At 47.5% G+C, this 88,353-nt stretch carries 66 protein-coding genes; 57 read left to right on the top strand and 9 right to left on the bottom strand.

Annotated features, from left to right (window positions below; genetic code table 11):
* Nucleotides 1-221: 221 nt before the first annotated feature.
* On the bottom strand, nucleotides 222-734 hold the full coding sequence (locus ACZLMD_RS02535) for a shikimate kinase (protein ID WP_022305078.1): 513 nt from the start codon (nucleotides 732-734) through the stop codon (nucleotides 222-224).
* Nucleotides 735-906: 172 nt separating this feature from the next.
* Here ACZLMD_RS02535 and ACZLMD_RS02530 point away from each other — a divergent pair, with 172 nt between their 5' ends.
* Complete coding sequence (locus ACZLMD_RS02530; protein ID WP_118560996.1) at nucleotides 907-1,812, top strand: chemotaxis protein; 906 nt, start codon at nucleotides 907-909, stop codon at nucleotides 1,810-1,812.
* 23 nt (nucleotides 1,813-1,835) lie between these two features.
* On the opposite strand, the gene ACZLMD_RS02525 is transcribed toward ACZLMD_RS02530, so the two are convergent.
* On the bottom strand, nucleotides 1,836-2,774 hold the full coding sequence (locus ACZLMD_RS02525) for a S8 family peptidase (RefSeq protein ID WP_118560994.1): 939 nt from the start codon (nucleotides 2,772-2,774) through the stop codon (nucleotides 1,836-1,838).
* Nucleotides 2,775-2,945: 171 nt separating this feature from the next.
* Between ACZLMD_RS02525 and ACZLMD_RS02520 the strand changes: the two genes are divergently transcribed.
* The 15 genes from ACZLMD_RS02520 (at nucleotide 2,946) to ACZLMD_RS02450 (ending at nucleotide 23,758) form a co-directional block, all read left to right on the top strand.
* A complete protein-coding gene (locus ACZLMD_RS02520) occupies nucleotides 2,946-4,085 on the top strand; it encodes a CDP-glycerol glycerophosphotransferase family protein (RefSeq protein WP_022305742.1) in 1,140 nt (379 codons plus the stop codon).
* A gap of 72 nt (nucleotides 4,086-4,157) precedes the next feature.
* Nucleotides 4,158-6,083 carry a fibronectin type III domain-containing protein gene (locus ACZLMD_RS02515; RefSeq protein ID WP_489495068.1) on the top strand — a complete coding sequence of 642 codons (1,926 nt, stop codon included), beginning with the start codon at nucleotides 4,158-4,160 and terminating at the stop codon, nucleotides 6,081-6,083.
* A 106-nt stretch (nucleotides 6,084-6,189) separates the two neighbouring features.
* Complete coding sequence (locus ACZLMD_RS02510) at nucleotides 6,190-7,902, top strand: CDP-glycerol glycerophosphotransferase family protein (RefSeq protein WP_489495067.1); 1,713 nt, start codon at nucleotides 6,190-6,192, stop codon at nucleotides 7,900-7,902.
* A gap of 66 nt (nucleotides 7,903-7,968) precedes the next feature.
* Nucleotides 7,969-8,145 carry a hypothetical protein gene (locus ACZLMD_RS02505; RefSeq protein WP_489495065.1) on the top strand — a complete coding sequence of 59 codons (177 nt, stop codon included), beginning with the start codon at nucleotides 7,969-7,971 and terminating at the stop codon, nucleotides 8,143-8,145.
* An 18-nt stretch (nucleotides 8,146-8,163) separates the two neighbouring features.
* Nucleotides 8,164-9,132, top strand: coding sequence for a C39 family peptidase (locus tag ACZLMD_RS02500; RefSeq protein ID WP_118560984.1), 969 nt, complete (start codon nucleotides 8,164-8,166; stop codon nucleotides 9,130-9,132).
* A gap of 63 nt (nucleotides 9,133-9,195) precedes the next feature.
* The gene (locus ACZLMD_RS02495) at nucleotides 9,196-11,502 is read left to right on the top strand and encodes a RelA/SpoT family protein (protein ID WP_118560982.1); all 2,307 of its coding nucleotides are present in this window, start codon (nucleotides 9,196-9,198) and stop codon (nucleotides 11,500-11,502) included.
* A gap of 20 nt (nucleotides 11,503-11,522) precedes the next feature.
* Nucleotides 11,523-12,155, top strand: a complete 633-nt coding sequence (locus ACZLMD_RS02490) for an MBL fold metallo-hydrolase (RefSeq protein WP_022305748.1) — start codon at nucleotides 11,523-11,525, stop codon at nucleotides 12,153-12,155.
* A 57-nt stretch (nucleotides 12,156-12,212) separates the two neighbouring features.
* Nucleotides 12,213-13,784 carry a coproporphyrinogen dehydrogenase HemZ gene (gene hemZ / locus ACZLMD_RS02485; RefSeq protein WP_484107799.1) on the top strand — a complete coding sequence of 524 codons (1,572 nt, stop codon included), beginning with the start codon at nucleotides 12,213-12,215 and terminating at the stop codon, nucleotides 13,782-13,784.
* Between the two features lie 3 nt (nucleotides 13,785-13,787).
* Complete coding sequence (locus ACZLMD_RS02480) at nucleotides 13,788-14,456, top strand: HD-GYP domain-containing protein (protein WP_022305750.1); 669 nt, start codon at nucleotides 13,788-13,790, stop codon at nucleotides 14,454-14,456.
* 154 nt (nucleotides 14,457-14,610) lie between these two features.
* On the top strand, nucleotides 14,611-16,407 hold the full coding sequence (gene aspS, locus ACZLMD_RS02475) for an aspartate--tRNA ligase (protein WP_022305751.1): 1,797 nt from the start codon (nucleotides 14,611-14,613) through the stop codon (nucleotides 16,405-16,407).
* Nucleotides 16,394-16,885, top strand: coding sequence for a phosphatase PAP2 family protein (locus tag ACZLMD_RS02470; RefSeq protein WP_484107798.1), 492 nt, complete (start codon nucleotides 16,394-16,396; stop codon nucleotides 16,883-16,885). The genes aspS and ACZLMD_RS02470 overlap by 14 nt, the downstream gene beginning before the upstream one ends.
* A 49-nt stretch (nucleotides 16,886-16,934) precedes the next feature.
* Nucleotides 16,935-19,355, top strand: a complete 2,421-nt coding sequence (leuS, locus tag ACZLMD_RS02465; protein ID WP_489495064.1) for a leucine--tRNA ligase — start codon at nucleotides 16,935-16,937, stop codon at nucleotides 19,353-19,355.
* A gap of 166 nt (nucleotides 19,356-19,521) precedes the next feature.
* A complete protein-coding gene (locus tag ACZLMD_RS02460; RefSeq protein ID WP_482521701.1) occupies nucleotides 19,522-20,001 on the top strand; it encodes a MarR family winged helix-turn-helix transcriptional regulator in 480 nt (159 codons plus the stop codon).
* 2 nt (nucleotides 20,002-20,003) lie between these two features.
* Entirely contained in the window at nucleotides 20,004-21,743 is a 1,740-nt protein-coding gene (locus tag ACZLMD_RS02455) for an ABC transporter ATP-binding protein (RefSeq protein WP_482521702.1), read from the top strand.
* Nucleotides 21,744-21,808: 65 nt separating this feature from the next.
* Nucleotides 21,809-23,758 (top strand): ABC transporter ATP-binding protein, encoded by a 1,950-nt coding sequence (locus tag ACZLMD_RS02450; protein ID WP_489495063.1) that lies wholly within the window; start codon nucleotides 21,809-21,811, stop codon nucleotides 23,756-23,758.
* A 214-nt stretch (nucleotides 23,759-23,972) separates the two neighbouring features.
* Here ACZLMD_RS02450 and argH read toward each other — a convergent pair whose 3' ends face one another.
* From argH to ACZLMD_RS02430, 4 genes are all read right to left on the bottom strand, one after another.
* Nucleotides 23,973-25,346: an argininosuccinate lyase gene (gene argH / locus ACZLMD_RS02445; RefSeq protein WP_482523351.1), complete on the bottom strand. Its 1,374-nt coding sequence runs from the start codon at nucleotides 25,344-25,346 to the stop codon at nucleotides 23,973-23,975.
* A 156-nt stretch (nucleotides 25,347-25,502) separates the two neighbouring features.
* Entirely contained in the window at nucleotides 25,503-25,769 is a 267-nt protein-coding gene (locus ACZLMD_RS02440; protein ID WP_334294593.1) for a hypothetical protein, read from the bottom strand.
* Between the two features lie 188 nt (nucleotides 25,770-25,957).
* Complete coding sequence (locus ACZLMD_RS02435) at nucleotides 25,958-28,414, bottom strand: ATP-dependent helicase (protein ID WP_118560974.1); 2,457 nt, start codon at nucleotides 28,412-28,414, stop codon at nucleotides 25,958-25,960.
* Between the two features lie 56 nt (nucleotides 28,415-28,470).
* Nucleotides 28,471-29,361, bottom strand: a complete 891-nt coding sequence (locus tag ACZLMD_RS02430; RefSeq protein WP_118560972.1) for a prephenate dehydrogenase — start codon at nucleotides 29,359-29,361, stop codon at nucleotides 28,471-28,473.
* Between the two features lie 162 nt (nucleotides 29,362-29,523).
* Here ACZLMD_RS02430 and ACZLMD_RS02425 point away from each other — a divergent pair, with 162 nt between their 5' ends.
* From ACZLMD_RS02425 to ACZLMD_RS02380, 10 genes are all read left to right on the top strand, one after another.
* Nucleotides 29,524-32,274 (top strand): transglycosylase domain-containing protein, encoded by a 2,751-nt coding sequence (locus ACZLMD_RS02425; RefSeq protein ID WP_484107141.1) that lies wholly within the window; start codon nucleotides 29,524-29,526, stop codon nucleotides 32,272-32,274.
* Nucleotides 32,275-32,309: 35 nt separating this feature from the next.
* Nucleotides 32,310-32,816 carry a hypothetical protein gene (locus tag ACZLMD_RS02420; RefSeq protein WP_484107140.1) on the top strand — a complete coding sequence of 169 codons (507 nt, stop codon included), beginning with the start codon at nucleotides 32,310-32,312 and terminating at the stop codon, nucleotides 32,814-32,816.
* Nucleotides 32,817-32,903: 87 nt separating this feature from the next.
* The gene (locus tag ACZLMD_RS02415; RefSeq protein WP_489495062.1) at nucleotides 32,904-34,103 is read left to right on the top strand and encodes a recombinase family protein; all 1,200 of its coding nucleotides are present in this window, start codon (nucleotides 32,904-32,906) and stop codon (nucleotides 34,101-34,103) included.
* Nucleotides 34,104-34,198: 95 nt separating this feature from the next.
* Nucleotides 34,199-37,513: a hypothetical protein gene (locus ACZLMD_RS02410; protein ID WP_486818296.1), complete on the top strand. Its 3,315-nt coding sequence runs from the start codon at nucleotides 34,199-34,201 to the stop codon at nucleotides 37,511-37,513.
* A 63-nt stretch (nucleotides 37,514-37,576) separates the two neighbouring features.
* Nucleotides 37,577-40,228 (top strand): putative Ig domain-containing protein, encoded by a 2,652-nt coding sequence (locus ACZLMD_RS02405; RefSeq protein ID WP_484107137.1) that lies wholly within the window; start codon nucleotides 37,577-37,579, stop codon nucleotides 40,226-40,228.
* A gap of 286 nt (nucleotides 40,229-40,514) precedes the next feature.
* Complete coding sequence (locus ACZLMD_RS02400; RefSeq protein ID WP_022307104.1) at nucleotides 40,515-40,949, top strand: RrF2 family transcriptional regulator; 435 nt, start codon at nucleotides 40,515-40,517, stop codon at nucleotides 40,947-40,949.
* Between the two features lie 233 nt (nucleotides 40,950-41,182).
* Complete coding sequence (locus ACZLMD_RS02395; RefSeq protein ID WP_022307105.1) at nucleotides 41,183-41,563, top strand: BlaI/MecI/CopY family transcriptional regulator; 381 nt, start codon at nucleotides 41,183-41,185, stop codon at nucleotides 41,561-41,563.
* A 232-nt stretch (nucleotides 41,564-41,795) separates the two neighbouring features.
* Entirely contained in the window at nucleotides 41,796-43,121 is a 1,326-nt protein-coding gene (locus ACZLMD_RS02390; RefSeq protein WP_484107136.1) for a tetratricopeptide repeat protein, read from the top strand.
* 19 nt (nucleotides 43,122-43,140) lie between these two features.
* Entirely contained in the window at nucleotides 43,141-44,442 is a 1,302-nt protein-coding gene (hflX, locus tag ACZLMD_RS02385) for a GTPase HflX (RefSeq protein WP_489495061.1), read from the top strand.
* Nucleotides 44,442-44,942: a dihydrofolate reductase gene (locus tag ACZLMD_RS02380; protein ID WP_022307108.1), complete on the top strand. Its 501-nt coding sequence runs from the start codon at nucleotides 44,442-44,444 to the stop codon at nucleotides 44,940-44,942. The genes hflX and ACZLMD_RS02380 overlap by 1 nt, the downstream gene beginning before the upstream one ends.
* Before the next feature lie 151 nt (nucleotides 44,943-45,093).
* Here the strand turns inward: ACZLMD_RS02380 and ACZLMD_RS02375 are convergent, their stop codons facing one another.
* Together ACZLMD_RS02375 and ACZLMD_RS02370 are read right to left on the bottom strand one after the other, a co-directional pair.
* On the bottom strand, nucleotides 45,094-45,648 hold the full coding sequence (locus ACZLMD_RS02375; protein WP_484107134.1) for a hypothetical protein: 555 nt from the start codon (nucleotides 45,646-45,648) through the stop codon (nucleotides 45,094-45,096).
* A 159-nt stretch (nucleotides 45,649-45,807) separates the two neighbouring features.
* Nucleotides 45,808-48,249, bottom strand: a complete 2,442-nt coding sequence (locus ACZLMD_RS02370; RefSeq protein ID WP_022307110.1) for a glycoside hydrolase family 94 protein — start codon at nucleotides 48,247-48,249, stop codon at nucleotides 45,808-45,810.
* Nucleotides 48,250-48,448: 199 nt separating this feature from the next.
* On the opposite strand from ACZLMD_RS02370, the gene ACZLMD_RS02365 reads away from it, so the two are divergent.
* Nucleotides 48,449-49,231: a polysaccharide deacetylase family protein gene (locus tag ACZLMD_RS02365; protein ID WP_118560958.1), complete on the top strand. Its 783-nt coding sequence runs from the start codon at nucleotides 48,449-48,451 to the stop codon at nucleotides 49,229-49,231.
* 27 nt (nucleotides 49,232-49,258) lie between these two features.
* Here the strand turns inward: ACZLMD_RS02365 and ACZLMD_RS02360 are convergent, their stop codons facing one another.
* Nucleotides 49,259-49,612, bottom strand: coding sequence for a helix-turn-helix transcriptional regulator (locus tag ACZLMD_RS02360; RefSeq protein ID WP_118560956.1), 354 nt, complete (start codon nucleotides 49,610-49,612; stop codon nucleotides 49,259-49,261).
* Nucleotides 49,613-49,872: 260 nt separating this feature from the next.
* Between ACZLMD_RS02360 and glmM the strand changes: the two genes are divergently transcribed.
* From glmM to ispH, 30 genes are all read left to right on the top strand, one after another.
* Complete coding sequence (gene glmM / locus ACZLMD_RS02355) at nucleotides 49,873-51,216, top strand: phosphoglucosamine mutase (RefSeq protein ID WP_022307113.1); 1,344 nt, start codon at nucleotides 49,873-49,875, stop codon at nucleotides 51,214-51,216.
* A gap of 102 nt (nucleotides 51,217-51,318) precedes the next feature.
* On the top strand, nucleotides 51,319-52,605 hold the full coding sequence (gene tig / locus ACZLMD_RS02350; protein ID WP_118560952.1) for a trigger factor: 1,287 nt from the start codon (nucleotides 51,319-51,321) through the stop codon (nucleotides 52,603-52,605).
* A gap of 130 nt (nucleotides 52,606-52,735) precedes the next feature.
* On the top strand, nucleotides 52,736-53,323 hold the full coding sequence (clpP, locus tag ACZLMD_RS02345) for an ATP-dependent Clp endopeptidase proteolytic subunit ClpP (RefSeq protein ID WP_022307115.1): 588 nt from the start codon (nucleotides 52,736-52,738) through the stop codon (nucleotides 53,321-53,323).
* Nucleotides 53,324-53,360: 37 nt separating this feature from the next.
* On the top strand, nucleotides 53,361-54,650 hold the full coding sequence (clpX, locus tag ACZLMD_RS02340; RefSeq protein WP_022307116.1) for an ATP-dependent Clp protease ATP-binding subunit ClpX: 1,290 nt from the start codon (nucleotides 53,361-53,363) through the stop codon (nucleotides 54,648-54,650).
* Nucleotides 54,651-54,720: 70 nt separating this feature from the next.
* Nucleotides 54,721-57,096 (top strand): endopeptidase La, encoded by a 2,376-nt coding sequence (gene lon, locus ACZLMD_RS02335; protein ID WP_489495060.1) that lies wholly within the window; start codon nucleotides 54,721-54,723, stop codon nucleotides 57,094-57,096.
* Between the two features lie 40 nt (nucleotides 57,097-57,136).
* Nucleotides 57,137-57,754 (top strand): ribosome biogenesis GTP-binding protein YihA/YsxC, encoded by a 618-nt coding sequence (gene yihA, locus ACZLMD_RS02330; RefSeq protein WP_022307118.1) that lies wholly within the window; start codon nucleotides 57,137-57,139, stop codon nucleotides 57,752-57,754.
* Nucleotides 57,755-57,875: 121 nt separating this feature from the next.
* The gene (locus ACZLMD_RS02325; protein ID WP_489495059.1) at nucleotides 57,876-58,931 is read left to right on the top strand and encodes a D-alanine--D-alanine ligase family protein; all 1,056 of its coding nucleotides are present in this window, start codon (nucleotides 57,876-57,878) and stop codon (nucleotides 58,929-58,931) included.
* Between the two features lie 63 nt (nucleotides 58,932-58,994).
* Nucleotides 58,995-60,401 carry a UDP-N-acetylmuramoyl-tripeptide--D-alanyl-D-alanine ligase gene (locus ACZLMD_RS02320; RefSeq protein ID WP_489495058.1) on the top strand — a complete coding sequence of 469 codons (1,407 nt, stop codon included), beginning with the start codon at nucleotides 58,995-58,997 and terminating at the stop codon, nucleotides 60,399-60,401.
* 522 nt (nucleotides 60,402-60,923) lie between these two features.
* Nucleotides 60,924-61,943: a phenylalanine--tRNA ligase subunit alpha gene (pheS, locus tag ACZLMD_RS02315; RefSeq protein WP_022307121.1), complete on the top strand. Its 1,020-nt coding sequence runs from the start codon at nucleotides 60,924-60,926 to the stop codon at nucleotides 61,941-61,943.
* Between the two features lie 41 nt (nucleotides 61,944-61,984).
* Complete coding sequence (gene pheT, locus ACZLMD_RS02310) at nucleotides 61,985-64,423, top strand: phenylalanine--tRNA ligase subunit beta (RefSeq protein WP_482523664.1); 2,439 nt, start codon at nucleotides 61,985-61,987, stop codon at nucleotides 64,421-64,423.
* A gap of 2 nt (nucleotides 64,424-64,425) precedes the next feature.
* Nucleotides 64,426-64,926 (top strand): VanZ family protein, encoded by a 501-nt coding sequence (locus ACZLMD_RS02305; protein WP_489495057.1) that lies wholly within the window; start codon nucleotides 64,426-64,428, stop codon nucleotides 64,924-64,926.
* On the top strand, nucleotides 64,923-65,252 hold the full coding sequence (locus ACZLMD_RS02300) for a DUF6142 family protein (protein ID WP_022307124.1): 330 nt from the start codon (nucleotides 64,923-64,925) through the stop codon (nucleotides 65,250-65,252). The genes ACZLMD_RS02305 and ACZLMD_RS02300 overlap by 4 nt, the downstream gene beginning before the upstream one ends.
* A gap of 194 nt (nucleotides 65,253-65,446) precedes the next feature.
* Entirely contained in the window at nucleotides 65,447-66,238 is a 792-nt protein-coding gene (locus ACZLMD_RS02295; RefSeq protein ID WP_022307125.1) for a hypothetical protein, read from the top strand.
* Nucleotides 66,239-66,470: 232 nt separating this feature from the next.
* The gene (locus ACZLMD_RS02290) at nucleotides 66,471-68,231 is read left to right on the top strand and encodes an ammonium transporter (RefSeq protein ID WP_484107126.1); all 1,761 of its coding nucleotides are present in this window, start codon (nucleotides 66,471-66,473) and stop codon (nucleotides 68,229-68,231) included.
* A gap of 289 nt (nucleotides 68,232-68,520) precedes the next feature.
* Nucleotides 68,521-69,210, top strand: a complete 690-nt coding sequence (locus ACZLMD_RS02285; RefSeq protein WP_022307127.1) for a response regulator transcription factor — start codon at nucleotides 68,521-68,523, stop codon at nucleotides 69,208-69,210.
* Nucleotides 69,211-69,249: 39 nt separating this feature from the next.
* Nucleotides 69,250-72,465, top strand: coding sequence for a sensor histidine kinase (locus ACZLMD_RS02280; RefSeq protein ID WP_489495056.1), 3,216 nt, complete (start codon nucleotides 69,250-69,252; stop codon nucleotides 72,463-72,465).
* Nucleotides 72,466-72,713: 248 nt separating this feature from the next.
* Nucleotides 72,714-73,916 (top strand): MBL fold metallo-hydrolase, encoded by a 1,203-nt coding sequence (locus tag ACZLMD_RS02275; RefSeq protein ID WP_487601652.1) that lies wholly within the window; start codon nucleotides 72,714-72,716, stop codon nucleotides 73,914-73,916.
* Nucleotides 73,917-74,027: 111 nt separating this feature from the next.
* Complete coding sequence (miaB, locus tag ACZLMD_RS02270) at nucleotides 74,028-75,485, top strand: tRNA (N6-isopentenyl adenosine(37)-C2)-methylthiotransferase MiaB (RefSeq protein ID WP_482522975.1); 1,458 nt, start codon at nucleotides 74,028-74,030, stop codon at nucleotides 75,483-75,485.
* 69 nt (nucleotides 75,486-75,554) lie between these two features.
* Nucleotides 75,555-76,595, top strand: a complete 1,041-nt coding sequence (locus tag ACZLMD_RS02265; RefSeq protein ID WP_022306275.1) for a deoxyguanosinetriphosphate triphosphohydrolase — start codon at nucleotides 75,555-75,557, stop codon at nucleotides 76,593-76,595.
* A 91-nt stretch (nucleotides 76,596-76,686) separates the two neighbouring features.
* The gene (gene dnaG, locus ACZLMD_RS02260; RefSeq protein ID WP_489495055.1) at nucleotides 76,687-78,465 is read left to right on the top strand and encodes a DNA primase; all 1,779 of its coding nucleotides are present in this window, start codon (nucleotides 76,687-76,689) and stop codon (nucleotides 78,463-78,465) included.
* A 39-nt stretch (nucleotides 78,466-78,504) separates the two neighbouring features.
* On the top strand, nucleotides 78,505-79,890 hold the full coding sequence (rpoD, locus tag ACZLMD_RS02255; protein WP_455057134.1) for an RNA polymerase sigma factor RpoD: 1,386 nt from the start codon (nucleotides 78,505-78,507) through the stop codon (nucleotides 79,888-79,890).
* The gene (locus ACZLMD_RS02250) at nucleotides 79,887-80,600 is read left to right on the top strand and encodes a tRNA (adenine(22)-N(1))-methyltransferase (protein ID WP_489495054.1); all 714 of its coding nucleotides are present in this window, start codon (nucleotides 79,887-79,889) and stop codon (nucleotides 80,598-80,600) included. The genes rpoD and ACZLMD_RS02250 overlap by 4 nt, the downstream gene beginning before the upstream one ends.
* A 3-nt stretch (nucleotides 80,601-80,603) precedes the next feature.
* Nucleotides 80,604-82,256, top strand: a complete 1,653-nt coding sequence (locus ACZLMD_RS02245; RefSeq protein WP_455057133.1) for a uridine kinase family protein — start codon at nucleotides 80,604-80,606, stop codon at nucleotides 82,254-82,256.
* Nucleotides 82,257-82,281: 25 nt separating this feature from the next.
* Nucleotides 82,282-83,118, top strand: a complete 837-nt coding sequence (gene folD, locus ACZLMD_RS02240; protein ID WP_482521493.1) for a bifunctional methylenetetrahydrofolate dehydrogenase/methenyltetrahydrofolate cyclohydrolase FolD — start codon at nucleotides 82,282-82,284, stop codon at nucleotides 83,116-83,118.
* A 36-nt stretch (nucleotides 83,119-83,154) separates the two neighbouring features.
* Nucleotides 83,155-84,510 carry a 30S ribosomal protein S12 methylthiotransferase RimO gene (rimO, locus tag ACZLMD_RS02235; RefSeq protein WP_482521492.1) on the top strand — a complete coding sequence of 452 codons (1,356 nt, stop codon included), beginning with the start codon at nucleotides 83,155-83,157 and terminating at the stop codon, nucleotides 84,508-84,510.
* The gene (pgsA, locus tag ACZLMD_RS02230) at nucleotides 84,494-85,042 is read left to right on the top strand and encodes a CDP-diacylglycerol--glycerol-3-phosphate 3-phosphatidyltransferase (protein WP_022306268.1); all 549 of its coding nucleotides are present in this window, start codon (nucleotides 84,494-84,496) and stop codon (nucleotides 85,040-85,042) included. The genes rimO and pgsA overlap by 17 nt, the downstream gene beginning before the upstream one ends.
* A complete protein-coding gene (locus tag ACZLMD_RS02225; protein ID WP_022306267.1) occupies nucleotides 85,042-85,521 on the top strand; it encodes a CinA family protein in 480 nt (159 codons plus the stop codon). The genes pgsA and ACZLMD_RS02225 overlap by 1 nt, the downstream gene beginning before the upstream one ends.
* 4 nt (nucleotides 85,522-85,525) lie before the next feature.
* Nucleotides 85,526-86,761, top strand: a complete 1,236-nt coding sequence (locus ACZLMD_RS02220) for a BaiN/RdsA family NAD(P)/FAD-dependent oxidoreductase (protein ID WP_455057130.1) — start codon at nucleotides 85,526-85,528, stop codon at nucleotides 86,759-86,761.
* A 40-nt stretch (nucleotides 86,762-86,801) separates the two neighbouring features.
* Entirely contained in the window at nucleotides 86,802-87,473 is a 672-nt protein-coding gene (cmk, locus tag ACZLMD_RS02215; protein WP_482522967.1) for a (d)CMP kinase, read from the top strand.
* A gap of 25 nt (nucleotides 87,474-87,498) precedes the next feature.
* Entirely contained in the window at nucleotides 87,499-88,347 is an 849-nt protein-coding gene (gene ispH / locus ACZLMD_RS02210; RefSeq protein WP_489495053.1) for a 4-hydroxy-3-methylbut-2-enyl diphosphate reductase, read from the top strand.
* Nucleotides 88,348-88,353 lie beyond the last annotated feature (6 nt).

The following is an 88,353-nucleotide window of genomic DNA, read 5'->3' as shown; positions in this document are numbered from 1 at the left end:
GACTGTCACTAATAGGTCGAAGGCTTATCCAAAAGAAACGGAGAGCTGGTTGCAAAAGCGGCGTGAAGATGTTATAATCGGTATACAGTTTTGAAGGTATCAGGATGAAGAAAGCCTGTAGAGATTTTAATAATGAATCTTTACAGGCTTTTTTGATTAACGCAGGTGTTTGTTTCAAATAATTGTAACGATCAAAGCAAATTGATATTTTATGGCAGATATTATAGAATGTCCGTGGTGCTTCTAAGCAACCTGTTGATCTCGGAAACACAGTCGCGGATCTCTCTGCCGGAACAGTCGATCGTGATGTCGGCATATTTTTCGTAGAGAGGGATTCGTTCCTGATAAAGAGAATGAAGACTCTGTCCCTCCTTGATCGCAACACCGCGCTGGTTTAAGTCGCCGAGACGTTTCTGAAGCTCCGTCTCAGGAAGTTTCAGGTAGAGAACGGTTCCGATCTCCTTTAAATGTGCCATTGCTTCATGACCGTAAACAACACTTCCGCCGGTTGCAATAACGGATGAGTCGGTATCAATTGAAGCATTGACCTGATTTTCAATCCGGTTAAAGCCGTCAAGTCCGTCCTGTTCAATGATTTCATGAAGGAGACGGTGCTCCTGCTCCTGAATCAGCAGATCGCTGTCAATAAAGCGAAAACCAAGATTTTTAGCAAGGACAACGCCGATCGTGCTTTTGCCGCAGCCCGGCATGCCGATCAAGATAATATTATTCATAGGAAAATCCTCCTGTGGTATTTTATCAAAATAAGATATCTGCTATGGTGCAAATTCTGCTCTATTGTATCCGATATCGGGTGAGAAGTCAAAAGTGTCTTGAAAAAGAAATGTTGCTATTGTAAAATGGAAGGAAAGATATATAGAACGGAATCTATAATGGAGGAAGATAATGGATACAAATATTTTATTAGAGAGCGGAACAAATGAGCTTGAGATCCTGGAATTTATGGTGGGCGGAAATTACTATGGAATCAATGTGGCAAAGATCCGGGAGATCATTACTTGTCAGGAGCTGACACCGATCCCGAACAGTCATCCGAACGTGGAGGGAGCATTCAGCACCCGTGGAGAGACGATCACAGTGGTGAATCTGGCAAGAGCACTTGGTATGAAGGAACAGATGGATGAGCCAACGCAGGATATGTTTCTGATCACCAATTTTAATATGGTAAATACCGGCTTTCATGTGCATGGTGTGGTGGGAATCCATCGTGTGAACTGGGGACAGATCATCCAGCCGGACAGTATGATCTGCAATTCGTCGAAGAGTATGATCACCGGTATTGTGAATCTGGATGGAAAGCTTGTGCTGATCCTGGATTTTGAGGCAATCGTTGCAGAGATCGCACCGGATATCGGAATGACGATGCATGGAGCCGGTAATCTGGAAAACAGAGAGACCAATCATGCTCCGATCCTTTTTGCAGAGGATTCCAGACTGCTCAGTATGCTGATCTATGATACGCTGACGAAGGCAGGATATGTCAATGTGATTCCGTTAAATAACGGTTTGGAGATGTGGAACCTATTGCAGCAGTATAAGAAGGAAGGTACCTTACGGCAGCATGTGCAGTGTGTTGTGACAGACATTGAGATGCCGCAGATGGATGGGCACAGGCTGGTGAAGCTGATGAAGGAGGATCCGGAGTTAAAGGAGATTCCGATCATCATTTTCTCCTCGCTGATCAATGATGACATGAGAAGGAAGGGAGATGCGCTGGGAGCTGATGCGCAGCTTTCCAAAAATCAAATGGGAGAATTTGTCGACACGGTTGACCGTTTTCTACGAAAATAAAGTGGATAAATTAAAACAGCAGCTTACAGATACAGCAGGCGGTCGAGCCGGATCAGTCCCCAGCCCTGGCGGGAATGATCATAACCGAGATCGACTGCTGTTTTTTTGAGCTGGAATTTGACCTCACGGTTGGAAAGATATGGACGTTGCTGCAGAAGAAGAGCAATGCATCCGCTGACAACCGGCGTTGACATGGAGGTACCGCTGCGGCTCTGATAGAGCCTGCCTGTGGACATGCTGTCATAGGAACTGCCGTAGAGGCGGGCAGAGTAGGTATGCATTGGCTGGCAGCTGATAATGTTAGAACCGGGTGCAACGATATCCGGCTTTTTGATACAGCTTTCGGTCGGACCGCGCCCGGAATAATCTCTGCCGTTGCCGGTCTGCATTACATCGGAGGCGCCGACGGTGATGATCTTGCGGCTGTTGCCGGGAGCACCGATGCTGTGCGGAGAGGGACCGTGGTTGCCGGCGGCAGTCAGGACGACAAGCCCCTCCTCCCAGAGGGCTTCCACGCCGCGGACGAGAGGGGAATTTTCATCAAAATGTCTGCCCCGGCTGCTTCCGACAGAGATATTGACGATCCGGATATTATATTGTCTGTAATGAGCGAGCAGCCAGCGGATTCCGGAAAGAACATCTTCGATGTTGCCCTCCCCCTTCTGGTTGAGAATCTTGATCATGACAAAATGGCTGTCCGGAGCGATGCCCTCGTAGCGTTTTCGGCTGGCGTTGCCGTTTCCGGCGATGATTCCTGTAATATGCGTGCCATGTCCGTTGTCATCATAAAAGTCCGGACGATGGTTTACGGTATCCACAAAGGCTTTTAGACGGCTGTCTTGCAGTGTCAGATCCGGATGCCTGCCGATTCCGGTATCAAATACGGCAATACCGATTCCTTTACCGGTCAGATTCAGACTGCGTGCGGCAGGAAGATGAATAAGTGATGCGACTCGCTGCATGGGATACCCTCCGGAAGTTTATTTTCTGCTACAGATAATTTATGTTTCAAAGAAAAATCGGTGACTTGTATTTGTAAGGTTATTTGGTATAATAAAAAAGAATGTTTGTGTCAGGCGGTTTTTGGGTGGAACGAGCAAGCTGCCTGCCTTTAGAAAGAAAAGAAGACTGATATGAAAACAATAGGTTATTTGATATTTGCATGGGTTTATAATATATGCAGCATTTTTTGCGAACCGGATCCGCACAGGATCATTCTGTGGAATGGTCACAATCATGGAATCAATGGCAATTTAAAGGAAATACAAAATGCATATTCAGGGAAAGCAGGCGATGTCTGCGAAGCGTTTGCCAAGAGAGATCTGTTCCGTAATCCGGACAGTGGAATGCGCAAATCGTTGTGGGGATGTATTCATGATGCGTTTTTGTTTTTCGTGGTGTATCCCTGTCATATGGCGCGGGCGGGAAAGGTTTTTCTGAATGATAATTTTCTTCCGTTATGTTATATGAGAACAACAAAGCGTGATACACAGTTTGTGCAGCTCTGGCATGGAGCCGGAGCATTTAAGCGGTTCGGACTTTCTACGGAGACAGATCCGAAGGTGGCAGAGGTTGTGAGAAGTGCCAATCGGAAGATCACACATCTGTTTGTGACCTCACAGGCTGTAAAGCCGTTTTATGAGGAAGCGTTTGCCGTGCCGCCGGAGAGGATTTATCCGACCGGGATTCCGGTGACAGATATTTATTTTGATGAGGAGAGGATCTGTCAGAGGAAGAGCAGCTTTTATCAGAAATATCCGGAGCTTGCGAGTAAGAAGATTTTACTTTATGCGCCGACATTTCGCAGAACAGATGAGGAGAACCGGCAGATCATGGATCGGTTTGATGCAGAGCGGATCCATCAGATCCTTGGAGATGAATGGGTCATACTGATCCGCATGCATCCGAAATTTCCGGTCGAAAATCTGCCACAGAATAAATATTGCTATAACATGACAGACTATAATGATATTACAGATCTGTATCTGGTATCCGATCTGTTTATCACAGATTATTCCTCTTCGGTGGTGGAATATGCATTGTTAGACAAGCCGATCCTGTTATTTGCGTATGATCTTGCAGAATATGACCGAGGCTTTTATTTTGATTATGAGAACATGATGCCGGGGCAGATCGCGCATACACAGACAGAATTGTATGAGCTTTTGCAAAATAATTGTGATAATTTACCAAAACGACAAAATTTTGTCAAATTTCAATACGATAATATGAAAGGAGACGCCTGTGGGCGTATTCTGGATATATTAGGCTGAAAGTTTTAGAGACTGCCTGTACTGTGGCGGTCTTGTCAGGGGGAAAATATACAGTACAGAAATGAGGATGAAATGAAGAAAATCAGAAACTACAAGACATTGGCGTTTGGTCTGGCAGTTCTTTTATTTATGCTGCAGATCACATCGTCTGCGGCAATCTGGCAGACGGAGAAGGCAAAGGCGGCTACAGGACCGCAGGATACCTCGACAATCGTTGTATCCGGAGCGGCAGTGACAGTTGATCCGAATATCGTGATGTCTGCAGTGACAGCCGTAGAGATCACCAAGTATTCCATTGCGTATCAGTGGTCGGCTGTGCCGAATGCAACAAGTTACTATGTTTATAAGTATGATACAGTGCAGGAAAAATACGATTTCTATACGGTGACAACCGGAACGAGTATTCAGGTTGCAGGTCTTGCTGCCGGTGAAGAGTATTATTTTGCATTTTACGCAGTCAACGATCAGACCGCATGTCGAAGCGATTTTGTTGTATCATCACAGGTATTTACGAAGCCGGAGAAGGTTGAGAACTTTACGATTTCCGACAATACAACGACAAGCGTTATGCTTCGCTGGACAGATATTCCGTCTGCGACAGGATATATCATTTATCGTGCCGGAACCGGTGGAAACTTCAAAAAGATCGGTGTTGCATCAACCGGTGAATATAAGGATACCACGCTGAGTGCCGGTAAGACATATCAGTATAAGATCGTGGCATATGCAGGAACGGAAGCAAATGTCGGTGAGGAGTCACCGGCAGTATTTACCTGTTCTCTGCCGGCAGCGCCGACGGTTACGATCAAAGGTGGTAATCAGCGAGTACGACTGACCTGGCCAGCTGTAACGGGCGCAAACGGTTATCATGTATACATCAACCAGAATGACCAGTATGTGCTGTTGACAACGCTGGAAGGAAAGTCCAATAAGAAGTTTATCCATACAAATCTGGAGAACAATCAGATTTATAAATATTATGTAACAGCATATCGTAACAACGTTTATAACGGAATGGTCTATGAGAGCAAGGCGTCCATAGAAAAGACCGGAATCCCAATGGAGGTCAGTGCGACAAGCACCCAGCCAAAGCTTTACAAGAGTAAATCATTATTTAAGAAGTCTGCGGCCTGCAAAAAGAACAAAGACTTCAGCAAAAAGCTTGACTATGCAAAGAGCTTTGCAATTCCGGGTATGCTCAATACAAATGTGGCAGAATTTGGCTGTGGAACAATGGTTCCACAGGGAATCACGTTAGCGAAGTCTTATTTCTTCGTGACGGCGTATGACGGACGGGGGGAGGAAAACTCCGTTGTTTACGTTTTGACAAAGGATGACAAGGAGCTTGTTACTACCATCATTCTACCAAATAAATCGCATGCCGGCGGTATTGCATTTGATGGCAAGAATCTCTGGATCACGCAGGCAAAAACACTGCGCAGTATCCCTTTTAAGACGATCAAGAAAGCCCTGGATGAGGAAGCACCTTATTTGGAACTTTCCTCCTATGGCGTAGAGATCACACTGCCACAGCAGGCAGCTACGGTAACTTATTACAAAAAACTTCTCTGGGTTGCATCCTATGATGAGCTAAAGCCGGGATATCTGGTAAGCTATAAGATTTCCAAGAAGGGATCAAAGCCGGAACTGACACCGCTTAAGACTATTTCCATGCCGACGCGTGTACAGGGAATCGCATTTTCTTCCAATGGCAGACTGATCGTTTCCAGATCCTGTCAGACAGATCCGAAGAAGCGTGGTTACATGCATCAGCTGGATGTGTATAAGCCAAATCTGAAAAAGGCATCCAAGGGTATTATCTCTCTTGGAAAGGTTCGCAGCACCGTTGCTGTTCCGACCATGAACGAGGAGATCACGATCAGTGGAAACCGTATCTATATTGTGTTTGAATCAGTATCCTTCTACAGTGCAGAGCAGCGTGTAGACAGAGTATGCGCCCTGCCTGTCAGCTATGTGACGAAACTGACAAAGAAATAAAATAATCCTACTGTTTTTGATGGCTGGTATTTCAAAAGTAATATGAAATACCAGCCATTTGTGATACACTATATAAATATAGTCTGACGTGGAGGAAATCATAGCAATGAATGTGCAGATCACAAAACATCATGTAGATAAAGAGAATAAGATATTAGAAATCGAGATTGAATGCCGGACGAGCCGGTCGCATACGGAACCGAAGCTTCGGGGATCGCTTGTATTTGATGCGGGCTGTGGCAGACGGTATTTTCCAGTTGTAGCCGGGAATCAGCAGGAAAATGGTCAGGAAAGACAGTATCTTTCCAAGGTTTCGGTGGATCTTTCGTATGTTTTTTTTGAAAAGTTTCCGGAGCCTTCAGAACGGGTGAAGCTTTCTTTGGCGTTTTGTGAACCGGAGTCCTTATGGAGCTATGAGCCGGCATCGTTTGATCTGCCGGGAGAACTGTTTATCCGGCAGCAGTATTCGAAGAATATTCTTCAGAAAGCGGGTTCGGTGGTGCTTTACGGAATCTGCACACTGCTTCTTCCGGTCTGGCTTTTGGATGGTGTGCTGGCGGTGAAAGGACTTCATCCGCTGCATGAGGCAGCAGCCGGCCGCCACGGGAAGAGTGCCGTGATCTATCATGCACATGGTCTGGTTCATGACCTGACCGGTTACGGCTATAGTGTGAGGGAGTATAAGACCGGTTATTTTAAAAAATGCTATGAACATGCCTGTCGCAAAGTGCCGCAGACAAAGGGGATTTTGTTTTTGTCGGAGCGGCGTGTGGAAAATGGTGGTAATTTGGACCGCATTCGTGCCTGTGTGCGGGAAAAGGGACTTTCCTACCGGGAATTTTTAACAGAGACGCCGGTTCATAAGCTGAGCAGAAAGCAGATACGGGAATGTGCAGAAATGGTGGCGGAGGCAAAGCTCATTATTCTGGAGGACTTTGTGCCACAGCTTCATGCACTGACTATGCGTCCGGAGACACAGATCCTGCAGATGTGGCATGCTTGTGGAGCATTTAAGCTGTTTGGTTTATCAGAGCTTGGCGTTGTGGATCACCTGACGCAGTCGTCAAGGAATCACCGCAGCTATACGGCAGCGCTTGCGAGCAGCAGTGGTGTTGTTCCTTTTTACAGCGAGGCCTTTGGTATCGATGAGCGCTGTGTGCGGCCGGTCGGAGTTCCGCGGACGGATGTCTTTTTCGATACAGCATATCGGGAACAGATCCGGGAGGCACTTTATACACGCTATCCGGTCTGCCGGGATAAGAAGGTCATTTTATTTGCACCGACCTTCCGGGGAAGCGGTAATAAGACAGCCTATTATCCGTGGGAGAAGTTTTCTGTGGAGAAACTGATGAGAGAGCTTCCGCAGGAAAGTGTGCTGATCCTCAAGAATCATCCGTTTGTCAGAGACTGCTGTGAGATCCCGGAGGAATATCAGGACAGGGTGCTTGATCTTTCGAGAGAAGAGAATATCAATGATCTGCTCTTTATCACATCGGTGCTGATCACGGATTACAGCTCGGTTATTTTTGAGGCGGTGCTTTTGAATATTCCTATTTTATTTTATACGTTTGATCTGCAGGAATATCTGGAGAAAAGAGATCTCTATTTTGAATTTGCGGCATTTGCGCCGGGAAAGATCATTTCGGATATGGAGGCACTTATAAAAGCTGCGGCGGGGCTTCTTGATGATCCGACAGAAGAGACATCCCCGGCAATGACAAAGACGCAGTTTCAGAGACTGTTTTTAGATGCACTTGATGGTCACTCGACACAGAGAACTATGCAGCTGGTGGAGGAACTGCTGGCAACCGGAGATTGACAGGAAAGAGCGAATTATTATATTATGTTACATGAGTATATTGATGAAAAAGAACGGAGGATGTATATGTCAGAGTACCAGAATTGGGACAAAGAACTTGATCGTCTGGAAGCAGGGAAAAGCCAGTATTCCTGGGATGAGCTTGAAGAGCTTATCACGGACCGGCTGGAGGATGACAAAATTGATGAGCAGGAATTTGAGACCCTGATGAGACGGCTGATGGATATAGACTGTGAGCTGTAAAGGAGAGGGGGACAAGCGATGAGCAGGGAAAGAACCGAAGAGGAAGAAAGAGAATACAGGCGTTATCTTCATCGGCTGAAACGCCGCAGAGAACGCCGCAGAAAGGTAATGATCGCCAGAACCATAGTTGGTGTGGCAGGAGTGTTGATCCTGCTTCTTTTGGTTGGGCTCATCCGGCTTGGTGTAAGGACTGTACAGGGCGGCTCAAGTCAGAAGAACAAGCAGGTAGAGGCGACCATCAAGCCGACGGAGGCAGCACCGGAATATTCGATCCCGGAGGGCTTTGAGAAGTACGCTGCCAAGCTTGAGGAGATGAGATCAGAATACCCGCAGGTGGAAAATATCCTGCTCAACCTCTATGAGTACAGCGAAAGCATGTTAAAGCTTGCATCGAACAATCCGGATGCACTGGAGTTTGTAGAGAATTATCCAAAGCACAAGTCAGACATCAAGCCATCGGGAAGTGTGACGAAGGAGGAACTGGATTCTGCCGAGAATGGGATCCCGCGCTTTCAGCAGTGGGATGAGCGATGGGGATATCTTACCTATGGAAATGATAATATCGGTATCAACGGCTGTGGTCCCACCTGTCTTTCCATGGTAGTGGCAGGTCTGTTAAAGGATACCTCCAAATCACCGGATGCGGTGGCAGAGTTTAGTGTGGAGAATAATTACTGTACGGTTGCTTCCGGAACGGCATGGTCGTTAATGTCCACCGGAGCCAGAAAGCTGGGGCTGAAGTCAGAATCTGTATCGGTGGGGGCAGATTCGTTAAGATCTGTCCTGAAAAAGGGACAGCCGGTGATCTGCAGCATGAAACCGGGTGATTTCACAACGACCGGTCATTTTATTGTACTGACGGGGCTGACCGATGACGGAAAGCTGATGATAAATGATCCGAACAGTATTACCAGAAGTGAGAAGAGGTGGGATATTGATACCATTGTGGGGCAGGCGAAATCGGCGTGGACGTATACTGTCCCCTGATAAATCATGATAAAGGATACGAGGAAAACCGATAGATTCAGATGCAGAATGGAGTGACCTAATATGGATAAAAACGGACCTGAAATTAAAATTGATAATGGAGAACTTGCCACAAGCACAATACCGGAGGATTTTACAGAGCCACAGGTATTGTATGAAAAGCTGATTAAGATGATCAGAAAGTATCATCCCTCCGATGATATTTCCATGATCGAGAAGGCGTACCGGATCGCCTATAAAGCACATGACGGGCAGCTTCGTAAGTCAGGAGAGCCGTATATCATTCATCCGGTGTGTGTCTGCATTATCCTGGCAGAGTTGGAGTTAGATAAGGAAACGATCGTGGCAGGTATGCTTCATGATGTGGTGGAGGATACCGTCATGACCAGCGAGGAGCTGGCGGCTGAGTTTGGAGATGAGGTAGCACTTCTGGTGGACGGTGTTACAAAGCTGACACAGCTCGATTATGTGGCGGACAAGGTCGAGGTACAGGCGGAGAATCTGCGTAAGATGTTTCTTGCCATGGCAAAGGATATCCGCGTTATCCTGATCAAGCTGGCAGACCGTCTTCATAATATGCGTACGATGCAGTACCAGACGCCGAAGAAACAAAAGGAAAAGTCCAGAGAGACTCTTGATATTTATGCACCGATCGCAGACCGTCTCGGAATTTCCAAAGTAAAGGTAGAGTTAGACGACCTGGCGTTTAAGTATCTTGAGCCGGAGATGTATAACCAGCTTGTATCAAGCATTGCCAATGGCAAGGAACAGCGCGATATCCTGATCCGCAAGATCGTTAACGAGGTCAGCCATCATATTGAGGAGGCGGGTATCAAGGCAACGATCGATGGACGTGCCAAACATTATTTCAGTGTCTATAAGAAGATGGTCACACAGAACAAGAGGCTGGATCAGATCTATGACCTGTTTGCCGTGCGTATTATCGTTGAGACAGAACGTGACTGCTATACGGCACTCGGTGTGATCCATGAGATCTACAAGCCGATCCCGGGTCATTTTAAGGATTATATTTCGATGCCGAAGCCGAACAATTATCAGTCGCTTCATACGACACTGATCGGTTCAATGGGACAGCCGTTTGAGATTCAGATCCGTACCTATGAGATGCACCGTACCGCTGAATATGGTATCGCTGCGCATTGGAAATACAAAGAGAATCAGTATGGAAGCAGAGACCGCGACAATGAGGAGGAGAAGCTTGCATGGCTGCGCCGTATTCTGGAATGGCAGAGAGACATGTCCGATAATAAAGAGTTTTTAAGTCTCTTAAAAAGTGATCTTGATCTGTTTTCCGATCATGTATACTGCTTTACGAAGGATGGCGATGTCAAGAACCTGCCGGCAGGCTCTACAACGATCGATTTTGCCTATGCGGTGCACAGTGCTGTCGGCAACAGAATGGTTGGTGCGAGAGTCAACGGAAACCTTGTACCGATTGATTATAAGATTCAGAATGGTGATCGTGTCGAGATCATGACCTCGCAGAATTCGAAGGGACCGAGCCGTGACTGGCTGGCTCTTGTGAAGAGTCCGCAGGCGAAGAACAAGATCAATCAGTGGTTCCGTTCGCAGTTTAAAGAGGAAAATATTGTACGGGGCAAGGAGCTTCTTGCTAATTACTGTAAGGCGCAGGGCGTTTTATTGTCCGATCTTTTGAAAACGGAATATACCGATTACTGTATGAAGAAATACGGTTTCAGAGACTGGGATTCTGTGCTGGCTGCGCTGGGTCACGGTGGACTGAAGGAGGGACAGATTGTTAATCGCCTTCAGAATGCATATGACAAGAAGAATCCAAAGCATACAACCGATCAGGAGATTCTGGATGCGGTGGCAAAGAGTACTGAGAATGCCGGGGTATCCCGTCCGGCAGCAGCGGTCAAATCAAAGAGTGGTATTGTGGTTGCCGGCCTGTCTGATGTATCGGTTCGTTTTTCAAAGTGCTGCAGTCCGGTGCCGGGAGATGAGATCATAGGCTTTGTGACGAGAGGACGAGGTGTTTCCATTCATCGTACAGACTGTGTTAATATGATGAATCTGTCCGAGGCAGATCGCCAGCGTATTATTGAAGCTGAGTGGAGTGTGGATTCCCAGGGCTCTGCCGACGAGGATTACGATGCAGAGATCGTGATCTACGCATATGACCGTATGGGTATTCTGATGGATATCACGAAGATTCTGACAGAGAATAAGATTGATGTGAAGGCAATGAATACAAGAACAAGTAAGCAGGGCATTGCGACGATCAATGTCAGCTTTGCGATCCGTGGTGTGGAAGCGTTAAATGAGCTGATCAAGAAGCTGCGCAACGTGCCGAGTGTAACAGATATTCAGAGAAGCCGTTCATAAAGAAAGAAATGAGGAAAGAGATGAGCTTATTAAAATGTGATTCCAGAATGGTGGGACCGATCCAGACTAACTGCTACTTTTTATATCGTGAGGATACGAAGGAGTGTCTGATCATTGATCCGGGCTATGAGGCGGATACGATCGAGAGACATGTTCTTAAAAAGCAGTTAAAGGTAGTAGGGATCCTTCTGACACATGGACATTTTGATCATATTACGGCAGCAGATGAGGTGCGCCGCAGATTTCAGACAAAGATCTATGCCTCCGGAAAAGAGGAAGAGCTGTTAGCAGATCCGCAGAAGAATGTATCGGTGATGATGGGAGATAACGTCAGTCTGAAGGCAGATGTCTGGTTGGATGACGGACAGGAGCTTGAGCTTTTAGGTGAGACGATGCGCTGTATCCTGACACCGGGACACACAAGTGGCGGAATGTGCTTCTATTTTCCGAATGCATGCATGTTGTTCTCCGGGGATACGCTGTTTCAGGAGTCCGTTGGAAGAACGGACTTTCCGACCGGCAGTAACCGGGCACTGATGCAGTCGGTCCGTGAACGTCTTCTGGTGCTTCCGGAGGCAGTCCGCGTATTTCCGGGACATGGTGCGATGACGACGATCCGGGATGAGAAGATGTTTAATCCGTATGCGGGTTAGACGAGAATATGGCTGTCCGGTCAGAAATGATGAGAAATCGAGGAATAATAGAATAATATGATAGATATTGTTTTGTCGGAGCGGGACTTCGACTATGAAATACAGGCGCTTGTGACTGGATTTTTCCCGGCGGAGCATAACCGTGTGGTGATCCTTGAGAAACAGGATGAAAACAGTTTAAAAGCACTGGCACAGACCGATGCAGATGCAGCACTGTTTGTCGGCGCTTTTTTTGGACAGGATAAGATCACGGTGTGGCTTCTAAACGGTGGAAAATACTGCGAACGGTCTGTAACAGTCAGCGGTGAGCAGGACTTTCATAAGCACGTGGATAAGACCACCCATCCGTATCGGACGGATTACAAAAATAAATTAAAGAAATTACTTTTTACGATACTTTGTGAAATGGAAGAAGAAACACTTCCGGAGGGAATGCTCAGAAGTATTCCGGTATGGGGAACGATGACAGGAGTCAGACCGACAAAGATTCCGATGAACCGTCTTCTTCAGAATGAACCTCTTGATACCGTTAGACGTAGTATGAAAGAGGAGTATTGCTGCAGCCCTGAGAAAGCAGAGCTTTGTCTGGATATTGCCGCAAGGGAGGCAGCTCTTTTACAGAAGGCAGAGTATGATAAGGGCTACAGTCTTTATGTGGGGATTCCGTTTTGTCCGTCGACCTGTCTGTACTGTTCGTTTCCGTCGTATCCGATGGAGCAGTTTGGCAGTCTGATCCCGGATTATCTTGAGGCGCTGAAGAGGGAGATTCGTTTCTGCGGAGAGCTGCAGAAAGGAAAGAAACTGACCTCTGTGTATATCGGGGGAGGCACACCGACGACATTATCGGCAGAACAGCTCGAGGAGTTGCTTATCTGTCTGTATGAGAACTTTCCGGTGCAGGATGCGTACGAGATCACGGTGGAGGCCGGAAGACCGGACAGCATTACAAGGGAAAAGCTGATGGCACTTAGACGCTTTGGCGTAGAGAGGATCTCGGTGAATCCGCAGACAATGCAGGATAAAACGCTGCAAAGCATTGGCAGACAGCATACGGTCGCACAGACAAAGCAGGTGTTTGCGCTGGCGAGAGAATGTGGCTTCGACAATATTAACATGGATCTGATCATCGGGCTTCCGGGAGAGACACCGGAGGATTTTGCGGATACTCTGGCACAGATGAAGGCGCTTGATCCGGACAGCGTGACGATCCATTCACTGGTGGTCAAGCGTGCATCAAGGCTGCGCCGACTGTTGGATGAGGGAGCTGTCCCGGAGGAGGAGCGTGCCCGCCGCATGGAACAGATGATGCAGATGGGGCTTGCTTTTGCGAGGAAGAATGGATATCAGCCGTACTATATGTACCGGCAAAAGAATACAGCAGGCTATGCCGGAAGCTCCGGACAGGAGAATATCGGCTTTGCCCGCGAGGGGAAAGAATGTCTGTACAATATTCTGATCATGGAAGAAATGCAGAGTATTGCAGCACTCGGTGCCGGGGCGAGCACGAAATGCTATGACAGGAAACGGCATATTGTCAGCCGTGTGGAGAATGTCAAGAGTGTGACGGATTATATTTCCCGCATTGATGAGATGCTGAAGCGGAAACAAGAACATGGTATGGGGGATTAGAACATGGAAGAGGATTATCTGGAGCAGCTCGTCATGGAGAGTGCTTCCCTGAGCAGTAAAATGAGAGAGTATATCTATGTCGAGATGAGCCATGGTGTGAAGGTCAGTAATCTTGCACAGGAGGTAGCGAAGGAACTTGGCGAGGATGAGACGTTTTGCCGTCAGATCGCTGTGGCAGGCCTGTTACATGATATTGGCAAGCTTTGGGTGATGAAGCATATGAACGAGGCAGGCAGTGAGGAGACACTGACGATCGAGAGGATGAAGATCGTGCGGATGCATCCGACGCACAGCTGCGATATGCTGATGGCAGAGGGATATCCGGCAGGGATCACACAGGCAGTTTATTATCATCATGAAAATGTGGATGGCACCGGCTATCCGGAAAACCTTCGGGGTGATAAGATCCCGTGGATGGCACGCATTCTGCGTATCTGCGATGTGTACTGTGCACTGACAACCGACAGAAGTTACCGTAGGGCTTTTGAACGTTTTGCGGCGATGGAGATCATGATCGATGAGGTCGAGGATTATGATATGCGCTGCTTTCTGGCATTTCAGCGGGTGATCCACAATGAGGCAGGGGAGAAGCTTCGCTCTCTGTGTACAGTGATATCGCCATTACAGAAGGAACATCTGCCTTTGTTTGTGAAGGAAGCGGAGGCATTATAACAGAAATGTGAATCTAGCCGGATAAATTATGCAGGAATAATAACGTTGGCTTGCATGTTTTGGGGATTCGGTGTATTATCTTATACGGTATGGTCTGTAACAGACTGTTGGACAATGTTTATAATTTACAATAATTAATAAATGGAGGGTTATCATGGCAGAATCAATGAGAGGCTTAAAGCGTACCTGTCGCTGTGCCGAATTGAGTGAAGAAAACATCGGACAGGAGGTTACCGTGATGGGATGGGTACAGAAAGCCCGTAACACAGGTGGACTGATCTTTGTGGATCTCCGCGACCGCAGCGGACTTCTTCAGATTAATTTTCAGGAGGAAAAGCTGGGACAGGAGCTGTTTGATAAGGCATATAAGCTTCGAAGCGAGTTTGTGATCGCTGTCGTTGGTACTGTTGTGGCACGGGAGGGTGGCATAAACAAGAACCTTCCAACCGGTGCGATTGAGGTTGTGGCAACTAAGCTTCGTGTCCTTTCTGAGGCACAGACACCACCGTTTCCGATCGAGGAGGACATTAAGACCAAGGAGGATCTTCGTTTAAAGTACCGTTATCTGGATCTTCGTCGTCCGGATCTTCAGAGAAATCTGATCATGAGAAGTAAGATCGCGACATTGACAAGACAGTTTCTTGCGGATGAGGGATTCCTTGAGATCGAGACACCGATGCTCAATAAGAGTACGCCGGAGGGAGCCAGAGATTATCTGGTGCCGAGCCGTGTGCATCCGGGCTGCTTCTATGCACTTCCGCAGTCACCACAGCTGTTTAAGCAGCTTTTAATGTGCTCCGGATATGACCGTTATTTCCAGCTTGCAAGATGCTTCCGTGATGAGGATCTTCGTGCAGACAGACAGCCGGAGTTTACACAGATCGATATGGAGCTTTCCTTTGTCGATGAGGATGATGTTATGGATGTCAATGAGCGTCTTCTTCAGAAGCTGTTCAAGGAGATCCTTGATATTGACATTGAGCTGCCGATCCAGAGAATGACCTGGCAGGAGGCAATGGACCGCTTCGGAAGCGACAAGCCGGATCTTCGTTTTGGCATGGAGCTTACCGATGTGTCTGAGGTTGTGGCAGGCTGTGGCTTTGGTGTATTTACCGGAGCTTTGGAAAACGGTGGCTCCGTTCGTGGTATCAATGCAAAGGGACAGGGATCCATGCCTCGCAAGAAGATCGATGCTCTTGTGAAGTTTGCAAAGGATTTCGGTGCAAAGGGTCTGGCATATCTTTGTGTGAATGAGGATGGCACATATAAATCTTCCTTCGCCAAGTTTATGACAGAGGACGAGTTATCCGCACTTGTTCAGAAGATGGACGGACAGCCGGGAGATCTGCTCTTATTTGCAGCCGATAAGAATAAAGTCGTTTATGATGTACTCGGTAACCTGCGTCTGGAGCTTGCAAAGCAGCTTGATCTGCTGGACAAGAACGAGTACCGATTCCTCTGGGTAACAGAGTTCCCTCAGTTTGAGTATTCGGAGGAGGAGCAGCGCTATGTGGCAATGCATCATCCGTTTACAATGCCGATGGAGGAGGATCTGGATCTTCTCGAGACAGAGCCAGGTAAGGTTCGTGCGAGAGCTTACGATATCGTGTTAAATGGTACCGAGATCGGTGGAGGTTCCATCCGTATCCATCAGGATGACATTCAGGAGAGAATGTTTGAGGCACTTGGATTTACCAAGGAGTCTGCGTATGAGCAGTTTGGTTTCCTGATGAATGCATTCAAGTATGGTGTGCCTCCACATGCAGGACTGGCATATGGTCTGGATCGTCTTGTTATGCTGATGGCAAAGCAGGACAGCATCCGTGACGTGATCGCCTTCCCGAAGGTAAAGGATGCATCCTGCCTCATGACAGAGGCACCATCCAGAGTCGATGAGAAGCAGTTAGAAGAGCTTTCTATTGGAATAAAGGAATCGAATGACGAAGAATAGTTATCAGAGATGTATGGATTGGACAGAGAGGAATATAGGAATTGGATCGGTACGGCTGATGGTCCGTGCACTGACAGCGGTGACGGCAGCCATATACTGTGTGATGGCGGCGTTTCTGTTGGTTGGACGGGACGGGCGGCTGATCCGGTTTATCCTGGTGCCGGCGGTTGGCTTTGTGATTGTCACACTGTTTCGAAAGGTGGTTGGTGCAAAACGTCCGTACGAAATTTATGACTTTACGCCGCTTTTGAATAAGGATACAAAGGCAAATTCCTTTCCGAGCCGTCATGTTTTTTCAAACATGATCATTGCAGCAGCCGTATTCTGGATCAATCTGCCGCTTGGCATTGCCACAGGATCTTGTGGCGTGGCACTGGCAGTTTTTCGGGTGATCACGGGAGTGCATTTTCCGAAGGATGTGGCAGCAGGAGCAGTCATAGCAGTTTTGTTTGGATGGATCGGCTTTTATCTGATCTGAGATACAGTACACATTAAGATTGTAATAAATGTAGAATTGGAGGATTATCATGGCAGAAATGTACAATCACCATACGGTGGAAAAGAAATGGCAGAAAATCTGGGAGGAGGAGAAAGCATTTAAGGTTTCTGAGGATTACTCAAAACCGAAATTTTATGCTTTGGTTGAGTTCCCATATCCATCCGGTCAGGGACTTCATGTAGGTCATCCAAGACCTTACACCGCTCTTGATATCGTTTCCCGTAAGAGAAGAATGCAGGGCTACAATGTATTATTCCCGATGGGCTGGGATGCGTTTGGTCTGCCGACAGAGAATTACGCGATCAAGAACCATATCCACCCGAAGATTGTTACAAAGAATAACGTAGCACGTTTTAAGGGACAGCTTCAGTCACTCGGATATTCCTTTGACTGGGATCGTGAGATCAATACGACGGATCCGGATTATTATAAGTGGACACAGTGGATCTTCTTAAAGCTGTTTAATGCAGGCCTTGCATATAAGAAGGAGATGCCGATCAACTGGTGTACCTCATGTAAGGTTGGTCTTGCCAACGAGGAGGTTGTCAACGGTGTCTGTGAGCGTTGTGGTGCACCGGTTGTCCGCAAGGTAAAGAGCGAGTGGATGTTAAAGATTACAGAATATGCAGATAAGTTGATCAAGGATCTGGACGATGTAGATTATATTGAGAAGGTTAAGGTTTCCCAGAAGAACTGGATCGGACGTTCTGAGGGAGCTGAGGTTGATTTTCGCCTGAAGGATAAGGACGAGAAGCTTCGTGTCTATACAACGCGTCCAGACACGCTGTTTGGAGCAACCTATATGGTTATCTCTCCGGAGCATCCGCTGATCGATAAGTATAAGGATGAGATCACAAACTGGGATGAGATCCAGAAGTACCGTGAGATGGCAGCAAGAAAGTCTGATTTTGAGCGTACTGAGCTTGCAAAGGATAAGACAGGTGTGATCCTTGGTGGTCTGAGTGCAGTCAATCCGGTAAACGGCAAGGAGATTCCGGTATGGATCTCCGATTATGTTCTGATGTCCTATGGTACCGGTGCGATCATGGCAGTACCTGCTCATGATACCCGTGACTGGGAGTTCGCAAAGAAGTTTGATCTTCCGATGATTCAGGTTGTAGAAGGCAAGGAGGGTCCTGTTGATATCAACGAGGCTGCATTTACGGATGTGGCAACCGGTAAGATGATCAACTCTGACTTCCTCGATGGTCTGGAAGTAACAGAAGCCAAAGAGAAAATGAAGGATTTCCTGGAGGAAAAGGGAATCGGTAACCGTAAAGTAAACTATAAGCTGCGTGACTGGGTGTTCTCCAGACAGAGATACTGGGGTGAACCAATTCCAATCGTACATTGCGAGAAGTGTGGTTATGTGCCGCTCGATGAGAGCGAGCTTCCATTGCTGCTTCCTGAGGTGGACAGCTACATGCCGACCGATAATGGGGAGTCTCCACTCGCAGCTATGACAGAATGGGTCAACACAACATGTCCGTGTTGTGGCGGTCCGGCAAAGAGAGAGACAGATACCATGCCGCAGTGGGCCGGTTCCTCATGGTATTTCCTGCGCTACACCGATCCACACAATACGGAGGCACTGGCAAGCAAGGAAGCACTGAAATACTGGCTGCCGGTAGACTGGTATAACGGTGGTATGGAGCATACAACACTCCATCTTCTGTACTCCCGTTTCTGGCATAAGTTCCTGTACGATCAGGGAATCGTACCAACCAAGGAGCCATATCAGCGTCGTACCTCCCATGGAATGATCCTCGGAGAGAACGGTGAGAAGATGAGTAAGTCCCGTGGAAACGTAGTAAATCCGGATGATATCGTTCAGGCATACGGTGCAGATACACTGCGTACCTATGAGATGTTTATCGGAGCCTTTGATCTGAGTGCATCCTGGTCAGAGGACGGAGTAAAGGGCTGCCGCCGTTTTCTGGAGCGTGTATGGAAGCTGCAGACGATCATGACAGATGAGGAAGGATACTCTTCTGACATGGAGACAAAGATGCATCAGACGATCAAGAAGGTAAGTCTTGATTTCGAGAATCTGAAATACAACACAGCAATCGCAGCAATGATGTCACTGATCAATGACTTCTACAAGAAGAATGCAGTGACAAAGGGCGAGTATAAGACGCTTCTTACTCTGTTAAATCCGGTTGCACCTCATATCACAGAGGAGCTGTGGGAAATGATCGGCGGAGAGGGTCATGTATATCAGACTGCATGGCCGGAGTATGATGAGGCAAAGACAGTAGAGTCTACGGTTGAGATTGCTGTCCAGATCAATGGAAAGACCCGGGCAACATTGAGCATTGGCAAGGATGATGCCAAGGAAGATGTGCTTGCAAAGGCAAAAGAGACGATCGCAGACAAGCTTGAGGGCAAGAATATCATTAAGGAAATCTATGTTCCGGGCAGAATTGTTAATATCGTTGCGAAATAAATTGTGATCAGTATTTCACAATCCTTAAAAAAAGATAAAGTCTATTGACTTTATCTTTTTTTTGTCTATAATAAAAATCACGCCTATTGTTGAAATGGAAACAATCTACTTTTCAACAATGTATTTAAAACAGGAAAACAATGCATACAGAAGGGAGGAAGAGCCGATGAAGAAGGATGGAGCGGTTGGTATGCAGATCAACTGTGTTTCTAATCTGATCCGGAGAAGCATTGATCTGCGTATCGCCGGCATGCCGGGAGAGAAGCTCTCCAGAATGGACAGCTGGATCATCCATTATATGCTGGATCATCAGCAGGAGGATGTGTTTCAGAAGGATGTGGAGAAGGCTCTTGCCATGACCAGATCAAATGTATCAAAGGCAGTGGATCAGATGGTTTCCAAGGGTCTGATAATGCGTTCCCCGGTAGATTATGATGCCAGATTAAAGAAGCTGACGCTGACGCCGAAGGTTTTAGAGATACACCGGCAGATCGAAGGAGAGATCGCAGAGTTTGAGAAGCTTCTGGTGGAGGGGTTTACCACCCGGGAGCTGGAGCAGTTTAAGGACTATCTGGAACGCATTGCGCATAATATCAATGACAACACAAAGCGGCAGCAGGATGAGAGAAAAAGGAGGGATTTCTGACTATGATCAGGACATTAGCATCACAGATCAAGGAATACAAAAAGGTGTCGATTGCAACGCCGATCTTTATGATCCTCGAAGTCATCATGGAGACGATCATTCCGATGATGATGGCGTCGATCATTGACAACGGTGTTTCGGTAGGAGATGCCGGACACATTTATAAAATGGGAGCATTAATGCTACTTGCAGCATGCTTCAGTCTTTTCTGTGGATTTATGGGCGGTAAGTACGGTGCAAAAGCCTCCACAGGCTTTGCGAAAAACCTGCGAAAAGCAATGTATGAAAACATTCAGACATTCAGCTTTTCCAATATTGATAAATTTAGCACAGCCGGTCTTGTTACGAGACTGACAACCGATGTCACCAATATTCAGAATGCATATCAGATGCTGTTGCGTATGTGTATGCGCGCACCGTTCAGTCTGATCTGCGCCATGGTGATGTCTTTTGCAGTAAACACAAGGATTGCCACCGTGTATCTCATTGCGGTTTTGATCCTGGGAGCAATTCTTGCTGTGCTTCTGACAAGAACAACCAAATATTTCAACAGTATTTTTAAGAAGTACGATGACTTAAATGAGAGTGTGCAGGAGAATGTATCTGCAATCCGTGTTGTAAAGGCATATGTCCGTGAGGACCATGAGAAAGAGAAGTTTACAAAAGCAAGTGGCAATGTATGCCGTCTGTTTACAAAGGCGGAGGCAATGATCTGCCTGAATATGCCGATCATGCAGTTCGCCGTATATACCTGTATCCTTGTGATCAGCTGGATGGGAGCACATATGATCGTCAGCAATACACTGACCACAGGTGATCTGTCAATGCTTCTTACTTATTGCATGAACATTTTGATGAACCTGATGATGCTCTCCATGATCTTTGTTATGGTTACCATGAGTGTGGCAAGTGCGAGACGTGTGGCTGAGGTATTAAATGAGAAGCCGGATATCACAAATCCGGAGGATCCGGTTATGGAAGTGGCAGATGGTTCCATTGAGTTTCGACATGTGGACTTCAGCTATAAGAAGGATGCTAGGGAGCCGGTACTTAAGGATATCAACTTATCGATCAAATCCGGAGAGACGATCGGTATTCTCGGAGGAACCGGAAGCGGTAAATCAAGTCTTGTTTCTTTGCTTAGCCGTCTTTATGATGTGACGGACGGAAGCGTTATAGTCGGCGGCAGAGATGTCCGTGAATATGATATCGACGTGATCCGGAATCAGGTTGCCGTTGTTTTACAGAATAATGTACTGTTCTCCGGAACAATCCTTGACAATCTCCGCTGGGGTGATAAGGAGGCAACGAGAGAGGAATGTATGCATGCCTGTGATCTTGCCTGCGCCAGCGAGTTTGTTGAGAAGCTGCCAAAGGGATATGACACTTATATCGAGCAGGGCGGTACGAATGTATCCGGTGGACAGAAGCAGAGACTTTGTATTGCAAGAGCACTCTTAAAGAAGCCGAAGGTTCTTGTCTTAGATGATTCCACAAGTGCGGTGGATACATCCACAGATGCAAAGATCCGCAAGGCATTTGCGGAGGAGATTCCGGGTACAACGAAGCTGATCATTGCACAGCGTGTTTCCAGCATTCAGAATGCTGATCATATTATTGTGATGGAAAACGGAACGATCAACGGATACGGAACACATGATGAGTTGATGGAGAATAATGAGATTTATCGTGATGTATACGAATCTCAGACCTCCGGCAGCGGAGATTTCGATGAAATGTAACAGATGGTTTCGTAAATCGGAAATGTACCTGTTGGGACAGGATAGATAGAAAGGTGGAATGAGAAATGGCAGAAAACCGTTCACAGAAACTGCGTGGACCAAAAGGACCCGGCGGACGAAGAGGGATGGGACCGAAGGTAAAGTTAGAGCATCCCGGACAGACAATAAAACGTCTTTTGAAATATATCGGTAAGAGTTATGGTGTGTACATGGTGCTGGTGCTGATCCTGATCATTGTCAGCGTGCTTGCAAATGTACAGGGGACTATGTTTACCAAATCGCTGATCGATGATTATATCACACCTCTGCTTCACGCAAAGGAGAAGAACTTTACGCCGCTTTTGCACAAGATTATTCAGGTCGCATGTATTTACGGCGTTGGTGTTTTTGCAACCTGGGCTTATAACAGATTGATGGTTAATGTCACACAGGGAACCTTAAGAAAGCTTCGTGATGAGCTTTTTGTTCATATGGAGTCCCTGCCGATCAAATACTTTGATACACATTCTCACGGTGATATCATGTCAATCTACACCAATGATATTGATACACTCCGTCAGATGATCAGTCAGAGTATGACACAGTTTTTCTCCAGTCTGATCACGATCATCAGTGTGCTTGCGGCAATGCTGATCATCAATGTTCCGTTGACCGTGGTTACGCTGGTTATGGTTGGAGTAACGCTGATCGTTACCAAGAAGGTGGCAGGTCTTTCCGGTGCATACTTCATCCAGCAGCAGAGAGATCTGGGTAAGGTAAACGGTCACATTGAGGAGATGATGAACGGACAGAAGGTTGTCAAGGTATTCTGCCGTGAGCAGGAGAGCATCGATGAGTTTAATGCATTGAACGATGAGCTTTTCCACAGCGCGGACAATGCCAATACCTTTGCCAACGTCATGGGACCGATCAACGCACAGCTTGGAAATGTCAGCTATGTACTCTGTACCATGATCGGAGGAATTTTAGCCTTCAATAAGATCGGCGGTTTTACCGTAGGTGGTCTTGTGGCATTCCTGAACTACAACAAATCCTTCAGTATGCCGATCAATCAGGTCAGCATGCAGTTAAACAGTATCGTTATGGCACTTGCCGGCGCAGATCGTATCTTTGAGCTGTTGGATGAGAAGCCGGAGGTTAATGACGGCTATGTCGAGCTTGTACGTGCCAACGAGGCAGCGGACGGAACGATCACGGAGAGCGAGAAGAGAACCGGTGTGTGGGCATGGAAGCATTATCATAAGGATAATGATACCGTGACCTATCAGAAGCTTCGCGGCGAGGTTGTCTTTGATCATGTGGATTTTGGTTATAATGATGATAAGATCATTCTGCACGATGTGGAAATGTATGCGAAGCCGGGACAAAAGATTGCATTTGTAGGAGCTACCGGAGCCGGTAAGACAACGATCACAAACCTGATCAACCGTTTTTATGATATTCAGGACGGAAAGATCCGTTTTGACGGGATCAATGTCAATAAGATCAAGAAAGAGGATCTTCGTCATTCTCTGGGAATCGTTCTGCAGGATACACACCTGTTTACCGGAACGGTCCGCGATAATATCCGCTACGGAAAGCTGGATGCAACCGATGAGGAGATTGTGGCAGCAGCAAAGCTTGCCAATGCAGATTCGTTTATCCGTCATCTGCCGCAGGGCTATGATACGGTTCTGACCGGTGACGGTGGCAATTTAAGTCAGGGACAGAGACAGCTTCTTGCGATTGCCAGAGCAGCGATCGCAGATCCGCCGGCACTGATCTTAGATGAGGCGACAAGCTCGATCGATACCCGTACCGAGAAGCTTGTCCAGGATGGTATGGACCGGCTGATGAAGGGAAGAACGACCTTTGTGATCGCACATCGTCTTTCCACAGTTAAGAACAGTGACTGTATCATGGTTCTGGAACAGGGAAGAATCATTGAGAGAGGAACGCACGACCAGTTGATCGAGCAGCAGGGCAAGTATTATCAGTTATATACCGGAAAGGTTGGAACAGGGCTTGCGGGATAAGAAATGCGGCAAGCTCCGGATCTTATTCCTATACTAAAAAAGGGCAAAACCAGCGTTTTGCCCTTGCATCCCACCACATTGCGAGCATTTTTGTATATACTAAAAAGGGCAAAACCAGCGTTTTGCCCTTGCTTCCCACCACATTGCGAGCATTTTTCTATACCCTAAAAAGAGGTATGCTTTTTGAAAGCATACCTCTTTGCGTTAAACATTATTATTCTGCGAGATATTTCTCGTAGATGTCGATCACCTTTGCCATGGCATCCGGACCCGGAGCGCCGATCGTATTTCTCTTGTTGACACAGGTCTCCATAGAGATCGCATCGTAGATATCCTCCTCGAATACCGGGCTGATCGCCTTGTATTCATCAAGACTCATCTCGCCAAGAGAAATGCCCTTGTCGATGCAGTAGAGTACAAGCTGACCGATAATGCCGTGTGCATCACGGAATGGAACACCGTGGTTTACCAGATAGTCTGCGGCATCTGTTGCATTTGTAAAGCCGCCCTCTGCGCTGGCACGCATGCGGTCCTTACGGAAGGTCATGGTATCAAGCATACCGTGGAATAAAACGATACATCCCTTTGTCGTATCGATCGCATCAAAGACAAATTCCTTATCCTCCTGCATATCCTTGTTGTATGCGAGAGGCAGGCTCTTCATGGTGGTCAGAAGAGACATCAGTGCACCGTATACACGACCGGTCTTGCCGCGGACAAGCTCGGCAATATCCGGGTTTTTCTTCTGTGGCATGATGCTGCTGCCGGTGGAGTAGGAGTCGTCGATATCGACAAACTGATATTCATTAGTATTCCAGGTGATGATCTCCTCGCAGAAGCGGGAAAGATGCATCATGATAATGGACATATCATTCAAAAACTCAATCAGATAATCGCGGTCGGAAACGGAATCCATACTGTTGAGTGTCGGACCGGTAAAGCCAAGCAGCTTTGCGGTCTCTTCACGGTCGAGTGGATATGTTGTGCCGGCAAGTGCACCGGAGCCGAGCGGGCAGTAGTTCATACGCTCTAAGGTATCGGAAAGACGGGAACGGTCTCTTTTGAACATCTCAAAATATGCACCCATATGATGTGCCAGAGTGATCGGCTGCGCCTTTTGCAGATGTGTAAATCCCGGCATGATCGTATGAAGGTTCTCCTTCATGATGCGCAGGATGCTTTCCAAAAGACCCTTTAACAGATCGTTCATTTCCTCAATCTCATGGCGTGTGTATAGCTTCATATCAAGCGCCACCTGATCATTACGGCTTCTGCCGGTATGAAGACGTTTGCCGGCGTCTCCGATGCGCTCGATCAGATGTGCTTCCACGAAGCTGTGAATGTCCTCATGTTCTGCCGTAAATTCAAGCTTTCCTTCGTCGAGATCCTTACGGATTCCCTCGAGTCCCTGAATAATGCTGTCCTTGTCCTCATGGGAGAGGATACCCTGATCGGCAAGCATAGTTACATGAGCGATGCTTCCCTGAATGTCCTCATGATAAAACTTCTGGTCAAAGGAAAGTGATGCGTTGAAATTGTGTACAAGTTGATTTGTTTCCTTGGTAAAACGTCCGCCCCAAAGCTTCATATTATCCTCATTTCTGTACTGCATGTATATTCGTTAGACGATGGGAGAGCAGGCAGTACACCGTCCCCTGTGTCTCATATGTTTGCAAAAACAAACCGAAATGGAGATCCATTTCGGTTTGGCATTGTCTGTCGTCTATTCCGACGCGTTGTCTGATTAGTTCTCAGCCTCCGGCTTGCTGTCGGAAAACTCGATATAATCATCATCAAAGTCATCCTCGTAATCATCGTCGAAGTCATCGAGATAATCCGGTGTAAAATAACGGTAAACTGCATAAGCGATCGCTGCGACTGCTGCAATTGCGCCGATGATGGCAAGTGCGATTATGATACCGTTTTTATTCTTCTCTTCTAATTCCTTTTTGTGAAGAAGTTCGTTGATACGTGCAGTGTTTAAAAGTTCTTCCAGTTTTGAATTATTCATCATAAAATACCTCCTGTTCGCTTGTTTTTCTTTGAGGATCATTATATTCATTATTTCCGCTGCTAAAACTCACAAAACCGCTCCTTCGGAGCTTTTCTGCCTGCGGTGCAGGCTTTTTGTGAGTTAATGATCCCAGAAAAACAAATGTCTGCTTCGCATCCGCTTGTTTTTCTCTGAGGATCATTATATCATACCTTTTTTAGCTTTGCAAACGAAGAAAGCATTTTTCGGGTGTTGCCATTGTCGAAGGCAACGGTCACTTCAAAGTCGGCTCCGCTCGGCGTGATCTTCTGTACACTGCCCTCGCCGAAGCGCATATGGCGGACACGGTCTCCTTCGCTGTAGGAGAGCGTCTGGGAGTTGCCTGCGGCAGAGGATGACTTGGCAGAAGGTGTTTTGTAAGAGCCTCCAAAGCCTTTGGAGATCATCGGGTTTCCGGCAAGCAGATCAAGTCCGCTCTTGCCGCGGGCATGACCTGCCTGCTTTGTGCGCTGTTCCATTGCAGGATTCCAGGTGCCGGTTCCGTAGCCTCCCGTATTGGAGCGTGTAGAACCGGATCTTCGCGTGGAAGAGCTGCCGGTCCCGGCACCGAAGGAGAAGGAGCCGCCCGGCTGATGCTTTAAAAACTCAGCGGCACTGACTCCGCCGGAGGAGGCGGTAGAAGAGTTGCTGCCTGCATGCAGCAGGTAACGAGGGATCTCGCTGATAAAGCGGGATGGACGGTTAAACTGATGCTCTCCGTTACGGAAACGGCTGCGGGCACAGCTTAGGGAGAGCTTTTTCATGGCACGGGTGATGCCGACGTAACACAGGCGTCGTTCCTCCTCCATCTCTTCGGCTGCCTGATCGGGATCCTCGCCGTACACGGCCATGGCACCCGGGAAGATGCCGTCCTCCATGCCGACCAGATAGACATACGGAAACTCAAGTCCCTTGGCGCTGTGGAGCGTCATGAGAAGGACGATATCCGTGCTGTCATCCACATTGTCGATATCTGCGACGAGGGCAACCTCCTCCAGAAAGCCGCCCAGAGTGGCACCTTCTTCCTCGTGATCCTCCTCGTAGGAGGCAGCCTTGTTAATAAGCTCCTCGATATTTTCCAGTCTCGCCTGGGATTCTTCGCTGTCATCCTCGGCAAGCATCGCTTCATAGCCGGACTGCTCAACAACGTCACGGATGAGCTGTTCGATCGAATAGTCCGGATCTTCCAGATTCGTGCGGAAGGATTCGATCAGACCAACGAAGCTGCCGAGCTTTGCGGCACTTCTGCCGATATTTTCGATGTATTCATAATCCTGCAGGGCACTGTAAAAGCTGGTGCCGTGTATGATCGCATAATTGCTGACGCGATCGATCGTGGTCAGACCGATGCCGCGCTTTGGCACGTTGATAATACGCTTTGCAGATATATCATCCATGCCGTTTTCAATTGTTCTGAGGTAGGCGAGGATATCCTTGATCTCCTTGCGCTGATAGAAATTAACGGCACCGACGATGCGGTATGGAATGTTATAGTTGATCAGCTTCTCCTCAAATACACGGGACTGTGCATTGGTGCGGTATAAGATGGCAAAGTCCTTATAATCAGCCTTGCCGTTACTGACGGCGTGGGCAATCGCAGAGGAAACGGATTCTGCCTCCTCGTATTCATTTTCAAACTGTGAATAGTAAATGGAATCGCCCTTGTCCTTCCTTGTCCAGAGAGCCTTCTCCTTACGCTTTGTATTGTTGTGGATCACGGCATTGGCGGCATCCAGAATATTCTGGGTGGAGCGGTAGTTTTCTTCCAGACGGATCACACGCGTGTCCGGATATTCCTGCTCGAAATTCAGGATGTTCATGATATTGGCACCACGGAATTTGTAGATCGACTGGTCATCGTCACCGACAACGCAGAGATTGTGTTCCACACCGCCATCGTCGGAAGGAGTACTTGCCAGAAGACTGATCAGCTTAAACTGTGCCGTGTTGGTATCCTGATACTCGTCCACCAGAATGTAGCGGAAACGGTTCCGGTAATAGGAGAGAATGTCTCTGTTCTCCTGGAACATCTGGATCGTTTTGCAGATGAGATCATCAAAGTCAAGTGCATTGGCATCGTGGAGACGCTTTTCGTATTCCTGATAGGCTCTGGCGTAGATCTCGCGCATACCGTCGCCCTGTGCGCGTGCGGCGTAATCTTCGGGACCGATCAGCTCGTCTTTGGCGTTGGAGATGACATTTAAGAAGGCACGTTCCTTATACTTCTTAGGGTCAAGATCAAGATACTTAATGATCTCACGCATCAGAGCACGCTGGTCATCGGCATCGTAGATCGTAAAGCTGCGTTTGTAGCCGAGCACCTCAATGTAGCGGCGCAGAATGCGGACGCAGGTAGAGTGGAAGGTGCTGACCCAGATATTTTCAGCACCGAAGCCTACGATCTGATCGACACGCTCGCGCATCTCGCCGGCAGCCTTGTTGGTGAAGGTCAGTGCCAGAATATGGTATGGGTTCACATCGTAGTGGTCAATCAGATATGCGATCCGGTGTGTCAGAACTCTTGTCTTACCGGAACCGGCACCTGCAAGAATCAGGAGAGGTCCCTTGAAATGTTCTACCGCTTCCTTCTGCTGGGGATTTAAACCCTCTAATATATTTTCCATAATCAATGAAAGATCCTTTCTATGTATAGCACACTGTGGCAGTCTGGTTCAAATGCTTATTTACTGTCATCCGAAAAGAGCTGATCGCGGTATTCCTTTGCAGTGGCAAAAAAATGCTCGATATCTTCCTCTTTGCCTTCGCGGATCGCCTGCTCCATGGTACCGAGAATATTCCGGTACTCCTGCAGAAATTCGAGAATGGCATCCCGGTTGGCAAGACAGATGCTTTTCCACATCTCAGGAGAGGAGGAAGAGATCCTTGTAATGTCCCGGAAGCCGCCTGCGGCAAGAAGCCGGTACATGCCTTTATCGTCTCTGGCGCGGACGGCATTGACTAAAGCGGCGGAGATCACATGCGGTGCGTGGCTGATGCCGGCAGTTGCCTCATCGTGTTCGTTTACATCGATCGTGACGCAGCGGGAATGTGTGACGCTGCGGACAAATTCCTGCATCCATGCGATGCTTTCCTCAGGAATTCTGTCCGTCGGTGTCAGAATATAGTAGCAGTCCCGCAGAAGCTCCGCAAAGGAGTATTCGTAACCGATGTGTTCTGTTCCTGCCATGGGATGACCGCCGATAAAGCAGTGGTCGAGTCCAACGTTACGGATCGCATGGTAGATCTCGCCCTTCACGCTTCCTACATCGGTCAGGATGCAGTCCGCTTTCAGATATGGTTTTAATCTGGTAAGATATGCCACATTTGTGCGGACAGGAGCACAGAGAAAGATCACATCCCAGTCTGAAACGCGGGAAATATCTGTTGTAATATCTGTAAGTACGCCGTCTGCGAGTGCCTTTTCCAGACGGGGGTGTTTCTTTGTTTCGTAGTAATTATAAGCGCTGATCCGGGCATCCGGAAGCTCTCTGCGGATGCAGCGGGCAACCGAGCCGCCGATCAGACCAAGTCCGATAAAGCCAAAGTGACTGCGTGAATGTAATAAATCCATGAATAATCAATGCCTTTCTGTATAGGTTAAAATAAATCACAAATTACATTCTAATCGACAGAAATTAGGGTGTCAACTTGATAATTTCGCCGGATGGCGGTATAATGAAAAGACGTTTGAGAAAAGAGATTTTACAAATCGCTTCAAAATGGAGGAGCACGAATGAAGAAGGGGTTAAGTCGTATTAAAATGGGGATCCGGGCACTCGTTGGAGTGGTCGGCGGATATCTTGGTGTAATATCAACTATTCTGGGGACAATTTTCGGAATCCTGGCATCGATCCTTGTCGTGGGTCTGATCGCGGGAATCTGTGTATATGTTAAGGTGATCCCGATGTTTACGGAGGCAAGGGAGGTCGTTTTTGACAACCTTGTGAATATGACCGAGGAAGATTTTGTCATGAATGAGGATACGCTGGTATTCGATGACAAGGGGAAGAAGATCGGTTCGGTCAATGCAGGACGGTTTACTTATACGAAGATCTCCAAGATCTCGCCGTATATTTATAATGGATATATTGCGGTGGAGGACAAGCGTTTCAAGACGCATGGAGGTGTGGATCTTTTAGCGACAATGCGTGCCAGTGTGGCACTGCTTAAGAACCGCGGAGAGATCACGCAGGGCGGAAGTACCATTACCCAGCAGGTGATCAAGAACAATCTGCTGTCTCAGGAGCAGACCTTTACGAGAAAGGTTGCGGAGATTTTGCTCGCACCGACGGTGGAGCAGAAGTTTGGCAAGGATAAGATCATGGAGTTTTACTGTAACAGCAACTATTACGGAAACCGCTGTTACGGTGTGGCAGCGGCCAGCAAGTATTACTTTGACAAGAAACCGGCGGATCTGGAGCCGGCGGAGGCGGCGATGCTGATCGGTCTGTCCAATTCGCCGTCCGCTTATAATCCGGTCGCCCATCCGAAGGCAGCGAAGCAGAAGCGTAACGAAGTGCTTCTGAAGATGTATGAGGGCGGTGCGATCACCAAAAAGGAATACAACAAGGCGGTCAAGACAAAGCCGAGTGCACTGCAGATTACCGAGAAAACCTCCAACGAAAGTTATCTGGTCAGCTATGCGGTACATTGTGCGGCGATCTCTCTGATGGAGAAGGAGAATTTTGAATTTAAATACACCTTTAAGACGAAAAAGGAGTATGAGAAATATCAGTCGCAGTATTCTTCCGTATACAGCACCAAATGTGACGATATCCGTTCCGGAGGTTATAAGCTGTATACCTCGTTAAATCAGGCAAAACAGAAAAAGCTTCAGAAGACAATTGACAGCGGACTGGCTTACAACACGGAGAAGAACTCCGATAATGGAAAGTATGCATTGCAGGGGGCTGCTGTCTGTGTTGACAATAACACGAATTATGTCGTGGCGATCGTTGGAGGAAGAGGCACAAAGGATGCCTATAACAGGGCATATCTGTCAGCGCGTCAGTCCGGAAGCTCGATCAAGCCTCTGATCGATTACGCACCCGGCTTTGAGTCAGGAAAGTTTTCTCCGTCAACGGTAGTAAACGATCATCCGATCAGCAACGGACCAAAGAACTCCGGCGGAGGATATCGTGGAAGCGTGCATATCCGTGAGGCGGTGGCGCGTTCCATCAATACGATCGCATGGCAGGTGCTTGAAGTGATCACGCCGGAATATGGTCTTTCCTTTCTGGATAAGATGCATTTTCATAATCTCAGTTATGTGGACAACGGTAATATGGCACTGTCGCTCGGTGGGTTTACCGAGGGTGTCCGGGTTGTGGATATGGCAAAGGGGTATGCGACACTTGCCAATAACGGTGAGTACAGCGACCGTACCTGTATCAGGAAGATCAGTCACGTTTCCGATGGTGTGATCTATAAGGATGCCGAGGAAAAGACACAGGTATACTCTAAGGGAGCAGCCTGGATGATGACGGATGTCCTTAAGGGAGTATTTAATGAGAGCTATGGTACAGCACGTGCGCTGAAGCTGAACGGCGGACAGATCACGGCCGGCAAGACCGGTACCACGAACTCCAGCAAGGATGTGTGGTTCTGCGGTTATTCGGCTTATTATACGACAGTTGTATGGTGCGGTTATGATACGCCGAGAGCAATGCCGGGTACATACGGTGCCACACTTTCCGGTGCGATCTGGAAGAATTACATGAACCAGATACATGCGAAGCTGACGCCGAAGGATTTTGAGAAGCCGGAGACGGTATGTCTTGCCAAGTATGACAGTAAGGGACGTATCATTGAGGGCACCGAGGTAAACGGTAACCGTAAGCGCAGCTATGGAATGGATTATTTTGCTCGGGATATTCTGGAAGATACTACGGAGTATGTGGATAATGAGACCGATCAGTCCAAGCAGGAGAGGGCACTTAAGAAGCTCGAGAAGTTCGAGAAGCTGACAATCACCAGTATGGCGGATTACTATACGTTCACCGAGACATACAACAGTCTCAAAAATATGATCGCATCGATCCAGGATGATGATGTACGCAAGGATTACAGCACCAGATGTAAGGATAAATATGACAGCTTAAAGGATGATTCCGTAAAATGGAAGGACGTCGTGAAGGCATATCAGGAGCAGCAGTCCGAAGAGAACCAGCGTCTTGCCGAGGAATCGTCTGCAAAGGCGGAACAGGCAAGAGAGGAACAGACAAAAAAGACAAGGATTGCACTGGCAAGGACAAGACTGAAGCGTATGACAGGGCATAAGTATCAGCCGTCCAATATGTCGGATTTGATCCAGAAGGCATTACAGGCAGTGGAGGCATGTAAGAGCTATGCGGAGTATGATGATCTTCACAGTGATTATGTCAGCTACCGGGCAAAGCTTATGTCTCTTCCGACAAAGGAGCAGTATCAGGCAGCCAGCCAGCAGAACGATCCGTCTGATACCGAAGATACCGGTACGGAATAATAGAGGAACAATTGCAGCAGACAGGGAGGATGAGCGTGGACAAGAGGGAACAGGATTCGTTGATCGCCAAGCAGGAGCGGGCGGTCAGACAACAGCAGCTTCTCGAGAAGAAACGACAGGCGAGAGCGGAATATAATACTTCAGACGGCAGTACGGCAAGACAGGAGAAGAAACTGGAGAAGAGACAGGAGCAGCACCGGAGAAAAGAACGAAAGGCGGTTCGTGCACAGGAAAAGAAGCAGGAGAAAAAGAAGCTCAGATTTATGAAATCGTTTCAGAGTGCGGTGGCATTTGATGATGCAGAGGGTGTTTCTGTCAGTGAATGGTTTTTAAGTATCTGCTGGATCAAGATACCGGTTATCGGGTTTGTTTATGTACTTGTTCTGGCACTCAGTAAGAAGATACATCCGGCAAAGAAAAACTTTGCCAGAGGCTATCTGGTATACAGATGTCTTGTGCTGATCTTATCTTTGACGATCATGTATGTATTATATCAGGTGGGCTTAAGTTTTATTGATGATATGCTTGCTTTTGTAAAATAATTCTGCCAACACAGACAGGGGATCTTGTGAAATAAATAGAGTCTGCCATACATATAATATGGCAAGATAATGGTGGAAGTGCAGAGTATGAGTAACACACAGACAAGATCAGAGGATGGAGAGAAAGGTGTGACGGCAGTATACTGCCGTGTGTCAAAAAAGTCCGGAAACAGCAGGGAGTCCGGAGACAGTCTTGCCAATCAGGCAGAGCTTGCTATGCGGTGGATCGGGCAGGACGCAGGACTGCGTGGCGGAGAGATCCGATATTTTCAGGACGATGGATATACAGGGACGAATATGAAACGGCCGGCGGTGCAAAAAGCACTCGCCGGCATTTTTTGTGGAAAAATACAAGCTCTTGTTGTAAAAGATTTTTCCAGATTGTCAAGAAATCATCTTCAGTTGTCGGAACTGCTGGAATTAATCCTTCCGGGTTATCCGGTCCGTGTGATTTCAATCGCTGACGGCTATGACAGCGCACGCAGCACCTACAATATGGACAGTGCCATCAAAAACCTGTTTTATGAATATTACTGCAGGGATATTTCTCATAAGACAAGAGAAGCACTTTACGGGAAAAGCAGGGAAGGCATTTATGCTGCGGGGCGAGTACCGTACGGATACCGCAGAGACAGACAGGGAAGGCTTGAGATCGTTGAAGAGGAGGCGTTGCTTGTCAGAAAAATTTACGAGCTGTCCTGTCAGGGAGAGAGTTGTCCGTCAATTGCAGCGTATATGAATCAGTCCGGCGGTGGCGGAACGAACCGGAGAGTATGGCAGGCTGCGGCGGTATGGCGTATTCTGCATGATCCGGTTTATGTCGGAAACGATGTGTGGCACAGGTACGAGAACAGATACCGGGATGGCTTTATAACGGAGGCAGTGCCGAGGAGTGGGTGGTATTTACAGAAAAATAAGCGGCTTGCGGTCATTTCGCCGGAAATTTATATGGAAAATAAGCGGCGTCATCCGTTCCCTGCTGCAGACGGTCATAAAAAAAGACCCCGTCACATATTTCACGGACTTACAAAATGCGGATGGTGCGGCAGGGCACTCTGTCGTGCGGAAAAGGGAAGTGATCTTTTGATCTGTAAAACAGACCGGCAAAAAAATAAAATTTCCTGCGACCGGCTTTTGCAAATATGTAAAAGGGTTTTTACAAGGCGGCTGGAAATGGAAAATCTGGAAATGAATGAGGAGATTTTCTTACGGATATTCATAAGTAAAATCGTTGTAAAAGGCAGTGAAATAAGGATTTGTGCGAAAGTGACAGTTGCGAATACATAAACCGTATGATATAATAAAAAGCAATTGTAAGCACTTGCATTTACGCATGCTTGAATGGTTAAGTGCCTGCAAAATAATATTAAAGGAGAGAAAAAATGAAGCGTATGAACATTGCGAAGCGTGTGCTGGCATGTGGTCTTGCGGTAGCTATGGTTGTAACCGGTGGAAATTATTCCTCAGTGAATGTTTCTGCTGCAAAGAAGACCAAGAAGGCTGCCAAAAAGACAAAGGCAACTCTGTCTAAGAAAAAGGTCAGCATGACGGCGGGCGGAACCGTAACCTTAAAGGTGAAAAAAGCAAACAAAAAGGTTAAATGGTCTGCAAAAAACAAGAAAATTGTGAAGATTACAAAAACAAGTGGTAAGAAAAAGGACACTGTAGTAATTACCGGTCTCAAAAAGGGATCTACCGTAGTTACCGCAAAGGTAGGCAAGCAGAAATTAAAATGCAAGGTTACCGTAAGTGTAAGCCAGCTCAAATCCGTAGCTGTTGACAAGCTGGATTACTCTGCATTAACCGTTAAGCTTGCCAAGAAGAAAGCACTGAACGTAGGAGACATCAAGGTATCTGTTAAGGCATACAAGTCAGGTGCCTACAATGGGAACCCGAAGGTAGAGGCACTTTCCACAAAGGATCAGAAGACATACCGTGTTTATCTGACATCCTCTGTCGGACTGAACGACTACGTCCGTGTCACCGTAGGAAAGTCCTCCAAGGAAGTTCAGAACAAGCAGAAGTTCTATGTCAAGGAGGGAATCAAAAATCTTCTTTTAGAGAAGGATGTGATTGCTCAATACGATCTTGACGGGTTCTTTGAGCAGTCCGTTGGCTATATTTCCTACTCTTTGAAGAAGGGAAGCAAACTTCCGAAGGGATTGACTCTGGTTGGTAAGAGAGGTCTTCTTAAGGGGATTGCCACCGAGGCAGGTGTGACAGAGTCTACACTGATCGCTAAGGATGAGGCAGGCAGAAAAGCAACACTCAAGCTTACCTTTAAGGTATACGATGAGACAACGATCGCCGCTGCTGATTCTTCCGACAACAAGATCAAGCTGGATGATTACATGGCTTCCATGAATGCCAGCAGACTTGCAACAGCAGTACCGACAGCTGCTCCAACTGCAGCACCTTCCGTGGATCCATCTGAGTCAGAAGCTCCATCTATCAAGACAGCAGCACCGGCTCCGACCGCTACTGCTACCGTAAATCCGGAGGTTACACCGGATCCTGAGAAGGTATACACAAGTTATGATATTCAGCCTAAGGGAGGCTCCGGCAGCTACAAGTATGATCTGGTTCAGACCGGTACCGATGCAGGTGTTACACTTTCTACAGATGTAACAGATGCTAACAATCAGGTTACCAAGAAGGCTGCAGGCAGCACCAAGCTGTACATTCCTTATGGTCTTGCAGCAGGAGATCATGTATACACGATCAACATTACCGATGCAGCAGATGCGGCACGTACAACAACGGCGACTGTTACAGTGAAGGTTGTTGAGAGCTTCAACATCAGCGGTACGATCAAGGATACAGCAGATACGCCGCTTTCCGGCAATGAGAAGATCTACTTCTATCCGGCAGAGGCGAATAGCAGCAGCGATTATGTAGCAGGACGTACATTCCTGAAGCGTTCTCCAAAGCAGAGTACGGGAAGCTTTTCTTACAGCTACACAGAGCTTACGGCAGGAAACCATCCAAAGGGATATACGAATGGAGCGAGTTACAAAGACTACAAATGTGCAAACGGAGATGAGTATGAGGTATATACGCATACAGATACTGCACAGGCAGGTCCGTTCCCTCAGCCTACGATCCTGACAGAGGCACCGACAGCGGCTCCTTCTGCAGCGGCACCGACAGCAGCACCGGCTGCTTCCGCAGGAGCAACACCATTTACACAGCCGGTTATCGAGGCCGGTAATTATGCGGCAGAGGTACCTGCAGGTACATACACCGTCAAGGTACAGGGTGCCAACGGCGTGAGATATCAGCTTGACGGAAGCGTATCCGTAGCGGCTGATGCACTTGCAGCAGTGAACCTGACAATGCCGGTTCGTTTTGCAAATATCAAGGCAGTTGCCAAGTTTGCAAATGATAAGGCAGTTGCAAACAGCACGGTTTATTTTGAAACAACCAACAAGAAATACGAGCGCATGTCCTTCCAGGCCAGAACAGATTATCAGGGTGTATTTACAGCATCTCTTCCAGCCGGAACTTATGAGGCTTACTGGCTTGATGAGCATAAGCAGAAGCAGTATTTTTCCGGTCAGATCAAGGTTCAGGATGGCATGAATGCAGAGCTTGGTGATATCAAGCTGGCAATCTCAAGATTTGAGGTATCCGGAACATATTCAGTACATACCACAGAATGGGACAGTGCTTCCGGCAAGGATGTTGAGGTTGATAAACTTACCGGTAACAGAACACTGTATTTCTTTGATGCAACCGGAAATGTGACAAAGGTACGCACCAGGTATGACAAGACTTATGATTCAACGCAGCATAAGACAGTATCCGGACCAAATGACGGTAAATATTCAAACGTCCTTCTGGACAACGGTACATATACCGTTCGCTGTGATAGCAGCTATGATGGTCTTAGTACACTCGGAACAGTTACGATCAATGGTGGAGATGTACAGCAGAACTTCGTATACAACGAGATGTCAGCAGGATTGACTGCTGAGTTTGCAAATGCAGCAGTTCTTACACTGGAGCAGGAGAGCGTCTTTACTTCTACCGGTAACAACGATCTGCTTGTGAAGTTTACAATTCCTGAGACACAGGGACAGACAGAGGTAGCGTATGATGTAACTGCTATGCTCAATGGCGGAGATATGCCGTCATTCATCTCTGTTTATAAGGAGCCGGCAGGAGATACAACTTATTATCAGTATGTTGATGATTTCAGCACGAACGGTAAGATCGATCTTTCTGCAGGAACTTATATCATGAGATTAACACCGGCAGGCAGCTACGGACAGAAGCTTGGTAATGTGAGTGTTAAGGTATCCAAGCATCTGGCTGCATATGAGAAGAGTTCTACTGCGCTGACAATTGGAACTCCGACGTCTATCGTGTGTGCCAAGAATGTGGCTGATAAGGACTTCAAGTATACGGCATATGTGAAGATTTCCGTTGAGAAGGGTAAGAAGTATGAGGTGAACTATGCATCCAAGACAATCGGCGCAAGTCAGATTTCCGTTTCACCGGTTTCTTATCAGTATATTGATGATTTTGAGAAGGTAACAAAGAATTCTGACAGCATCGATGATGCCATCAACGGCATGGGTGAAGGCGCCGGAAAGATTACATTTACGGCATATGAATCCGGCGATGTTTATCTGGAATTCTATACCGATGCAGCACTTTACACAACGATCGATGTGAGTGCAGTGGTAAAATAAACCACGGATCAGGTAAATTGCAATGAAATAACTTGCTTCATTTATAATAAAGGAGATGAACCGATGAAATTAAATAATTTCGCAAAGCGCGCATTCGCCGTAGGTTTAGCTCTGAGCATGGTGGTATCCGGAAGCGGTGTCAATACAGACATCGCTACGGCTGCCAAAAAGCCAAAGCTTAGTAAAAGCAAACTTACGATCAATGCTGGTAAGACAGCAACCTTAAAGGTCAAGAATGCGAAGAAAAAGGTAAAATGGTCAACCAATAAGAAAAAGATCGTGAAGATCACAGTAAGCGGCAAGAAGAAAGAGACAGCTGTTATCAAGGGTCTCAAAAAGGGTAAGGCAGTTGTTACGGCAAAGGTCGGCAAAAAGAAGATCAAATGTAAGATCGCAGTAAAGGCACAGAAGCCAAACTTCAAGTCTGTTTCTGTAGATACTTACGATGATTCCTGTCTTGTACTGAACCTGAAAAAGAAAGACAGTTCTCTGAAGGCAGAGGATCTTACCGTAAATACAAAGTCTGAGACAAACGGTGCATTCAATAATGCAGTCAATGTCCAGAAGATCGTTGCAGTAAACGCAAAGAAATACCGTGTATATCTGATGGACTCCATTAACAATGGCGGATATGTTCAGATCACCTCCGGTGTCAGCAAGGCTTCTACACAGTATAAGCTTCCGTTCCAGGCAAAAAGCAAAACCGGTTCGGTAGATGTTCTGCTGGAAAAGGGCGAAAACTGTGTGGAGAGTTTGAGCCGTCTGTTTGAAAACCAGATCGGAGACGTGAAGATCGCTATTACAAAGGGAACTCTTCCTGCAGGTCTGGAGCTTGATAAGAAGTTCTATATGATCAAGGGAATCCCTACAGAGGCAAAGACCTCACAGGTAACGATCAAAGCAACCGATGAGTTGGGAAGATCAGCAACACTCAAGGTAAACTTTGGCATTTATGACAATACGACACTTGCAGTTGGAAACAGCAACGGTGAGATCGCATGGACTCACACGATGCAGGAGAATGCAGCTGCACAGGCAGCAGCCAACACAACAAAGCTTGATATCGACAAGCTGGATGATCCAAGCGACTGCTATGCACAGACTTACAGGATCACACCAATGGGTGGTTCCGGAACCTATACATATACTCTGGATACACCGGATAATGCAGATGTCAGACTGACAACCGATAAGATCGCTGATGATGCATCCAAGACAGTGACAAAGAAGGCTGCCGATGAGACAACGCTTTGCATTCCATATTCTATTACAGCAGGAACACATACCTACAAGGTAGTGATTGCTGATGTGATGGATGCAAACCGCACCTGTACTGCAACAATCACTGTAAAGGTAGTTCCTTACTACACGATCAGCGGTGTTGTAAAGAGTAACAATGGTCTTCCGATCAGCGGTGTGTGTGTAGACTTTATCTCACCGAAGGAAGGCGAGGAAGTAGACAGTGCGTATACTTCTCGGAGATATAATGGTGCATCACTCCAGCATGGTAACGGATATGCTACCGTTGCTTACTACGAGGCAGAGCTTCCGGCAGATACCTATATCGTTAAGGTAGAGGGAGACGTTACATATGAGGCAACAAGCAAGCTGAAGGTTGCTAAGGCAGACAAAATCGCAAATGTTACAGTTCCGGAGCGTTTCTATACAGTAAGCGGAACGGCTGCCTATTCTAATGGCAACAAACTGAAAAACGATGTGATTGAATTTGAGTGGAAGAATCATCAGTATGAGACATATAGTGGCGATTTCGGTGTTGATACCAACGAAACAGGTAACTTCAGCGTTGCACTTCCGGAAGGAACCTATACCGCATATGTGAAGGATGAGAAGGGCAACAGAAAGTACTTCAGCAAGAATATCAATGTTACCAATAAGGATGTTTCCGTTGGTACGATCAAGGCAACACTGGCACGCTACTCTGTAGAGGGTCTTGTATTCAACGGAACCTCCATTGATGCACAGACACAGTTTGCAGATAAAATTGCTGATACACAGCTCTACTTCTACAACGATAAGGGACTCTGTGTTGCACAGCCTAAGACGGATTCAGAGGGATATTACAAGGTATTTGTACCGGGTGATGCAACATACACCGTGAAGATGCGTTATGCAAATGCAGTTCGTACACTGGGAACCGTTGCAGTTGCAAAGGCAAATCAGAAGGATATCAATCTGACATACGCAGTTGCTACCGATATTGCAGGTGCTACCGCTTATACAGCAAATCCTCTTGCACCGGAAGCAGTTCTGAATTCTGTTGGCGGCAGCGATGTGATCTGGAGCTTTACACCGGCTGAGACAGGCATTTATAACCTGGCTGCATCAACCGCAGTAAACAACGGCGCTGAGCTTGCACTGTTTGATGCCAATATGCAGTATATCGCAGGAAGTACAACTGCTAAGGACGATGATTCACCGGCAGTTCTTACCACAAAGATCTCTAAGGTTGTACTGGAAGCAAATAAGGTATACTACATCAAGGTTCAGCCTACAGGCGTGAAGGGATCTAATCCATACACTCCTCAGGCTCAGGGTGAAGTGAAGTTAGCAATCACCAAGGAGGCAGTAGCAACACCGACTCCTGCACCAACCACAACACCGGAACCGACCACAACACCGGATCCGGATAAGACACCTGCTCCTGCATCGACCGCAACCGCAGAACCAACCGGTACACCTGATGTGATCGGATAATTGACTGCATTAGAGCTGGTGCTTTGCAGAACAATGTAATACATGCATCTGTCTTTCGGACGGATGATCTGGAGACTGTGCTTTTGCACAGTCTCCTTTTTTGTGGTATAGGAAAATGCTCGTAATGTGGTGGGAATCGAGGGCAAAACACTGGTTTTGCCTTTTTTGCTGAGTATTCCGCTAATTCATAGATAAATACTATGGAAAAATTCGGGTAAATGAGTTATAATAATGAAGTTATCAGGAATACAGTGCGCCTCAAGTGCGCAGAAAGGGTTGATTATATATGAAGATATCATCAAAGGGAAGATATGCATTACGTCTTATGCTGGATATTGCACAGCATGATAACGGAACTCCGATACGCATCAAGGATATTTCCCTGCGTCAGGAGATTTCCGATAAATATCTGGAGCAGATTATTTCTATTTTGAATAAGGCAGGGTATGTACGCAGTATCCGCGGTCCGCAGGGAGGCTATCTTTTGACACGCCAGCCGGAGGAATATACGGTCGGCATGATCCTGCGGCTGACAGAGGGAAGCCTTGCACCGGTAGCCTGTCTGGAGAGCGATGTCAACACCTGTGATCGCAGCGAGAACTGCGTGACGCTTCGTGTCTGGGAGAAATTAAAGGATGCGATCGATGGTGTGGTCGATCATATCACACTCGCTGATCTGTTGGAATGGAGCCGGGAAGGTGGGGACAATTACTGTATCTGACCCGCACTCGAATGGAAAAATTCTACTTTTATGAGTTATGTACTATTATGAATTGTCTCTTAGTTGTCATTCACAATTTGGACAAAGAAAGTTCAAAAAGAAATCACAGGAAAGTGCTTGACCCATATAATACGATTTGTTACATTATAAATGTAAAGCATATAATAGTTCTTGCAGACTAGATTATGCATAATGGTGAGAGGACTAAACAGATATACTAGGAGGATTTCATTATGAGAGCAAAGCCATTGACGGAGAGTGAGAAGATCACTATGAAGTGCGTATGGGATATAGGGGATGGAGCAAGATTATCACGTATTATGACTCTTGCAAACGACAAGTATGGTAAGGAATGGAAACCACAGACAGTTTCTACATTTCTTGGCAAGCTGGTTCGCAAAGGTTTTGTTGAGCAGTACAGAGATGGAAGATATTTCTATTACCGTATTCTGATCGACAAGCATACCTATCGTACCCAGATGATCCGTGATGATGTGGAGTTCTGGGATGATGACAGTTTAGAGATGTACATTTCTGAGTTGTTCGACAAGAAGACATTTACAGCAAAGGAACGCAAGCAGTTAAAGAGCCTTGTTGCAGCAGCAAAGGATTGATTTTGAGCCTGAGAGGATCATTTGTACAGACCTGAGGTCACAATGAGAGAGAAAGAGAGCCCTTCCGTTATGGAAGGGTTTTCTTTTTACCTGTGTATGGAAAATGCTCGTAATGCAGTGTGAATTAAGGGAAAAACGCCGGTTTTGCCCTTTTGCTGTTTTTATGCTATACTTTTAGGACAGAATGTGTTAACCAGAACGATGCGATTTGTATAGATAGATGGAGGCAATTATGAGAAAACAGACATGGCTGGCAGCGGTAATCTTAAGCTGTGGCGTATTGATGGCAGGCTGCGGTTCCGGCAACCGTTCCTACCAGAAGGGGATCAAGGCGATGCAGGCAGGAGAGTATGAGGATGCCGGTACATTTTTCAAGAAGGCGATCAAGGAAAATGATGAGCGTGCCGAGTATTATATTGCTTATGGCATGTACCTGAATGAGCAGGGCGAATATGAGGATGCTGTCAAGCAGTTTGAGCGTGCTTATCAGGATACGGAGAATACCATTGCCAATGTAAATAACAAGCAGGTGTACCTCGGTGAGGCAATCGCTTACACGCATCTGCAGAAGTACGAAAAGGCATTGTCTCTTTGCAAGAGAGCATTGAAGCTTACGAATACAGCCTCTCTTGATAACAGGATATGGTGCAGTGAGGGAGTTGTATTAGAGGCACTGAACCGTCCGGATGAGGCGCTTACAGCGTACCGGAATGCAGTAAAGGGTAACAAAGAGAACTGGCAGGCATATTTCCGCATGGGTGTGATCTATCAGAACAATGGCGATTCCGATGCGGCAGGGCAGGCACAGGAGTATCTGCTTTCAGCCAGTCAGAAGGGAGACCGCGAGGCAGGATATTATCTTGGCATGCTCTATCTGGAGCAGCAGGATAAGGTCAAGGCGAAGAAATATCTGGAGAAATATATCAAAAACGGCAGTGGGGAATATCTGCTTAACGCTTATAATTCATTGGCAACGCTTGCGATTGAGCAGGAGGATTACAGTCAGGCGGATGAATATCTGTCAAAGGCACGCCGTGCGGCGAAGGGCGCTGCGGCAAAGCAGCTCTGGAAGAATCAGATGCTGCTGATGGAACGTCAGGGACTTTTCGGTGAGGCACTTTCGATCGCACAGGAGTATTTAAAGCAGTATCCGGATGATCAGGCAATGAAGAAGGAGTGCCGTTTCTTAAAGACGAGAAATGAAGTGGCGAAGGGCAATGAGGCGGTACAGAGCCAGACGTCAGATGCAGGTACATCACAGACAACAGGCAGCGATGACACAGGAGATAACACAGCTGCGGGTACCGGAGCGGATAATGATAACGTGTCAACGTCAGCAACAAGAGCAACTGCTACGAAAGCTCCACAGTCGCAGACATCAACAATGGGAACCACCGGAAGCACGGCAGCACCTAAAAGTACAGCAGATACAGGACGTACCGGTACAAGCACGACAACGGCACCAACGGCAACGAGACGGCCGGCAGGAACAACGTCGACGGCGACACCGGCAGGTACCGCCTCCTCTTATATTGATACACAGGAGAGCGTAAATTAGCCGGTACGGCAGAGTGTGAATGGCAGGAGACAGAAAGGGAGCAGTTATGGCGGACAGATTATATGATACCGAAGAACGGCAGGAACGTATCATTCTTGTCGGGGTAGAGACGGCAGAGGGCGATGATACCAGACAGTCCCTGGAGGAGCTGGAAGAGCTTGGTCAGACAGCGGGAGCAGTTACGGTTGGTATGGTGATACAGAAGAGGGAACGCATGCATCCCGGCACATATATTGGTAAAGGAAAGATCGAGGAGGTAGCGCAGCTTGTCCGCAGCAGACAGGCGGATACCGTGGTTTGTGATGATGAATTAAGTCCGGCACAGCTTCGCAACCTTTCGGATGCACTGGATGTCAAGGTGATCGACCGCACGGTCATGATCTTAGATATCTTTGCAAAGCATGCGACTACCAATGAGGGGAAGCTTCAGGTGGAGCTGGCACAGCTTCGCTACCGTTCTTCCCACCTGATCGGTGAACGGTCAGAGCTTTCCAGACTTGGAGGCGGAATCGGTACGAGAGGTCCCGGAGAGCAGAAGCTGGAGCAGGATCGCCGCCTGATAAGAAATCGTATTTCCCAGCTTAAAAAGGAACTGGAGCAGGTTACAAGAACGAGAACATTGACCAGGAAGAAACGTCAGGAAAATTCCATTCCGGTTGTGGCGATCGTTGGTTATACTAATGCCGGTAAGTCCACGCTTTTAAATTATCTGACCGGAGCAGGGGTATTGTCGCAGGATAAGCTGTTTGCAACGCTGGATCCAACGACAAGGAAGCTGACCACTGAGGAGGGAGAGGAATTTCTTCTTACCGATACGGTCGGCTTTATCCGTAAGCTGCCGCATCATCTGATCCAGGCATTCCGCAGTACGCTGGAGGAGGCAAAATATGCAGACATCATCATTCATGTGGTGGACTGCTCCAATCCGGATATGGATGCACAGATGTTTACTGTGTATGAGACACTTCACCGGCTGGAGGTCGGTGACAAAAAGATCATCACGGCATTTAATAAGATCGATCTTTCGGACGGAGCAGATGTGCTGAAGGATCTGAAGGCAGACAGGACGGTTCGTATTTCTGCCAAAACGGGAGACGGAATCCCGGATCTGATCGAAGCAATTTCAAAGACTGCCAGAGAGGGAAAGCTTGTCGTGGAGAAGACGTTTTCCTATGCGGAGGCGGCTGGAATCAGTACGGTGCGAGGCATTGGAAAGATCCTGGAGGAGGATTACCGGAACGAGGGGATTTATATTAAGGCAGAGATCCCGGCAGAATATGAATATTTATTTGTAGATAAGAAACCGAAGGAGGAATGGTAATGAGACTGATCGCAGCGGTAGACAGCAATTGGGCGATAGGCAATAAGGGGGAGCTGCTCGTAAGCATCCCGCAGGACAAGAAGCAGTTTCAGGAGCTGACGATGGGCGGTGTGATCCTTGGCGGTCGAAAGACGATGGAGGGACTACCGGGAGGAACGACATTAAAGGGACGAAAGAATGTGATCCTCACCCGAAAACAGGATTACCGGTACTCCGATGCGGTTATTGTTCACAGCATTGAAGAAGCACTGGAGGAGATCAAAGCCTATCCGGAGGAACAGATCTATATTATCGGAGGAGAGCAGATATACCGCCAGTTTCTTCCATACTGCGACAGAGCATATATCACAAAGATTGATTATCATTATGAGGCGGATACGCATTTTCCGAATCTCGATGAGGATCCGGAGTGGGAGATGACGCACATCTCCGACGAACAGACCTATTATGATCTCGAGTATTATTTTACGATCTATCAGAAGAAACAAAAGAGCAATTAGACTTTTGGAAGATAAGAAAGATTATGGGTACAGTGATATATCCCGTGTGCGGAGTTTGTGACTGTATCAAAACAAGGCAGTTCCTTTTCCTTTAAGAAAAGGGCTGCCTTATCTGTTTATATCGTGTTATGCTGTAACAACTGTTGTCGGATCATCCCTTTGCGTCAAATACCGGAAGGGCATCATACACTTCCGCAAGCGGTGTCACATCGCTGTCTGAGTCAATGTCTCCGGCATATTGTCGTTTCTTGCCGCGTTTTTCTTCCTCCTCGGCTTCCTTTCTGGTATCCGGAAGTCTGCAGTAACCGGGAGTTTTGCGAAACTCCTTGTAAGCTTCCCGGTAAGTCGCGATGATCGCATTGCGGTCCGGATCCTTCTCGGATACATGTGCGATCGCATCATTGACCACATCCGAAACCTCCTGCTTTGATTTACACTTCTTCATCTGCTCTGTCAGCCACTGGCGTTTCTGTTCCATGCGGCGTGCTTTCTGATATGCTGCAGGATCGTTCGTCCGCAGAAATGCCAGCTCCTGTGAGGTCAGCTTCTGACCACTCTCCAGTTTCGCAAGAAGCTTCCGATGATAGCTTTCCCGCTCCTCATCCGTCATGTCCGGTGTCGGATCGGACATTTTAAACAGTGCTTCCTTGATCACCTGATTGATATTCTGTGTGCTTTTTTCTTCTTTGTTTACAGATGCATCCATTCTATTTCCTCTATTCTGTCATGATATGGTGAATGCCATCCTTTGCCTTCCCGGATATAATATCGGCATGATCGGAGAATCTCTGAATACCAACAAAAAACGATCCGGGATTTTCTTATCCCGGATCGTTCTCAATCGGTCAATATAAAGGAGAATGGATTAGCCCATTACAACAGTTACGTTGTACTCGGTCTTACCCTTCTCATAAGGAACAACAGTTGTTCCGGTAAGCTCTTTGCCGTCTACGATCAGCTTGGCAACGCCCTTCTCAACCTTATTGTCGTTCTCAACGGTGATGTTATAAACACCCTCGCGGTACTTTCTTGTCATGGTGAACTTCGTTCCCATCTCGGCAGGGATACAAGGATCAATGCTAAGTCCCTTCAGAGTAGGAACAACACCGAGAATGTACTGGGATACATTGACAAATGTCCATGCAGCAGTACCTGTCAGCCAGCTGTTCTTAGCCTGACCGAAGAAGTGTGCATCCTTACCGGCGATCATCTGAGAATATACATATGGCTCTGTGCAGTGGATCTCACTGATGTCCTCGATGTAAGCAGGGCATGTCTTGCGATAGATCTCAAATGCACGGTTACCGCGACCGATCACTGTCTCTGCACAGGAAACCCAAGGGTTGTTGTGGCAGAAGATACCGGCGTTCTCTTTATATCCAGGTGGGTAAGAAGAAATCTCACCAAGCTCTACATGATATTTGGTGTATGGAGGCTGAAGGAGGACAATACCGTACTTGGAATCAAGCTTCTCCTTAACGGAATCCAGTGCCTTTTTGGCTTCACCGGTCTCCACACCGACACCGGCAAGTACACAGAAGCCCTGTGGCTCAATGTAGATCTGACCCTCTTCACATTCCTTGGAACCAACCTTGTCTCCATGTGCATCGTAAGCACGAACGAACCAGTCGCCATCCCAGCCGTCCTTGAGGATCGCATCGTTCATGGCAGAAACCTCAGCGCGGGCACGGTCAGCTTCATCCTGCTTGCCGATGAACTCACAGAGATCTGCATATTCTTTACCATATTTCACGAACATACCTGCGATAAATACAGACTCTGCAACAGGTCCCTCACTTGGACCGAAGGTCTGGAAGGACTCGCCGGGCTGCTCAGAGAAGCAGTTTAAGTTCAGACAGTCATTCCAGTCAGCACGACCGATCAGAGGAAGGTTGTGAGGTCCCTTGTGATTTACGATGTAATCGAAGGATCTCTTCAGATGCTCAAGAAGAGGTACTGCGGTTGACTCATCATTATCGAATGGAACCATCTCATCGAGAATCGTTGTATCACCTGTCTCACGGATGTAAGCAGATACACAGGCAACAAGCCACATTGGATCATCGTTGAAGCCGGATCCGATATCTGCATTACCTTTCTTGGTCAGTGGCTGGTACTGATGATAAGCACTTCCGTCCTGGAACTGGGTAGAAGCGATGTCAATGATTCTCTCACGGGCACGCTCAGGAATCAGATGTACGAAACCGAGCAGATCCTGACAGGAATCACGGAATCCCATACCACGACCGATTCCTGACTCATAGTAGGAAGCGGAACGGGACATGTTAAAGGTAACCATACACTGATACTGGTTCCAGATATTTACCATACGGTCTAACTTTTCTTCATCAGACTTTACGGTAAACTTGGAAAGAAGATCTTCCCAGTTAGCTTTCAGGGCAGCAAGGGCAGCATCAACCTGTTCGTCTGTCTGATATTTTGCAAGAAGCACATCGGCAGGCTTCTTATTGATAACGTTTGGAGCAACGAACTTCTCATCCTTTGGATTCTCGCAGTAACCGAGAACGAAGATGAAGCTCTTTGTCTCACCCGGCTCAAGAGTAACATTGATCTGATGGGAGCCGATCGGATACCATCCACTGGTGATAGAGTTGTGGGACTTGCCCTCCTCTACAACCTGAGGATCTGTTACTCCGCGGTATGCACCGAGGAACTCGTCGCGGCTTGTATCAAAACCGTCAACCGGAGCATTTACAGAATATACTGCAAAATGATTACGACGCTCGCGGTACTCTGTCTTGTGATAGATCGTAGAATCAACAACCTCAACCTCACCGGTATTTAAATTACGCTGATAGTTGGTCATATCATCCATCGCATTCCAGAGACAGAACTCAATGTAAGAAAAGAGAGTAAAGCTCTTCTTCTCGGATGACTTGTTTGTCAGTTTGATCTGATTGACTTCACAACTGTCGTTCAGAGGAACAAATGCAAGGAGAGATGCCTCCAGACCGTTCTTCACAGAAGTGAAACGGCTGTACCCCATACCATGGCGGCACTCATAAGAGTCAAGCTCTGTTTTGACCGGCATCCAGCCCGGATTCCATACGGTATCGCCGTCCTTGATGTAGTAATAACGTCCACCCTCATCATTTGGAATATTGTTGTAACGATAACGGGTCAGACGCAGAAGCTTTGCATCCTTATAAAAGCTGTAGCCTCCGCAGGTATTGGAAATCAGCGAGAAAAAATCGGTGCTTCCCAGATAATTGATCCAAGGAAGTGGCGTCTTCGGTGTGGTGATGACGTACTCCTTATTTGGATCATCAAAAAAACCAAATTTCATATAGTCCTCCATTCCGCCGTAGCACGGCATATAGTATAATGTCGGTCTGAAACAGACCTAAGTAATTAAAGTATATCGTAATATGAGGGGGAAATCAAGAAAATACTTAAAGATTTTCGCAAACATTTTCGGCATTCCCGGCATAGAAGGAAAGAAAACAGAATAGGGTGAAACAAAGGGTGATATTCAGGATGGAAAAATGACGGAAAATAAGAAAAAAATGATATGTCTGGCAGGGCTTACACTACTGACCGCTGCAGCAATACTCGGGTTTGAAAGAAAACAGGTGAAGAGGTATACCGAAACGCTCAGCGTAAATGTGACAACGCAGCCGGCAAGTGCTGTCCCGAAAGGAGCAGCGACATCACAGCCGGTAGTCTATCTGACCTTTGATGACGGACCAAGCTGTCTGACACAGCAATATCTGGATATTCTGAAAAAGCATGATATTCCGGCGACGTTTTTTCTGATCGGGCAGCAGGTGGAAGAGATGCCGGAGGTGGTTGAAAGGGAATTGAAAGAAGGGCATGAGGTCGGAGTTCACACTTATACACATGAATCGTGTGATATCTATCAGTCCTGTGAGGCATATTATGAGGATGTTCATAAGGTAAAGGATCTGCTGGAGGAGAAATTCCGGTATCAGCCGAAGCTGTGGCGGTTCCCGTGGGGGAGCGCAAACTGTTATATCCGTTCTTATAAAGAAGAAATCGTGGAAAGACTTCATGAGGAGAAGATGGAATTTGCGGACTGGAACGTCAGTGCGGAGGATTCCGTCGGGCATCCCGGCGTTGAGAGCATTCTTGCTAATGTGAAAAAAGATGCCTTCCGGGTACAGGATCCGGTGGTGCTGATGCATGACTCCGGCAGTAACCGGGCAACGCTTGACAGTCTGGAGGCAGTCATTACTATGTTTGAAGAGAAAGGATACCGGTTCCAGACATTGTCGCAGCGCAAAACCTGCTGTCATTTCGGAGAATGACAGCAGGTCCGGTACGGCCGGGACGGATCAGGGGAGAAAATCCCGGAGAAGATAATACAGATAACTGACCTGACGCGGAGTCAGCTCGTCACACAGGGGAAGCAGTACTGTCAGAAGCTTGGATGGCGAAATAACCTGAAGGGAAGCCGAATCCGAAGCGGAAAGAAAAAGATCATTGGGAGTGGCATTCAGGTAATTGCATATTTCAATAAATTCCGTAAACGAGGGAAGATATTTCTGGAGCTCAATTCCATTGATATAACTCCGGTTGTGCCCGAGATCGTAGCTCATGGCACATGCGCTGATCTCTCTGGCTTCCCGCAGCTTGGCAAGCTGGAGTGCAAAATCTTGGGTCTGAAGTGCGACAGGATTTTTTTTCATTTGTTTGTGTACCTCCTAAAAGTTGGTGATTATAATACTATTTTATAGAAATTATGCTAATTTTACCAATAAATTTTTACTATATGCCGTGTTGTACACGGCAATTTTAAATTTTGAGAAAGACAGGGAGATTTTTTCAGGGGACAGGGAAATGTTTACCGTGCCGGGTAAAAGCATTGATTTCAAAAAATGAATATGATATGATTGAAATACTGCGATAATTACAAGAAACGTGTTTTTGGAAAGGAATGAAATCAGTTATGAAATATTTTGGAACAGATGGTTTCCGCGGAGAGGCGAATGTAAACCTTAATGTGGTACATGCATATAAAGTCGGACGATTTCTGGGATGGTATTATGGACAGGAGCACAAGGCGAAGATCGTTATTGGAAAGGATACCAGACGCTCCAGCTATATGTTTGAGGATGCACTTTCCTCAGGACTTACTGCCAGCGGAGCAGATGTTTATCTGCTGCATGTCACCCCGACACCGAGCGTGTCCTATGTTGTGCGTACCGAGCAGTTTGACTGCGGTATCATGATCTCAGCAAGCCACAATCCGTATTACGATAACGGTTTGAAGGTGATCAACGGAAACGGTCACAAGCTGGAGGCAGAGGTTGAGGAGAAGATCGAAACTTATATTGACAGTCCGGAGGATACGATCCCGTTTGCGACAAGGGATAATATCGGACGCACGGTTGATTATGCGATCGGAAGACACCGCTACATTGGTTATCTGATGTCACTGGCGACACGTTCCTTCAAGAATGTCCGTGTTGGTCTGGATTGCGCCAACGGCTCCTCTTATTCCGTGGCAAAGGGTGTGTTCGATGCACTGGGTGCCAAGACCTATGCGATCGGTATGGAGCCGGATGGAACCAATATCAATGATAACTGCGGCTCCACTCATATCGAAAACCTTCAGAAGTATGTTGTGGACAATGATCTGGATATCGGCTTTGCCTATGACGGTGATGCGGATCGCTGTCTTGCCGTAGATGATAAGGGTCAGGTAATCGATGGCGACTGTATTCTTTACCTTTGCGGCTGTTATCTGAAGGACAAGGGAGAGTTAAACAACAATACCGTTGTGACAACCATCATGTCAAACCTTGGTCTGTATAAGGCATTTGATAAGGTTGGCATTTCCTATGAAAAGACGGCGGTCGGTGACAAGTACGTCAATGCCAACATGATGCAGTATGGACATTCTCTCGGAGGAGAGCAGTCCGGACATATCATCTTCAGCAAGTATGCAGTGACCGGTGACGGCGTGCTTACCTCTTTGATGCTGATGGAGGTCATGCTGGAGAAGAAACAGAAGCTTTCCGAGCTTCGAAAGGGCCTGACGATCTATCCACAGCTTCTTAAAAATGTCAGAGTCGGGGATAAGCCGACAGCCAAAAACGATCCGGATGTGGTGGCAGCTACTGAGGAGGTCGCAAAGGCACTGGGCGATAACGGTCGTATCCTGATCCGCGAAAGTGGCACGGAGCCGGTGATTCGTGTGATGGTTGAGGCAGAAACGCAGGAGCTTTGCGAGAAGTATGTCGACCGGGTTGTCAAAGTATTGTATAAAAAGGGGCATGTAATCCCATAAATTTGTGAAAAAGACTTGCTAATGTGGAATTATTCATGCTATAGTATATCAATGGTTAATTGCGGCGTATTGTCCGTGAAATATTAAGGAGGAAATTATAAAATGAGTGTACAGGTAGAAACTTTAGAAAAGAGTATGGCAAAGCTGACGATCGAGGTGAGCGCAGAGGAGTTTGAAACTGCATTAGATAAAGCATATAAGAAAAACAAAAGCAAGATATCTCTTCCGGGCTTCCGTAAAGGTAAAGCACCACGTGCGATGATCGAGAAAATGTATGGCGCAGGTGTTTTCTATGAGGATGCTGCCAATGATCTGATCCCCGGAGCATATGAGTCCGCAGCAAAGGAGAGCGAGCTTGAGATCGTAGCACAGCCTTCTATCGATGTGACTCAGATCGAGAAGGGCAAATCATTCATCTTTACAGCAACTGTTGCCGTAAAGCCGGAGGTTACTCTTGGAGACTATAAGGGAATCGAAGTAGAGAAGAAGACAGCAGAGGTGACCGATGAGGAGCTTCAGGCTGAGATCGATAAGGTTCGTGAGAGTAATTCCAGAATGATCACGATCGAGGACAGAGCTGTTGAGGATGGCGATATCACAACAATTGATTTCGAGGGATTTGTAGACGGTGAGCCGTTTGAAGGCGGAAAGGGAGAGGATTATCCTCTGACCATCGGATCTCATTCCTTCATTGATAACTTTGAGGAGCAGCTCATCGGCAAGAAGATCGGTGAAGAGACAGAGGTCAACGTAACATTTCCGGAGCAGTATCAGGCTGAGGAACTGCAGGGTAAGCCGGCAGTATTCAAGGTGACGGTAAAGGAGATCAAGGTGAAAGAGCTTCCTGAGGTGGATGATGATTTCGCACAGGATGTATCTGAGTTCGATACCGTTGACGAGTACAAAGAGGACTTAAAGAAGAAGCTTCTTGAGAACAAGGAAGCAGCTCTTAAGAGAGAAAAGGAAGAGGATGTCGTAGGAAAGATCATCGAGAATGCAACAATGGAGATTCCGGATCCTATGGTAGATACACAGGTTCGTCAGATGGTACAGGAGTTTGCACAGCGTATCCAGTCACAGGGGCTGTCTCTGCAGCAGTATATGCAGTTCACAGGCATGACACCGGAGAGCCTTACCGCAGAACTTAAGCCACAGGCATTAAAGCGTATCCAGAGCCGTCTTGTTCTTGAGGCTGTTGCAGCAGCAGAGAACATTGAGACATCTGATGAGGATCTTGAGAAAGAGCTTGAGAAGATGGCGGAGATGTATCAGATGGAAGCAGACAAGTTAAAAGAGCTGGTAGGCGAGGAAGAGAAGAAGCAGATTTCCCTTGATTTGGCTGTACAGAAAGCAGTTGAACTGGTTGTTGACGCTGCAGTTGAGAAATAAATCATGTATTTCAGGCGTCAGTCGCTGTCCTGCCCTTCCGGCAGGCGGGACTGGCGTTTTTTACAAAGAAAACGCATAATTGTGCCCGTAGCGTGAGTTTTGCGGGCGGAGAAAGGAATGAAGGGTTAGTATGAGTTACAGTATACCGTACGTCATTGAGAAAACGAGCAGTGGAGAGCGTTCGTATGATATTTATTCCAGATTATTACAGGATCGTATCATTTTCCTGAGCAATGAGGTTAATGATGATATTGCGAGTCTGATCGTGTCCCAGCTTCTGTTTCTGGAGTCTCAGGATCCGGGCAAGGATATCAGTCTTTATATCAACAGTCCGGGAGGCTCTGTGAGCGCCGGATTTGCGATTTATGATACCATGAACTACATTAAGTGTGATGTGGCAACCTACTGTATGGGACTTGCTGCCAGCATGGGCGCATTTCTTCTGGCAGGCGGTGCCAAGGGCAAGCGTTATGCAATGCCGAACGCAGAGATCATGATCCATCAGCCATCCGGCGGCGCGAAGGGACAGGAGACAGAGATCCGCATCGTTGCAGAGCAGATCTTAAAGACAAGAGAGCGCCTGAACCAGATCCTGGCAGAGAATACAGGAAAACCGCTTGACATCATTGCAGCGGATACAGAGCGCGATAACTATATGACCGCCGAGGAGGCAAAGGCATATGGTCTTGTAGATCATGTTATTACAAAGCGTTCATAAGTGGGATATCATTAAAATTATATGATTGGAGATTAGAATGGCAGGAAAGAAAGACGAAGGCAGATTAAAATGTTCTTTCTGTGGCAAGACACAGGATCAGGTACGAAAGCTGATTGCCGGACCGGGGGTTTACATCTGTGAGCAATGTGTTGATCTGTGTAACGAGATCATCGAGGATGAGCTGGAAAGCGGCAACTTATCTTACGACAATGGAACAGAGATCAATCTTCTGAAACCAAAAGAAATGAAGGAATTTCTGGATGAGTATGTGATTGGTCAGGAGGATGCCAAAAGGGTATTGTCTGTCGCTGTTTATAATCATTATAAGAGAGTATTATCAGAGAAGAGCATGGACGTGGAGCTTCAGAAGAGTAACATCATCATGCTTGGACCAACCGGTTCCGGAAAGACATTTCTGGCGCAGACACTGGCAAAGATCTTAAACGTACCGTTTGCGATTGCCGATGCGACAGCATTGACGGAAGCCGGTTATGTCGGTGAGGATGTGGAGAACATTCTTCTTAAGATCATTCAGGCAGCAGATTATGATATGGAACGTGCACAGCACGGCATCATTTATATTGATGAGATCGACAAGATCACCCGCAAGGGAGAGAATGTTTCCATCACGCGTGATGTATCCGGTGAAGGTGTTCAGCAGGCTCTTTTAAAGATCCTTGAGGGAACCGTGGCAAGCGTGCCGCCGCAGGGAGGCAGAAAGCATCCGCATCAGGAGTTTTATCAGCTTGATACGACCAACATCTTATTTATCTGTGGAGGAGCCTTTGATGGTCTGGATAAGATCATCGGTTCGCGTATAGGACAGAAGTCCATCGGATTCAATTCTGAGATCGCAGATAAGCAGGATGAGAATGTCGGTGAGCTTTTCAAGCAGGTTCTCCCGGAGGATTTTGTCAAGTTTGGTCTGATACCGGAGTTGATCGGACGTCTTCCGGTAAACGTAGGTCTGGATCTTCTGGACGAGGAGGCTCTGGAGCGCATTCTTGTCCAGCCGAAAAATGCGATCACCAAGCAGTACAAAAAGCTGTTTGAGTTAGACGGCGTGAAACTGACCTTTGAGGATGGGGCAATCCGTGCAATTGCGGAGAGAGCAATTGAGAGAGGCACCGGTGCGAGAGGTATCCGTGCGATCATCGAGTCAGTCATGATGAATGCAATGTATGAGGTACCATCGGATGAGGATGCCGTAGAGTGTATCATTACTGAGGAAGCGGCGAAGGGAAATGCAGAGCCGATCCTGGTAACGAAGGATGATGAGCGCAGAGAGATTTCTTCAGAGTCAAAGCCGAAGGATGAGATTGCGTAAGAAAAGATAAAAGAGAGGGCTGCTTTTTGGCACCCTCTTTTTGACAATAAATCGGTCGCAGAGGATATCTGTGAATAGAAAGGAAACAAGAAGTTTTATGATCAAGAAACCTTTAATGGCGCTGCGGGATGTGGTGGCACTGCCAGGGGTTACAGCATATATCGAGGTGGCTAAGGCAGAGACGGTCAGCGCAATGGAAGCAGCGATGAACGATGACCAGATGGTTTTTACCGTGGCAAAAAAAGATGCAGAAAACAGTGACGTCAATATGGATAATCTGTTTGAGGTGGGAACTGTTGCAAAAGTAAAGCAGATCGCAAGAATGCCGGACAAATATGTCCGTGTTGTTCTTGAGGGCGGGAAGAGAGCACATCTGTTGGCGCTGGAGACGGTTGATGCAGGCTACATCATGGCAACGGTGCAGGTGGATGAGGACGAAGAGGACGTCTGGGATAATGTCCAGATTCTGTCAAACCACGGAGAGCCGACGAAACAGCTTAAGCGTGTGGCTATGATCCGCCAGATCAAGCAGCTTTTCCGGGAATATGCCGAACGGCAGGGCAAGATGGGGCAGCAGCTTCAGGATATTGTCAGCGAGAGTATTGACCTGGATCAGATTATTTATATGATCACGGCAAATCTTCCGATCCATTATCATTTAAAGCAGAGTATTATTGAACATGATCAGATAGAGGATCGTTTTACGGAATTAATGATCGTGCTGGAACGGGAACTTGGAATCCTAAGACTGCAGGGGGAGATTACGGAGATGGTGAAGCAGCAGGTGGAGGATAATCAGAAGGATTATTACCTGCGAGAACAGATCAAGGCGATCCACAAAGAGCTTGGCGAGGATGATGCCGAGTCAGAGGCAGATAAGTTTGAACGCAAGCTTGAGAAACTAAAGGCACCGGCAAAGGTTAAGAAAAAGATCAAAGAGGAGATTGGACGCTATAAAAGGATCAGCTCCAACAATTCCGAGAGTGCAGTGATCCGCGGTTATCTGGAGACACTTCTTGCAATGCCGTGGAAGAAAGCCAGTCAGGATAATACCGACGTGGAGCACGCCAAGGAGATCCTTGATGCCGATCATTACGGGCTGGAAAAGGTCAAGGAGAGAATCCTGGAGTACCTTGCTGTCAAGAAGCTTAATAAAGAGGGAACAGGAACAATTCTTTGTCTCGTCGGACCGCCGGGAACCGGTAAGACCTCGATCGCAAAATCTGTCGCAAAGGCACTTGGACGCAAGTATGTCAGGATCTGTCTTGGAGGCGTCCGGGATGAGGCGGAGCTTCGCGGACACCGCAGAACCTATGTGGGGGCAATGCCGGGAAGAGTCATCACGGCGGTCAAGAATGCCAAGGTCAAGAATCCGCTGATCCTTTTTGATGAGATTGATAAGATGGTCAGTGACGGAAGAGGAGATCCTGCAGCAGCACTTTTAGAGATTCTGGATCCGGAGCAGAATAAGCATTTCTCCGATCACTATCTGGAGCTTCCGTTTGATCTTTCCAAAGCATTTTTCATTTGTACCGCCAATGGGACAGATACGATCTCCAGACCGCTGCTTGATCGTATGGAGGTGATCGAGCTTCCGGGTTATACCGAGAATGAGAAGTTCCATATTGCGAAGGAGCATCTGTGGGCGAAACAGTTAAAGCAGAACGGAATTACAAGATCACAGCTTACTATTACGGATAAGGCGCTGCGCACCATGATCCTTCGTTATACTAGAGAGGCGGGCGTGCGCGGACTGGAAAGAAAAATCGCCTCTGTCTGCCGCAAAGCTGCAAAGGCAGTGGCGCAGGCGGATGAGGGAACGAAGACAAAGCTTCGCATTTCAGACCGTAACATCAAGGAATATCTTGGCAAGCCGGTTTATAAGCCGAATGCTGCCAATGAAAAGCCCGAGGTCGGCATCGTGCGCGGATTAGCCTGGACCAGTGTCGGAGGCGAGACGCTGGAGATCGAGGTCGTTGCATTAAACGGCACCGGCAAGCTGGAGCTTACCGGAAAGCTTGGCGATGTGATGAAGGAATCAGCCAGGATCGCACTGACCTATGTCCGTTTTCTGGTACAGGATGAGGTGGATGAGGATTACTTTGAAAAGCATGATATACATATTCATGTGCCGGAGGGAGCAACCCCGAAGGATGGTCCGTCTGCCGGAATTACAATGACAACAGCAATCTATTCTGCTGTGACAGGAAAGTCGGTCCGTGCGGATATTGCGATGACCGGTGAGGTGACGCTGCGCGGCCGCGTGCTGCCGATCGGAGGATTAAAGGAGAAGCTTCTTGCTGCAAAGCAGGCAGGTATCAAGGAGGTTCTCGTTCCGAAAGAAAACAGCAGAGACGTTGACGAGATGGAAACAGAGATCTTAGAGGGAATCATACTGCAGTATGTACACTGTGTGGAGGATGTTCTGAAGGAAGCTCTGGCATAGAAGAGACTGTATTTGAACAATCAAAGAAATGGAGACTGTCATGAAAATAAAGTCAGTAAATCTGGAAACGGTATGTGGAATCACCAGCAGGATGCCGGAGAATGACAAGCTGGAGGTGGCGTTTGCAGGTCGTTCCAACGTGGGAAAGTCCACGCTTATCAACGGGCTGATGAACCGTAAATCTCTGGCAAGAACATCCTCACAGCCGGGCAAGACACAGACCGTCAACTTTTATAATATCAACGATCTTCTTTATTTTGTGGATCTGCCGGGTTACGGCTATGCCAAGGTATCCCAGCAGACCGTGGAGAAGTGGGGCAAGATGATCAACCGCTATCTGGACGGTTCAAAGGTACTGCGCCTGATCTTTCTTCTGGTGGATATCCGCCACAAGCCGAATCAGAACGATCTGCAGATGTATGAGTGGTGCACCCATTATGGGTTTAATCCGATCATCATTGCCACAAAGGCGGACAAGATCAAACGCTCCCAGAAGGCAAAGCAGATTAAGCAGATCAAGGAGACGCTGGGCGTTGTTGAGGGAACGCCGGTGATTCCGTATTCTTCCATGACAAAGGAAGGCAGGGAGGAAATCTGGGAATATATTGATATGGTGTATGATGGATTTATGCAGGAGCAGGATTTGCAAAGTGAATAACATTTTCCGTATATTTATTGCATATTTTGTCCCGTATACTAGTCATTATACGGAATTATAGAGAAGAAGGAACGCCGGAGCGTTTCCGACAGACGGAAGCAGCGGAAAAGGAGGATTAGTAATGAAAATAGTAGTATTAGCAGGAGGTCTCAGCACAGAGAGAGACGTATCGATCAATTCTGCAACACAGGTTTGCAAAGCACTGCGTGAAAAGGGACATCAGGCGGTGATTCTTGATATATTTCTTGGACACAGGAAAAGCGGTGACGATCTGACCGGTATTTTTGACGGGGATCCACAGCTTACAAAGCTGTCCGATCAGATTCAGTCTGTCGATCCGGATCTGGATCAGATCCGTGCCATGAGAGAGGGCGATCCGGATTGTCTGTTTGGACCAAACGTGATCGAGATCTGTCGTATGGCGGATATTGTGTATATGGGACTTCATGGTGCTGAGGGAGAGAACGGAAAGGTGCAGGCGGCATTTGATGTGATGGGTATCCGTTACACAGGATCCGGTTATCTGGGTAGTGCCATGGCGATGGATAAGGGCGTTGCCAAGAAGATGTTTCAGGCAGCGAATGTTCCGACGCCGAAGGGCTTTTCCTTCAAAAAGGGAGCAAAGGACACTGCGGAGAGAGTGAAAGAGGAGCTTGGTTTCCCGTGCGTGGTAAAGCCTTGCTGCGGTGGTTCCAGTGTCGGTGTAAGCTTTGCGGAGAACGAGGAGCAGTATGAGGAGGCATTAAAGCTTGCCTTCCATTATGAGGATGAGGTCGTCGTTGAGGAGTGCATTCACGGAAGAGAATTTTCTGCCGGCGTTGTGGCGGGGAGGGCACTTCCGGTGATCGAGATCATTCCAAAGACCGGCTTTTATGATTATAAGACAAAGTATCAGGCCGGCATGGCAGAGGATGTATGCCCGGCTGAGTTAAGTGAAGAGCTTACAAAGAGAATGCAGGGGTATGCGTTGGACGTTTATCATGCACTCAAGCTTGAGGTATATGGAAGAATTGATTTCCTGTTAAATGATAACGATGAGATGTACTGTCTGGAAGCCAACACCCTTCCGGGCATGACACCGACCAGCCTTCTTCCGCAGGAAGCAAAGGCAGTTGGTGTTGATTACGGCACACTCTGTGAGACGATCATTCAGGAGGCAATGAAGAAATACGAATAATACAGCAGAGATGATGAAGCATTCACAATGGATATAAAGATATTGACCAGAAAGGACCGGATTATGAAGGGAATGACTTTGGAGGCAGTAACGCAGGCGGTCGGCGGTGTTTATACCGGACCGGAGAGCCGGAAGAATACGGAGCTTACTGCCATTACGATCGACAGCCGTCAGGTAGAAAAGGGCGGACTGTTTGTGGCGATCAAGGGTGCGCGCGTGGACGGCAATACATTTATCCCGGGGGCATATAAGGACGGAGCGTGCTGCTGTATGTCAACAGAGCCGCCGGTGGATGAGACAAAGCCGTATATCCGTGTAGAGTCCTGTGAGCAGGCGTTGAAGGATATGGCGGAGTTTTACCGGGAGAATCTGACGATCCCGGTAGTCGGTATCACGGGAAGTGTCGGCAAAACGACAACCAAGGAAATGATCGCCGCGGTTCTCTCACAGAAGTACGATACCTTAAAGACACTCGGCAATTTCAATAATGAGATTGGTCTGCCGTTAACGATCTTCCGGATCAGAGAGCATCACGAGGCAGCAGTGCTTGAGATGGGAATCAGTGATTTCGGAGAGATGACACGTCTTGCCAGGATGGCTAAACCGGATTACTGCGTGATCACCAACATCGGGCAGTGCCATCTGGAAAATCTCGGCTCCAGGGACGGTATTCTCAAAGCGAAGACAGAGATTTTTGATTATCTGAAGCCGGACGGGACTGCCGTATTAAACTGGAATGACGATAAGCTTAGTACACTTGATAAGGATCCGCGGATCACGGAGCCGGTATTTTATGGAATCAGTGGGGATGAGAGTGCGTCAAAGGCACCGTCTGTTCAGGCAAAGGACTGTGAGAGTCTCGGACTGGCCGGAAGCCGTTTTACGCTGCATACTCCGGAGGGAGAGATCTCAGTGACGGTACCGGCACCGGGAAAGCATATGATCTCCAATGCACTTGCAGCTGCATCAGTGGGACTCCTTCTCGGACTTTCTCTGGAGCAGATCAGGCAGGGCATTGAGTCCTATGAGCCGGTGGGCGGTCACGGTCATATCATACAGACAGACAGTATGACAATTATGGACGATTGCTACAATGCTAATCCGGTCTCCATGAAGGCAGGCATTGATGTACTTCATGAGGTCGAGGATGCCAGAACGGTCGCTGTGATCGGAGATATGTTTGAACTGGGTACGGATGAGACGAAGCTGCATTATGAGGTCGGTCAGTATGCGGCACAGAAGGGCATTTCCGTGATCATTTCCATCGGCTCCCTTGCGAAAAACTATGAGGAGGGCATTTGTGATGTCAGCAGCCGGGGCGGATATAACGGAACACATCTGTATTATCCGGATCTGGATGAATTTCTGGAAAAGGGGATCGGCGAGATCCGAAAAGGGGACGCAGTGCTTGTCAAGGCTTCCCATGCGATGCACTTCGAAAAGATCGTGAAAAAGCTGCAGGAGCAGTAAAAGCCACAAAGACAATTACGGGAATGATAAAGTATACAGGAACGATGACAGGAACAACAAAAGGGTCTTGCCAAAGGATTCAAAGTATGCTATCATACAACCAAATGTAAAGGCTGTGATCGTGTTTAGTAGACAGTGCCAATCCGGTCAGAGAGAGGATGCCATCGGCTGAAAGCATTCTTACGTTCCCGGCAGTGTTGAATTTCCCATGTGAGCTGCAGACAGGAAAATCGTATCTGATATGATCCGGGTTCCGGTGTACAGATTCGTTTGAGTATTGTCTGACGATTCGCACACGTTACGTGCAATGAAGTGTTTATGTGAAGTATACAGTGTATATTTTTGCTTACATAAGAAACAGGGTGGTACCGCGGTTGACTCCGTCCCTGACATGTCTGTGTCGGGAGGAAGCCGGATACCTTATGATATTTAAGCTCCTTGCGATGCAGGGAGTTTTTCTTTATTTTAGGAAACTTTTGTTTCCGCGTTCTTTTATTTTACAATAATTACTGGAGGTTAATGATGAAAGACAAGTTAAAGCAGATCATGGATGAAGCAATGACACAGATTGACTCCTCTGATAAGCTGGAGAAGCTCAATGAGATCAAGGTGTCATTTTTGGGAAAGAAGGGAGAGCTGACATCAATCCTTAAGTCAATGAAGGATGTTGCACCGGAGGATCGTCCGAAGGTTGGTCAGATGGTCAATGATGCCAGAAGCAAGATCGAGGAGCACCTTGAGGAGAAAAAGAAAGCCTTTGAGCAGGCACTCCGCGAGGAGAAGATGAAGGCGGAGACAATCGATGTAACGCTTCCGGGTCAGCGCATTCCGGAGGGACATCGTCATCCGAATACCAAGACCTTAGAGGAAGTAGAGAATATTTTCGTCGGCATGGGCTACGAGGTTGTAGAGGGACCGGAGATTGAGCGTGACTATTACAACTTTGAGGCACTTAATATTCCGGCAGACCATCCTGCAAAGGATGAGCAGGATACCTTCTATATTACACAGGATATTCTTCTTCGTACCCAGACCTCTTCTGTTCAGGTACATGAGATGGAGAAGGGCAAGCTTCCGATCCGCATGATCGCACCGGGAAGAGTGTTCCGTTCCGATGAGGTGGATGCAACACATTCTCCGACTTTCCATCAGATCGAGGGACTTGTTGTCGATAAGAACATCACCTTCTCTGATTTGAAGGGAACGCTTCAGGAGTTTGCAAAGAGACTGTTTGGTGAAGACACAAAGGTTAAGTTCCGTCCGCATCATTTCCAGTTCACGGAGCCGAGTGCCGAGATGGATGTAACCTGCTTCAAGTGTGGCGGTAAGGGCTGCCGTTTCTGCAAAGGAGAGGGATGGGTTGAGATCCTTGGCTGCGGAATGGTTCATCCGCATGTGCTTGAGATGAGCGGCATTGATCCGGAGGAGTATACCGGCTTTGCATTTGGTGTCGGTCTGGAGCGAATTGCATTGTTCAAGTACGAAATTGACGATATGAGACTGTTATACGAGAATGATACCAGATTTTTAAAGCAATTCTAATCACATAGAGAGAAACAGCGGAAAGAAAGGAAGGAAATAACATGAATAGTTCAATGTCATGGACAAAGGCATATGTGCCGGATCTGGATTGTACGGCACAGGAATATATGGATGCAATGACCTTATCGGGAACGAAGGTTGAGGGATACACAGAGTTAGATAAGAATCTGGACAAGATCATCGTTGGAAAGATCAATAAGATCGAGAAGCATCCGGATGCAGATAAGCTTGTGATCTGTCAGGTGCAGATCGATGAGGCAGGCAGTGAGGTACAGATCGTGACCGGTGCTGCAAATGTAAAGGAAGGCGATAAGGTGCCGGTTGTTCTGGATGGTGGTCATGTGGCAAGCAGCCATAAAGACGGCGAGTCCGAGAACGGCTTTAAGATCAAGAAGGGTAAATTAAGAGGTGTTGATTCCTTTGGTATGATGTGTTCGATCGAGGAGCTCGGTTCAAACTGTGATATGTATCCGGATGCGGCCGAGGATGGAATTTATATCTTAAGCGATAATCCGGAATATGCAGACGCACCGGTTGGCTCTGACGCTGTTGAGCTGTTAGGTCTTCATGATGTTGTATTCGAGTACGAGGTAACATCAAACCGTGTGGACTGCTTCGGTCAGATCGGTATTGCCAGAGAGGTGGCAGCAACCTTCCGTAAGGATCTGGTGCTTCCTGAGGTGACTGTGACCGGTAACGGTGAGGACGTCAATGATTATGTATCCGTAGAGGTGCAGGCACCGGAGCTTTGCTCCCGCTATACCGCACGCGTTGTTAAAAATATCAAGATTGCTCCGTCACCGGAGTGGATGCAGCGTCGTCTTGCTTCTGTCGGTATCCGTCCGATCAACAATATCGTGGATATCACAAACTATGTGATGGAGGAGTATGCACAGCCAATGCATGCGTATGATCTGGATAAGCTGGCAGATCATAAGATCATTGTGCGCAAGGCGAAGAAGGATGAGCCTTTCATGACACTGGATGGTCAGGAGAGAGTTCTTGATGATACCATGTTAGTGATCTGTGATGGCGAGAAGCCGGTTGGCGTTGCCGGTATTATGGGCGGCGAGAATTCCAAAATCACCGATGACGTTACAACAATGCTGTTTGAGGCGGCAACTTTTGATGGAACTAACATCCGTAAATCCGGTAAGAAGCTCGGAATGCGTACCGATGCACAGGCGAAGTTTGAAAAGGGTCTTGATCCGAACAATGCGATCGATGCAATGAACCGTGCCTGTCAGCTGATCGAGGAGCTTGGTGCAGGAGAGGTTGTCGGCGGCGTGGTTGATGTTTATCCGGTCAAGAAGGAGCCGATCACGATCACCTATAATGTAGATAAGATCAATGCACTGCTTGGAACAGACATTGATGAAGATACCATGGTCGCTTATTTTGAGAAGCTGGAGCTTACGGTAGACCGTGAGAAAAAGGAAGTATTAGTACCAACCTGGAGACAGGATCTGGAGCGTCTTGCAGATCTTGCAGAGGAGGTGGCACGTTTCTTCGGTTATGATAATATTCCGATGACCCTGCCTTCCGGTTCTGCAACAGCAGGTGGTCTCTCCGAGAAGATGCAGCATGAGAATATGGCAAGAGATATTGTGGAAGCTTACGGTTTCATGGAGGGGATGACCTTCTCCTTCGAGAGTCCGAAGGTGTATGACAAGCTTTTGCTTCCTGCAGACGATGTGCTCCGCAAGAGCATCGCTATCATGAATCCTCTGGGAGAGGATTACAGCGTGATGCGTACCTCAGCCGTTGGCGGTATGCTGACTTCTCTCGCAACAAACTATAACCGCCGTAATCAGAATGTACGTCTTTATGAGCTTGCCAATGTCTATCTTCCAAAGGCTCTGCCGCTTACCGAGCTTCCACAGGAGCAGATGCAGCTTACTCTTGGAATGTACGGTGAGGGAGATTTCTTTACCATGAAGGGTGTTGTGGAGAGTCTGATGCAGCGTATGGGGCTTAAGAAGGCAGCACAGTATGATCCGAAGGCAGGTAAGAGCTTCCTGCATCCGGGACGTCAGGCAAAGGTTATCTATGAGGGCTGCGAGGTTGCTTATCTGGGTGAGGTTCATCCGGAGGTACTTGACAACTTCTCGATCGGTCAGAAGGCATATATCGCTGTTGTCAATATGAAGCAGCTTTCTGAACTGGCAAACTTTGATGTGAAGTATGTCGGCATTCCGAAGTTCCCGGCAATGACAAGAGATATCAGTCTGACAATGAAGAAGGAAGTGCTTGCCGGAGATATCGAGGAGACGATCCGCACAAAGGGCGGCAAGCTTATTGAGTCCGTCACTCTGTTTGATATTTATGAGGGCGCACAGCTGACACAGGGCTACAAATCTATGGCATACAAGATTGTATTCCGTGCACCGGATCGTACGCTCAAGGACGAGGAAGTTGGTAAGGCAATGGATAAGATTATCCATGCCCTGGAGGAGAAAGATATCGTATTAAGGAGCTAGGAATGAAAAATGCGAAGAAAATAATCCGCATCCTGTCATGGTTTATCTTTGTGATCTACCTGATCGCACTGGTGTATTTCCTGTTCTTCAGTGAGCAGCTTGGGCGTGTCCCGAGTGACGAATACAAATATAGTCTTGTTCCGTTTAAGGAGATCGGGAGGTATCTGCGCTATTGGAGAGCAATCGGAGGGTATTATGTTATGTTAAATCTTCTGGGTAATATCGTATGCTTTATGCCCTTTGGATTTGTCCTTCCGGTGATCTCACGCAATCAGCGCAAGTTCTGGAAGATCACATTGCTCAGTTTTCTGACCTCTCTGTTGGTGGAGCTGATCCAGCTTGTATCAAAGGTTGGATCATGTGATGTGGATGATATGCTTCTGAATACACTTGGAGGAATGGCAGGTTATGTGCTGTTTCGGATATTCCACCGGATTTTGTTCTGCAGAAAGAAGGAAAGCCGGCAGCAGGAAACACAAAAGGCAGGTGAGAAAGGACAATGATAAAGAAAAAACGCAAAAAAGACGGTCTGCATCTGACCGACAAAAAGCATCCAAAGCAGGGAATTGCATCGACAATCCTGGGGCTGCTGTCACTGGTCCTGTTTCTGGTACTCTGTATTTTGTCCGGGCAGGCAGGCGGCAATGCCGGCATATGGATCGGCATCTGGGGTGTAGTCCTGGCAGTGATCAATATCTGGGGCTTTGTCCTTGGGATGATCAGCCTGAAGCTGGAGAATATCCGCCAGCTGTTTCCGTCACTTGGTGTGATCATCAACGGATTGATGGTTCTTATGTATCTGGTGATCTATATTATTGGAACGGCATGATCTGCAATTATGAAAATAATATAAATACTATAAAAAATGATTCTGTCTCCTTGTGGGGACAGGATTATTTTTGTATACTGTTAAGGTAAAAAATAACGAAATTATATGGTAGACAACGAAATTTGTACACTACAACGATAGCTTTGCATATTACAGCAAAGCCGGATAAAACAACGAAAGGTACAGGGGCATATATGGCAAGAATTTTTGATGATTCCGTAGAGGATGAAAAGAGCAAGGTGAAAAAGGACGGGCTGATCTATCAGCAGCGGAATGACACAGATTACAAAGCAGAGTACGAAAAATTGGACAGTAAGGGCAAGTTCCAGTTTTTTAAAGATTATTATCTGCAGACGATCGTTGTGATCGCTGTGCTGGTGATCGTTGGCGGTTACTACCTGTACGGTTCTCTGACAAAGCCTCAGACGGTATTGTATGTGGCGGTTTGCGATGACAATCTGGATGAGAAACAGGTGGAGAAGCTTGAAAAGGCGGTCGGCACCTATCTGGGACTTGACAATAAGCATGAGATCGTGACGATCAATACCGACTACAATTCTTCCAACGGTACGCTCAGTGAGCAGCTCCAGAGTTATATTTATGCGGGAACCTGTGATGTGGTGATCGCGCCGAAGAAAGGCTTTATGAGTTATGCATCTGCCGGATATTTTCTGGAGCCGGATACCTCGGATACGGTTGCGCTGTTTAAGGACTGGCCGGAGAAGAAACGTCTCTACTGTCCGGTTGTGGACGGAGAGCAGATCCGCGGTGAAAAGGATTTTGACACGACCAAGTACAATTTTGGAATTGAGATTTCCGGTTGTAAGAAGTATAAAGAACTCGAAGGTCTGGGGAAGTCAGCATATGCAGGCATTACAAATTCCTCCAAGAAACAGGAGGAAGCGGCTGCTTTTCTTAAGTTTTTGACCGATGATACTTTAAAAGATGGCGATGTGAATCCGGATTTTGCTGTGCAGAGCAAATAGACTTTCAATTCTTTTGTTACAGCCGAACAAAATTAAGCGCATGACTTTTTAAACTTTAATTCAGAAAGAAATGTCCTTAGTTCCTTGACAGATACATTTCAATGTATATAATTAAACACATGACAAAGGTGTCACGAAGCGAAATGCAGTCGTGGCACCTTTTTCTTTTCGTTACTTAACTGTAACATTCACATGTGAAAAGGAAAAAATGAAAACCAAGGAGGAATGTTATATGTCGAAAGAAGTAATTCAGTACATCAACGATAACCTGTATGGTGTATGGTATTTGATCGGTGCTGCATTGGTATTCTGGATGCAGGCCGGATTTGCCATGGTGGAGGCAGGTTTCACAAGAGCCAAGAACGCCGGTAACATTATTATGAAGAACCTGATGGATTTCTGTATTGGAACGTTTATGTTTTTCCTGATCGGTGCTTCACTTTTATTAGGAAACGATATGGGAGGATTTATTGGAAAGCTTGATTTCAGTATCTTCTCCGGTTATGGAAATTATAATTATTCCACATTCGTGTTTAACCTTGTATTTTGTGCCACAACAGCGACAATTGTTTCCGGTGCGATGGCAGAACGTACAAAATTCATTTCCTACTGTGTTTACTCCGCAGTAATCTCCGCGATCATCTATCCGGTAGAAGCACACTGGACCTGGGGCGGCGGCTTCCTCGCACAGATGGGCTTCCATGATTTTGCCGGTTCTAACTGTATTCACATGGTTGGCGGTGTCTGCGCACTGATCGGTGCCGCAATGCTTGGACCTCGAATCGGCAAGTTCAGCAAGAGAACCGGTAAGCCGCATGCGATTCCGGGACATAACCTGACAATCGGTGCACTCGGTGTATTTATCCTGTGGCTTGGCTGGTACGGCTTCAACGGTGCTGCAGCAACCTCTATTCCGGATCTTGGATCCATCTTCTTAACAACAACAGTAGCACCTGCAGTAGCAACCGTTGTATGCATGATCTTTACATGGATCAAATATGGTGCACCTGATGTTTCCATGTGTCTGAATGCATCTCTGGCAGGTCTGGTAGCGATCACAGCACCTTGTGATGTTACGGATTGTGCCGGTGCCGCAGTGATCGGTGCTGTAGCCGGACTGCTTGTTGTATTCGGTGTATGGCTGCTTGATTATGTATTAAAGATTGATGATCCGGTTGGTGCCGTAGCCGTACATATGATGAATGGTATCTGGGGTACGATCGCTGTTGGTCTTTTCGCAACAAAATCTGCACCTGGTTATCAGATTGCTTTGGATGGCGGTGCGATCAAGGGACAGGGTCTTTTCTATGGCGGCGGTTTCCATCAGCTTGGACTTCAGTTCGTCGGTATGTTCAGCACGATTGCATGGACAGCAGTCACGATCACGATCACATTCCTGATCATCAAGGCAACACTGGGACTGAGAGTATCCGAGGAGGAAGAGCTTGTCGGACTCGATGTCAAGGAGCATGGTCTTACTTCCGCATATGCAGACTTCATGCCTGCCGGCAACATGTTCTACTCAGCAGGAACAATGCCTGTACCAAAGAGCGGTCTTGCACCTGTTATTGAGAAGAGCAGCGATCATAAGCCTGCAATGAAGCCGATAGCGGATAAACCGGGTGATATGACCGAGAAATTTACCAAGATATCCATTATCTGTCAGCAGAATAAGTTTGATGAGCTGAAGGAAGCAATGAACCAGATCGGTGTCAACGGTATCACAGTAACACAGGTTATGGGCTGTGGTACACAGAAGGGTATTACAACAACCTATCGTGGTGCTGAACTGAGCGTAATGCTGATCCCTAAGGTTAAGGTGGAAGTCGTGATCAGCTCTGTTCCGATCGAAACGGTTATTGAGACAGCCAAGAGGGTACTTTATACCGGTCATTACGGAGATGGTAAGATCTTCGTATATGATGTTGAAAATGTGGTAAAGGTTCGTACCGGTGAAGAGGGCTTCGATGCTCTTCAGGATGCCACAGAATAAGCGTAAATAAAAGGGTGGTCTTTTCTAAAATTAAATTGTGTGTGATAAACTTGTAAATGATAAATGAGCCTTGGGGGCTGCTGTATCAGTGGATATGGCAGCCCTCTTTGTGTGGTATTGGAAAATGCCCGGAATGTCAGCCAAAATGGATTAAAGTGGAGAAGTCATTGGTTCTGTGTTAATATTAAAGAAATCTTAAGAATTTCATTCGGTGGACTTAAAAAAGATGATTTATGATAAATAATGTAAAGCAGCAAAGGTACCGGACCGGTACGGGAAAGAGGACAAAATGCAGACGATACTTGTATGTGACGATGATAAGGAAATTGTGGAGGCAATTCAGATCTATCTGGAGCAGGAGGGCTATGAGGTGCTTACCGCCTACGATGGAATGCAGGCACTGGCACAGATCAGACAGAACCGGATCGATCTTCTGGTGATCGATGTCATGATGCCGAAGTTGGACGGCATCCATGCAACGATGAAGATCCGGGAGGAGAGTAAGGTTCCGGTGATCATTATCTCCGCCAAATCCGAGGATGCCGACAAGATCCTGGGACTAAACATCGGCGCCGACGATTATGTGACAAAGCCATTTAATCCTCTGGAGCTTGTGGCAAGAGTCAAATCACAGCTCAGGCGGTATGACATGATGAGCGAGGATAAGCCATCAGGGGGAATGACATATCGGCTTGGAGGTCTGGAGATGGACGACGAGCGTAAGCAGGTGTACATGGACGGACAGTTGATCAAGATGACGCCGCTTGAGTACAATATTCTTTTGCTGCTGATGAAGCATCCCGGAAAGGTCTTTTCCAGCCGGCAGATATACGAGAGCATCTGGAACGAGGACGGCTATGCTGCAGAAAATACAGTGGCAGTACATATTCGTCATATCCGTGAGAAGATTGAGATCGATCCGAAGGAGCCTCGTTATCTGAAGGTTGTGTGGGGTGTGGGGTATAAGCTGGAAGGATAGACGGTTTACAGTCTTTCAGACAGAAAGGAATGTAGGGATATGAAGAGCAGGAATAATGAGGGAAATGAACAAAAGAAAAAACAACATGGGAAAACAAATGGTAAAAAGATGATTTCGGTAGTCCTTACCCTGCTTCTGGCGGTGTCCACGATCGCAGCATCGTTTTCAGGAGTAAATTATATCGGGGCGAGATCGACTATGGATCAGCTTTCCGGGAAAAACAACATTTCGGAGAAAGGAAAACTGGAGGAGAGTTTGGAATTTCAGCGGATCACGGATGGCTATCTGCAGGCATTAAAGCTTTATCTGACCATTCGATGTATGGGGAGCGCGGATGGAAGCCTTTATACCGGAAAGCTGTCGGATATGCCGTTTTTAAAGACAGGCGGTGGATCTGATACAAAGGTTCTTACGGTGCAGGAGACGGCGGAGCTTGGTGGACATAACTACGACTATTCCGGTTATTTTAAGAATTTCCAGAACGGCTTCGGGGATTATTCGATCCAGAATATCAGTATTGACAAGCTTGCATCAACGATTTTTTCGTTGAAAGATGAATATTTTGCAGGTGGCAAATGGGACAGCCGCACCTTGTATTATACTGTGGCATCCGGCAAAAATCCGACGAAAAAGCAGTGGAAAAAGGTGATGGCAGAGTCCGGACGTGTTGCCACCAACAAGCTGTATGACGGACAGGAGACACTCCTGCCGAGTCTGCAGAAGGAGAGTGGAAGAAAAACAGAAACCGTGATGGTGCCATTTGAAAAGGCAGCACAGAAGGTTCCGTTGAAATCCTCTTATGCAAAATGGCTGAATCAGGCGTATCCGGGGTATGCAAGCGGATGGCTTTTGTATCAGTCGGCACTTGCCTGTGAAAATAATTTTGAAGGGACAGGCGAGGACGGTGTTCCGTATGAAGCATACCGCAGTGCTGTAATGGCAGACTATAAGAAGGCGTATGGCGTGGGAGATATGTACGAGATTGAAGGCGATCACGTTGTCAATCAGGATGGTCTTGTGTATATTTTCGGACAGACCGATGCGGATCATGTTGTCAAGATGAATGAACAGGATACCCTGTATTACAAAGGAGGAACAAGTTCCTTTACCCTGAAGAATTTTTTCTGGGATCCAAATGCTTATTATGAAAATGTCAGTAATGACGATGATTGGTATGTGTACGAGAAAAGCTTAAAGGACTATGCGGCTGATCTGAAGAAGACCGCAGAAAATAAGATGGGACATACAGCGTATTATCCATGGGTAAGCAAGATGAAAAAGCCGTTGTGTAATGAGGCGGCCGCTGCAGATATGGCGCAGTTTTGCTTAAGCTTTGGAAGTGCCCTTGAAAAATTTCTGGAGGAGTCCGGTTTTTGGTACAGTGTTTCAATGATTTCCTCAGCAGATGGAGATACGCTTTCAAGTAAAAACGTACATTGGAACAATATGGCGTCACAGATCCAGCATAATCTGAATCAGGATGTCAAGGATATCGACTGTTCGTTTGCAGCTTATGATGCCAGGGGAGAGGTGTACAGCAGCAACTGGTTCTGCGAGGGCTTTCACAATTCCGGTAATCTGAAGGAATTTCTGGCGAAGCTGATCAAGCCGTGCAAGAATGCGGTGATCATGGTGGGCTATAACACCGATGAAATGCTTACTGCCGGAAAGAACAGCGTGGTTGCAAAATGGGCGGTAACCTTCAAACAGGAACAGCAGCAATATCGTCAGGCAAAGGCTGTGGTGGAAGAAAATGTGATCGCTCTGATTGTCAGTGTATTGCTTATGATCGTTGCATTTATGGGGCTTGTGCTATCAATGAGCCGTGTGGCGCCGGAAACAGAAGGGGAGAGTGAAAAGAAAAGAACTATTCCGGCGGAAGTTTTTGCAGTGGTCGGAGTGGCAGGTCTGATACTGATCTGTGGAGCGGTTGAAAAGCTCATGCATCTTTCCAAGTGGGAACAGAACATGGAGAAGATTGATATCGTAGAAGATTTCAGTGTTGCAAGACCGTTGTATTCCGTTGGAATCGCTATCTTGGCAATGCTCGTGATGGCAGCCGGTTTTGAACTTTTGCGGCGGTTACGGCAGAACAGACTGGCACAGAACAGTATTTTGTGCTGGTGTGGAAGGAAAGGAAAAGCGGGCGGAGTTATTCTCATGGATGGAAGCCGTCTGTTTCTGGAGAAATATAAGGATGCAAAGGCAACGCTTCGATACGGAAGTGTGATGATCATTTATCTGATTTTGTGGATCTTTGTGTGGATCTGCTGCATCAGTATGATCCTTGGCTATGGCGGAGTGCTTGAGAAACTTACCCTGTTTATTGCATTGCCGCTGCTTTTGATCGTTGGAGAATATGCTCTTGCAAAGACAATGTTTTCGGCGATCGCCGATGAAAAGATCCGTGAGGGTGCGCTAAAGATCGCGCAGGGGGATATCATGCACCGGATCGAACTGCCGGAAAAGGCAGGAAAGGATCAGAAAGAGTTGGCAGATACGATCAATCATATCCGTCAGGGACTGGAAAGTGCCGTTGATGAATCTGTTCGCAGTGAGCGGATGAAAACGGAACTGATCACCAATGTGTCACACGACATCAAGACACCGCTGACCTCTGTGATCAATTATGTGGATCTTTTGAAGAGAGAGCATATTGGCAATGAAAGGGTGCAGGAGTATCTGGATATATTAGATCGTAAATCACTCCGCTTAAAGGAACTGATCGAGGATCTGGTGGAGGCATCCAAAGCGTCCTCCGGAACCATTGATCTTCAGATTACCACTTTAAATTTCGGGGAGTTAGTTAATCAGACAAACGGAGAATTTGAGGAGAAATTTGCAAAGGCAGGTCTGACTCTTGTTGCTGATGTTTCGGAGAAACCGATCTGTTTTCAGGGGGACGGAAGACGGGTATTCCGGATCCTGGAAAACCTTTACGGCAACGTAACAAAATACGCACTGGAGGGAACAAGGGTATACGTAACACTGTCCCAAAAAGAGGACAGTGTTACGGGAGAGTTTCAGGCAGTATTTTCCATTAAAAATATTTCAAGAGACCAGTTAACGATCACACCACAGGAGCTGACAGAGAGGTTTGTACGGGGCGATGAATCCAGAACAACTGACGGAAGCGGACTGGGTCTCTATATCGCAAGCAATCTGACGGAGCTGATGGGAGGAATGTTTGAGATCCATATGGATGGAGATCTGTTCAGTGTTACCGTATCCTTTCCGGCTGAAAAACGCGAATAAGTGGTCACAGCTTCGCGGTTTTGTCAAATATCCCGAGGCAAAAATCTATATTCATTCCCAGGAGACATAAGAAATAGTATGGGCGCAATTGAATAATCAGAATGCGAAGTTTGAGTCATTAAGCCTTCTCAAAATTAATGAAATAAACAGTGTAAAGAACCACTCTTTTCATGGTTTGGAATCTGTGATACACTAAAAATGTATGATAGATCTGAATAAAGGAGAGTGGTTTTTTGCGTACAAAAGGAATGAAAAAATTTATAATCGGCCTTCTTATGGCAGCGATGCTGATCGGAGGCGTAAATGGTTTTAACAGCGATAATAACGGCGGGGCTTTGCCGGTTGAAAAGCAACAGACGGTACAGGAGGATACCGGCAGCATTCAGAAGGCTTTCGCAGCAGGAAAGTCCACGATGAAGGTGCATTATATTGACGTGGGACAGGGAAGCGCCGTGCTTGTGCAGTCGGGCTCGCATTTTATGCTGGTCGACGGTGGAGACAGGGATGCCTCTTCCAAGGTGGTCAGCTATCTGAAACGCCAGAAGGTCAAGAAGTTAGATTATGTGGTGGTGAGTCATTATGATGCCGACCATCTCAATGGAGTCGTGGGTGCACTCAATGTATTTCCGGTAAAACGAGTGATCGCACCGGATTATACGACGGATTCCAGAGTATATCAGTCCTACTGCAACATTATTGCACAGAAGAAGATTGCAACGACACGCCCGAAGGTGGGGGCAAAGTATTCTCTTGGCAAGGCGAAGTTTACGATCCTTGCGCCGAACCGCAGCAGCTATACGAATGAGAATGATTATTCGGTTGCCTTAAAGCTGGTCAATGGAAGAAACCGCTTTGTGATTACGGGTGATGCGGAGACGGAGAGTGAGTATGAGATGCTTGCCGGTAAACAGAGCCTGTCCTGTGATGTCTATATGGCAGGACACCATGGCAGTGCCAACGCATCGTCGGAGAAGTTCTTACAGGCGATGAAACCGAAGTATACCGTGATAAGCTGTGGCGCGGACAATAAATACGGTCATCCGGCGCAGGGTGCCATGAGTCGTTTTAAAGCGATCGGTACAAAGATATTCCGTACCGATCAGCAGGGGACGATCATTGCGACAAGCAACGGAAGCAGTATCAAATGGAACAAAAGTCCGAGCAGACTCTGGTCATACAGAGAGTACGGAAGCAGCAGTCTGATCGCAGCCGACGGCTCGAAAAGCCAGATCTCAGGCAGTAAGAATACCTCAGGAGGAACCACAGCGCAGGGAAGTGCGCCGGCGCTTGCCAAGGGACAGAAATATATTGGAAACATCAATTCCAAAAAGTTCCATCTGCCGAGCTGCAGAGGTCTTCCTTATGAGAAGAACCGTGTGTATTTTAAGAGCATCGCGGCGGCACATAAGGCGGGATACTCTCCGTGCGGACTTTGTCATCCGGAGGGCTGAAGTGTGTACTTTTGACTATTTGCGGGGCATATGCTATCATAAAATATATATGCCCTTCGGGGTTGATAAGGAATTGAGAAAAGGAGTACAGAACCTGTGGACAGAATAGAAATGACAAAAATCGTTGAGTCAATGGACATGACCGTGGCACCGCCGGAGAAGGAGCCGGAGCGCCAGTATTATTTCATCCGTAAGCTGCAGCTTTGGATGGAGGATAAGAAGCGTGAGCTGGGCAGACCGTTGACTGCGTGTGTGACAACCTTCGGCTGCCAGATGAATGCGAGAGATTCCGAGAAGATTCTTGGCATTCTGCAGATGATCGGCTACGAGGAGACAGATCAGGAGGAAGCAGATCTGGTGCTTTACAATACCTGTACCGTGCGTGAGAATGCAAATCTCAAGGTGTACGGTCACTTGGGACAGCTCAAGCGTTACAAGAAAAAGAACCCGGAGATGCTGACGATGCTCTGCGGCTGCATGATGCAGGAGCAGACGGTCGTGGATAAGATCAAAACAAGCTACCGCAACGTAGATATCATCTTTGGAACCCATAATATTTTCAAGTTCGCGGAGCTTTTGGCGATGCGTGTATTTGATACCTCTGCCAAAAAGCGTATGATCGTCGATGTCTGGAAGGACACGGATGCGATCGTGGAGGAGCTTCCGATCGAGAGAAAGTATTCCTTTAAGAGTGGTGTAAATATTATGTTTGGCTGCAATAACTTCTGCAGCTATTGTATCGTTCCGTATGTACGCGGAAGAGAGCGGAGCCGTGAGCCGGAGGAGATCATCCGTGAGATCAGGGAGCTTGTGGCGGATGGCGTGGTAGAGATCATGCTGCTTGGTCAGAATGTGAATTCCTACGGGAAGAATCTGGAGCATCCGGTGACATTTGCGCAGCTTCTAAAGCAGGTGGATGAGATCGAGGGACTTCAGAGGATCCGTTTTATGACTTCCCATCCGAAGGATCTGTCGGATGAGCTGATCGATGTGATGGCACATTCCCAAAAGGTCTGCAGACAGCTTCATCTGCCGCTGCAGTCCGGAAGCAGCAGACTGTTAAAGATCATGAACCGTCATTATACGAAGGAGAGCTATCTGGAGTTAGTGGCTAAGATCAAAAAGGCAATGCCGGATATTGCGCTGACAACCGATATTATTGTAGGATTTCCGGGGGAGACCGAACAGGATTTTAAAGATACTATGGATGTCATAGAGAAGGTGCAGTATGACAGCGCCTTTACCTTTATATACAGCAAACGTACCGGTACACCGGCGGCAGCAATGGAGGATCAGGTGCCGGAGGAGGTTGTGAAGGAACGCTTTGACCGTCTCCTTAAGAGAGTGCAGGAGATCTCAGCCGAGAAGACGCAGGCGGGAGCCGGTGTGGTGGAGGATGTTCTTGTAGAGGATGTCAATAAGCAGGAGACCGGATATGTGACAGGAAGAACTGCGAGAAATTATCTGGTACATTTTCCGGGAGATGCATCCCTGATCGGAACAATCGTTCCGGTCCGTCTCTGCGAGAGTAAGGGGTTTTATTATTATGGAAAGCAGTGTGAACAGTAGTAAACCGTCATGAGGGACGGTGGGGCGCATCTGCATCGTTCCGGCGGTCTGTGAAAGAAAGGTGTTTGTATGGAGCAGGAAAGAAATCTTCGACAGAGACAGGAACAAAGGGAGCATGAGATATTAAGTGCGCATGCCGGTTTTGCAGATGAGACCCGCGGAAGAGACCGGCCGGAAGAGCAGTGTGATATCCGCACGGATTATCAGAGAGACAGGGACCGCATCCTTCACAGTAAGGCATTCCGGCGTTTAAAGCAGAAGACCCAGGTTTTTCTGGCACCGGAGGGAGATCACTACCGGACGCGCATGACTCATACATTGGAGGTTGCACAGAATGCAAGAACCATCGCCAGAGCGCTGCAGCTCAATGAGGATCTTACGGAGGCAATCGCACTTGGACATGATCTGGGCCATACACCGTTTGGTCACGCGGGGGAGAGAGCATTGAACCGGATCACGAAGGATATGGGAGGTTTCCGGCACAATGAGCAGAGCGTGCGTGTGGTGGAACGTCTCGAGAAGGACGGTATGGGACTGAATCTGACCTGGGAAGTGCGGGACGGTATCCTGAATCATCAGACCAGCCTGACGCCGGCAACACTGGAGGGTAAGATCGTGCGTCTCTCGGATAAGATCGCCTATATCAATTCCGATATTGACGATTCGATCCGCGCCGGGATCATTAAGGAAGAGGAGATTCCATACTGGCTGACGGATGTGTTGGGTCACAGCACGAATCACCGTCTCAACACACTGGTTCACGATATTGTCCGCAACAGCGAAGGAAAGGATGATATCTGTATGTCGCCGGAGGTGGAGAAAGCAATGTTTTCCCTGCGCAGCTATATGTATGAGAATGTCTATACCAACCCCGCTGCCAAAAGCGAAGAGAAAAAGGTAGAAACGCTGATCGAGCAGCTTTATGATTATTACATACATCATACGGAGGAGCTTCCAAGTGAGTTTTCGGCACTGATCCTTCTCGGAGAGACGTCGGAGCGTGCGGTCTGCGATTTTATTGCCTGTATGAGTGACCGTTATATGGTTAATCTGTACAAGGATCTGATGATCCCGAAGGCATGGAGTCTGGTCGGAACAGAACATCGTTAAAATAAAAAAAGGAAAAATAAAATCTTTGTCGAATAACTAATATAGTGGTTTGCGCTGTATTAGTTATTTTGATTTAGAAAGAGGTGAGACAATGCCGTGGTATTCCGAAGAACAGATCGAAGAGGTACGGTCGCGCAGTGATATTGTCAGCGTGATCGGCAGGTACGTCCGGCTGAAGCGGGCAGGCAGCGGATATACGGGATTGTGTCCGTTTCATAATGAGAAGACGCCGTCCTTCCATGTGAATCCGGCAAGGCAGATGTACAAGTGCTTTGGCTGCGGCGTGGGGGGCAATGTACTGACCTTTGTGATGGAATATGAGAATCTCACCTTCCCGGAGGCAATGGAAATGCTGGCACAGGAGAACGGCATTGAGCTGCCGAAGCAGGAGCTGACAGCGCAGCAAAAGCAGCAGGAAAGTCTCAGACAGACGCTGCTTGAGATCAATAAGAAGGCGGCACGGTATTATTTTGCATTACTCAAGTCGCCGAGAGGAAAGCCCGGCTATGATTATCTGACAGGGAGAGGCTTGAGCGATGAGACGATCCTTCACTTTGGACTCGGATATGCCGGGCAGGGCGGAGGAGAGCTGTACCAGTACATGAAAAAGGAAGGCTACAGCGACAGCGTGCTCAAGGAGACCGGGTTATTTAAGATGGACGAGCGTGGTGCGTATGACAAGTTCTGGAACAGAGTCATGTTCCCGATCATGGATGCGAACAACCGTGTCATCGGATTTGGCGGTCGTGTGATGGGAGATGCCAAGCCGAAGTACCTTAACTCTCCGGAGACAAAGATCTTCGATAAGAGCCGCAATCTGTTTGGTCTTAATTACGCCAAGCGAGGAAAGCGCAGCAATATGATCCTCTGCGAGGGTTATATGGATGTGATCGCGCTGCATCAGGCGGGCTTTACCAATGCCGTGGCATCTCTTGGAACGGCATTTACCGAGCAGCAGGCGAATCTGATCCGGCGCTACACCGATGAGGTGCTTTTAACCTACGACAGTGACGGTGCCGGGATCAAGGCGGCGATGCGTGCAATCCCGATGCTGCGCCGGGCGGGGATCACCGGAAAGGTGATCCACATGGAACCCTATAAGGATCCGGATGAGTTTATTAAGAATCTTGGAGCGGAGGAATTTGAAAAGCGCATGGAGGAAGCACAGAACAGCTTTTTCTTCGAGATCGAGGTCATCAAGAAGAATTATTCCATGAGCGATCCCGAGCAGAAGACGAAATTCATCCATGAGACAGCCAGGAAGCTTCTTATTTTCGAGGATAAGATCCAGAGAGACAACTATCTGGAAGCTGTGGCGGCAAGGTACAACATTAAGACAGAGGATCTAAGACAGCTTGTGGTGCGTTACGGCAATCAGATGCCCTCGGGCTATCAGGAGGTTATGGAGGAGCGGCAGCAGGAACGGATCCGTAAAGGAAAGAAAAAGGAAACAAGAGAAGGGATCAGCTATTCCTATCGTCTGCTGTTGTCCTGGCTGATCGAGGAGCCAAAGCTTTTTGTGCAGATCCGCGAGTGGGTCAAACCGGAGGATTTTGAGGAGGGGCTTTACCGGACTGTGGCAAAGGAGCTTTACGATCAGCTGGATCGGGGAGATCTGGAGCCGGCAAGGATCATCGGTCATTTCGAAGAGGTTGAGGATCAGAACAAGGTAGCGTCCATGTTCCAGACAAGCTTTGGCAGTAAGATTGAGAACGATGAAAAGAAAAAGGCGATCACAGACCTGATCTTAAAGATCAAGGAACACAGCATAGAACGGCAGGCGGGTCAGATCACGGATCTGAACGAGCTGCAGAAACTGGTGCAACAAAAGAAAATGCTGCAAGGTGCAGTAAATCTGCATATTTCATAAATAATTGGAAAAATTATAGGTAAGAAAGGAAGGTATCGTATGGCAACAGAGAAAAAGCAGGCAACAAAAACGGCAGAGACTAAGGAGGAAACCATGAAGAAATCTACCGTCGAAAAAGCTGCTGAAGGTACTACTTCTGTGGATAGTGGGAAAAAGACGACCAAAAAGACAACAAAAACAACCACCAAAACAACCAAGAAGGCAGAGTCTAAGACCAAGAAGGCGGCTGCAGACGGTGAAAAGAAAACTGTCAAAAAGACGTCAAAGTCCAAGACAAAGGGAGCTGGCGAGGACAAAAAGGACGAGAACCATGAGGTGAAATTCATCGAGAAGCTGAATGCACTTAAAGAGCTGGCACACACCAAAAAGAACGTATTGGAGTATCAGGAGATCAACAACTTCTTCGGTGATATGGAGTTGGACGAGGAGAAGATGGAAAAGATCATCGAGTATCTTGAAAATAACGGCATTGATGTGTTCCAGATCTCTGATGATAAGGACGATGTGGATGATGACATTATTCTTGGTATGGAAGCAGGCGGCGAAGGTGATGAGGAGGATATTGAAAATATCGATCTGTCCGTGCCGGACGGCGTCAGTATTGAGGATCCGGTTCGTATGTATCTGAAGGAGATCGGAAAGGTACCGCTTCTGTCAGCGGATGAAGAGGTAGAGCTTGCAAAGCGCATGGAGGAGGGAGATGCCGAAGCCAAGAAGAAGCTTGCGGAGGCAAACCTTCGTCTGGTAGTAAGTATCGCCAAACGTTATGTAGGACGTGGAATGCTGTTCCTTGACCTGATCCAGGAGGGTAACCTCGGACTGATCAAGGCAGTGGAGAAGTTTGATTATAAGAAGGGCTATAAGTTTAGTACCTATGCGACATGGTGGATTCGCCAGGCGATCACGCGCGCGATCGCAGATCAGGCGAGAACCATTCGTATTCCGGTTCATATGGTAGAGACGATCAACAAGTTTGTCCGCGTACAGAGACAGCTTTTGCAGGAGCTTGGAAGAGAACCGTATCCGGAGGAGATCGCAGAACATATGAATATGCCGGTTGACCGTGTCCGGGAGATCCAGAAGATCTCTCTTGAACCGGTATCGTTAGAGACACCGATCGGTGAGGAGGAGGACAGTCATCTTGGAGACTTTATCCAGGATGAGAATGTGCCAGTACCCGCAGAGGCAGCAGCATTTACTCTTCTTCGTGAGCAGCTTGAGGAAGTGCTTGGCACATTGACAGAGCGTGAACAGAAGGTACTTAAGCTTCGTTTTGGTCTGGAGGATGGACGTTCCCGTACACTTGAGGAAGTAGGACGCGAGTTTGAGGTAACAAGAGAGCGTATCCGTCAGATCGAGGCAAAGGCACTTCGGAAGCTCAGACATCCGAGCCGCAGCCGCAAGCTGAAGGATTATCTCGATTGATCAAGCTGTCAAAACGGCTGCAGACAGTGGCACACCAGGTGGAATGTGGCGGTGTGGCTGCGGACATTGGCTGTGACCATGGATTTACGTCAATTTATCTGATCGAACAGGGGCTTGCAAAGCATGTGATCGCTATGGATATTAATGAAGGACCGTTAGAACGGGCAAAGGAGCATATCCGCGAATATGGCATGGAAGAGGACATAGAGACGAGACTGTCTGACGGAACCGCAAAGCTTGCGCCCGGTGAGGCAGATACACTGCTTATCAGCGGGATGGGCGGAGCCCTGATCTGCAAGATCCTTTCGGATTCACCGGAGGTGACTGCCCGGGCGAAGGAGCTGGTGCTGTCGCCACAGTCCGAGTGGGCGATGACGCGTCATTATCTTCTGGAGCATGGTTTTATGATCCAAAGAGAGGAGATGGTGTTTGATCAGGGAAAATATTATCTGATCCTGCGTGCAGTGCCCGGCAGACAGAAATTTTCCGATGAACTGGAATATATGTATGGACAATATCTGCCGGAGCATGGGGACGAGTGCCTTCTTTCTTATCTGCAAAAAGAAGAGCAGCGGATCCGGAAGATCTTAAAGGGTATGGAAGGAAAGCAGTTATCCGGGCAGGCAGCGGCACAGAGGGAAGAACTGAACCGGGAGCTGGAATGCGTTCAGCGCACCGGGACACTTTGCCGGAACAGAAAGGAAGGGTGACTTATGGTGAAGGTAATTGTAGACGGGGAAGTAAAAACCTGCGAAAAGGGAACTACATATTTACAGATCGCAAAGGATTTTCAGCAGAATTATGAGCATGATATTATCCTTGCGAAGCGGGGGGAGAAGCTGTTAGAACTGAACAAAAAGGTTCATAAAGACGAGGAGATCACGTTCCTGACAACAGCGAGTGACAGTGGCTATAAAACGTATGTGCGTGGTGTGACGCTGCTTATGCTGCGCAGCTTTTACCATATTGCAAGGAACCGGGGACTTGAAAATGTTTTTGTCAAGCATACGCTTGGTGATCATATTTACTGTGAGGCAGAGGGAATCGCGGTGACCGATGAGCTGCTTTCAGAAGTCGAGGCTTTTATGCATGAGCTTGTACAGAAGGATCTGGTATTCCAAAAGAAATCCGTCAGCACTGCAGATGCCGTAGATATTTTTGATCAGTACGGCATGCACGATAAGAAGAAGCTGTTTGAATACCGCCGTGTTTCCAAGGTCAACATTTATAATCTGGATGGCTTTGAGGATTATTACTATGGATATATGCCGGCTTCGACGGGTATCCTGAAGTATTTCGGATTAAAGTCCTATGACAAGGGCTTTCTGATATGTCTGCCGGGACGTAAGAACCCGGAGGAGGTTTCGCCGGTCAGAGAGAGTCCGAAGCTTTTTGCAACGCTGCAGGAGGCGAGCGAATGGGGGCGCATGATGGAGGTTGACACCGTCGGTGCGTTAAATGATGTGATCTCCCATGGTGGGATCACGGATCTGATCCTGGTGCAGGAGGCGCTGCAGGAGAAGAAGATCGCTGAGATTGCAGAACAGATCGCTGTCGATGACAGCAAGAAGTTCGTCATGATCGCAGGACCGTCTTCCTCCGGAAAGACTTCGTTTTCACACCGGTTGTCGATCCAACTTCGCACGCATGGCTTAAAGCCGCATACGATCGCATTGGATAACTATTTTAAGGATCGCAAGGATACGCCGCTTGATGAGGATGGCAATTATAACTTTGAGTGCCTTGAGGCGATCGACACAAAGCAGTTTAATGAGGATATGACGGCTCTGCTCGAGGGAAAACGCGTAGAGCTTCCGGAGTTTAATTTCCTGCTTGGCAAGAGAGAATACAACGGAGACTACCGGCAGTTAGGTCCGGATGACATTCTGGTTATTGAGGGAATCCACGGACTTAACGAGAAGATGTCGTATTCCCTTCCGAAGGAGAGTAAGTTTAAGATCTACATCAGTGCGCTGACACAGTTAAATATTGATGAGCATAACAGGATCTCTACCACGGACGGCAGACTGATCCGCCGTATGGTGCGCGATGCACGGACAAGAGGAGCATCCGCAAAGCATACGATCAGCATGTGGCCTTCTGTACGGCGCGGAGAGGATCAGTATATTTTCCCGTTCCAGGAGGAGGCAGATGTGATGTTTAATTCTGCACTGATCTACGAGCTTGCGGTATTAAAGCCGTATGCGGAATCCATTTTGTTTGGCATTCCGAAGGATGTGCCGGAATATGTGGAAGCAAAACGCCTTCTGAAGTTCCTGGATTATTTTATCGGTGTCAGCACAGAGGAGATTCCAAAGAACTCCCTGATGAGAGAATTTGTAGGCGGAAGTATATTCCGCGTATAGAACATATATAGAAAAGAGGATAAACATGGCAAAATTAATCGATGGCAAGAAGATCTCAGGAGAGATCAAGGATGAGTTAAAGGAAAAGGTAGCACAGTTAAAGGAGCAGGGTATTGAGGTGACTCTCGCCGTGATCCAGGTGGGCAATGACCCGGCATCTACCGTATATGTTGGCAATAAGAAGAAGGCGTGTGCTTATATCGGCATCCGTTCTCTGGCTTATGAGCTGCCGGAGGAGACAACTCAGGAGGAGCTTTTAGCACTGGTACGTGAGCTCAATGACAGAAAGGATGTCAACGGGATTCTGGTACAGCTACCGCTGCCGGCACATATTGATGAAGATACCGTGATCCGTACGATCGCACCCAAGAAGGATGTGGACGGCTTCCATCCGCAGAGCGTTGGTCTGTTAAGCATTGGACAGAAGGGCTTCGTATCCTGTACACCGGCGGGGATTATTCAGCTTCTCAAGCGCTCCGGCATTGAGATCGACGGCAGGGAATGTGTTGTTGTCGGACGAAGCAATATCGTTGGAAAGCCGATGGCAATGCTACTGATCCGTGAAAACGGAACCGTGACCGTATGCCACTCCCATACAAAGGATCTGAAGGAGGTCACAAGAAGAGCGGACATTCTTGTTGTTGCGATCGGAAAACGCCAGTTTATTACGGCGGATTATGTCAAGGAGGGCGCGACCGTCATCGATGTCGGAATGCACCGCAAGGAAGACGGAAAGCTCTGCGGCGACGTTGATTTTGATTCCGTGGAGCCTGTAGCAGGTGCGATCACACCGGTACCGGGCGGTGTTGGTCCGATGACGATTGCGATGCTGATGAACAATTGCGTTTCATCCGTAGAGTAATTGCGGGAATACATGAGAAATGGAGAATAATGTAACATGAATATATTTTTTGTGTCTCTTGGCTGCGATAAGAATCTGGTGGACAGTGAGATGATGATCACCTCCCTGCGCAAGGATGGATTCACGATCACAGACCGGGAAGAGGATGCAGAGATCATTGTGGTAAACACCTGTTGTTTCATTGGTGATGCCAAGGAGGAGAGCATCAATACTCTGCTTGAGATGGCAGCGTACAAGGAGGATGGGAAATGCCGCCTTCTTGTGGCGGCGGGCTGTCTGGCACAGCGGTATCATGAGGAGATCCGGACCGAGATCCCGGAGGTGGATGTGATCATCGGCACGATGGGATACGAGGAGATGGGAACGACACTTCGCGGTGCACTCGAGGAAAAGGGTGTTGTGGAGAGCATCCGGAGTATTGACTATCTGCCGACTCCGCTGACGGACAGAGACAATACCTCCGGCGGAAGCTATGCGTATCTGAAGATCGCAGAGGGCTGCGACAAATGCTGCACCTACTGTATTATCCCGAAGGTGCGCGGTCACTACCGGAGCGTTCCGATGGACAATCTCATCAAACAGGCACGGCATCTGACGGAGAACGGTGTGAAGGAGCTGATCCTTGTTGCACAGGAGACGACGCTGTACGGAACAGATCTGTATGGCAGGAAAAGCCTTCCGGAGCTTTTGGAGAAGCTTTCCGAGGTGGAGGAGCTTCGCTGGATCCGCATTCTTTACTGTTATCCGGAGGAGATCACCGATGAATTGATCGATGCGATGAAGCGTCTGCCGAAGGTGTGTCATTATCTGGATATTCCGATCCAGCACGGGGCTGATACGATCCTTAAGAAAATGGGACGCCGGACAGACCGTGCACAGCTTACCCGGATGGTAGGTAAGCTTCGTACAGAGATTCCGGATATTGCGCTTCGTACCACGCTGATCACCGGCTTTCCGGGAGAGACAGAGGAAGATTTCGAGGAGATGAAGGAGTTTGTCCGGCAGATGCGTTTTGAGCGTCTCGGTGTATTTACCTATTCGCAGGAGGAGGATACGCCGGCGGCTGAGATGGAGAATCAGATTCCGGAGGAGATAAAGGAAGAACGCAGAGATATTATTATGGCAATGCAGCAGGAGATCGCCTTTGAAAACAATGAATCGCGGATCGGCGAGGAGATGGATGTGATGATCGAGGGCTATCTTCCGGACGATGATATCTATGTGGGCAGAAGCTACATGGATGCGCCGGATGTGGACGGCTTTGTGTTCCTGTCGACAAGCTGGCATTTAGAGACCGGCGATTATGTGAGAGCACGCATTGTGCAGGCGCAGGGATATGATCTGATAGGAGAAGTAATAGAGGAGGAAGACGAAGATGAACTTACCAAATAAGATAACGATGTTTCGTGTGATTTTAATTCCGTTTTTTGTATTTTTCATGCTCTCGGAGGGGATTCCGTACAATAATTATATTGCGGCAGCCATCTTTATCGTGGCGAGCCTGACAGATATGTTAGACGGCAAGATTGCCCGTAAGTACAATCTGGTTTCCAACTTCGGTAAATTTATGGATCCGCTGGCAGACAAGCTTTTGGTCTGCTCCGCACTGATCTGTTTCGTGGCAATTCCATCCGGTCCGATGCCTGCATGGGTTGTTATCGTGATCATGTCGAGAGAATTTATCATCAGCGGTTTCCGCCTTGTAGCATCTGACGCAGGTGTTGTGATTGCGGCAAGCTACTGGGGAAAGATCAAGACGGTTGTGCAGATGTTAATGTCGATCCTTTTGATCTTCAATTTTGAGGGTAGTGTGATCAATATTGTGGAGAATGTATTTATCTATGCGGCAGTGATCCTTACAGTCATCTCGCTGATCGACTACATGGTCAAGAACTGGAACGTTATGCAGGATGGTAATATGTAATGGAAACAACAAGACAACTGATCGAACAATTAAGACAGCATCAATTTCATATCAGTACCGCAGAATCCTGCACAGGCGGTATGATCGCCTCTATGCTTGTGGGTGTATCCGGTGCCTCTGAGGTCTTTGAGGAAGGTTATGTTACATACTCTAATGAGGTCAAGATCAAAAATCTCGGGGTGTCTGCAGAGACGATCCGCAAATATACGGTTGTCAGCGGACCGGTTGCCGAAGAGATGGCAAAGGGAGCAGCTGACCGTTCCGGTGCTGCGCTTGCACTGTCTACGACAGGTTATGCGGGACCGGATGACGGAGAGGACGGAACGCCGGCAGGAACGGTATATATCGGCGTGTACTGCTGTGGAGCGGTCAAAAGCGCGCACTGTCATTTTAAGGGAGACAGAAACGAAGTACGCCGGCAGGCAGCACGGGAAGCACTGCGGCTTGCACTGGAGGCTCTTGAAGAGCGGAATGGATGAGAATATGAGTGAGATAATGATTATCGGTGGCGGTGCAGCCGGAATGATGTGTGCCATCGCCGCGGCAGACGCCGGGCATCAAGTGACGTTACTTGAGAAGAATGAAAAGCTTGGCAAAAAGGTGTTTATCACCGGAAAGGGACGCTGTAATATCACCAACGACAGCGATGTGGAGAACCTGCTGCAGCATACGATGCGCAATCCACGTTTTCTGTACAGTGCCTTTTATACTTTTGACAGCAGCCGGATGATGGAGTTTCTTATCGAAGAGGGATTAAAGATCAAAACAGAACGTGGAAACAGAGTATTTCCACAGTCGGATCATTCCTCCGATGTGATAAGAACGCTGGAGCGGGCAATGAAAAAGCGCGGTGTCACGATCTGTTTGAATACAACCGTGACAGATATTCTGGTGACGGACGGACAGTGTCGTGGCGTGGAGGTAAAGGATGCCTCCGGAAGGAAGAAGGAGCTTGTGGCAGATGCCGTGGTGACGGCAACGGGCGGTGTGTCCTATGCGTCGACGGGTTCGACCGGAGACGGACTTCGTTTTGCAGGAAAGCTTGGTCATAAGGTGACGGACGTAATGCCGTCGCTTGTTCCGTTTGAGATCAGAGAGGATTTCTGCCGGCAGATGCAGGGGCTCTCCCTGAAAAATGTTTCCCTGAAGCTGACAAAGGGCAGGAAGATTTTATATGAAGAGCTGGGAGAAATGATATTTACGCATTTCGGCATCAGCGGTCCTCTTGTACTGACCGCAAGCTGTTATTATACCAAACCGGAGGATGACCTTACGGTGCATCTGGATCTGAAGCCGGCACTCAGTGAAAAGCAGTTGGACGAACGGATCTTACGGGACTTTGGTGCCAACAAGAACAGCTATTTTAAGAACAGCTTAAATAAGCTGCTTCCTTCCAAGATGATCCCGGTCATCGTAGAGCTTTCCGGAATTGCACCGGATAAGCCGGTCAACGAAGTGACCAAGGAGGAGCGAAGAAAGCTGGTGGCACTTCTTAAGAATGTGGAAATGCATATTTCCGGGCTGCGCGGCTTCTCGGAGGCGATTGTTACAAGAGGCGGCGTTTCCGTGAAGGATGTAGATCCGGGAACCATGGAATCCAAAAAGGTCAGAGGGCTTTATTTTGCAGGAGAGGTGTTAGACCTCGATGCGGTGACCGGAGGATATAATCTGCAGATTGCCTGGTCAACCGGATACCTTGCAGGCATTTCAATACAGTAATAAACGGCATGATTGCCGTAATTTATAGAAGAGTGAGGATATGAACATGAAAAGTATAGCAATCGACGGACCGGCTGGTGCCGGCAAGAGCACGATCGCCAGAAAAGTGGCAGAAAAATTATCATTTATCTATGTAGATACCGGAGCAATGTACCGTTCCATGGCACTTTATTTTATCCGCCATGATATTGCGGCACAGGACGAGGAAAAGATTGCGGCGGCCTGCCCGGATATTGATGTTTCTATCGTTTATCAGGATGGGGAGCAGCAGGTGATCTTAAACGGGGAGAATGTCAATGGTCTGATCCGTACCGAACAGGTCAGCATGATGACTTCTGACACATCAAAGTATCCGGTTGTCCGTGAGAAGCTTCTGAGTCTGCAGCGCGGACTGGCAGAGAAGGAAAATGTCATTATGGACGGAAGGGATATCGGAACCTGTGTCCTTCCGAATGCCGATGTCAAGATCTATCTGACGGCAAGTGCAGCGGAGCGCGCAAGAAGAAGATATAAGGAGCAGACAGAGCGCGGCGTTGACTGCGATATCAAGGAGATCGAGAGGGATATCATTGCGAGGGATGAGCAGGATATGAACCGTGAGGTGGCACCGCTTCGTCAGGCAGAGGACGCTGTATTGGTGGATTCCTCTGACATGACGATCGATCAAGTGGTTGACGAGATCATCCGCATCTATCAGGAGAAGACAGTCTGAAGCAAAGAACCGGGGAGGAAATACGATGGAAGTCACAGTGGCAAAAAGCGCGGGATTCTGCTTTGGTGTCAAACGCGCCATTGATACCGTATATCAGGAGATCGAAAAGGGTGAGCAGGTATTTACCTTAGGACCGATCATTCATAACGAGCAGGTGGTACAGGAGCTGGCAGACAAGGGAGTCAGAGTGATTCATTCTCTCGAGGAACTTGCCGATATAAAAGAAGGAACGGTGGTCATCCGTTCCCACGGGGTATCCGAAAAGGTTATCCGGCAGTTGGAGAAGTATGATATTAAGATCGTAGATGCGACCTGTCCATTCGTCAGCAAGATACACCGCATTGTGCAGGAAAAGTACCGGGAAGGATACCGGATTGTCATTATCGGCAGCAGGACACACCCGGAAGTGGAGGGCATCAACGGATGGTGCGAGGACAGCGCGGCAGTTCTCGAGACGGTCGATGAGGCGGAAAGTTTTCGTCCTGATCCACAAAAAAAGCTGTGTATTGTATCACAAACGACTTTTAATTACAAGAAATTTAAAGATATGGTTGCTATTTTTGAAAAAAAGAGTTATGATATACTTGTTATGAATACAATTTGCAACGCTACCGAAGAGCGTCAGACTGAAGCAGGTACTATTGCAAGGCAATCCGACGCGATGTTGGTGATAGGTGGAAAACACAGCTCGAACACCCAGAAACTGTATGAAATCTGCAGCAAAGAGTGTCCGAACACATATTTTATACAGACACTTGACGACCTGAATTTGGAACTATTTCAATCTTTTCGTAGCGTGGGTATTACTGCCGGGGCATCAACCCCAAATAATATTATTAAGGAGGTTCAAGCTAATGTCAGACATGAACAATGACTTTGA

The organism is Jutongia sp., assembly GCF_057878315.1.
The sequence above is the reverse complement of the archived record's forward strand: the minus strand, read 5'-3'. Positions and strand labels throughout refer to the sequence as shown.

Coding starts and splice junctions, on each gene's coding strand:
- pheT (WP_482523664.1), top strand. CDS start 61,985: ATGAATAGTTCAATGTCATGGACAAAGGCATATGTGCCGGATCTGGAT.
- miaB (WP_482522975.1), top strand. CDS start 74,028: ATGACAAAAATCGTTGAGTCAATGGACATGACCGTGGCACCGCCGGAG.
- ACZLMD_RS02480 (WP_022305750.1), top strand. CDS start 13,788: ATGGAAGAGGATTATCTGGAGCAGCTCGTCATGGAGAGTGCTTCCCTG.
- clpX (WP_022307116.1), top strand. CDS start 53,361: ATGGCAGGAAAGAAAGACGAAGGCAGATTAAAATGTTCTTTCTGTGGC.
- aspS (WP_022305751.1), top strand. CDS start 14,611: ATGGCAGAATCAATGAGAGGCTTAAAGCGTACCTGTCGCTGTGCCGAA.
- ACZLMD_RS02290 (WP_484107126.1), top strand. CDS start 66,471: ATGTCGAAAGAAGTAATTCAGTACATCAACGATAACCTGTATGGTGTA.
- ACZLMD_RS02500 (WP_118560984.1), top strand. CDS start 8,164: ATGAGCAGGGAAAGAACCGAAGAGGAAGAAAGAGAATACAGGCGTTAT.
- folD (WP_482521493.1), top strand. CDS start 82,282: ATGGCAAAATTAATCGATGGCAAGAAGATCTCAGGAGAGATCAAGGAT.
- hemZ (WP_484107799.1), top strand. CDS start 12,213: ATGATAGATATTGTTTTGTCGGAGCGGGACTTCGACTATGAAATACAG.
- ACZLMD_RS02280 (WP_489495056.1), top strand. CDS start 69,250: ATGAAGAGCAGGAATAATGAGGGAAATGAACAAAAGAAAAAACAACAT.
- ACZLMD_RS02510 (WP_489495067.1), top strand. CDS start 6,190: ATGAATGTGCAGATCACAAAACATCATGTAGATAAAGAGAATAAGATA.
- pheS (WP_022307121.1), top strand. CDS start 60,924: ATGAAAGACAAGTTAAAGCAGATCATGGATGAAGCAATGACACAGATT.
- argH (WP_482523351.1), bottom strand. CDS start 25,346: ATGAAGCTTTGGGGCGGACGTTTTACCAAGGAAACAAATCAACTTGTA.
- leuS (WP_489495064.1), top strand. CDS start 16,935: ATGGCAGAAATGTACAATCACCATACGGTGGAAAAGAAATGGCAGAAA.
- rimO (WP_482521492.1), top strand. CDS start 83,155: ATGAATATATTTTTTGTGTCTCTTGGCTGCGATAAGAATCTGGTGGAC.
- ACZLMD_RS02520 (WP_022305742.1), top strand. CDS start 2,946: ATGAAAACAATAGGTTATTTGATATTTGCATGGGTTTATAATATATGC.
- ACZLMD_RS02265 (WP_022306275.1), top strand. CDS start 75,555: ATGGAGCAGGAAAGAAATCTTCGACAGAGACAGGAACAAAGGGAGCAT.
- ACZLMD_RS02495 (WP_118560982.1), top strand. CDS start 9,196: ATGGATAAAAACGGACCTGAAATTAAAATTGATAATGGAGAACTTGCC.
- hflX (WP_489495061.1), top strand. CDS start 43,141: ATGGCAGGAGACAGAAAGGGAGCAGTTATGGCGGACAGATTATATGAT.
- ACZLMD_RS02430 (WP_118560972.1), bottom strand. CDS start 29,361: ATGGATTTATTACATTCACGCAGTCACTTTGGCTTTATCGGACTTGGT.
- ispH (WP_489495053.1), top strand. CDS start 87,499: ATGGAAGTCACAGTGGCAAAAAGCGCGGGATTCTGCTTTGGTGTCAAA.
- ACZLMD_RS02400 (WP_022307104.1), top strand. CDS start 40,515: ATGAAGATATCATCAAAGGGAAGATATGCATTACGTCTTATGCTGGAT.
- glmM (WP_022307113.1), top strand. CDS start 49,873: ATGAAATATTTTGGAACAGATGGTTTCCGCGGAGAGGCGAATGTAAAC.
- ACZLMD_RS02425 (WP_484107141.1), top strand. CDS start 29,524: ATGAAGAAGGGGTTAAGTCGTATTAAAATGGGGATCCGGGCACTCGTT.
- ACZLMD_RS02515 (WP_489495068.1), top strand. CDS start 4,158: ATGAAGAAAATCAGAAACTACAAGACATTGGCGTTTGGTCTGGCAGTT.
- ACZLMD_RS02390 (WP_484107136.1), top strand. CDS start 41,796: ATGAGAAAACAGACATGGCTGGCAGCGGTAATCTTAAGCTGTGGCGTA.
- clpP (WP_022307115.1), top strand. CDS start 52,736: ATGAGTTACAGTATACCGTACGTCATTGAGAAAACGAGCAGTGGAGAG.
- ACZLMD_RS02320 (WP_489495058.1), top strand. CDS start 58,995: ATGAAGGGAATGACTTTGGAGGCAGTAACGCAGGCGGTCGGCGGTGTT.
- ACZLMD_RS02490 (WP_022305748.1), top strand. CDS start 11,523: ATGAGCTTATTAAAATGTGATTCCAGAATGGTGGGACCGATCCAGACT.
- ACZLMD_RS02460 (WP_482521701.1), top strand. CDS start 19,522: ATGAAGAAGGATGGAGCGGTTGGTATGCAGATCAACTGTGTTTCTAAT.
- ACZLMD_RS02530 (WP_118560996.1), top strand. CDS start 907: ATGGATACAAATATTTTATTAGAGAGCGGAACAAATGAGCTTGAGATC.
- ACZLMD_RS02325 (WP_489495059.1), top strand. CDS start 57,876: ATGAAAATAGTAGTATTAGCAGGAGGTCTCAGCACAGAGAGAGACGTA.
- ACZLMD_RS02275 (WP_487601652.1), top strand. CDS start 72,714: ATGAAAAAATTTATAATCGGCCTTCTTATGGCAGCGATGCTGATCGGA.
- ACZLMD_RS02535 (WP_022305078.1), bottom strand. CDS start 734: ATGAATAATATTATCTTGATCGGCATGCCGGGCTGCGGCAAAAGCACG.
- ACZLMD_RS02245 (WP_455057133.1), top strand. CDS start 80,604: ATGGTGAAGGTAATTGTAGACGGGGAAGTAAAAACCTGCGAAAAGGGA.
- dnaG (WP_489495055.1), top strand. CDS start 76,687: ATGCCGTGGTATTCCGAAGAACAGATCGAAGAGGTACGGTCGCGCAGT.
- pgsA (WP_022306268.1), top strand. CDS start 84,494: ATGAACTTACCAAATAAGATAACGATGTTTCGTGTGATTTTAATTCCG.
- ACZLMD_RS02220 (WP_455057130.1), top strand. CDS start 85,526: ATGAGTGAGATAATGATTATCGGTGGCGGTGCAGCCGGAATGATGTGT.
- ACZLMD_RS02295 (WP_022307125.1), top strand. CDS start 65,447: ATGGCAAGAATTTTTGATGATTCCGTAGAGGATGAAAAGAGCAAGGTG.
- ACZLMD_RS02285 (WP_022307127.1), top strand. CDS start 68,521: ATGCAGACGATACTTGTATGTGACGATGATAAGGAAATTGTGGAGGCA.
- ACZLMD_RS02440 (WP_334294593.1), bottom strand. CDS start 25,769: ATGAATAATTCAAAACTGGAAGAACTTTTAAACACTGCACGTATCAAC.
- ACZLMD_RS02395 (WP_022307105.1), top strand. CDS start 41,183: ATGAGAGCAAAGCCATTGACGGAGAGTGAGAAGATCACTATGAAGTGC.
- rpoD (WP_455057134.1), top strand. CDS start 78,505: ATGGCAACAGAGAAAAAGCAGGCAACAAAAACGGCAGAGACTAAGGAG.
- ACZLMD_RS02300 (WP_022307124.1), top strand. CDS start 64,923: ATGATAAAGAAAAAACGCAAAAAAGACGGTCTGCATCTGACCGACAAA.
- ACZLMD_RS02435 (WP_118560974.1), bottom strand. CDS start 28,414: ATGGAAAATATATTAGAGGGTTTAAATCCCCAGCAGAAGGAAGCGGTA.
- ACZLMD_RS02365 (WP_118560958.1), top strand. CDS start 48,449: ATGACGGAAAATAAGAAAAAAATGATATGTCTGGCAGGGCTTACACTA.
- ACZLMD_RS02505 (WP_489495065.1), top strand. CDS start 7,969: ATGTCAGAGTACCAGAATTGGGACAAAGAACTTGATCGTCTGGAAGCA.
- ACZLMD_RS02525 (WP_118560994.1), bottom strand. CDS start 2,774: ATGCAGCGAGTCGCATCACTTATTCATCTTCCTGCCGCACGCAGTCTG.
- ACZLMD_RS02470 (WP_484107798.1), top strand. CDS start 16,394: ATGACGAAGAATAGTTATCAGAGATGTATGGATTGGACAGAGAGGAAT.
- ACZLMD_RS02375 (WP_484107134.1), bottom strand. CDS start 45,648: ATGGATGCATCTGTAAACAAAGAAGAAAAAAGCACACAGAATATCAAT.
- ACZLMD_RS02360 (WP_118560956.1), bottom strand. CDS start 49,612: ATGAAAAAAAATCCTGTCGCACTTCAGACCCAAGATTTTGCACTCCAG.
- ACZLMD_RS02415 (WP_489495062.1), top strand. CDS start 32,904: ATGAGTAACACACAGACAAGATCAGAGGATGGAGAGAAAGGTGTGACG.
- ACZLMD_RS02405 (WP_484107137.1), top strand. CDS start 37,577: ATGAAATTAAATAATTTCGCAAAGCGCGCATTCGCCGTAGGTTTAGCT.
- ACZLMD_RS02225 (WP_022306267.1), top strand. CDS start 85,042: ATGGAAACAACAAGACAACTGATCGAACAATTAAGACAGCATCAATTT.
- ACZLMD_RS02370 (WP_022307110.1), bottom strand. CDS start 48,249: ATGAAATTTGGTTTTTTTGATGATCCAAATAAGGAGTACGTCATCACC.
- tig (WP_118560952.1), top strand. CDS start 51,319: ATGAGTGTACAGGTAGAAACTTTAGAAAAGAGTATGGCAAAGCTGACG.
- ACZLMD_RS02450 (WP_489495063.1), top strand. CDS start 21,809: ATGGCAGAAAACCGTTCACAGAAACTGCGTGGACCAAAAGGACCCGGC.
- yihA (WP_022307118.1), top strand. CDS start 57,137: ATGAAAATAAAGTCAGTAAATCTGGAAACGGTATGTGGAATCACCAGC.
- ACZLMD_RS02380 (WP_022307108.1), top strand. CDS start 44,442: ATGAGACTGATCGCAGCGGTAGACAGCAATTGGGCGATAGGCAATAAG.
- ACZLMD_RS02455 (WP_482521702.1), top strand. CDS start 20,004: ATGATCAGGACATTAGCATCACAGATCAAGGAATACAAAAAGGTGTCG.
- ACZLMD_RS02410 (WP_486818296.1), top strand. CDS start 34,199: ATGAAGCGTATGAACATTGCGAAGCGTGTGCTGGCATGTGGTCTTGCG.
- ACZLMD_RS02305 (WP_489495057.1), top strand. CDS start 64,426: ATGAAAAATGCGAAGAAAATAATCCGCATCCTGTCATGGTTTATCTTT.
- cmk (WP_482522967.1), top strand. CDS start 86,802: ATGAACATGAAAAGTATAGCAATCGACGGACCGGCTGGTGCCGGCAAG.